Annotated in this window: 96 protein-coding genes and 1 riboswitch (1 of these 97 only partly in view); of the genes, 62 read left to right on the top strand and 34 right to left on the bottom strand. The window is 51.7% G+C overall.

Going from position 1 to position 115,343, the window contains the following annotated elements:
• Together P2W70_RS23835 and P2W70_RS23830 are read right to left on the bottom strand one after the other, a co-directional pair.
• On the bottom strand, positions 1 to 188 hold the 5' portion of the coding sequence (locus tag P2W70_RS23835) for an alpha/beta fold hydrolase (RefSeq protein ID WP_276484049.1). It extends 1,255 nt beyond the left edge of the window; 188 of the gene's 1,443 nt are visible here — the first part of the coding sequence; the start codon lies at positions 186 to 188; its stop codon lies off the left edge, out of view.
• Between the two features lie 63 nt (positions 189 to 251).
• On the bottom strand, positions 252 to 1,055 hold the full coding sequence (locus P2W70_RS23830) for a helix-turn-helix domain-containing protein (RefSeq protein ID WP_276484048.1): 804 nt from the start codon (positions 1,053 to 1,055) through the stop codon (positions 252 to 254).
• Positions 1,056 to 1,923: 868 nt separating this feature from the next.
• Between P2W70_RS23830 and P2W70_RS23825 the strand changes: the two genes are divergently transcribed.
• From P2W70_RS23825 to P2W70_RS23815, 3 genes are all read left to right on the top strand, one after another.
• Positions 1,924 to 2,880, top strand: a complete 957-nt coding sequence (locus P2W70_RS23825) for a hypothetical protein (protein WP_276484047.1) — start codon at positions 1,924 to 1,926, stop codon at positions 2,878 to 2,880.
• A gap of 189 nt (positions 2,881 to 3,069) precedes the next feature.
• The gene (locus P2W70_RS23820) at positions 3,070 to 3,558 is read left to right on the top strand and encodes a TlpA family protein disulfide reductase (protein ID WP_276484046.1); all 489 of its coding nucleotides are present in this window, start codon (positions 3,070 to 3,072) and stop codon (positions 3,556 to 3,558) included.
• Positions 3,555 to 4,754, top strand: a complete 1,200-nt coding sequence (locus P2W70_RS23815) for a sialidase family protein (RefSeq protein WP_276484045.1) — start codon at positions 3,555 to 3,557, stop codon at positions 4,752 to 4,754. The genes P2W70_RS23820 and P2W70_RS23815 overlap by 4 nt, the downstream gene beginning before the upstream one ends.
• Positions 4,755 to 4,766: 12 nt before the next feature.
• Here P2W70_RS23815 and P2W70_RS23810 read toward each other — a convergent pair whose 3' ends face one another.
• Positions 4,767 to 6,131: a hypothetical protein gene (locus P2W70_RS23810; protein ID WP_276484044.1), complete on the bottom strand. Its 1,365-nt coding sequence runs from the start codon at positions 6,129 to 6,131 to the stop codon at positions 4,767 to 4,769.
• Positions 6,132 to 7,249: 1,118 nt separating this feature from the next.
• Here P2W70_RS23810 and P2W70_RS23805 point away from each other — a divergent pair.
• The 4 genes from P2W70_RS23805 to P2W70_RS23790 are packed head-to-tail and all read left to right on the top strand — an operon-like array spanning position 7,250 to position 14,634.
• Positions 7,250 to 10,450, top strand: coding sequence for a SusC/RagA family TonB-linked outer membrane protein (locus tag P2W70_RS23805; RefSeq protein WP_276484043.1), 3,201 nt, complete (start codon positions 7,250 to 7,252; stop codon positions 10,448 to 10,450).
• 21 nt (positions 10,451 to 10,471) lie between these two features.
• Positions 10,472 to 11,935 (top strand): RagB/SusD family nutrient uptake outer membrane protein, encoded by a 1,464-nt coding sequence (locus P2W70_RS23800; protein WP_276484042.1) that lies wholly within the window; start codon positions 10,472 to 10,474, stop codon positions 11,933 to 11,935.
• Positions 11,936 to 11,967: 32 nt separating this feature from the next.
• Positions 11,968 to 12,360: a cupin domain-containing protein gene (locus tag P2W70_RS23795; protein ID WP_276484041.1), complete on the top strand. Its 393-nt coding sequence runs from the start codon at positions 11,968 to 11,970 to the stop codon at positions 12,358 to 12,360.
• Between the two features lie 54 nt (positions 12,361 to 12,414).
• Positions 12,415 to 14,634 (top strand): histidine kinase dimerization/phosphoacceptor domain -containing protein, encoded by a 2,220-nt coding sequence (locus tag P2W70_RS23790; protein ID WP_276484040.1) that lies wholly within the window; start codon positions 12,415 to 12,417, stop codon positions 14,632 to 14,634.
• Between the two features lie 120 nt (positions 14,635 to 14,754).
• On the opposite strand, the gene P2W70_RS23785 is transcribed toward P2W70_RS23790, so the two are convergent.
• Positions 14,755 to 15,024, bottom strand: coding sequence for an SCO family protein (locus P2W70_RS23785; protein WP_338119859.1), 270 nt, complete (start codon positions 15,022 to 15,024; stop codon positions 14,755 to 14,757).
• A gap of 382 nt (positions 15,025 to 15,406) precedes the next feature.
• Here P2W70_RS23785 and P2W70_RS23780 point away from each other — a divergent pair, with 382 nt between their 5' ends.
• A complete protein-coding gene (locus tag P2W70_RS23780) occupies positions 15,407 to 15,793 on the top strand; it encodes an acyl-CoA thioesterase (RefSeq protein ID WP_276484038.1) in 387 nt (128 codons plus the stop codon).
• A gap of 38 nt (positions 15,794 to 15,831) precedes the next feature.
• Here P2W70_RS23780 and P2W70_RS23775 read toward each other — a convergent pair whose 3' ends face one another.
• Positions 15,832 to 16,788 (bottom strand): methylenetetrahydrofolate reductase, encoded by a 957-nt coding sequence (locus P2W70_RS23775; RefSeq protein ID WP_276484037.1) that lies wholly within the window; start codon positions 16,786 to 16,788, stop codon positions 15,832 to 15,834.
• A gap of 72 nt (positions 16,789 to 16,860) precedes the next feature.
• A complete protein-coding gene (gene metE / locus P2W70_RS23770) occupies positions 16,861 to 19,164 on the bottom strand; it encodes a 5-methyltetrahydropteroyltriglutamate--homocysteine S-methyltransferase (protein ID WP_276484036.1) in 2,304 nt (767 codons plus the stop codon).
• A gap of 157 nt (positions 19,165 to 19,321) precedes the next feature.
• Here metE and P2W70_RS23765 point away from each other — a divergent pair, with 157 nt between their 5' ends.
• Positions 19,322 to 19,786, top strand: a complete 465-nt coding sequence (locus tag P2W70_RS23765; protein ID WP_276484035.1) for an Lrp/AsnC family transcriptional regulator — start codon at positions 19,322 to 19,324, stop codon at positions 19,784 to 19,786.
• A 205-nt stretch (positions 19,787 to 19,991) separates the two neighbouring features.
• Positions 19,992 to 21,707, top strand: a complete 1,716-nt coding sequence (locus P2W70_RS23760; protein WP_276484034.1) for a ribonucleoside-diphosphate reductase subunit alpha — start codon at positions 19,992 to 19,994, stop codon at positions 21,705 to 21,707.
• Between the two features lie 86 nt (positions 21,708 to 21,793).
• Here the strand turns inward: P2W70_RS23760 and P2W70_RS23755 are convergent, their stop codons facing one another.
• From P2W70_RS23755 to P2W70_RS23730, 6 genes are all read right to left on the bottom strand, one after another.
• Complete coding sequence (locus P2W70_RS23755; protein ID WP_276484033.1) at positions 21,794 to 23,317, bottom strand: hypothetical protein; 1,524 nt, start codon at positions 23,315 to 23,317, stop codon at positions 21,794 to 21,796.
• 52 nt (positions 23,318 to 23,369) lie between these two features.
• Complete coding sequence (locus P2W70_RS23750; protein WP_276484032.1) at positions 23,370 to 24,290, bottom strand: DUF4465 domain-containing protein; 921 nt, start codon at positions 24,288 to 24,290, stop codon at positions 23,370 to 23,372.
• A 52-nt stretch (positions 24,291 to 24,342) separates the two neighbouring features.
• Complete coding sequence (locus P2W70_RS23745) at positions 24,343 to 25,809, bottom strand: PKD-like domain-containing protein (RefSeq protein WP_276484031.1); 1,467 nt, start codon at positions 25,807 to 25,809, stop codon at positions 24,343 to 24,345.
• A gap of 19 nt (positions 25,810 to 25,828) precedes the next feature.
• The gene (locus tag P2W70_RS23740; RefSeq protein ID WP_276484030.1) at positions 25,829 to 26,983 is read right to left on the bottom strand and encodes a YncE family protein; all 1,155 of its coding nucleotides are present in this window, start codon (positions 26,981 to 26,983) and stop codon (positions 25,829 to 25,831) included.
• Positions 26,980 to 29,028, bottom strand: a complete 2,049-nt coding sequence (locus tag P2W70_RS23735; RefSeq protein WP_276484029.1) for a TonB-dependent receptor — start codon at positions 29,026 to 29,028, stop codon at positions 26,980 to 26,982. The genes P2W70_RS23740 and P2W70_RS23735 overlap by 4 nt, the downstream gene beginning before the upstream one ends.
• A 133-nt stretch (positions 29,029 to 29,161) precedes the next feature.
• A riboswitch (cobalamin riboswitch) is annotated at positions 29,162 to 29,367 on the bottom strand.
• A gap of 322 nt (positions 29,368 to 29,689) precedes the next feature.
• Positions 29,690 to 32,527: a PAS domain-containing sensor histidine kinase gene (locus tag P2W70_RS23730; protein WP_276484028.1), complete on the bottom strand. Its 2,838-nt coding sequence runs from the start codon at positions 32,525 to 32,527 to the stop codon at positions 29,690 to 29,692.
• 325 nt (positions 32,528 to 32,852) lie between these two features.
• Here P2W70_RS23730 and P2W70_RS23725 point away from each other — a divergent pair, with 325 nt between their 5' ends.
• The 4 genes from P2W70_RS23725 to P2W70_RS23710 all read left to right on the top strand — a co-directional run bounded on the left by P2W70_RS23725 (position 32,853) and on the right by P2W70_RS23710 (position 35,600).
• On the top strand, positions 32,853 to 33,395 hold the full coding sequence (locus P2W70_RS23725) for a DUF2975 domain-containing protein (protein WP_276484027.1): 543 nt from the start codon (positions 32,853 to 32,855) through the stop codon (positions 33,393 to 33,395).
• Between the two features lie 3 nt (positions 33,396 to 33,398).
• On the top strand, positions 33,399 to 33,605 hold the full coding sequence (locus tag P2W70_RS23720; protein ID WP_276484026.1) for a helix-turn-helix domain-containing protein: 207 nt from the start codon (positions 33,399 to 33,401) through the stop codon (positions 33,603 to 33,605).
• A gap of 88 nt (positions 33,606 to 33,693) precedes the next feature.
• Complete coding sequence (locus P2W70_RS23715) at positions 33,694 to 34,248, top strand: ankyrin repeat domain-containing protein (RefSeq protein WP_276484025.1); 555 nt, start codon at positions 33,694 to 33,696, stop codon at positions 34,246 to 34,248.
• Positions 34,249 to 34,319: 71 nt separating this feature from the next.
• On the top strand, positions 34,320 to 35,600 hold the full coding sequence (locus tag P2W70_RS23710) for an amidohydrolase family protein (protein WP_276484024.1): 1,281 nt from the start codon (positions 34,320 to 34,322) through the stop codon (positions 35,598 to 35,600).
• A gap of 58 nt (positions 35,601 to 35,658) precedes the next feature.
• Here P2W70_RS23710 and P2W70_RS23705 read toward each other — a convergent pair whose 3' ends face one another.
• Both P2W70_RS23705 and P2W70_RS23700 read right to left on the bottom strand, forming a co-directional pair.
• Positions 35,659 to 36,411, bottom strand: coding sequence for a leucine-rich repeat domain-containing protein (locus P2W70_RS23705; RefSeq protein WP_276484023.1), 753 nt, complete (start codon positions 36,409 to 36,411; stop codon positions 35,659 to 35,661).
• Positions 36,412 to 36,419: 8 nt separating this feature from the next.
• Positions 36,420 to 37,025 (bottom strand): hypothetical protein, encoded by a 606-nt coding sequence (locus P2W70_RS23700; RefSeq protein WP_276484022.1) that lies wholly within the window; start codon positions 37,023 to 37,025, stop codon positions 36,420 to 36,422.
• Positions 37,026 to 37,194: 169 nt separating this feature from the next.
• On the opposite strand from P2W70_RS23700, the gene P2W70_RS23695 reads away from it, so the two are divergent.
• The 7 genes from P2W70_RS23695 to P2W70_RS23665 all read left to right on the top strand — a co-directional run bounded on the left by P2W70_RS23695 (position 37,195) and on the right by P2W70_RS23665 (position 47,052).
• Positions 37,195 to 37,725, top strand: a complete 531-nt coding sequence (locus P2W70_RS23695) for an NADPH-dependent FMN reductase (protein WP_276484021.1) — start codon at positions 37,195 to 37,197, stop codon at positions 37,723 to 37,725.
• 88 nt (positions 37,726 to 37,813) lie between these two features.
• Positions 37,814 to 38,131 (top strand): DUF6660 family protein, encoded by a 318-nt coding sequence (locus P2W70_RS23690; RefSeq protein ID WP_276484020.1) that lies wholly within the window; start codon positions 37,814 to 37,816, stop codon positions 38,129 to 38,131.
• 138 nt (positions 38,132 to 38,269) lie between these two features.
• On the top strand, positions 38,270 to 42,589 hold the full coding sequence (locus tag P2W70_RS23685; RefSeq protein ID WP_276484019.1) for a CusA/CzcA family heavy metal efflux RND transporter: 4,320 nt from the start codon (positions 38,270 to 38,272) through the stop codon (positions 42,587 to 42,589).
• Positions 42,590 to 42,608: 19 nt separating this feature from the next.
• Positions 42,609 to 43,886, top strand: coding sequence for an efflux RND transporter periplasmic adaptor subunit (locus tag P2W70_RS23680; RefSeq protein WP_276484018.1), 1,278 nt, complete (start codon positions 42,609 to 42,611; stop codon positions 43,884 to 43,886).
• Positions 43,887 to 43,909: 23 nt separating this feature from the next.
• Entirely contained in the window at positions 43,910 to 45,952 is a 2,043-nt protein-coding gene (locus tag P2W70_RS23675; RefSeq protein WP_276484017.1) for a heavy metal translocating P-type ATPase, read from the top strand.
• Positions 45,953 to 46,084: 132 nt separating this feature from the next.
• Complete coding sequence (locus tag P2W70_RS23670) at positions 46,085 to 46,621, top strand: nucleoside hydrolase-like domain-containing protein (RefSeq protein WP_276484016.1); 537 nt, start codon at positions 46,085 to 46,087, stop codon at positions 46,619 to 46,621.
• Positions 46,622 to 46,860: 239 nt separating this feature from the next.
• Positions 46,861 to 47,052 (top strand): hypothetical protein, encoded by a 192-nt coding sequence (locus P2W70_RS23665; RefSeq protein WP_276484015.1) that lies wholly within the window; start codon positions 46,861 to 46,863, stop codon positions 47,050 to 47,052.
• A gap of 102 nt (positions 47,053 to 47,154) precedes the next feature.
• On the opposite strand, the gene P2W70_RS23660 is transcribed toward P2W70_RS23665, so the two are convergent.
• The 3 genes from P2W70_RS23660 to P2W70_RS23650 are packed head-to-tail and all read right to left on the bottom strand — an operon-like array spanning position 47,155 to position 48,590.
• Positions 47,155 to 48,036 carry a helix-turn-helix domain-containing protein gene (locus P2W70_RS23660; RefSeq protein ID WP_276484014.1) on the bottom strand — a complete coding sequence of 294 codons (882 nt, stop codon included), beginning with the start codon at positions 48,034 to 48,036 and terminating at the stop codon, positions 47,155 to 47,157.
• Positions 47,999 to 48,388 (bottom strand): DUF1398 domain-containing protein, encoded by a 390-nt coding sequence (locus tag P2W70_RS23655; RefSeq protein WP_276484013.1) that lies wholly within the window; start codon positions 48,386 to 48,388, stop codon positions 47,999 to 48,001. Before P2W70_RS23655 ends, P2W70_RS23660 begins: the two co-directional genes overlap by 38 nt.
• A complete protein-coding gene (locus P2W70_RS23650) occupies positions 48,375 to 48,590 on the bottom strand; it encodes a hypothetical protein (protein ID WP_276484012.1) in 216 nt (71 codons plus the stop codon). Before P2W70_RS23650 ends, P2W70_RS23655 begins: the two co-directional genes overlap by 14 nt.
• Positions 48,591 to 48,858: 268 nt before the next feature.
• Here P2W70_RS23650 and P2W70_RS23645 point away from each other — a divergent pair, with 268 nt between their 5' ends.
• Together P2W70_RS23645 and P2W70_RS23640 are read left to right on the top strand one after the other, a co-directional pair.
• Positions 48,859 to 49,506 (top strand): hypothetical protein, encoded by a 648-nt coding sequence (locus P2W70_RS23645; protein WP_276484011.1) that lies wholly within the window; start codon positions 48,859 to 48,861, stop codon positions 49,504 to 49,506.
• 124 nt (positions 49,507 to 49,630) lie between these two features.
• On the top strand, positions 49,631 to 49,831 hold the full coding sequence (locus P2W70_RS23640) for a hypothetical protein (protein ID WP_276484010.1): 201 nt from the start codon (positions 49,631 to 49,633) through the stop codon (positions 49,829 to 49,831).
• 66 nt (positions 49,832 to 49,897) lie between these two features.
• On the opposite strand, the gene P2W70_RS23635 is transcribed toward P2W70_RS23640, so the two are convergent.
• Both P2W70_RS23635 and P2W70_RS23630 read right to left on the bottom strand, forming a co-directional pair.
• Positions 49,898 to 51,118 carry a PQQ-dependent sugar dehydrogenase gene (locus tag P2W70_RS23635; protein ID WP_276484009.1) on the bottom strand — a complete coding sequence of 407 codons (1,221 nt, stop codon included), beginning with the start codon at positions 51,116 to 51,118 and terminating at the stop codon, positions 49,898 to 49,900.
• 564 nt (positions 51,119 to 51,682) lie between these two features.
• Positions 51,683 to 51,880, bottom strand: a complete 198-nt coding sequence (locus tag P2W70_RS23630) for a hypothetical protein (RefSeq protein WP_276484008.1) — start codon at positions 51,878 to 51,880, stop codon at positions 51,683 to 51,685.
• Positions 51,881 to 52,048: 168 nt separating this feature from the next.
• Between P2W70_RS23630 and P2W70_RS23625 the strand changes: the two genes are divergently transcribed.
• The 4 genes from P2W70_RS23625 (at position 52,049) to P2W70_RS23610 (ending at position 53,974) form a co-directional block, all read left to right on the top strand.
• Positions 52,049 to 52,639: a TetR/AcrR family transcriptional regulator gene (locus P2W70_RS23625; protein WP_276484007.1), complete on the top strand. Its 591-nt coding sequence runs from the start codon at positions 52,049 to 52,051 to the stop codon at positions 52,637 to 52,639.
• Positions 52,640 to 52,778: 139 nt separating this feature from the next.
• Positions 52,779 to 53,237 (top strand): hypothetical protein, encoded by a 459-nt coding sequence (locus P2W70_RS23620; protein ID WP_276484006.1) that lies wholly within the window; start codon positions 52,779 to 52,781, stop codon positions 53,235 to 53,237.
• Positions 53,238 to 53,248: 11 nt separating this feature from the next.
• Positions 53,249 to 53,542 carry a DUF3817 domain-containing protein gene (locus P2W70_RS23615; protein WP_276484005.1) on the top strand — a complete coding sequence of 98 codons (294 nt, stop codon included), beginning with the start codon at positions 53,249 to 53,251 and terminating at the stop codon, positions 53,540 to 53,542.
• A gap of 198 nt (positions 53,543 to 53,740) precedes the next feature.
• Positions 53,741 to 53,974, top strand: coding sequence for a hypothetical protein (locus P2W70_RS23610; RefSeq protein WP_276484004.1), 234 nt, complete (start codon positions 53,741 to 53,743; stop codon positions 53,972 to 53,974).
• A 79-nt stretch (positions 53,975 to 54,053) separates the two neighbouring features.
• On the opposite strand, the gene P2W70_RS23605 is transcribed toward P2W70_RS23610, so the two are convergent.
• Positions 54,054 to 55,328, bottom strand: a complete 1,275-nt coding sequence (locus P2W70_RS23605; RefSeq protein WP_276484003.1) for a cation:proton antiporter — start codon at positions 55,326 to 55,328, stop codon at positions 54,054 to 54,056.
• A gap of 288 nt (positions 55,329 to 55,616) precedes the next feature.
• On the opposite strand from P2W70_RS23605, the gene P2W70_RS23600 reads away from it, so the two are divergent.
• Both P2W70_RS23600 and P2W70_RS23595 read left to right on the top strand, forming a co-directional pair.
• A complete protein-coding gene (locus P2W70_RS23600) occupies positions 55,617 to 61,283 on the top strand; it encodes a hypothetical protein (RefSeq protein WP_276484002.1) in 5,667 nt (1,888 codons plus the stop codon).
• 29 nt (positions 61,284 to 61,312) lie between these two features.
• Positions 61,313 to 65,695, top strand: a complete 4,383-nt coding sequence (locus tag P2W70_RS23595) for a hypothetical protein (protein ID WP_276484001.1) — start codon at positions 61,313 to 61,315, stop codon at positions 65,693 to 65,695.
• Positions 65,696 to 65,755: 60 nt separating this feature from the next.
• Here P2W70_RS23595 and P2W70_RS23590 read toward each other — a convergent pair whose 3' ends face one another.
• Together P2W70_RS23590 and P2W70_RS23585 are read right to left on the bottom strand one after the other, a co-directional pair.
• Positions 65,756 to 65,911, bottom strand: a complete 156-nt coding sequence (locus P2W70_RS23590) for a hypothetical protein (RefSeq protein WP_276484000.1) — start codon at positions 65,909 to 65,911, stop codon at positions 65,756 to 65,758.
• A 17-nt stretch (positions 65,912 to 65,928) separates the two neighbouring features.
• Positions 65,929 to 67,344 (bottom strand): sulfatase, encoded by a 1,416-nt coding sequence (locus P2W70_RS23585; protein WP_276483999.1) that lies wholly within the window; start codon positions 67,342 to 67,344, stop codon positions 65,929 to 65,931.
• A gap of 255 nt (positions 67,345 to 67,599) precedes the next feature.
• On the opposite strand from P2W70_RS23585, the gene P2W70_RS23580 reads away from it, so the two are divergent.
• Entirely contained in the window at positions 67,600 to 67,869 is a 270-nt protein-coding gene (locus tag P2W70_RS23580) for a CBU_0592 family membrane protein (protein ID WP_276483998.1), read from the top strand.
• Here the strand turns inward: P2W70_RS23580 and P2W70_RS23575 are convergent.
• Positions 67,814 to 68,452 (bottom strand): TetR family transcriptional regulator C-terminal domain-containing protein, encoded by a 639-nt coding sequence (locus P2W70_RS23575; RefSeq protein ID WP_276483997.1) that lies wholly within the window; start codon positions 68,450 to 68,452, stop codon positions 67,814 to 67,816. The two genes, P2W70_RS23580 and P2W70_RS23575, sit on opposite strands and share 56 nt — an antisense overlap.
• Positions 68,453 to 68,778: 326 nt before the next feature.
• Between P2W70_RS23575 and P2W70_RS23570 the strand changes: the two genes are divergently transcribed.
• The 3 genes from P2W70_RS23570 to P2W70_RS23560 are packed head-to-tail and all read left to right on the top strand — an operon-like array spanning position 68,779 to position 74,639.
• Positions 68,779 to 71,883, top strand: a complete 3,105-nt coding sequence (locus P2W70_RS23570) for a SusC/RagA family TonB-linked outer membrane protein (protein WP_276483996.1) — start codon at positions 68,779 to 68,781, stop codon at positions 71,881 to 71,883.
• 33 nt (positions 71,884 to 71,916) lie between these two features.
• Positions 71,917 to 73,395 (top strand): SusD/RagB family nutrient-binding outer membrane lipoprotein, encoded by a 1,479-nt coding sequence (locus P2W70_RS23565; RefSeq protein ID WP_276483995.1) that lies wholly within the window; start codon positions 71,917 to 71,919, stop codon positions 73,393 to 73,395.
• Between the two features lie 14 nt (positions 73,396 to 73,409).
• Positions 73,410 to 74,639 carry an alkaline phosphatase family protein gene (locus P2W70_RS23560; protein WP_276483994.1) on the top strand — a complete coding sequence of 410 codons (1,230 nt, stop codon included), beginning with the start codon at positions 73,410 to 73,412 and terminating at the stop codon, positions 74,637 to 74,639.
• 133 nt (positions 74,640 to 74,772) lie between these two features.
• Here P2W70_RS23560 and P2W70_RS23555 read toward each other — a convergent pair whose 3' ends face one another.
• The gene (locus P2W70_RS23555; protein WP_276483993.1) at positions 74,773 to 75,627 is read right to left on the bottom strand and encodes a COG4315 family predicted lipoprotein; all 855 of its coding nucleotides are present in this window, start codon (positions 75,625 to 75,627) and stop codon (positions 74,773 to 74,775) included.
• A 272-nt stretch (positions 75,628 to 75,899) separates the two neighbouring features.
• On the opposite strand from P2W70_RS23555, the gene P2W70_RS23550 reads away from it, so the two are divergent.
• From P2W70_RS23550 to P2W70_RS23530, 5 genes are all read left to right on the top strand, one after another.
• The gene (locus tag P2W70_RS23550; protein WP_276483992.1) at positions 75,900 to 76,454 is read left to right on the top strand and encodes a hypothetical protein; all 555 of its coding nucleotides are present in this window, start codon (positions 75,900 to 75,902) and stop codon (positions 76,452 to 76,454) included.
• A gap of 162 nt (positions 76,455 to 76,616) precedes the next feature.
• A complete protein-coding gene (locus tag P2W70_RS23545; protein WP_276483991.1) occupies positions 76,617 to 76,859 on the top strand; it encodes a hypothetical protein in 243 nt (80 codons plus the stop codon).
• 48 nt (positions 76,860 to 76,907) lie between these two features.
• On the top strand, positions 76,908 to 77,444 hold the full coding sequence (locus P2W70_RS23540) for a 7TMR-DISMED2 domain-containing protein (RefSeq protein ID WP_276483990.1): 537 nt from the start codon (positions 76,908 to 76,910) through the stop codon (positions 77,442 to 77,444).
• A 155-nt stretch (positions 77,445 to 77,599) separates the two neighbouring features.
• The gene (locus tag P2W70_RS23535) at positions 77,600 to 77,851 is read left to right on the top strand and encodes a response regulator transcription factor (protein ID WP_276483989.1); all 252 of its coding nucleotides are present in this window, start codon (positions 77,600 to 77,602) and stop codon (positions 77,849 to 77,851) included.
• Positions 77,821 to 77,982, top strand: a complete 162-nt coding sequence (locus tag P2W70_RS23530) for a hypothetical protein (RefSeq protein WP_276483988.1) — start codon at positions 77,821 to 77,823, stop codon at positions 77,980 to 77,982. The genes P2W70_RS23535 and P2W70_RS23530 overlap by 31 nt, the downstream gene beginning before the upstream one ends.
• Before the next feature lie 9 nt (positions 77,983 to 77,991).
• On the opposite strand, the gene P2W70_RS23525 is transcribed toward P2W70_RS23530, so the two are convergent.
• From P2W70_RS23525 to P2W70_RS23515, 3 genes are all read right to left on the bottom strand, one after another.
• Complete coding sequence (locus P2W70_RS23525) at positions 77,992 to 79,350, bottom strand: ADP-ribosylglycohydrolase family protein (RefSeq protein ID WP_276483987.1); 1,359 nt, start codon at positions 79,348 to 79,350, stop codon at positions 77,992 to 77,994.
• Between the two features lie 8 nt (positions 79,351 to 79,358).
• Positions 79,359 to 80,669 (bottom strand): amidohydrolase, encoded by a 1,311-nt coding sequence (locus P2W70_RS23520; protein ID WP_276483986.1) that lies wholly within the window; start codon positions 80,667 to 80,669, stop codon positions 79,359 to 79,361.
• A 266-nt stretch (positions 80,670 to 80,935) separates the two neighbouring features.
• Complete coding sequence (locus tag P2W70_RS23515; RefSeq protein WP_276483985.1) at positions 80,936 to 82,855, bottom strand: TonB-dependent receptor plug domain-containing protein; 1,920 nt, start codon at positions 82,853 to 82,855, stop codon at positions 80,936 to 80,938.
• A gap of 280 nt (positions 82,856 to 83,135) precedes the next feature.
• Between P2W70_RS23515 and P2W70_RS23510 the strand changes: the two genes are divergently transcribed.
• Complete coding sequence (locus P2W70_RS23510; RefSeq protein WP_276483984.1) at positions 83,136 to 84,038, top strand: DMT family transporter; 903 nt, start codon at positions 83,136 to 83,138, stop codon at positions 84,036 to 84,038.
• Between the two features lie 65 nt (positions 84,039 to 84,103).
• Here P2W70_RS23510 and P2W70_RS23505 read toward each other — a convergent pair whose 3' ends face one another.
• The gene (locus P2W70_RS23505; RefSeq protein WP_276483983.1) at positions 84,104 to 84,988 is read right to left on the bottom strand and encodes an NAD(P)-dependent oxidoreductase; all 885 of its coding nucleotides are present in this window, start codon (positions 84,986 to 84,988) and stop codon (positions 84,104 to 84,106) included.
• 366 nt (positions 84,989 to 85,354) lie between these two features.
• On the opposite strand from P2W70_RS23505, the gene P2W70_RS23500 reads away from it, so the two are divergent.
• Positions 85,355 to 85,660 (top strand): hypothetical protein, encoded by a 306-nt coding sequence (locus P2W70_RS23500; protein WP_276483982.1) that lies wholly within the window; start codon positions 85,355 to 85,357, stop codon positions 85,658 to 85,660.
• 19 nt (positions 85,661 to 85,679) lie between these two features.
• Here the strand turns inward: P2W70_RS23500 and P2W70_RS23495 are convergent, their stop codons facing one another.
• The gene (locus tag P2W70_RS23495) at positions 85,680 to 86,315 is read right to left on the bottom strand and encodes a helix-turn-helix transcriptional regulator (protein ID WP_276483981.1); all 636 of its coding nucleotides are present in this window, start codon (positions 86,313 to 86,315) and stop codon (positions 85,680 to 85,682) included.
• A gap of 141 nt (positions 86,316 to 86,456) precedes the next feature.
• On the opposite strand from P2W70_RS23495, the gene P2W70_RS23490 reads away from it, so the two are divergent.
• The 3 genes from P2W70_RS23490 (at position 86,457) to P2W70_RS23480 (ending at position 89,189) form a co-directional block, all read left to right on the top strand.
• Positions 86,457 to 87,077, top strand: coding sequence for a superoxide dismutase (locus P2W70_RS23490; RefSeq protein ID WP_276483980.1), 621 nt, complete (start codon positions 86,457 to 86,459; stop codon positions 87,075 to 87,077).
• Between the two features lie 110 nt (positions 87,078 to 87,187).
• The gene (locus tag P2W70_RS23485) at positions 87,188 to 87,751 is read left to right on the top strand and encodes an NADPH-dependent FMN reductase (RefSeq protein ID WP_276483979.1); all 564 of its coding nucleotides are present in this window, start codon (positions 87,188 to 87,190) and stop codon (positions 87,749 to 87,751) included.
• 247 nt (positions 87,752 to 87,998) lie between these two features.
• Positions 87,999 to 89,189 carry a TlpA disulfide reductase family protein gene (locus P2W70_RS23480; protein ID WP_276483978.1) on the top strand — a complete coding sequence of 397 codons (1,191 nt, stop codon included), beginning with the start codon at positions 87,999 to 88,001 and terminating at the stop codon, positions 89,187 to 89,189.
• A gap of 287 nt (positions 89,190 to 89,476) precedes the next feature.
• Here P2W70_RS23480 and P2W70_RS23475 read toward each other — a convergent pair whose 3' ends face one another.
• Genes P2W70_RS23475 through P2W70_RS23465 form a run of 3 tightly spaced genes read right to left on the bottom strand, consistent with a single transcriptional unit; the run spans position 89,477 to position 94,501 of the window.
• On the bottom strand, positions 89,477 to 89,995 hold the full coding sequence (locus P2W70_RS23475; protein ID WP_276483977.1) for a DUF4843 domain-containing protein: 519 nt from the start codon (positions 89,993 to 89,995) through the stop codon (positions 89,477 to 89,479).
• Between the two features lie 11 nt (positions 89,996 to 90,006).
• Entirely contained in the window at positions 90,007 to 91,488 is a 1,482-nt protein-coding gene (locus P2W70_RS23470) for a RagB/SusD family nutrient uptake outer membrane protein (protein ID WP_276483976.1), read from the bottom strand.
• 10 nt (positions 91,489 to 91,498) lie between these two features.
• The gene (locus P2W70_RS23465) at positions 91,499 to 94,501 is read right to left on the bottom strand and encodes a SusC/RagA family TonB-linked outer membrane protein (protein ID WP_276483975.1); all 3,003 of its coding nucleotides are present in this window, start codon (positions 94,499 to 94,501) and stop codon (positions 91,499 to 91,501) included.
• 774 nt (positions 94,502 to 95,275) lie between these two features.
• On the opposite strand from P2W70_RS23465, the gene P2W70_RS23460 reads away from it, so the two are divergent.
• From P2W70_RS23460 to P2W70_RS23370, 19 genes are all read left to right on the top strand, one after another.
• A complete protein-coding gene (locus P2W70_RS23460; RefSeq protein WP_276483974.1) occupies positions 95,276 to 95,848 on the top strand; it encodes a TetR/AcrR family transcriptional regulator in 573 nt (190 codons plus the stop codon).
• Positions 95,849 to 95,989: 141 nt separating this feature from the next.
• A complete protein-coding gene (locus P2W70_RS23455; RefSeq protein WP_276483973.1) occupies positions 95,990 to 97,333 on the top strand; it encodes a TolC family protein in 1,344 nt (447 codons plus the stop codon).
• Between the two features lie 27 nt (positions 97,334 to 97,360).
• The gene (locus tag P2W70_RS23450; RefSeq protein ID WP_276483972.1) at positions 97,361 to 98,470 is read left to right on the top strand and encodes an HlyD family secretion protein; all 1,110 of its coding nucleotides are present in this window, start codon (positions 97,361 to 97,363) and stop codon (positions 98,468 to 98,470) included.
• 11 nt (positions 98,471 to 98,481) lie between these two features.
• Positions 98,482 to 100,062 (top strand): DHA2 family efflux MFS transporter permease subunit, encoded by a 1,581-nt coding sequence (locus tag P2W70_RS23445; RefSeq protein ID WP_276483971.1) that lies wholly within the window; start codon positions 98,482 to 98,484, stop codon positions 100,060 to 100,062.
• A gap of 5 nt (positions 100,063 to 100,067) precedes the next feature.
• Positions 100,068 to 100,898, top strand: a complete 831-nt coding sequence (locus P2W70_RS23440; protein WP_276483970.1) for a universal stress protein — start codon at positions 100,068 to 100,070, stop codon at positions 100,896 to 100,898.
• A 309-nt stretch (positions 100,899 to 101,207) separates the two neighbouring features.
• A complete protein-coding gene (locus P2W70_RS23435; RefSeq protein ID WP_276483969.1) occupies positions 101,208 to 102,101 on the top strand; it encodes an AraC family transcriptional regulator in 894 nt (297 codons plus the stop codon).
• Between the two features lie 273 nt (positions 102,102 to 102,374).
• Entirely contained in the window at positions 102,375 to 103,586 is a 1,212-nt protein-coding gene (gene spt, locus P2W70_RS23430) for a serine palmitoyltransferase (protein ID WP_276483968.1), read from the top strand.
• Entirely contained in the window at positions 103,583 to 104,704 is a 1,122-nt protein-coding gene (locus tag P2W70_RS23425) for a P-loop NTPase family protein (RefSeq protein ID WP_276483967.1), read from the top strand. Before spt ends, P2W70_RS23425 begins: the two co-directional genes overlap by 4 nt.
• Positions 104,701 to 105,693, top strand: coding sequence for an NAD-dependent epimerase/dehydratase family protein (locus P2W70_RS23420; RefSeq protein WP_276483966.1), 993 nt, complete (start codon positions 104,701 to 104,703; stop codon positions 105,691 to 105,693). Before P2W70_RS23425 ends, P2W70_RS23420 begins: the two co-directional genes overlap by 4 nt.
• A gap of 26 nt (positions 105,694 to 105,719) precedes the next feature.
• Positions 105,720 to 107,042, top strand: a complete 1,323-nt coding sequence (locus P2W70_RS23415) for an inositol-3-phosphate synthase (protein ID WP_276483965.1) — start codon at positions 105,720 to 105,722, stop codon at positions 107,040 to 107,042.
• Positions 107,039 to 107,485, top strand: coding sequence for a phosphatidylglycerophosphatase A family protein (locus P2W70_RS23410; protein ID WP_276483964.1), 447 nt, complete (start codon positions 107,039 to 107,041; stop codon positions 107,483 to 107,485). The genes P2W70_RS23415 and P2W70_RS23410 overlap by 4 nt, the downstream gene beginning before the upstream one ends.
• A gap of 2 nt (positions 107,486 to 107,487) precedes the next feature.
• On the top strand, positions 107,488 to 107,868 hold the full coding sequence (locus P2W70_RS23405) for a GtrA family protein (RefSeq protein ID WP_276483963.1): 381 nt from the start codon (positions 107,488 to 107,490) through the stop codon (positions 107,866 to 107,868).
• Between the two features lie 3 nt (positions 107,869 to 107,871).
• Positions 107,872 to 110,421, top strand: a complete 2,550-nt coding sequence (locus P2W70_RS23400; protein WP_276483962.1) for a DUF5686 and carboxypeptidase-like regulatory domain-containing protein — start codon at positions 107,872 to 107,874, stop codon at positions 110,419 to 110,421.
• A gap of 16 nt (positions 110,422 to 110,437) precedes the next feature.
• A complete protein-coding gene (locus tag P2W70_RS23395) occupies positions 110,438 to 111,142 on the top strand; it encodes a CDP-alcohol phosphatidyltransferase family protein (RefSeq protein WP_276483961.1) in 705 nt (234 codons plus the stop codon).
• On the top strand, positions 111,139 to 111,684 hold the full coding sequence (locus tag P2W70_RS23390; RefSeq protein WP_276483960.1) for a DUF4833 domain-containing protein: 546 nt from the start codon (positions 111,139 to 111,141) through the stop codon (positions 111,682 to 111,684). Before P2W70_RS23395 ends, P2W70_RS23390 begins: the two co-directional genes overlap by 4 nt.
• Positions 111,685 to 111,706: 22 nt before the next feature.
• The gene (locus P2W70_RS23385) at positions 111,707 to 112,333 is read left to right on the top strand and encodes a sterol desaturase family protein (protein ID WP_276483959.1); all 627 of its coding nucleotides are present in this window, start codon (positions 111,707 to 111,709) and stop codon (positions 112,331 to 112,333) included.
• A 1-nt stretch (position 112,334) separates the two neighbouring features.
• Positions 112,335 to 113,270 carry a phosphatase PAP2 family protein gene (locus tag P2W70_RS23380; RefSeq protein ID WP_276483958.1) on the top strand — a complete coding sequence of 312 codons (936 nt, stop codon included), beginning with the start codon at positions 112,335 to 112,337 and terminating at the stop codon, positions 113,268 to 113,270.
• Between the two features lie 10 nt (positions 113,271 to 113,280).
• Complete coding sequence (locus tag P2W70_RS23375; protein ID WP_276483957.1) at positions 113,281 to 113,901, top strand: HAD family hydrolase; 621 nt, start codon at positions 113,281 to 113,283, stop codon at positions 113,899 to 113,901.
• Positions 113,902 to 114,017: 116 nt separating this feature from the next.
• Positions 114,018 to 114,242, top strand: a complete 225-nt coding sequence (locus tag P2W70_RS23370; protein ID WP_276483956.1) for a DUF6965 family protein — start codon at positions 114,018 to 114,020, stop codon at positions 114,240 to 114,242.
• Between the two features lie 115 nt (positions 114,243 to 114,357).
• Here the strand turns inward: P2W70_RS23370 and P2W70_RS23365 are convergent, their stop codons facing one another.
• On the bottom strand, positions 114,358 to 114,582 hold the full coding sequence (locus P2W70_RS23365) for a DUF6965 family protein (RefSeq protein ID WP_276483955.1): 225 nt from the start codon (positions 114,580 to 114,582) through the stop codon (positions 114,358 to 114,360).
• Positions 114,583 to 114,656: 74 nt separating this feature from the next.
• Positions 114,657 to 115,337: a substrate-binding periplasmic protein gene (locus P2W70_RS23360; RefSeq protein WP_276483954.1), complete on the bottom strand. Its 681-nt coding sequence runs from the start codon at positions 115,335 to 115,337 to the stop codon at positions 114,657 to 114,659.
• Positions 115,338 to 115,343 lie beyond the last annotated feature (6 nt).

Genomic DNA, 115,343 nt, shown 5'->3' with positions numbered 1-115,343 from the left:
ATTTTGATGGTGCGGCCGTTGGGCTTTTGCCGGTTTTCTGGTACCACCAGGTTGCCGTAACGGGCGATGAGCCCGCTGGCAATCTTCACGAGTGGGGTGTCGGAGGCAATGTAGGGTGTGTAGGGTTGGGCATGGGCCGTTGTGGCGATCAGGACGGCCAACAGGTACAATAGATTACGGGGTGTCATGGGCTATACTTTGGTGCAAATTACCTTCCGGAGCTGACGTGGGCATTGTAAAAACCGGACAATCTACCGCTCACTGATCTTGCGGCCGGTGAAGCGGGCGATGTCTTTGTAAAAATGAGAGAGGTCGTAATAGCCGAACCGCGTATGGTCGAAATGGGTGCGGTGATCGATGTAAGCCGTAAGTGCGTTGCGCGCGCGTAGTGTGGCGAAATATTGCTTGGGGCTGGCGCCGATCACCTGGGTGCAATACCGGTAGAAGGTCTTTTCTGTGAGGTGCTGGCGAACGGCCAACTGCTGGTTGTTAAGCTGCATGCCGGTCGTGGTGAACAGGTCGATGGTTTGTTGAATGGTGACGAGGGTGTGCGCCGTACTGCGTTGTTTGAGCCACCGGTCGAGCAAATATTGCTCCATGTGTTGACGCCGGCTGCTGAAATCCGGGCCTCTTTTTATTTTCCGCAGTATGCTTGCAGGGATCAGCTGGGCTACATCGACGATGCCGTGTCCGATGGTGGTTTGTGGTATACCGAATATGGCTTCAAATCCACCGGGATTGAACTTGACGGTGAAGATATTATCGGTGGGCAGGTTTCGCCGCTCTACTATGCCGCTGCGCAGGATGAGTACGTCGCTCTGTGCGTCCACCGTCGACAACTGGTTGCCATGCCTCAGCTGATAAGGGGCGCCCAGGTTGAGCCAGATGGTGGGCGTGTAGCTCGGAAACATTTTAACCGTAAAGGGCATTTCACCAATAAAGGTGTTCATGGCGTCGGGAGAGGTTTCGGAAAAGAACTCGACATGGGACTGCAGCTCCGTGCAGGGCCCGTGGAAGGCGTACAGCTTGCGAATGTTGTCGAAGATCTCGATCATAGCCTAAAGATGCCTTTATAGGGCCAGAATAGCAAGCAGATATTGACCAGTGGTGTGGATTTTTCGACGTAATTCCCTGTGTATTTAGTTGGATTCCGGTACGTGTTTTGGTAAATTGCCATAGCGCTTTTTTCACGGCTATTATGTGAATATTCTCTTCTGTATTCACGGCTTCAAAACGATCAAACCCGCCATGGGATTGGTTGTGCCGATTCGGGGCCACGTAAATCCGCGTCCCACCTGCATTTCATGCCCGTAGACTTGGGGTTCACTTAGCGTTCACTTGCCGTTCACCTGCGGTTCATTTTGGGTTGGTATCTATCTTCCAGTGAGCATCTATTAAGCGACTATCAAGCGGCCATGCTACAGGTCAGGGTATGCTATTGCCGGTCACGCGCTGAAGATTGGGCTGCCTTTGCTGTACAATATACCCGTATAAGACAGGTAACAGACACTGATCAATGTCAGATCAAACTCAGATATTTTGTGTCTTTTATGTGCCTTTGATCTGTGTTTGATGTGTGTTTGATCTGTGTTTGATTCGACTTAGAGCTATCTAATATATTGAAAATTAGTATACTACAGCATCGGTGTGATTTAAAAAATCTGTAATTCCTCTTACTGGACGTTGTTAGTCAATGGGTTGTAGTAAACTACCACTTGTGCCTGGAAGAACCAATAGTTGAAGAAAACAGCCGGTAGAGCTACGGCATGTTGGATGTGACATGATCGTATTTGGGTATAGAATACCCATTCACGGTACCTCGTTCATTTAAAGATGCATCATTATTGGTCAGAAGGTGTCATTTGTGGTCCTATTATTTGGAATCGCTTTTGAAATAGGCGACCATTGTAAAAATCACTACCTATGGCAAAACTTATCGCTCCTTTCAAACTACAAGGTTCTGTCGGTGACCTCACTTTCTATGCCGGCGAAGATGGTGAAACCCTGGTCAAGTCGAAAAGCAGTCCGCGTGAATGGGAGATGAAACATGGTGAACGGTTTCAACGTTCCCGGTTGTGCAATGCAGAATGGCAGGTTGCTACGGCCGCCACCAAAACATTCCGATTGGCCATGTGTGACCTGAAAAGTGGGGTTGAGGAACGCCGGCTGGCGGGTCGTATGAATGGCTGGCTATTGCAGGCTATCCGGTCGGATGTGCAGCATGATTGGGGCGAAAGGCAGTTGCTGTCGGGGGATTTGTCGGTCCTGGAAGGTTTTGAGTTCAATCGTAAGATGCCCCTCGACAACTTGATGCCTTTTAATCTGGATGACCGCCTACAGGTCGGTGATGGCGAAGCGCATGTTGAACTGCCGGGCTTTCGCTTACGGCGGGCGGATAAGAATGTGCCTACAGCAGCCACTCATTTCCGGGTGGTCTCTGCCTTGTTGTATGTAGATTTTAAGCAGAAAAAATATTCAAGAGCGATGCATGCCGGCGAACTAACGGCGATAGGCCGTAAGAGCGGCAAAGCATTTATTGCTGAACACGGTGTGTCGCTGGCCCCTGGCCAGGTTGGTTTTTGGTTGCTGGGGATTGAGTTCTTTATGATGCAGGAGGGCAGGTTGATCCCAGTGAAAGGTGGTGCCTTGAAAGTGATGAAAGTGTGGCCGCCAATAGCTTCTGCTGAACGCGTAACGCTTTCGGAGGGTACGGGCCAGGACGACGAGCAGGCCGTTTCTGAAAAATGTAGTAAGCCTTACTGGACGTCTGCGTCCAGTCTATCGATGTCCGTCAAAGCCACTTATTTTACTACTTCAAAATCTCCTGGTTTCCAGCTGCCGTTGAAAGCTGGTTCGTCGGGCCCATATATGCGGATATAGACAAACCATCCTTTGCCAGGAATCGTCTTGATCCATTGCTTTTCTTTGCGGGCGTACGATAGGGGCGCCGCTAATCGAGTGGGTACTGTTTTGTGGTTTTCATTGTTTAGTTGGTCAGTAGGTCCGGAAACGCTTCGACTTCGGAAAAATCGATAACTTGTCCTGGATACCTCACCTAATCCCCGTTTTATGCGTTTAATCATTCTGGTGCTTTTGACGATTTGCCTGTTGGGTTGTGGCGAATCCGTCCACCAGGAGAAGGGCGATGAATCAAATTCCTTCCGGGGTGACCTGATGGGGTTTGATGGCAAAAAAGTGGATTTGAAAGACTACGCCGGCAAAGCAGTTTTTATCAATTTGTGGGCGACCTGGTGTACGCCTTGCCGGCAAGAGATGCCCGCTATTGCCAGTGCGCGGGATAGTTTGGCCGGGAAAAACATCGTTTTTCTTTTTGCTTCCGATGATAGTCAAGAAGAGATCACTGCTTTCGAGCAGGAGCACCAGTTTAAGTTTAATTATGTCTTCATCAGGAATAGAGAGATGCTTAGCATTCCGGCGCTGCCTACCAGTTATGTTTTCGACGCGCGTGGACGGCTTGTACACGGTGTGCCAGGTGCTTTTCAATGGAATGATCCGGAACATCTTCAACTATTACGTGACGCTATTAACGCCCAATGAATAAAATATCCACGCTCTTCGTAGCTCTCCTTTTCTTGTCGGCCTGTGGCGATGGTAAGACTGCCGTTGCTGTTCAGGTAAAAGTGTTGGCTTCTCCCGTGGGGGATTCCAGCGCCTTGCCTCATCTCGTAACCGATCCGACCGGTAAGGTCTTTTTGTCGTGGATAGAAAAAAGGAATGGCATCGCTTCTTTGCAATTTGCTACGCTGTCCAGCGATCAATGGTCGACCCCGGTAACCATTGCTTCCGGTAATAATTGGTTTGTGAACTGGGCCGATTATCCTGTTGTTGCATCTGATGGTCAACGGCACTTGCTCGCGCATTTTCTTCAGAAAAGAGATACGAGTAAATATGCTTATGATGTTCAGCTTACGTCGTCGGGCGATGGGGGGAAGAGGTGGTCGGAACCCATTACATTGCATGATGACGGCTTGGCGGCTGAACACGGCTTTGTATCGATGGTGCCGTATCAACAAGGCTTTTTTGCTACCTGGCTCGATGGCAGGAACAGTGCCGGTGGTCATGGTGCCGGTCACGGTGGTCACCATGGTGCGATGACATTGCGTGGTGCTGTGCTGGATATTGCAGGACGCAAACTACAGGAATGGGAGTTGGATGACCGGGTTTGTGATTGTTGTCAAACGGCCGCTGCGGTTACTGACAGTGGTCTTGTGGTGGTGTACAGAAACCGATCGGACGATGAGGTGCGTGATATGAGCATCGTTCGGTATGCTAATGGTCAATGGACAGCTCCGCAAATTGTATTTCCTGATCACTGGAGAATCGAAGGCTGTCCGGTCAATGGTCCGCGGATCGATGCGAGGGGCGGTCAATTGGCGGTTGCGTGGTTTGGTATGCGGGAAGGAAAAGAGGCGCAGGTAAACGTCATCTTCTCTGCCGATGATGGCGCTCATTTTGGTAAGCCGGTACGCATCGATTCGGGTAAGCCGCTTGGTCGGGTTGATGTGTTGTGGCTGCGCTCCGATACGGCGTTGGTGAGCTGGATGGAAGGAGATTCAATCAAGGCCACGAAGGTGACTGCCAACGGCTACAAAGCGCCTTCTTTCCTGGTGGCTACTTCTTCGACCGGGCGTTCCAGCGGTTTTCCTCAAATGACTTTATATGGTCAGCAAGTATTGTTTGCCTGGACGGATGACGCCACGAAAAGCGTGCAGGTGGCGGTGGTGACGTTGTAAGGTATCAATTGTTTATTTTCTATTGAGCCAACTCTCCGGCAGATACACGATACAAATATTCATACTGCGGTTGTCGTCTGATAGCATGGCGGACTGTATTTCGATCTTCGTACCATCGGCGCTGAACGTCGGGTGGGGGTGATCGGCGGCGGTGGTCTTGTGACCGGTTGTGAGGGTGATCATTTCGCGGGTTTTGCGATCGATGAGGTATACACTGCGGCTAAAATCGTCACCTACGGCAAAGCGTCCGTCGGAGGAGCCATGTACATGCCATAGTCCGCTGCCGGAGGGTGTTTGTCCGGCGATGATGGACTCTCGGGTACGCAGGTTGAGGATAGCCAATCCGGTTGGTTTTTCGCGGGTGCCAGATGGGCCCCAGTCGGCTTCCTGGCCGGGGTTGGCACCACCAACACCGGTGGCCGGTGCGTCTGTGCGGGTGTTGGTACCGGGAATCTTTCGATGGCCCATGATCGCGATGGCCACTTCATCTTTTCCTATTACTGCTTCATGGGTCACCCATTCGTACGGAGCTTCGGGGTATAGCGGTCGCAGGCCGCTACCATCGGCCATGACGGTCCAGGTACGCTGGGGCGATTTGCCACCGGTTTCCCAACAGAATACGATCTCGTTGGTGTTCCACAGGTTTGCTTGAATATGCCCCACCTGGAAGGGTACCGAGATGACATGTTTAATCTCACCCGTATTGATGTTCATGCGGGCTATGCCAGACGGGCCGGCGCCCATTTTGCGCGGACCATAACTAGGCTCTATTTTGGTGTTGGCCGGTAATTGTTTGGCAGCGGCTTCTTTACCTATTCTAAAGTATACCCACTCTTCATTGGCATCAAGGGCCATATCGCCACCGGCGCCCAGTTCGGGTGGTGTGGTGCCGCAGATCCGTTGGTAGGTGTTGGCTGGTTTCAGCTTGCCTGCTTGGCTGTCGGCAAATAGTTTGGCAAGGTCTACTTCGATGACCTGTACCGATCGTGGTGTATTGGTTCTTGTAGTGTCGGGGTTGCGCATGAAGTAGAGCTTCATGGATTTTTGTGCAATGTTGAGCATGCCGGTATAGCCGCCTTCGGATACCTGTACGATGTCGCCGGTGGTTTCATTTACGGCCATGGCTTCGTTCTTTACCAGGCCTGAGCGAAAGATGACCCATTGGCCGTCGGCGGTCCACTGCGGATGGGTTTGATAGATCTTGGAGTCGCCATGTGGGTTGCTTGTGAGGAAGACGAGTCGGGTGCCGGTGATGGGGTCTTTGATCTCTTTTCTTTCGGAGGGGAATCGTTTGCCGATCTGGGCTTTCAGGAGTACGGGTGATACAAGCAAACTGATGAACAGGAGGCATTGGCCTGCCAGGTTGAAGGTCTTCATATAGCTGGTCGTTAGGCCTTCAAAATAGCCTGTGTGGGCGGAGTTTCCGTCCTGCGGTGTCCTGATGGGGCATATACACTGCCGTATTATCCTTAGCGTAAATTTGCATCGCAGTCTGGCAGTATTTGCCCTGTCCATAGTTTTAAAGCTGCTAAAGGTATGTTATCGCTGATAAAAATATGGTGGTGATAGTCAATGGGTACTCCAAACCGGAGTTCTATGCCGGTGGTTTTACCGTTTTTCTTTATTATTTCTACCACAATATTGCTGCTTATTTCTATGCAATTCCTGTCATTGCACAGGCAATGACGATTAAGCGCATTTTCATAGCGATTAATTTAGGTGACGCAATAGGGGGTTGACCGGGAATAGACTGGCTATTCCTGGCTATGTGACGGGGACGTATTGCCGGATGGTTTTTGTGGCGGCGGTACCGATAGGATTGGTAATGGCAATAGGGGATACGGCTGCCTGATCCGTGCAGCTGGTTGCGGGCGGGTCGTTCTGCTTTGTGATTGTTTGCAGCGGTTGCCATTTTTTTGATACACATGGCGCTTCATCATTGCGGAGTACTAAGGGAGGATTGGTACTGTAACGTTTTTAACTTTTCTGGTGCTGTGCAAGGGCTTTGTCTAAATATTCGGTTACTGATCGAAGCAATACCACAACAGTTTTTCCTGCTGCTCCGTTAAGCGGTTCGGCGTGTTTCGGTTAAGTATGTGATCGCATTGTATCTTATTCGATCGGTAGTGCTAAGGGTTTGCAGTTTTTGACGGATGTCAATAAATGTGTTTTAGGTGTCCTGATGTTACTAAGAAAGGCCGGCCAGGCGCTCGAAGCCGGGTTTTTGAAGGTTGTTAGTATTGATATAGATAATAAATGCAGGAGGATAGACAACAGTTAGTGGGGGTTAATTACGCTGTATTCAAAATAGCCGTGGTGTTGATTTTTGATGTCTTGCGCTGTCCTGCTGGTTGAACGTCGGATGTTGGATCCCCGTTAATGGTAATGCCGGATTTCTGTGCAAATGCGCTATCTTGTACTTTCCTTTCAACCTTATCCATGGAGCGCGTACCCTATTGGTGTATTTTTACGTCAATCTCCCAATCATCTCAGCCATGAACCTAATTGCGCTCTTTTGGACTGCCGTACTGGCCGTTACTGCCAGTGATGGAATCTCCCAATCCACTACTACCAAAGCCCTTGTTGTTGATAATGTACCTGTCACCGGCCGTGTGCTGCAGGATGGCAAACCTGTGGAAGGTGCTTCGGTATTACTCAAGCCATCCGGTATGGGCACTAGTACCAACCGCAGTGGCGTTTTCCTGCTGCCCGCTGTGCCAACGGGTAGCTACTTGTTACAAGTGAGCAGTATCGGTTATGTCAACTATGAAAGGAAAGTGACGGTGAAGCAAGAACCGCTCAACATCACCTGCCACCTCGAGTTGCTGGTGAAGGAGCAGGAGGAAGTGGTGATATCGACGGGATATGCTACCCGTAAGCCCGGTGAACTCACAGGGGCGGAACAAAAGATCACCGGGGAGGAACTACGGCGGGGAATAACGACCGTTGATGTGGCATCCCTGTTAAAAGGGCGGGCAACCGGTGTATACCTGTCAGAGCAAAATGCCGCCGACCCGACAAGCACGGGTGCCCAACTCTTTGTGCGCGGACAAAGTAGTATTGCCGGTGTTGGGATCGATCAATACAATGAATTTGTGATGCCTGCCTTGAGTTATGGTCCGCTGATCGTGCTGGACGGTGTCATTATGCCCAATCAAAACCTGAAAGAGCTGGTTACGCCGGCAGAGATCCAGGATATCACCATCCTTAAAGATGCTGCTGCTACTTCCATTTATGGTTCACGGGCTGCTGGTGGCGTACTGGTCGTGACCACCAAGAAAGGCCGCGTGGAAAAGCCGCGGCTATCTGCTGAAGTGAAGTATGGCATCAATTCCCCTAACAAAGGGCGGTTGCGTTTTCTAAATGGTCCTGAACTGTACGAGCTGCAAAAGCAAGTGTTTACCCAGGATTATGCCATCAATAATGCCAGTCTTGCACCATCCTATCCTACGCTGGATAGTTATCTTTCCGACCTATTGCCCACACAGCAAGAGCTGGATAATTCATACGATTGGAGTAAATACGCTTTTGTGACCAGCCGAACCGTGGATGCGACCGTATCGGCGAGTGGCGGGAATAGCGCAACTAAATATTACCTGGGGGCGGGTTATTACCATGAACAATCTACTGGGGTTGGCACTGGGTTGGTGCGGAAATCGTTCCGGCTCAACCTGCAAAGCCAGTTGACGGATAAGTTGAATGTACAAGTAGGGCTACATGGGATATTCGACAACGGGAATCGTGACCCCAGTGGCGCGGGTAGTCTGATTGCTCAATTGATCCCCTGGGCCAATCCCTATAACGCAGATGGCTCGATCAGGCAAAAGCTGGATTATACACTGGCTGGTGAGCCTTCGGAGAACGATAATCCACTCTTTAACCGACAATATGATCATAATACGCGGCAGCGTCAACTGTTTTTTGGATCTGCCAGGTTGGAGTACCGCTTCACAGACTGGCTGAGTTTTTCCAGTATCAACTCCGCGAACCTCAACTACAGCAAAAATGAACGGTATATGGATGCCCGCACGTATAGCGGCGGTCTCGTATTCTGGGGTTCTCAGGGATTTTTGGGGACGTCAACAGACAACCTGCAGTCGTATCTTTCCTCGAATCAATTGTCGTTCAATAAACAAGCAGGTAACCATTCCTTCCGTGCATTGGCTGCCCTGGAATTTGGTAAAACGAAGGTGGAGGATATTACGGTCAATGTGAACCATGTTCGCGTGGGGTACCCCATCATTTCCCTGGCTCGACAGATTGGTGATGAGTATGACTTTGGCATCCCTGCTACCAAGGCGGGCAATATAGAAGGTGGGAAAGATGAAAAAGCGGTGTATTCGATCTTTGGCGATGTTGGATACACCTATAAGGATCGCTATACGTTGAGCACCTCTCTACGCACCGATGCGAGCAGTGCGTTCGGGCGGGACAAACGTTATGGAACCTTCTGGTCGGGCGGAGCTGCCTGGGTGTTGAGTAAAGAGTCGTTCCTGCAGCCGGTAAAATGGATCAACAACCTGAAGCTGCGTGCCAGCTATGGTACCACGGGTTCTCAGTTGGGTGATAACTTCCTCACGCGAACGCTTTATGATCCGGGCTATATCTACAGCGGCCAGGCTGGGGCAATTATCGGGGTGTTGGGTAATCCGGCGCTGAAATGGGAGGTGACCAAGACGTGGAATGCCGGCGTGGACATGGTGCTTTTTAACCGGTTGCATGCCACGATCGATGTGTACCATCGCCGTTCGCAGGACCTGCTGCAGAAAGTGATGTTGCCGCCACTGGCAGGTTTCCCTTCTCAATGGCAGAATATTGCAACAGTAGATAACAAGGGCATGGAATTGCTGGTTAGTTATGATCCTGTCGTCAGTAAAGATTTTCGCTGGAGCGTTTCGTTTAATATCACGTATAACCGGAACAGAATCGTGCAGGTGGCGAATGACTCTATTAGCCAGGGTTATTATTCGTCGGAACGCTATTTTCTATACAAGGGTGATGACATCAATACGTTGAAAGCAGTCAAATATGCCGGTGTTGATCCTGCTACCGGTATGCCGCGTTTTGAAAAGCTTGTTTTCGATAACCAGGGTAACAAAACGGGGGTGGAGTATGTGAACAGTCTGGCGGAGGTGGGAGCTTCTACGGATAAACGCCAGTTTCAAACGATCGGGTCTTTTCAACCACGTTTCTATGGAGGATTTACGAATACCCTTACTTACAAAAAGGTTACGCTCAGTATTTTGCTGACCTACGCGTTGAAATACGTGATCCGGGATGACCTGGCAGCGGAAATGCAGGGTAGGTACCTGACTGTGTATAATCAGCTGGCCTTTACCAAACACCAGAAAATATGGACAACACCGGGCCAGATAGATGCCACCGAACCATCGTTGTATTACAATTATGAAGCAGAGTATTCGGGCTCGGATAAATACATGCACGATGCCAGTCATGTTTCCCTGCGCAATGTGCGGATAAGTTATGAGTTGCCGCTAGCCGTGTTGAGACGGATCGGGTCGTCGGCCTGTGCGGTGTATTTTAGTGCTGACAATTTACACACCTGGTATTCCAATAAGATCATTGGTTCGGGCCCGGAGGGGCCGTCGGTGGGGCAGGCGCAGGATTTTGGAGGAGCAGGCGGTACCCTGGCGATTCCGCGTCGGTATGTTTTCGGATTACAGGTAAGTTTTTAGTGTAACTTTTAACTCATTATCATGAGAGTTTTCATCTCCATTGTGTTTGTATTGCTGGTGCTGGCCGGTTGCGATAAGCAAATAAACCAGATCAGGCCATTGACTCAAATAGACCAGGATGGCGAGTTGTCGTCGCTCGAGGGTATCGAGGAAGCGACCATTGGCAACTACCGGCTATTGCGTTCGACTTCTTTTGGCAACTATGATCAATCACTCAGCATTCTTTCGGAGAGCCGGGGTAACAATGTTACGTTGCGGCAGTTTGGTCCCGTCCAAAAGAACACCGATGCATTCTTTTATAGGAATAGTCCTTCTCCAACGCTGGGGCATAGTGACGGTTTTTTCCGGGGCTCTTATCAATTGATCGTTGGTGTCAATGCTGTACTCGAAGGCATTGCCCGGTTTGAAACAAGTGGTTCTGCTTCTTTGGTTAGAGCAGAAAAGGACAAGTTGTTGTATGCGAAAGGGGAGAATGTTTTTCTGCGCGCGCTGGTTTATTTCAACCTGATCAGGTTGTATGGTAAGCCGTATTATCAGCAATCAGGCAATACGCCGGGTGTGCCGTTGAAGCAAACAAGCCTGGTAAGCGATAATCCGGCGCGGGCGACTGTGAAGGAGGTGTATGCATTTATAGTTGAGGAATTGAAGTTGGCTGCACAACTGATGAAAGTGCCCGTTGAGAAAACCAATAGTTTTGCGAATACGGCGGCTGCGTGGGCCTTGTTGTCACGGGCTTATCTTTATATGGGTGGTAGCGTTGCCAGCCCTGATAAGACATTCAATGAGGCGGCAGTGACTTATGCGGACAGTGCCTTGCTGCACAATGGGGGGCGATTTGAGCTGTTGCAGGGGGATGACTATATTCACCTTTTTGCTGCCGACGAGCGGGGCGATCTCGGGCGAGCACAATTTGCTACCAACCAAGAGATACTGTTTGCGTTTGACAACCTTCCATACGGTACATCGGTCGGGCTGCTGTATAACTACGACGGCCAATACAACAGGGGGGCGACTTTCGTGCCTTCGGCCGATCTGAAGCTTCTGTTTGCGGCAGCAGATAGCAGGAGTCAGTTTTTCAGACTCCGCCCTGGAACCGGGGTGGTGGAGTCTACCAAATACCTGGTTGCTTTTGGCGAACTGCTGTCGATGGCGCCGGTCATTTATTGCAGGATGGGAGAGTTATACCTGAACCGGGCCGAGGCGCATGCTAAGTTGGGTGATTTTTTAGGTGCACGTAAAGACTTGACTACTATACATACCCGTGCGGGACTTCCTGCTGCCGAAACAAGTCATCTTGCCGATGCGGCCGTGTTGTCGGCCATCTTATTTGAGCGTCGCCTGGAACTGGCTTTTGAAGGACATGCGGGGTATGATTATTATCGGAATGGCCTGGCAATGAGCAGGCTGGCGGCAGATAATAATGGAACGGCTGTCACTATCCAGGCAGATGATGTCCGGGTGGTGTTAACGATACCAGTTTACTAAACAACAACCTATAGCCAACGCAACATAAGCACATGCACACAGATCCATTGATCCTGGCCAACGGCGAGGGTCGTGTTTACAACTGCGGTACAATGACTGCTGTTTTTAAAGCAGATGAAAACGAAACGGCTGATAAATACAGTGTGTCTGAATGGTGGCTGGCACCGAACTCGGATGGGCCGGGGGCGCACAACCATGAAGAAAATGATGAAGTGTTTTATGTGTTGGAGGGAACGGTGTCGTTTCTGGTGGGTGATCAATGGGTCGATGCCAGTAAGGGAGCGTTTTTAAGGATACCCGCCCGGACGATGCATGACTTCAGAAACACGACCGCTTTGCAGGCCGGTGTGTTGAACTTCTTCATTCCCGGTGGTTTTGAAAGAAATATGCCGACTATCGTGCAATGGTTTGAAGAGCATAAATAAGGGGAGTTGCTTCGTTTGCTGATAAATAAAATACTTCCTGTAAAAGGTGGATATATGAAAAAGTTTATGCTATTGGTTGTCTTTATTCTCTTCGGACGCTGCGGCTGGTCACAGATACGTCTGGAGAAAGCCAGGCTAAAGGAACAAATTGCCCACAGCAAAGAGGATACGGCAAAGGTAAACCTTCTGATCAAGTTGGCTATCTATTATGTCTATAATCATATCGAGAATAATAATCTTGATTCACTCAACCTTTTCTTACGCCAGGCACGGCAGCTAAGTATTAAACTGGGAGAGAAGGACCTCGAATACAAGGCGCTGGGAAAGCTGGCCTATGCAGCTTCACTGGCTGATGATCCGGACAGCAGTAAGCGGGCTTATCTGCAGGTGATCGACTATTACCAGAAAACAGGACAAACCGCTAAAGAGGCCGAATCCTGGTTTGATCTGGCTGAAAGGTACCATATGTTTGACAGCAAATACATGGACGAAACGATCGGTTATTTTCAGAAGGCCCGTGCACTATACTTAAAAAGCAATTTGCCGATTGATGCGGCGGATGCCCTGGCTTCGATTGCCGGTCGTCATGCGGATTATAAAAACATAGACCTCGCAGATAAAGAATTCCAGCAAGCCCTGGCCGAATACAAGGCCGCCGGTTACAAACAATTGCGCTTTATTTACCAGGATCTCCTGGAGTTTGAAAAGGAGAAAGGTAATTATTACCGGGCGCTAGCCTACTGTCTGGAAGCTATCAAGTATATCGATATTAGTAAAGATTCGATCAGTGCTGCGAACTATTACCGCCAGGCTGCGGAGTGTAACGCAGCAGTAAAGAAATACGAGCAGGCCATTGAATGGTTAGGTAAGGCCTCCGCTGCGTTTAAAAGCGATTCCTTTTCTATTCAGCTTGTTGTGGCTCAAAACCTGTTGGCCTTGAATCGGACAGAAGAGGCCTGGTTGATCTTAAATATACTTGCAAAATCACCAGACTTTTCAACGGAGCGATTCATGTTGAATTGGACCTTAGCAGTTTATTATCACAAAATTGACAACCATGAGCTCGCACTAAGGTATTACTTGAAGGCCAGGGGAAAAGTTGATGATGATTGGGAAGATAATCTGGAGGGTAACAACTGGTTGATACAATGTAATAACGCCATTGCTGAGGTATATCTGGGGATGGAGCAACCCCTGGCAGCCAAAAAATACCTGGATGAAACGGCTCTGCTATTAAAAAGAACGAAGACATCGTTGGATCCTGCACTGATGGCCGCGTATTATGGTCTACAGTATAAATATAATGTGGCGACTGGCAATTATCCTGCCGCAGTACAGCATTTAGAGCGGCAGGTGTTATTGAATGACTCGCTTTTTACAGCCGATAAAGACAAGCAGTTGGCGGAGTTGAATATTCAGTATGAAACGGTGCAGAAAGAACAAGCCATCAAAGACCTGCAAAGCCAGCGCGCTGCTCAACAGGCAGAAACAGCAAAGGCCAGTATGCAACGAAATATCACGATCGGCGGAATATTGGTGATGGTTATTGTAAGTGTGTTAATATATAGAAACTATCAACATAAAAAGGCAGCCAACGATGTCATCGCTGCTAAAAATAATGAACTGCAACGGCTGGTTTCCGAAAAGGAGTGGTTATTGAAAGAGGTGCACCACCGGGTGAAGAATAATTTACATACAGTGGTATGTTTATTGGAATCGCAGGCGATGAACCTGCAGGACGATGCGCTGGAAGCCAACCAGATCAGCAAGCACCGGATCTACACGATGTCGATGATCCATCAGCAGTTGTACAGAACGGATGATGTCAAAACCATCGATATGGCGGTGTTTTTGCCGGAGTTGTTGCGGTATCTCAATGAGAGTTTCGGTACGGAACGTAGGATACGTATCCATCGAACGATTGCGCCCATTAAGTTGGGTGTATCTCAGGCTATCCCGATAGCATTGATCGTGAACGAAGCCATTACCAACGCCATTAAATACGCCTTTCCGGGTGATAGCAATGGCGAGATTCATGTCAGCTTGAAACAAACAGATAAGATGATCACCCTCGTCATTGTCGACGATGGCATTGGTGTACCACCGGCGATCCTGGAAGAAGAGACTGCTTCCATGGGGATGCGGCTATTGAAAGGGCTCACCAGGGATCTTAGTGGCCATATTACCATTGCCAATGAAAGCGGAACGGCCATCCGCGTCAGTTTTGAGCTGGATCTTTTGGGTGAACAGGCTCCGTTGGCCTATCATAACTAAGCATTGGACTGGAACGGTTAACTTCTTGTTACGGCAATTATCCCCCGGCCGTTGAATGTCGCCCGGGTGGTGAAACTGGCGGCATTCAAGGTCAGGTAGCAAGTGTTATTCCCGTATCTTCTACGCAAGCAGGTAGTCCTGCCGGGCCATCGCGTACAAAGCCTGTTTGCTGCCGGTCAGGAACTGCCAGGCAGGCGCGGCTGCCTGCATCCGGTTGGCATAGGCCGCCAATACCACCACGGAATCTGTTTCAGGATCGACGGTGTGGGAGAGGATGGAGAAGTCGGGCAGGATGCCCACATAGTAGCTACCCACGCTGCAACCGCAAATATCGCAGGCCGTAGCTGAAAGAGAATAAAACAAGCTTAACAGAATAAGTACTCTTTTCATGGTTAGTTGTTTTGTGCTGAAACCGGCAGGTGAAGTAAGCATTTACCATTGGAGTGCATGGCTGGCTTTGCTTTGTTTTCGCAGGGCGTGGCGGCGATGTAGGCTTTGTTGAATTGGTAATGCAAGCAGATCGCCGGTACCGCCATTACTTTCAACAGTGCCAGCAGGAGCGGGCAGGCAACGGCTTATTGGCGAATAATGGTTTGCATTACGGCGGGTAAGGTAGTGCGTGGTGCTGGAATATGGTATTAAAAGTTAGGTGAAATCATTACATGCTTTCATAGATTGAAGTTGGCATGAATGAAGAGTTCGTATTTTTGCTTTTTTTTTTGTTACAACGGGATGCCGTCGGTGTCGACGGTGCCATTTAATTCGCTGAACTATGAATGCTTTGCAAGTTGAGCAGTCGGTGACCCGCATTTTTAAAGCGGTATTTCCGGATAGCGTAAATCATTATGATACTTTGTTTGGTGGCACGGCCATGGCGCTGATGGATGAGGTGGCCTTTATGACGGCGACACGTTTTAGCCGTCAACGCATGGTGACCGTGAGCAGTGACCGAATCGATTTCAAGAAGCCTATACCCGCCGGTACGATCATCGAGTTGGTAGGGGTGGTGTCATCCGTTGGGCGTACCAGCCTCAAGGTACATGTGGAAGTGTATGTAGAGCAGATGTATTCGTACGACCGCGAGAAGGCGATCACGGGCGACTTCACCTTTGTGGCCATCGATGAAAACAAAACACCGGTTACGATCACTCAATTGTAGTGACGGTAACCGGTGCGTGTCAGCAGGTTAGTGCTGTACTATTGCTGTAATACTACTTTCTTTTGGCGAATTCCCTGTTCTTCCAGCATGTCGCCAATACGGTTGACCATGGCAATGGAAGCTTCGATCTCATCTTTGCGGATCGCGATGCTTTCGATGTTGAAACCAAAAGGGATATTGCGCTCCCTGCAGAAGGTGATCATTTCGGCTGCTATGTTGAGGCAGATGTTGACCGATGTTTCGAGCATATTGGGTGCAGTCACGAGCTCCTCCTTCACTTCATCGGGCAGGTGGATACCCAGCCAATCCATGAACTCGAGGGTCTTTTTCGATCCGCAGGCCGTCAACGTAAAGATGATGGTAGGTACTTTTGCTCCCCGTTGGGTGCAGGTACGTTCCAGGTCGGCGATCATTTGCCTGGCATAGGACAGGTTGAATACGCACTGGGAGATAAAATATGATACCCCGGAGCCTGCTTTCTCCAGTATACGCTGGTCTTCGTCGTTTAATACCGCATGCCTTTCAGGAATGGTAACGGCCCCTATGACCGAGGTCGCACTGTTCTTACTCCACAACTGATAAGCCTCGGTCAGGGTGGTTTTTACCGCGTAACCGGGTGCGGGTATTCCCACGAATACGGGGTAACATGTGTGCTGGTGCAGGTCATCCAACCAGGTCGTTAATTCTTCCTGGGTGAACTTGCCTGCTGGCCGGTAGATGATCTTGGGCAACTGCAGTTCACGCAGGTAAGTGCTGGTATATTCGAAGGGGTCGTGTGCCGTCATGAAAGGAAAAGGTCTTTCGACCGATGTACGGGCAGATTCATCCTGTACATCATAAACGATCAGCGCGTCAATATCCAGGGGCGCTATCCTGGCCATCGCTCTCTCGGCGATCTCTGCCAACCGCTGCGGGTCAGTTTCTGTTTTCTTAGGTGGGGTAATGCCGTAAGTCAGTATGCCGGATTCGCCGGATCTTATCTTTTTCTGAAACATAGTGTTGGTGCCGAATTTTGCTATGGAACGCAAGATATAACTGCGGGCGTAAATGCCCGCAGTTATTTTTATTTAAACGGGATCTCCCACCTTTAATTGTTTGCGGGCCTGCCTGGCTGCCGCCACCATGTTTTCCAGGGCCGCTTTGGTTTCGGGCCATTTGCGGGTCTTGAGTCCACAGTCGGGGTTTACCCACAGGTGCTGTGCCGGGAGCAGGTCGGCTGCTTTGGCCAGCAGGGCGGTCATCTCTTCTGTGGTGGGTACCCGGGGCGAATGGATATCATATACGCCAGGCCCTATCTCGTTGGGGTACTCAAAATGGGCAAATGCCTGTAACAGCTCCATCTGTGAGCGAGAGGTTTCGATGGTGATCACGTCGGCATCCATCGCGGCAATATGCTCGATGATGTCATTAAACTCGCTATAACACATGTGGGTGTGGATCTGTGTCTGGTCTTCGACACCACTGGCCGTTACCCGGAAGGCATTGACCGCCCAGTCGAGATAGTGCGGGCGCTTTGCCTTGCGCAGGGGCAAGCCCTCACGTATGGCCGCCTCATCGATCTGGATGATGCCGATGCCAGCTTGCTCCAGGGCGACCACTTCATCGCGGATGGCCAGGGCGATCTGGTTGGTCGTGAGCTCACGGGGCTGGTCGTCGCGTACGAAAGACCACTGCAGTATGGTGACGGGCCCGGTCAGCATGCCTTTCATCGGCTTGTTGGTTTGGGCAGCGGCAAACTGGCTCCAGCGTACCGTCATGTCTTTCGGGCGGCTGATATCGCCATAGATGACCGGGGGCTTCACGCAACGGCTGCCATAGCTTTGTACCCAGCCGTTTTTCGTAAAGAGGAAGCCATCCAGTTGCTCACCGAAGTACTCCACCATGTCGTTGCGCTCAAATTCTCCATGTACCAGTACATCCAACCCCAATTGCTCCTGCCAGCGGATGGACTCGATGGTCGCCTGTTCGATGGCAGCATCGTATTGCTCAACAGTCAGGTCCCCTTTCTTCAGCCTGGCCCGTAACTGCCGGATATCGTCTGTTTGCGGGAAGGAGCCAATGGTGGTGGTGGGGAAGCTGGGTAGGTGAAAACGCTCACGTTGTAAACGCTGCCGTATGGGGAAGGCACTTTTTCGTTGACCGTCTGCTGCGGTAATGGCGGCTACGCGGTCTTTCACGGCTTGTTTGTGCACCTTCTGTGATGTACGTCTGCTGGCGATGGCTTGCAGGTTGGCCTGCAGCAGGGTATGGTCGCCCTGCGCAATCAATTTCAGCTCGGTTACTTCGTGCAGCTTTTGTTTGGCAAAGGCCATCCAGTTCCTGATCTCCGGATCGATGGCCGTTTCTCCATCGAGGTCGATGGGGCTGTGCAGGAGGGAGCAGGATGGTGCGATGAGCACACGGCAGGCGCCGAGTTGCTCAACCGCTTTATCGATGTGGGCCAATGACTGTTCGTAATCGTTTTTCCAGACGTTGCGACCATCGACCACGCCCAGCGACAGTTCCAGCTTGTCGGGTATCAGCGCCAGTACTTCGTCGAGTTGTTGTGGCGCACGCACGAGGTCGATGTGCAAGGCGGCGATGGGTAGGTTGACGGCCAGTTGGGTATTGTCGAGCAAGGCTTCAAAATAAGTGGCCACCTGTAGTTTGATACCGCTTACCTGCGCAGCAATGGTATGGTAAGCCCAGGCAAAGGCTTCTTTTTCTTTGTGGGACAGGTCGAGTGCCAGGCAGGGCTCGTCGAGCTGGATCCAGGTGGCGCCTTGTTGCTGCAGGCGATTGATGATTTCCACGTACACAGGTACCAGCCGTTGTACCAGGTCGATGCGGTCAAAGCCGGCTTCTTTCTCTTTACCCAGCAGCAGGTAGCTCACGGGGCCAATCAATACTGGTTTTGCTTTTTCGCCGAGTATGGCTTTCGCACTGTTGTACTCGTTGAAGATATTGTCGTTGCTGATCCTGAATGCCTGTTGGGCGGTAAACTCAGGTACGATGTAATGATAATTGGTATCGAGCCATTTGGTCATTTCCATGGCGGTGATGTCCAGTCCGTTTTTCTGGTAGCCACGGGCCATGGCGAAGTAGAGGTCGAGCCCGGTGTTGCCGGCAATGGCCGACACGGGCTGGTAACGTTGCGGCACTACGCCGAGCAGCAGGCTGGTATCTAGTGTCTGGTCGTAATAGCTGAAATCGTTGCAGGGGATGAGGTCGATGCCGGCATCCAGCTGGGTTTGCCAGTTGGCTTCTTTGATGGTACGGGCTACGGCGGTCAGTTCGTCCTGGCTGATCTTGCCGGCCCAATATTGTTCATTGGCTTTCTTGAGTTCTCTGTGGCCCCCGATACGCGGGTAGCCCATATTCTGGGTTAGCATGTATTAATAGGTTTTAATTCTGCACAAAGCTATATACGGAGTTTTATTTGCTGCAATGGAGTAGGATATTCAGCATAAAAAACTGTGATTGATGTAAATTGCAGTGCGTTTTTTCTGTAATGGGTCGTTTTTTGACGGATAAACAGCAATTTATTCTATGACGGATACGCTTGATGAAGTTGATCTTCAATTGTTAAGGATGCTGGGCGAGAATTCGAACGTGACGATGAAGGAGTTGGCGGCGCGCATCAATTTGTCGTTATCCCCGGTTTTTGAGCGGGTGAAGCGGCTGGAGGCCAATGGCTATATCCAGAAGTATATTGCCCTCATCGATGCGGAAAAGCTGCAGTATGGGCTGATCGTTTTCTGCAACATCAAGCTGAAGCAACACGACAAAAAGATCGGTCACGACTTTGTCGCCGATATCATGCGGCTGAATGAAGTGGTGGAGTGTTACAATATTTCCGGCGACTACGATTTTCTGCTGAAGGTGGTGGCGCGGGACATGAAGCACTACCAGGATTTTGTGTTCAACAAGCTGGGGTCGGTGAAAAGCATCGGCAGTACGCACAGCACTTTTGTGATGTCGGAGACCAAGCACTCGCACAACATTATTTTTTAAGTCGGCGGTATAGGGAACAGCAGGTTATCCCCCGACTTATCAACATGCTGTTAATTTCTTTTGTATCCACCCGATTGATTTTATCGTGAACTTGATGCTGCTACGGTAAGGTAAACAATCCATTCATTTAGTGTTCAATTGCCATATGTCATAGACCTATGACATACGTATTCATTTTGTCCATAACCTATTAATTACATTACTGATGACAACCTTATTTGACACTACCGTCCCTGTTGCCGAACAGCAACCCATTTTTGCCGGAAACTACGAACAGGAGAAGCTTTGGTGGTTGAATGAAGAAAGTGAACAAGTATTGAACCGGGGTTATCTGCTGAAAGGAGAAACGGTAGACGGCGCTATTGAGCGTATTTGCAATGCGGCGGCCATGCGCCTGTTTAAACCCGAACTGAAGAGTGCCTTCAAGGAGATGATCGAGCGGGGCTGGATGAGCCTCAGTTCGCCCATCTGGGCCAATATGGGCACAGAACGCGGATTGCCGATCTCCTGCTTCAATGTACACGTGCCCGACAGCATCGAAGGCATTACTCACAAACTAGGCGAAGTGATCATGCAAACCAAGCTGGGCGGTGGTACTTCGGCTTATTTCGGTGCGCTGCGCGAACGCGGTTGTGCCGTATCCGACAATGGTAAGAGTAGCGGCGCTGTGAGCTTTATGCGCCTTTTCGATACAGTAATGGACACCATTTCGCAGGGTGGGGTAAGGCGCGGTTCTTTTGCCGCCTATGTAGATATCGACCACGGCGACATAGAAGAGTTTCTCTCCATCAAAGATATTGGCCACCCGATCCAGAACCTGTTTTACGCTGTTTGTGTGCCCGACTACTGGATGCAGGACATGATCGATGGCGATATGAAGAAACGGGAGATCTGGGCCAAGGTGCTCGAAAGCCGTCAACAGAAAGGACTGCCGTATATTTTCTTTACCGATAACGTGAACCGGAACAAACCGCAGGTGTACAAGGACCTCAACCTGTCGATCAATGCCAGCAATCTCTGCTCGGAGATCATGCTGCCTTCTACAGAAGATGAGTCTTTCATCTGCTGCCTGTCGTCGATGAACCTGGAGTTGTACGACGAATGGAAGGATACCAATGCCGTGAAGCTGGCTGTATTCTTCCTGGATGCGGTGCTGCAGGAGTTCATTGTGAAGACAGAAGGCAACCACTACCTGAAGTCGGCCAACCTGTTTGCCAAAAGGCACCGCGCGCTGGGTCTGGGTGTATTGGGCTGGCACTCGTACCTGCAAAAGAATATGATCCCCTTCGAGGGGCTACGGGCGAAGCAGCTGACTGCCTCCATCTTTAAGGATATCCAGGACAAAGCGATCAAGGCGAGCAAAGACCTGGCCTGGATATATGGTGAACCGGAAGTATTGAAAGGTTATGGCCGCCGCAATACGACGGTGATGGCGATTGCCCCCACCACTTCTTCCAGCGCTATCCTGGGTCAAACCTCTCCCGGCATCGAGCCCTTCAGCAGCAATTATTTCAAAGCTGGTCTGGCCAAGGGGAACTTCATCCGGAAGAACAAGTACCTGAAGCAGATCATGATCAAGAAAGGGATCGACAATGAAGAAGTATGGCGTGGTATCATGCTGAACCATGGTAGTGTGCAGCATTTGACGGAGTTGTCGCCGCTGGAGAGAGAGGTATTCAAGACCTTCAAGGAGATCAGTCAGCTGGAGATCATTCAGCAGGCTTCTATCCGCCAGGCTTTTGTGGATCAATCGCAGAGCCTGAACCTGAATATCCCGGCCGATGTACCGGTGAAGGATGTCAATAAACTCCTGATCGAGGCCTGGAAACTGGGTATTAAAACACTGTACTATCAACGCAGCCAAAGTGTCTCGAAAGAGATGGTCGCCAACCTGGTGACCTGCAAAAGCTGCGAAGCATAAACGAGCTGGCAAGCAACTCTCCACCAGCAATGTGAAGGGGCTGATCTATTGATCGGCCCCTTACTGGTTTTTTATGGGACGCCTTTCTATGGATTGATGGTGGCGATCTTTTGTCCCAGCAGGTGAAGGTCCTCCCCACGGCTGATCTCGGTAGAGGCTTCTCCCAGCCAACCATTTTCCTGGTCGATGCCGTTGTACACCTTCACGAAGTCGATGCCCGGCAGGGTTACCTTGTTGCCGTCTTTATCGATGGCCCAGTCGATGTCGATGCCGGAGTTGTCGTGCGGGTTGGGGTAATTGTCTACATACCCATATTGGAAGGCATACAACACGAAGTAAGTGCCACTGCCGCTTTCTTCAATGCCGTTGCGGGCCAGGCGGATACCTTTGTACGTGATCTTGTCGTCCTTCACCCAGGACGGATAATATGTTTGGTTGTGGAAAGTGTTCTTGATCTTATAACCTTCCTGCGATTGGTTATCGGTCCAGCGGATATAATTGCCGATACTGACATTGGGCGCTGGTACCGGGTCGGGTGTTTCGGTAGTTGGACGATGATAGGTCATTTCATAACCCCGGAACGTGCGCACGTCTAATTTCTTGCTGACGGCGATGCTGTACCAGGGTTCTTTCTCGGCGGTGAAATTGCCGCTGCCTTTTATTTCATACCACTCGTCTTCATCGGGTTTTCCATTTTTGTTCTTGTCATAAGCTACCATCACGATGCCTGGTTCGCAGCTGCCGCCGAAGGGGGCGTTGGCGCGTGGGTTGGCGGCGGCACCAAAGGCATTGCCATGGACGCGGAAGTCGCGCCGGCCGGGTACGTTGACGATGGTGTGGTCGAAGCCCAGTACGACATAGCCACCCCAGCCACCGAGGGTGACGGTATTGGCGTCTTCCCCGATCAACTCATTGCCTGCTTTGGTTACCATAGTTTCATACGTGTCGCCTGCATTGTATTTGGGTAGCTCGTTCACGAACTGTCCCGGGGCAGGCAGGTAATCGAATACTTTGGCTATATAAGGGGATGGTGCACGGTCTGTAGGTCGCACGGTAATCAATAACGTATCGATCAACTCGCCGGACGATATCTTCAGTTGATAGGTGCCTTTGGCAGCGGTTGCAAAGAGCGCAGTATTGGTGCTGCCTGCGGCCAGTCTGTATAAGTCGGAAGGAGCAGATACTACTTCCCACTTGAGGTCGGTTTTCCCGTTAAACTTTGCCGATGCCTGGATGCTCAGGATCTGGTTGGTGTTGACCGCCCAATTGAGGTAACGGCCGGTGGTGATATGTATCACTTTCTGTACTATGTTGCCGCCATTGTAGGCACGGATGATCAGGTTGTGGGTGCCTGGTGTGGCAGGCGCCTGGAAATTATACTGCAGGGCATTAGCTACACGCTGGCCATTGAGCAACCATACGAGGGAGTCGACCCTGTTCTCTACGGCAGGTGTCAGCTGAATGGCTTCATTGACGACGACGTAGTAGTCTGCTTCAATGCCGGTAATAGCCGGTGTAGGTTCGGGTAGTTCTGCATCTTTTTTTCCGCAGCTGGCCAATACCAGTGTGATGCAGGTAAAATAAGCGAGTAGTTTCTTACGATTATTCATGTTGTCATTTAATTAGTTGAAAGAAAGCCAGGCATCCTGTTGTACAATTTGGTTACAAGGTCACGACGACATTGTCCATACACACATAAGCCGGTGTATTCAACCCGTAGTCGCCGGAGTCGTTGCCGTCGATGTTGAATTCAACACGGGTTACGGTACCGAGGGCCGACAGGTTGAAGTTGGTCCAGGTGGTGAGTGGTCCGGCAATGGCCGTGCCGCTGCTGTACCGGGCCAGGTAAATGGATACCGGATTGCCGCTGTTGGTGGGTGTATTGCCGTTGAAGCCATACGCCCGTAACCGCAGGTATCCGTTGCCGCCAGCTACACTGGAAAGTGGGGTAGCGGTACCAATGCTGCCAAACGAATTGCCAGTCATGATCACGCCGTAGGTGTAGGACGACAGACAGATCTTCATACTGTCGATCACACCGCTGCCAGTCGTGAAATTGAGAACGGGTCTGGTGGCGTAGAATTCATTGTAGTCATCTACATAACCAAACATAACGGCAAAATTGCTGCTGCCGCCAAAACCGCCGTTGTTGGATCCATGGGTACCGGAATAGACACTCGCCTGGTTTTCGTAGGAATACCACCAGTCACCGGTTTTGCCGGTGATATTGGATTTGTAGTTCCAATTGGAAATGATAAACCCGCCATCCCAATATTCGAAGGGGCCACTGCCGGCTCCTTTGATAGCAAACCGCAGGTTACTGCCGGAATGCACATAAGGACTGATCTGTGGCGTGCCATAGGCTGAATAGGCATTGTCTGCATAAGAAGTCGGTCCTGCCATATAGCTACTGCCGATACTTTCGAAATCGATCGTATAGGTAATGGTCGTCAAGGTCTGTTGCTCTTCTGTGTTCAGTGTTGCGGCCTGACTGGGTAGTCCGTCATGTTGTTTGGAACAGGAAGCTGCCAGCACGAGGGTGCAGGCTGCTATCAGGGTGTTGTTAATAATGGATTTTTTCATTGAAATAAAGTTTTTGGTTAAGTATGAATACAGGTTGCCCGGCTTTCATTGGTTATTTGAGGTTTCTGTCGAGGATAGAACCTACCTGCAGCATGCGTCCTTCTTCCATATTGTAGTCTTGCAGTTCTGGATAGGCGGCCAGCTTCTGTAGCGGGTAAACGACCTTGCGCACCTTCACGAAGTCAATGCCTGGCAGTTCCACACTTTCTCCTTTGCTGTTCACTGCGAGGTCGATATCGATGTTCATTTTCTGCCAGAAGGCGGCTGCGCCTGTCACGTTTTTGGTCAAGCGTTTACCGCGGCGGGTGAAGGTGGTGGGCCAGCCTGCGAGCATGCCGATCTGTTTGGTATTGAAGTCGATGAAATTGAGGCCGGGAAAGAAACCTCTGATGGATACGTACCCGGCATAGGTCATGGCGCTGGAGTAGATGACTGTGTTGACGATCTGTCCCTGGAGCGGCGTAGACCGGTTGTCTTTCCAGCTATAGTATACGGCTGCTTTTTTATCGTCTTTGACGACGCTGTCGTAGGTAAAGGTCATGGCGTAGTCGGAGGAATCTTCCAGACCGTAATCGGCTGTTTTGATCTCATACCATTCGTCTTCTTCGGGTTTGCCATTCTTATTGCGGTCGTAGGCTACATATACTGCCGGCAGATCACGGTTGGAGTAGAAGGCCGTCAGCTCGAGGTCGGTTTTGCCGGCCACGTTGGCGACCGTATGGTCAAACTGGAAGGTGGCATAGCCGCCCCAGGCGCCTACAAACAGGGACGCGGAATTGTTGGTCTTTCTTTGTTCGCTGGCTTTGGCCAGGAAATCATTGTAAGGAAGTGGTTGTTCAAAGCCAAGATCCCAGAGGTCCCTGGAACCGATGATGGACCAGTTGTGCCATTTGCCGGGCGCCGGGGCAAACTCCAGTACGGTGTAGGCATTTTTTACCAGGGTGCCGGTCTTCACGGTTACCTGGCGGGTAAAGCTGGCCGATTGTTTGCCTGCGGTCGCTTTCAGGGTCAAGGCAAAGGTGCCTGCTTCGGGAGAGATGAAGGACAGGTTGCGTTTTTTGCTGATGATGGAATCGCCGATCGACCACACATAGGTATAGTCGTCGCGATCGGGGCCGTCTACACCTGGGGTGATCTCCGTTACTGCAGAGAGGTTGATGGAGAGTCCTTCGGGAATGGACAGGGTAATCGGTTTTTCTACGAATAGTTTGAAGGCTTGTTCGGCCAGGCCACCTTCGTTGTTGACTTTGAGCTTTACCTCGAAGTGGCCGGGTTCGGTGGCTACGAAGGTATAGCTGAGTTCGCCGGTGAGTACTTCTTTACCATTGACCAGCCAGGTATAGCTATTGCCCCTGGTGTTGGTGATGGTGGGCGCGAGTATAATCTTGTCGCCGATGTTCAGGACGGTCGTGTCGGTTCCTGCTCCGGTGATGGTGGGAGCGATGTATTGCTCCTTTTTGCATGCGAAAGTGAGGAAGAGGACTACCGTCAGCAGTTGTAATAGCCTGTTTGTTTTCATGTATCTGTTTTATTGCAGTTTATTTTTGTTTGGGCAGCAGGGCAAAGTGCGCCGGAATATCGCCGGTGCGTACACTCCATTTCCTTTTGCCCGCTGCTGTGAAGCAGTACAGGATGCCTGGTGATACGTAGTTGCCGGCATCGGTTACATAGATGTCTTTGGTAACGGGATGTATCATGATGCCGTAGGGTACTTCGATCTCCTGCTCGGTACCATCGGTGATGAATGCTGTCGAGATTACCTGTCGTGTACGCGTATCGACGATGGCATACGAAATGACATTGGAATAGGTGATATAGCTCCACTCGGTGCTATAGATATACAGCGAGTCGCCATCGAGGAAATAGTTGCTCGCCGCGATGGGAATGGTGTCGGTTACCTTTTGCTGTTGATTGTCGATGAAGTAGAGCCTGGAAGGCAGTTTCTTATAATCGCCCCGGGAGGTGACCCAGAGGTTGCCGCGTTTATCGGCCTTGACGTGGTGAAGGTTGTAGGCTACGTCGATGCGTTTTTCTTCTTTGAAGGATTGCAGGTCGATGACGGATACGGTGCGTTCGTATTTCTCGGTACTGCCCGCGCCCATATAGCCGCCTGAATTGGCTACATAGATCTTGCCGTTGGTGATGTCGAGGTTGTCGGGCTGAAAGCCTACGATGCATTTATCGACGATCTGCAGCTTGGCGGTATCCACTTTGGCTACATAGCCTTTCTGTGCGTAGTTGGGGTTGATCTCGATGGGGCCCGCATAAGAAGTGATGTAGGCAAAGTCTTTATGGAATTTGATGTACCGGCAGTTGGGAATCTCGATCTGTCCGATCCTTTTGGCTGTCTTCGCGTCCATGACCTCTATTTTGTTGGAAGCATTGATCACTGCGTACAACCGGCTGCCATAGATGGCGATGTCATTGCCGACATCACCCATTTCTTTGGGGACGGTGGGGTTGATGGCTGCATAGATATTGCGCTGGTATTTGCCGGTGGAAAAGTCGAAGTAGTCGAGGGTGCTTTTGTTGCTGCCCATATTGCCTTCATTGAGGAGGTAGAAGCCACTAAACCCGTTTTGCGATGGATCGCCCAGGTCGGTATCCTCGTTCATGAATACGGCGACGTCTTTGCGGCAGGCGGTAGCGAGCAGCATCAAGAATAAGCAGGCAGTTGTGGTATGTTTTCTCATAACTCAACGGATAAGATGATCTTGAAATTTCTTTTGGGCATGGGGTAGTTGACGACGACCTCATAGTCCTGGCTGAACACGTTGTTGAGCTCTCCCGACAGTTTGAAGCGGTATTGCTTCCAGGTGATGTCTTTGGATGCCGACATATCGTGCGTGTACCAGGGCTGCTCATAGTTTTCGGGAATGTTGGCGGAGTTGTGGTACCGTTCGCCTACATAGATGAAGCTGTAGTTGAGGCGCCAGGTTTTGTATTGTATACTGGAAATGGCCGAGCCACTGTGCCAGGGTATATAAGGTATCTGTCCACCGTAGGTGATCTTTTGCAATTCCGGGCTTTTTCGCTCGGTAAAGTCCTGTGCTTTTTGGTAGGTGTAGGTGAGGCGGAGGTTTAACAGGATGTTGGCCGGCAGGGTGAATGCCTGGTCGGATACTACCTCGAGGCCTTTGATGTCTACGCTACCGATGTTCATCATCATCCAGCGGTACATACCACTTCCTTTGGGCACGGCGACGATCTTATTGCTGACGCGGTTATAATAGACATCGGCCTGGACCTGCCAGTCGTTGAGTAGTTTGCCCGTGCGTCGTTTGTGATAGGCTACGCCTATATTGTATTGATGGGTGTATTCCGGTTCCAGGCTGATATTGCCAATGTCTGTATAATACAGGTCATTGAGGGTAGGCATCCGAAAGATGTTTTTGTAGAATGCCCGGAAATTGAAGTCGGCCTGGCGGAAGGGTTTGTAGGAGAGGAAGAAGGCTGGTGTTATTTCTTGTTTGGCGGGGGCGGCGATGGCGGAGTCACCTACCAAAGTATTACCTCGCTGGATGCGTTCGTCGATGAAAGTGCCCAATACACTGGCCTGCATTTTCAGCCACCCATAGTCAGCTGCCGCGGCAAGCGCTACCAGTGAAGTGAGCCGTTTGGGAAATACAAAACCGTCGAGGTTCGAGGTTAAGGTATTGTATTGAATGTCGGTGGAGAGGTTGATGTCTATCTTCTCCGTCAGGCTGTATTTGTTGGCGACGGAGGCATACCATTCCTGTTGCAGGAAATTGTTGTCAATGTACAGCAGGGTTGTATCGGGATTGAGGTAGCGCAGGTAGTCATTGGCATACTTGGCATTGATCTGCAGATCGTATTTCGGTGTAATGGTTTTCTTGAATGATCCTTGCAGGAAGAAGTTTCTATCCCACTGCCGTTGCGAACGTTTCCAGACATTGTTGACGATGGCGCCGGGAATGCCTCTTTCGGAATTGTAGAAATAGGCTTTGAGGTTCCAGGTGCCACGGTTCATATTGCCATACAGTCCTGCTTCCAATCGCTGTGCTTCGATGTCACCGTTTTGCCGGATGGCCGTCGTGTCCCAGGCGGTGTTGCCGGTTTCATGAAATACGCGTTTATACCGGAAGGGATAACGGCCAGAGGCGTTGACGATCTCGCTGCTGATGGAAGCGTTGAGCTTGTCGGTCAGCTTTTGCTCCAGCAATAGGGAAGGGTTGACCAGGTTGAAGGAGCCTGTTCTGAAGACGGCTTTGGCATTAGTGTGTTTGGTAGAGTCGAAAACGGGACGCCGGCTGCGGAGGTAGATGGAGCCGGAAGAACCGAAGTCGCGTGCCGGTTGAAAGATATCGCTTTTCTGTCCGTTATAGACGGTGATGGATTCGATATTGTCCATCGAGAACTTGCCGAGGTCGATGATGCCGTTCTGTGCATTGCCCAATTGGATACCATCGTAAAACACGCCTACATGGTTAGTGCCCATGCTGCGCATGTCGACGGTCTTCAAGCCGCCGATACCACCATAGTCTTTCATCTGTACGCCGGCGAAGTAACGTACGGCATCGGCGACAGAGAAGCTGTTGAGGCTTTTTAATTGACTACCGGATAGTCTTTGACCAGGGATGATTTCTTTCGACACGGCAGTGGCGACGATCACAGTGGGCAACGACCGTATACGACCGGTATCTACCCGGATCGTATCCCTGTTGCTTTGCTGACCATAGCCATGGGTGCCAACGAATGCAAAAAACGTTATGACCAACGTTTTTAATGCGTTTGACCTACACATCAATCATTGATTTGCGCTGACAGCTTACAGGATGACACACGTGAACAAATAGATACTGACTTGCGTCAGTTCGTGTTGTATTCAAAGCTCCTTTCCTCGAAAGCTTAAAATGTTATGTGCATTGGCAGGTCTCCTGGCTTGTTCTCCGGTTGATGGCCTTCCCATTTTTACTCACTAAAAACAGTGGCATGTAGTGATCAACCAGTTGGTATAGAACTTACAGTAGCGGGTCTGCTCAGGATTTGCACCTGATTCCCTATTAATCCTGGCATGGTGAAATCATGTCAGGAACCTAATGCGTGGCGAAAGTAGTATAAATTATTGACTTGTCCGGAACCATGTATGGGGGATGTTGGGAAGCCGAAAGGTGATAGCGCGGCGCGATTGTTAGCGTATCCGGTCACGGAATGTCTTTAATGGGTCATGCTGCGATAAGAATACTAATAAATAATATTTAATAAATTATTAAATCCAGACAAACTTGTGTTCCGTATATGATTGCATAGGATAAGGTTTAATGGTTAACGCATATGAATGGGAGCGCCCGCTTTTTCGAAGGCGGGCTTTTTGCTTGGTGACGTTTCCGGGTATATAGTATAGGTATGCCCATTTTTGTGTCATTACGATGTTCTGTTTACGGGGCGGAGCTGGGCAGCAGGATGTAGAAGGTCGTGCCCTTGCCGGGCGCCGATGTAGCATACATATAACCTCCATGGTTGATGACGATGCGGCGGCACAAGGCGAGTCCGACACCTGACCCTGCATATACTTCTTTGCGGTGTAAGCGCTTGAATACTTCAAATATCTGATCGGCATATTCCCGCTCAAAGCCGATACCATTGTCGGCAATGCTGATCTTGTAATAGATGACACCGGGTATTGGTTTCTTGATATAGCTTTCCAGCTCTGCTGCTGTTGCCATGGTACAAAGTACTTCAATATGAGGTGTTGGGTCTTGGCGCGAGAATTTAAGGGCGTTGCCGACGATGTTGTAGAACAACTGGTTCATCTGTATCTTAATGGCACGTACAGATGGTAGTTGGCCAATGGTGATGGTTGCCCGCTTCTCTTCAATCAGTAATTCAAAGTCTTTCTCTACTTCGCGGATCACGGCATTGAGGTCGACCGATCCTTTTTCGGGGCTGTTGTTGGACAGGCTGGAAAACTCCAGCAGGTCGGTGATCAGCATCGTCATTCTTTCGGCAGACTGACTGATCCTGGACAGGTACATTTTACCACGGCCGGTGCCTTCGTCCAGTTTGGCCAGCATTTCGGAAAACACCCGGATCTTGCGCAATGGTTCCTGCAGGTCGTGGCTGGCTACATAAGCATATTGCGAGAGCTCTTCATTGGATCGGGTGAGGTTTTCATTCAAGGCAGCCAGTTCTTCCGTGCGCAATTGTACTTCCTGTTTTAAAGTGGTTTCCAGTTCCTGCTGCAGCGTAACATCGCGGGAGGTTCCTACTACCGTTTGGGCACGCCCATCGGGGCCAAACCTGACGGTGCCGCGGGTGTGTATGATGCGTTGCTGTCCCGTGACCTCATTGATGATGGTGTATACTTCATCAAAGGTGTCAGCGCCGCCGGGTTCCATGGCTCTCTTCATCGCCAGGCCAACCCGTTCCCGGTCTTTGAGGTGTATGCGCGGCGAATCGGTGATTTGCAGGGTAGCTTGTTTGATGCCCAACCAGCTTTGCAACCTTTCTGAATACCGGATGTGCTGGGTGGGAACGTCTATCTCCCAGGTGGCCAGTTCGGCCAGCTCGATGGCATTGCGCAACTCCGCTTCAGTTGCTTCCAATTGTTGACGGGCAGCGGCCTGAGCGGTTACATCGACAGCCATGTCCATGATAGCATAGACCTGGCCATGTATATTCCTGAGTGGCTTATACGTATAGTCGAAGTAATAGGTATCCAGTTTTCCGTTGACGAGTAGTTGGGCTGGTGCCCCCTGCTCGCCAAACGTGATACCAGATGTGTATACCTCGTCGAGAATATCCAGAAAATTCTGGCCTACCAGCTCGGGAACGCCCTGGCTCAAGGGCAGGCCGAGGATACTGTCATCTTTACCCCAGTAAGACAACATGACATCATTAGCCAACTCTACTTTCATATCGCGACCCACAAACAGGCAGGTGGCTACGGGTGCTTCCTCGATCAGTGTTCTGAAACGGGCCTCACTCTCTTCTACTTTTTTGCGCGATTGTACCTGACCGGTGACATCGGTGGCCACGACGAGTACCCCTGTGGGTTGTTCGCTGCCGCCGTATTGGGCCTGGTATACGAGGTCGACATAGATGGTTTCGAGCCGTCCCTGCCGGATGATATCGACCGGTACTTCTTTGGCTTCATACTGTATGCCAGTGGTCAATACGCCTTCCAGTAGTTTGTCGAATCCCTGGCCGGTGAGTTCCGGCAAGGCTTCCAGCAACGGTTTGTCGAGTATGGTGGCAGGATCCCGACCTACCAGTTCGCCATAAAAGCGGTTGGCCATGGTGAAGGTGAGCCGATCGCGATCGATGGTGGCGATGGCCACCGGTGCGTCGTTAAAGGATTGCAGCAACTCCTGGTTGGCTTTTTTGATCTCCCATTCTGCCAGGGCTCTTTCGGTGATGTCTTGTAAGGTACCGTTGAGCCGGGTGGCATGGTGGCCGTCATCGAACTGTGCTTTTCCTTTGGCCAGTACGATCTTCGGCATACCCATTTGTGGATGGATGATGGTATAGGTTTCTTCGTACCGTCCGCCGGAACTGATCTGCATGGCCTGTTCAATGGCCTGTTGTACGCGCTGCCGGTCTTCGGCAGCGATGGCATTGGTGGCTACATACAACGGGATCTCTTCTCCTGGTTTGATGCCAAACCAATCTTTGAGGCGGTCATTGGCCGTGAAGCGACCGGTGGCCGGGTTGAGGTCCCAGGTGCCGAGTTCGGTAGCTTCGATGGCAAAGGCGAGTTCATCGGCTTTCTCTTTCAGGTGCTCCAGTCCTTTTACTTTATCGGTGGTTTCGAAGCAGGTTGATAGTACGCCGACTACTTCGCCCTGGTCGTCGTATACCGGGCTGTAGGAAAAAGTCCAATAGGTGGTTTCTGTGCGGCCATTGCGGTGAATGGGAACGGGTTGATCTTCGCGCCACAGCGCTTCACCTTTCAGTCTTACCTGTTCCAGCAGGGGCTCCAGGATCTCCCAGGCTTCTGCCCAACAAGCCTGTCCGGGTTGGCCCAGCGCCTGTGGGTGTTTGCCGCTTTCTCCGAAACTGGGTCGGTAGGCATCATTGTAAAACTGGATGTACTGCGGACCCCACAACAGGAACATGGGAAACCTGGAATTGAGCAGGTTATTGACGGTAATACGCAAGGCAGCCGGCCAGGTTTTATAGTGGCCAAGTGGGGTAGTGGTCCAATCGAATTGGCGGGTCAGGGTAACCATTTCTCCGCTACCCGGGAAAAAATGGGATGGTATGTTGTCGAGCATTCGTGGTCTGCAAGTATTAGCAATGGCTGTAATTTATGCAATTGCCGGGCGCGCCCTGAACAAATGATTCTACCTGGATGTGATGATAAGCTTCCCCATTGTGGGGATTGCTGTGCTGGCTATTTGCTCTTTATATATCATTCTGTGCCCCCGGCGATCAAAAATAGGAGCTGGTTTTTCTGTTAGAATGTTCGTTTGTAGTTGGGTGCAGGTTAGTAATTGGTCATCAGCCAATTCTGCACTATTTGCCCTAATTCGCAAAATATTTATTGTTTATCGATAAATATTTATCTAATTTCACATCGTCAACCACAAAAAGACAACTATGGGCTTTACCATTTCCAGCAAACAGGTGCTTCAGGTACTACACATCCTTTCCTGGATCATTTTTGTCGGCGTCAGTATTGAAGCCGGGAGTTTTATTTTCAACGCCATCTACTCCGTTGGCTTTAACGCGCGGGCGGCGGATTACTTCCAGCTACAGCATTTATTTGCCTTTGACAAGGGACATTTCCTGGTGCAGCTGTTGCTGATGACGATACCTGGCGTACTGAAGGCTACACTGTTTTACCAAATCGTACGATTGCTGATGGAGAAGAAGCTGGATATGGCGAAGCCCTTCAGTGCTGCGGTAGGCCGCTTTTTATTTGTCGTGTCTTATCTCGCCCTGGCTACGGGGTGTTTCTCCCACTGGGGTGCCAAGTATGCCAAATGGCTGGTACAGCAGGGCGTCACGATGCCCAGCAATGAGGTACTACACCTGGAGGGCGCCGATGTGTGGCTGTTCATGGGTGTTATACTTTTTGTGATTGCGCATATCTTCAAAAGAGGCATTGAATTACAGTCTGAAAACGAACTAACCGTATAGTCCATGCCGATCATTGTGAACCTGGACGTGATGATGGCCAAGCGTAAATTATCGCTGAACGAGCTGTCGGACAAGGTGGGCCTCACGCTCTCCAACCTCTCTATCCTGAAAACGGGGAAGGCCAAGGCCATTCGTTTCAGTACCCTGGAAGCTATTTGTAAGGTACTGGAATGCCAGCCTGCTGATATCCTCGAGTATCGGGAAGATTAATTTTTCAATTACTGTGCTTTTGGGTATACCTGCTGCGAATAATGAGCAGGGGGTATGGCTATGTCATTAACTAATAAAAAATGGAACCATGTCTATTCAAAGGATCTTCGTCCTGTTGTTGGTATTGCTGGGCAGTTGTCAGCTCAACCGGGCTGTGGCGCAAAAAAACGATTCGGTGAAGGTGAAACCACCTGCCATGGATATTCATACGGCGGTGTTACGTGGCGATACCAGTGCTATCCGGCAACACCTGGCGGCGGGTACGGACATCAATACGCGTGACGTGTACGGCGGATCGAGCCCGTTGATCAGCGCCTGTTTGTTTGGGAAGTCTGCCATTGCGCAGTTGCTGATCGATGCGGGGGCCGACATCAATTTGCGCAACAATGACGGCTCTACGGCCTTGCATACGGCTGCTTTCTTCGGCCGGCCCGACCTGGTAGCCCTGCTGTTGAAAAAGGGTGCCGACAAGAAAGTCAAAAACAGGTATGGGCAAACGGCCTATGAATCGGTAGCCGGTCCTTTTGTAGATGTGAAGGAAGTATATGATATGCTGGAGCAGGCGCTGGGCCCTATGGGACTGAAGCTCGACTACGATCAACTTGAAAAAACGCGGCCTGTTATTGCGGCGATGCTGAAATGATCTTATTGCCATAACAGGGGCGGTGACTGAATTTGCTTATTTTAGTGCAGTATCCCATTAAAACGATTCCGATGCTGCGAAACCTTCTCTTCGTATTCTTTTGTTGTTTGTCTTTTTTTGCGCTACATGCCCAGCCTGTTACTGAAGGCCTGTTGCTGATCAAAGCCGGTAAATTGTATGACGCTGAAAAAGGCGTTTTTCTCACCAACCAGGAAGTCTTGATCGACAATGGCCGTATTAAGGCCGTGGGGCCGAAACTGACCGTGCCCAAGGGGACGCGCGTGCTGGACTATCCTAAAGCCACCATGACCCCAGGTTTGATTGATGCGCATACGCATTTGCTGATGGTGCAAAAGCTGGAAGACAACCTGGCTACCGATGTATTGTTGAACTCGACGGAGACGCGTGTGTTGCGAGCTGCGGGGTTTGCGAAAGCTTACCTGGCATCGGGTTTTACGACGATCCGTGACCTGGGCAATGCCGGCCAGTACCTCGATGTGGAAGTGGCGAAAGCGATCCGCCGCGGTTATATCGAAGGTCCCCGCATGTTGGTGTCCGGACCAATCATCAGTGCGATGGATGGTCAGTTTTACCAATTGCCACTGCAAGAGCAGGAGCGGATCACGCGCCTGGAATACCGGGTGGTCAACGGGCCTGCCGATGCAGCCCTGGCGGTGAAGGAGCATGCCAATAATATGGTGGATGTGATCAAGGTGGTAGTGTTTGGCGAACGTATGGGATTAAGTGGAGAGGAACTGAAAGCGATCGTGACCACGGCACATGCCCATCGGCTCACCGTGACGGCGCACGCTGTAAGCGAACGTGATGTAGTACTGGCGCTGGAAGCCGGGGTCGATGGCATCGAGCATGGCTATTCGCTGGCAGATAGTTCGCTGGAGCGGATGGCAAAGCGGGGTGTTTACCTGGTACCCACCGATCCTTCTATTCAGGGGGTGATCGATATAGAGAAGATACAACACAAACCCAATTCCGATACGGCTGCCATTCGCGGTATGCTGGCTCCGCTGACAGACCGGTTGCAGCGCGCTGTAAAGAAAGGCGTGCTGGTCGTTGCGGGTTCTGATGCTTACTTCGAGCTGAAAAAGTCGCGCGGCGATCAGGCGAAAGATATGCTGGCGGCTTATTTCGACGAAGGCTTATCTCCTGCCGATGTATTACGCACAGCGACCTGGAATGCCGCACAGGCACTGGGCCGTGGCGGTCAGCTGGGTGTTATCAAGCCCGGCGTCATTGCTGATATCGTAGTTTTTAATGGCGACCTGGAAAAGGCCTTTAAGCAGGTGTTGTTTGAGGTGCAGACTGTAATCAAAGACGGAAAGATCGTGCCATGATAAGCCCCCCCCTGGCAATCAGGGGGCTTTTGCGGGATACGCTATCTCAATCCTTCTGCTACCAATTGAATTTCCGCAGGCTTACCAATCCACTCATGTTGATATTGGTGAGGGCGCAATCCCAGGCGTTGAGATCGACCAGTTTTCTCAGCTGCGTTACTTTCAGGGAGGTGAGTTGGTGGTTATCCCATAGCCAGAGCAATTCGAGGTTTTTGAGTGGCCGGGCATCGAGCGCCTGCAGGTTGTTTCTTTGTAGTTGCAGCTCTTTGATGTTGGAAGAACCTGCAAAAGTAAACGTATTGATCATGTTGTCGTGTATCTTGCACATCTCCAGTAAGGGCATGTTGCCGATATTCAGTGTGAAAAGCTGGTTGTTGTTGAGCTCCAGTTCTTTTAGTTTGGTGAGGCCGGTGAGGTCGATCTCGCGAAGGGCATTGTAGGCGAGGAAGATACCTTCGATATTCGTGCATCCTTTGAGGTTGATGCTTTCCAGTTTGGTGGAGAAACCGTATACAGCTCTCAGCTTTTTCAGTCCCGATAGGTCTGCTTCCCGGATATCGTTGTAATAGAAGCCAAATTCTTCCAGGTTGGTAAAACTCTTGATGCCGGTGAGGTTGTCGATGTTGCGTTTGTCGACATACAGTTTCGTGACCTTTTGTGCTTCGCTGAGCTGTATCTCGCCATCACCATTGAGGTCTATATGGGCATAAATACAGGCCTTCTTAAAATTGGGATCGAGGAACTTAACGTTTTGGGCCAATAGACTATTGGTGATCAGGCCCAGGGCGAGCAGTATAAAGTTTGCTTTCATCGTGTTTGTTAGTTGGTAATTACTACGTTGACTTTTTCACCTTCACTTTTTACTTCTACGATGCCCGACACTTCCATTTCTACCGAGTAGTTGTAGGTATAGGTTGTATAAATGGGAGAGGAGCTGAGTGCCGCGCCATACATATTGTAGGTGGTCGAGGTGCCGGTTTGTACCGAATAGCTATCCTGTTTATCGTAATCGATCCAGGTGACGATATAGTATTTGCCTGGTTTCAGGTTCCTGAATTCGAAGCTGCCCTGGTTGTCGGTGGTCCTGCCTTCGATGCGGTAGGTGAAAGCCTCATTGCTCATGGTGGCTATCTTTTTTCCCTTGTTGTATTTCTTCTTCAGGTCGGCAAACTCGAGGATGTAGGACGTGGCGGGGTAGAGGTTGATCTGGTCTTGCCGCCCGGGAAAATAGATGCGGCCTTTCTTCTTTATTTTGGCGGTGCCGGTAATGGTGGCGGTGCCTTCCTCCATTTGTTGGGCTGTTTCATCTTCCTGGAAGGTGGTAGCCGGAAATATATAGGTGGGCGTTTTTTGTGCCCGGGCGCCGGTTATGGCGCTTAACAATAACAGACTGCACAGGAGTGCTCGTGGGTAGGTTTGTTTCATGACTATTAGAAGGCGGTTGACCTGCACTACAAAGCAACCTGTTGTACCTGTTTGTACCAATACCGTATTAGCAGGTATTTTTTGTACTGGTTTACCGGTAGGGTTGTCTAAAACTATTGCCGGGATTTGCGATACATTTGTCTTTTGGGTAACACAATCCGCCACACTCATGACCAAACCAGTGCACATTCTTGCGATCTCCGGCAGTACGCGGCAACAATCTACCAACCAGGTGTTGATCGATATCATTGCAGATCGTTTTGCCGATGCCGTTCAGGTAGTGCACTATGAAGGGTTGGCGCAGCTGCCGCATTTCAATCCCGACCTGGATGGTGATGCGCCACCGGCGGCTGTGGTCGATTTCCGGGATAGGGTGCACGCTGCGGATGGCGTACTGATCTGTACGCCGGAGTACGCGATGGGTGTACCGGGTACGTTGAAGAACGCCATCGACTGGGTGGTGGGCTCGATGGAGTTTTCGGGCAAACCGGTGGCGCTGATCACCGCAGCCTCGATGGGCGAGCAGGCACATCAGTCGCTGGTCCGTACCTTGCTGGTGATCGAGGCCAGTATGCCGGAAAGTTCGCGTTTACTGATCCCTTTCGTGAAGGCGAAAGTACGGGATGGTGTGATTGTGGATGAAACGACCAACGGGCAGGTAAACGCGGTTGTGGAATCGTTGATCGCTGCGATTCGGTAAGGTTTTGTGGCATGCTAGTTCTGCCTGAATTGCAACCACGTATAGTTAAAATGTACCTGGTTTTTATTATTTTGATTAATTTTGCTGCATGAAATTCATGACCTTTTTACTGGCTGTCATGGTGCTCATTCTGAGCTGCCTGCCCTGCAGGGACAATGACATGGCCATGGCAGAAGGCGCGAATATTCACCTGGCCGTCAACGATGAGCATGGTAAAGGGGCGCACCAGGACCTGTGTCCGCCGTTTTGTACCTGCTCCTGCTGCTCCGTGGCTTCAGTATTCCATCCGGCAGCTATCGAAGCTGCCCGTCCGGAAGCCCCCGCGCTTCGTTACTCCGACGCTTACCTGGGTGCTGTGATCAGCATTTCTCTTCCTGTATGGCAACCGCCTCAGTTACTGGCTTAATCTTGCTGTTGTGCCGTGCGTACTGCACGGAGTAATTTCCCCTATTTGCATGTGAATGCTGTGGGTGTGGCGTAAACGTCATGCCGTCCATCGCGGGTATGCTTTACAGCTGCCCGTAACCTAAATATCCATGAATGTATGCTGGACAAGATTATTCGTTTTTCAATTCAAAATAAGCTGATCATTGGTTTGTTGACGGGGGGGCTCATTGTCTGGGGTGTTTGGAGTGCCTTCCAGTTGCCGGTCGATGCAGTGCCGGATATCACGAACAACCAGGTGCAGATCATTACCAATACCCCTACACTGGCTGCCCAGGAAACCGAGCAGTTGGTCACTTACCCGATCGAACAAAGCCTGGCCAACCTGCCCGACCTGGAGGAAATGCGCTCAATCTCCCGTTTTGGCCTGTCGGTGATCACCGTGGTTTTCAAAGATGAGGTCGATATCTATTTTGCCCGTCAACTCATCTCCGAAAAACTCAAGCAAGCCGAAGCGCATATACCGGCGGGAATCGGTACGCCTCAACTGGCGCCCGTGAGCACGGGGCTGGGGGAGATCTATCAATACATCCTTCACCCTAAGAAGGGGGCCGAAGACAAGTACACGGCGATGGACCTGCGTACCCTGCAGGACTGGATCGTTGCCCGTCAATTGTATGGTACGCCGGGGGTGGCCGAAGTGAATAGTTTCGGTGGTATGCTCAAACAATACGAAGTAGGGGTAAGTCCCGACCGGTTGAAGGGCATGAACGTTACCATGTCGGAGATCTTTACCGCCCTGGAAAACAACAATGCCAATACGGGCGGTGCTTATATCGACAAAAAGCCCAATGCCTATTTTATTCGCGGTATCGGACTGGTGAGTTCACTGGAAGACATCCGCAACATCGTGATCAAAAGGGTGAATGGGATCCCGGTACTGGTACGGGATGTGGCCAATGTACAATTGGGCAGTGCGGTGCGGTATGGATCGGTCACCTATAATGGCGAAAAAGAAGTAGTAGGCGGTATTGTGATGATGTTGAAGGGGGCCAATAGTGCTGCTGTGGTAAACCGGGTGAAGGAAAAGATGGCAACCATCCAGCGGTCATTGCCGGATGATGTCGTGGTAGAGGCATTTCTCGACAGGACCGATCTCGTCGATCGGGCGGTGGGCACCGTGAAGAAGAACCTGATCGAGGGTGCCTTGATCGTGGTGTTTGTGCTGGTGTTGTTCCTGGGCAACCTGCGGGCGGGCCTCATCGTGGCTTCGGCGATACCGCTGTCGATGTTGTTTGCACTGGGTATGATGCATGCCTTTGGCGTCAGTGCCAACCTGATGAGCCTTGGTGCGATCGATTTTGGCCTGATCGTAGATGGTGCCGTGATTATTGTAGAAGCGACGCTGCACCACCTGGGTTTGCGAAAGTCAACGCATAAGCTAACGCAGGCTGAAATGGACCAGGAGGTGTTTGTATCAGCTTCCCGCATACGAAGTAGCGCGGCTTTTGGAGAGATCATTATCCTGATCGTCTACATTCCTATTCTGACATTGGTGGGCATTGAAGGCAAGATGTTTCGCCCGATGGCGCAAACGGTCAGCTTTGCCATCCTGGGTGCCCTGATCCTGTCACTGACCTATATACCGATGATGTCGGCGCTGATATTGCCGAAGCATGCGCAGCATAAGCGGACTTTATCCGACCGTATGATGGCGTTCTTCCAGCGGCTATATACCCCGTTGTTGCGGAAGGCGGTGAAGCTGCGGATAGCGGTAGTGGCCATTACCGTAGCGATTTTTGCTACAGCCGTTTTCTGCTTCACCCGCATGGGCGGAGAGTTCATTCCCCAATTGCAGGAAGGGGATTATGCTTTTCACTGCATCCTGCCGCAAGGCACTTCGCTGTCCCAAAGTATCGAGACCTCGATGCAGGCCAGCCGGATCATCCGTAGTTTTCCCGAGGTGAAACTGGTGGTGGGTAAGACCGGTTCGGCGGAGGTGCCTACCGACCCGATGCCACCCGAGGCCAGCGACCTGATCGTGGTGTTGAAGCCGAAAAGCGAATGGACGAATACGAAAGACTACAATGAACTGGCTGCAATGATGCTGGAGCAACTAGAGGTGATCCCAGGTGTTTTCTTCGAATCCAACCAGCCCATTCAAATGCGCTTTAATGAACTGATGACCGGTGTACGCCAGGATGTAGCAATCAAGATCTTCGGAGAGCATATCGACACATTGGCGAGTCTGGCTACCAGGGTGGCAAAAGTGGTGCAGTCTGTTCCCGGTGCTACGGCGCCACAAATTGAGCGCACGACCGGACTGCCGCAGATCACCGTGCAGTATGACCGGGCGCGTATCGCTGCCTATGGGATGAATGTAGCCGATATCAACCGGACGATCAGCACGGCCTTTGCGGGCGAATCGGCTGGTGTGGTCTTCGAGAATGAACGCAAGTTTGATCTCGTGGTGCGGCTCGACAGTGCCAACCGCACTTCTATCGATGATGTAAGCAATTTGTTTGTGACCACGCCCGATGGCAACCAGATACCGTTATCACAGGTGGCGCAGGTCAGTTTCAAGGAAGGGCCGGCACAGATCAGCCGGGAAGATGGTAAACGCCGGATCGTGATCGGGTTCAATATTTCGGGGCGCGATGTGGAAGGGGTGGTCAGGGATATCCAACAAAAACTGGATGCCGCGAAATTGTTGCCTTCCGGTTATTACTATACCTATGGGGGAACGTTTGAGAACCTGCAGGAAGCCTCTGCGCGGTTGCGCATTGCGGTACCCATAGCACTCGCACTCATCTTTATGCTGTTGTATTTCACGTTCAGTTCCTTCAAAGAGGCGTTGCTGATCTATACCGCGATACCGATGAGTGCCATCGGTGGGGTATTTGCGCTGATGCTGCGGGGTATGCCCTTTAGTATATCGGCCGGGGTGGGCTTCATTGCCTTGTTTGGCGTAGCGGTGCTGAATGGTATCGTGTTGATCAGTACGTTCAATCACCTCGAAAAGGAGGGCGTGAGCGATGTGTTCCAACGGGTGTATGAAGGAACCAAGACGCGTTTGCGACCGGTGTTGATGACGGCGATGGTGGCATCATTGGGATTTTTTCCCATGGCTTTGTCGAGTGGTGCAGGGGCCGAAGTGCAGAAGCCGCTGGCTACGGTGGTGATCGGCGGACTGGTGACTGCTACCTTCCTGACGTTGTTTGTATTGCCTTTATTATACATTATGTTCTCCCGAAAAAAAGGAGGTTCCTTGAAACCGATGATCGACGCTGTACTAGCAGGTGGATTCATGCTTGTTGCCGGTGTGGCGCAGGCGCAGCCAACAACCAGCCGGCGCATTGCTATTCAAGACGCGATCCGGGCGGCTGGCAATAACCTGCAGTATAGCATCAACCAGCAGCAGGTTTTGAAAGGGCAAGCCCAGGTAAAGACGGCTACGCTGTTGCCGAAAACAGGGGTGTTTGCAGAAAATGAAGACTTGCGCCCCAGCGATAAAAAGGGCATTTTGAAGATCGGTGTGTCGCAGGCAGTGGCATGGCCGGGATTGTACAAAGCGCAGAAGAACCTGTATACAGAACAGGTGCGTTATTACCAGGCCAATGCCCAGGTGATCGATGCCGCCTTGAAGCGTGATGTGCGGCGTGTTTATTACCAGTTATGGTACCTGCAGGAAAAACAGGGATTGTATGCCCGGCTGGACAGTATCTATCGCTCCTTGCAAGCAGCTGCCATCCTGAAAGTGAAAACGGGCGATAGCCCGGGGTTGGACAGTATCGCTGCCACCGTGCGGTTGCGGGAGCTGGAAGCGCAGGTGCGGCAGATCGGGAATGATGTAGACGTGCAACAACGATCGCTGATGCAGCTGCTCAATACCGATACCAGTTACCTCCCGGTGGCCGGCGTTCTGGAAAAACTGCCGTTCCCTTTGCTGGCCGCCGATTCCATACATCCGCAGATTGCATTGCAGGTGCAACAAGTCAATATCGCCCGGGCAGGCATACCTGTTGTGAAGAACGAGAACCGGCCCGAGTTCAGCGGCCGTTTCTTCAGCCAACGGCTGTATGGCCTGAGTGATCCTTTTACCGGTTTTTCGGTGATGGCCAGCTTCCCGTTGTTTGGGCTGGGCGCTACCCGCAACCGGGTACGGGCTGCCGAAGCGGAAGCTGCGTTGCAAGAGCAGCAATACAGCTATGAGCTGCAGGTGTTTGGTACGGAGAAGAACCAGGCAGAAAAAGAAGTGCAGAAGAACCATAGCATGGTTACCTTTTATGAAACGACCGGGTTGAGGCAGGCCAACGAAATTATCAAGGCATCTTCGCTCGCCTACCGGGCCGGTGAGATCAGTTTTGCGGAACTGTCGCAATACCTGTCACAGGCGATCGATATCCAGCGTAATTACCTGGAGAGCCTGAACGCTTATAATCAATCTGTGATCCAACTCAATTATTACCTTAACCAATAGTGTCTAAAATATACAGACCATGAAAAAAGTTGTCGCGATCTTATGGGTAGTTTCTATCGTTCTGTTGCAGGTCTCCTGTGGCGGGAACAATGCTGCCGCGGAAAAGGAAGCCGGTGCGGCTGCCCAGGAAGACGAAGCGCACGAAAACAGCCATACCGCCACCCTGACGGGAGCGCAAATAAAAAGTATCGGTATCGAGATCGGTCATATCGAGGAGAAGCAGTTAACGGCTTCCGTACGTGCCAATGGCGTGTTGCGGGTGCCGAATCAAAACAAGGCCCAGATCAATTCGCTGTACAGTGGGGTGGTTCAGCGCTTGCTGATACAGCCTGGCGATGTGGTGAAGAAAGGGCAGGTGATTGCCACGCTCTCGAATCCTGAATTTATCGTTGTACAGGAAGAGTACCTGTCCATTCATCCCAGGATCGTCCTGGCGCAGCAGGAATTACAACGCCAGCAGGAGTTGAACCAGGGTAATGCGGGCGCCTTAAAGAACTTACAGGCGGCAGAGTCGAACCTGCGCAGCTTACAAACACGTGCGTCGGCCTTGCAACAGCAGATACAGCTGATGGGCATCAACCCGGCTTCGCTGTCGAATGGCAGCCTGGTATCGGTGGTGTCTATTCGTACCCCGATCGGTGGCATTGTGAGCAGCGTGACGGTGCAAATGGGGAGTTTTGTGAATGTGTCGACGGCCATTGCCGAGATTGTCGATAACAGTCAACTGCATCTTGATCTCTTTGTATACGAAAAGGATTTGTCGAAGCTGAAGAATAACCAGCAGATCCATTTTACCCTGACGAATAATCCCGGTAAGGAATACGATGCGCAGATCTACTCGCTGGGCTCTTCTTTTGAAGATGAAAGCAAGGCGGTGAGTGTACACGCGCGGGTGAATGGTGATAAAACGGGCCTGATAGACGGGATGACCATCACGGCCTTGATCAGTCTCGATAAGGTCACTACACCGGCTGTGCCCAATGAAGCCATCGTAACGGATAAGGGGCAGGATTATATTTTCATGGTCACCGATTCGCCCGGCGGAAAGGAACATCATGAAAAGGGGGAGCGGAATTCAACTCCTCAACAACAGGAACAGCATACTCATAAGGGGGAGGAAGGAAAGAAGGGTGTTACCTTCGAAAAGGTGGCGATCGCCAAAGGGACCAGCGAGGTCGGATACACACAGATTACTTTATTGAAGCCGATACCCGGGAATGCAAAGATCGTGACGCGAGGGGCCTTCTTTGTGCTGGCCAAGATCAACAATGCGGGTGAAGGAGAACATGGACATTAAATTACGTTTAAAGCAACCATTGCATGAAATGGAATTCAAGTCATAAGGCAGCTGGTCAACACGTTCATCAACCCGGCGATAAACATGCACATGCGGCAGGTGATGGGCACAACCATACGCACGGAGGTATTTTCGGCAAGAACACCGAATTGATCTTTAGCCTGATCTGTGGTGGATTGATCGGTATTGGCTTCGGCTTGTCTTTTATCGACGGTATCCCTCCGTTGGTGTCCATGATCTTTTACATCACAGCTTATTTCTTTGGCGGTTATTTTACCGCCAAAGAGGCGGCGCAGACCATCGCACGCGGTGGCTTCGAGATCGATTTCCTGATGTTCGTGGCGGCTATCGGTGCGGCGATTCTGGGTAGTTGGGTGGAAGGGGCTTTGTTGTTGTTCCTCTTCAGCCTGGGACATGCACTGGAACATTTTGCGATGGAGAAGGCGCGTAAGTCGATCGCTGCACTGACGGAACTGGCGCCCAAGACTGCCTTGCGTAAGGACGGTAACGGCACTAACGAGGTGCCCATCGAAGCCTTGCGCAAAGGTGATGTGATCGTGGTGCGCCCCAATACAAAAATAGCTGCTGATGGTGTCGTGGTGAAGGGGAGTAGCAGCGTGAACCAGGCACCCATTACCGGTGAAAGTATACCTGTTGATAAAGAGCCTGCACCGGAGGGGAGTTTCAAGATCGAAGAGACTGGTAAACTCGATGACAAGTACCGTGTATTTGCCGGAACGATCAATGGCAATGACCTGCTGGAAATACAGGTAAGCAAGGAAGCCAGTGACAGTACGTTGAGCCGGCTGGTGCAACTGGTCAATGAAGCGCAAACGCAAAAATCACCCACGCAACAGTTTACCGATCGGTTTGAGCGGTTCTTCGTGCCCGCCGTACTGATCCTGGTGGTGCTGCTTTGTTTTGCTTTTTTGGTGGTCGATGAAACGTTTAGTACCAGCTTTTACCGGGCCATGTCCGTGCTGGTGGCGGCCAGCCCTTGTGCGCTGGCTATTTCGACGCCCAGTGCGGTGCTAAGTGGTGTGGCCCGGGCTGCGCGGGCAGGGGTATTGATCAAAGGCGGGCGACCGCTGGAAGATCTGGGTTCCTTAACAGCCATTGCTTTCGACAAGACGGGTACGCTGACGGAGGGGAAACCCAAGCTGACGAAGATCATGCCGCTGAAGACGGATGTAACGGAAGTGCAACTGTTGAAGATCGTGGTGGCGGTGGAAACGCTGAGTGATCATCCGATTGCCAAAGCGATTGTACGGGATGGGAAAGAAAAGCTGGGCGGAGAAGATCTGCCGGCTGCGCACGATATGGAAGCGGTGCTGGGTAAAGGCATCAAGGCGGCGTTGGGCAACGATGCCATCTTTGCTGGTAACCTGGCCTTGTTTGAATCGCTGGATGAATCGAAACCCTCGGCCGAGATCGTTGCGGTTGTGCGCAAGGCGGAGCAGGAGGGACATACCACAATGCTCATTCGACGCAACCAGGAATATATTGGGATGATCGCCGTGATGGATACCCCACGGGCGGAAGCCAAAGGAGCGCTGGAAGCGTTGCAGCGGGAAGGCATCCGTAAAATGATCATGCTGACGGGCGATAACCAGGCGGTAGCCGAAGCCATTGCTGCGCAAACGGGTATTACAGAAGCGCGTGGCGGTTTGTTGCCCGAGCAAAAAGTGGAGGCGGTGACGCAGCTCGCGCAGCAGGAAGGCAAAGTGGCGATGGTGGGCGATGGCGTCAATGATGCACCGGCCATGGCCAGGAGTACGGTAGGTATTGCTATGGGGGCCGCGGGTAGCGATGTGGCGCTGGAAACCGCCGATATCGCCCTGATGGGTGATAAGCTGTCGCTCTTGCCTTTTGCGATCGGGCTTAGCCGCCATGCAAAAAAGATCATCCAACAAAACCTGATCGTCAGCCTCGGTATGGTGGCGATCCTGATTCCGTTGACCATACTCGGTATTGCGACCATTGGTCCGGCGGTGGTGGCCCACGAGGGCTCGACGCTGATCGTTGTATTCAATGCGTTGCGGTTGCTGGCTTACCAGGGAAAATAGGGGCTTAACGGGATCGTACAGGACGGCTGTACAGGGGGAGGGAGTATATTTGAAATACTGATCACCCAAGCTGCATGCCTGTATGAAAAAGCGATTGCTTCTTCCGTTGTTCTTCTTTCTTCTTATTATGGTTTGTTTTCCGATACTGATCCTGCCGACACACTAAAGAACAAAGCTTATTATGCGGAATACAACCGTGGTGCAGGCCATCTTGGTAGCGACTTCATTAAGTACTACGGCGGTAATGTTAAGATGGGGGACACGCCTTCAATGCCTTACATGATGGATGGTGACCCGGCCAATCCCACGAAAGAAAGCTGGGGTGGCAGTTTTGTTCCCATCCGGCATAGTCCGCATCGGGTGTTTCAGCGTAATACTACATTGGCCGATACCGTCTCCGTTTACACCGTGCTTGAATGGCATTTCAAAGGGCCTGTGTTGACGATACCTGCCGATTGGGCCTGTTTTACCCTGGCAGTGCAAGCGAAGATCGGTGAACAGCAATGGCCAGGTGATTACCTGGGTAATGGCTATTACACGGTGCGCTATGCGCCCCAAGCAAGCCGAGACGGTGGTCTACCAGACGCATTCCGCGATTCCCGGCTTCACGCCGCAAAGTGGCCAGCTGGTGGTAGTGAATGGATGGCCAGGCAAATCAGCTGCCGGTGATTTCAGGCTGGGTAAAAACGGTATACCGACCGGCCGGATGCATCGCTCTTTTATGGCAGGCAGCAAGGCGCCCGTACCGTATCGAAATGGCGAACTGCGGTACTCCTGGACTGGGCGACACGCTGGGCCTGGTTGCAATAGCAAGGGCGCTGTTGTGGCCGATCGTACCCAATGCGGGGAATGAGTGTTTGTGCTGGCAATGGCCTGTTGATTGTAATTTTGCCTGAAAATAGCTGTGTATGCAAATGGATAATTACGGCGGACGGCAAGGGGCACCCCTGGCAGGGTTGGTGCGGGATGAAAACGGATGGCGGGTTGCTTTACCGGCTGCAGCCTCCGGCCGACAGGACGATGAACGATTTGCTGAGGAAGATCATGGTTTCTATGAGCATGGATATGAAGACCATGAGCTGTCGGACGATGATCTGTAATCAGTTATTGGCTGGTCAGGTATCGGGGCTCGCCAGCAACTGTCATTTACCACCAACCGCCTGACGGCATCTGTACGGTGAAGGTAAGCTGGATGCGGGCAGCTACAGAAAGCGCTTGAAATGCTCCGGCGTTTCACCGGTAAACTGTTTAAAGTCTTTGATAAAATGTGCCTGGTCGAAGAAGTTATGTTCGAAGCAGATATCCGTGAGTGATTTGGCCTGTACGAGTTGGTCGAGTACGGTATTGAAGCGGACAATGGAAGCAAACTTCTTAGGTGTGGTGCCCACGATCTTCCGGAAGCGTTTTTCGAGCGGGCTCTGGCTGATGTATAGTTTCTCGCAGATGGCGGAGATGCGGATGGCGCCTTTGGAGGCGTAGATCAGGTTAACGGCTTCTACAATGAGTTGATCGGTTTGTATATCTTTCAACCGCGATAATAAAAAGGTTTCCACGATCTTGATTCGCTGCCCGTCCCCGGTAGCATGGCTGAGTTTTTCTTCTACTTCCTGTACGTCTTGTCGGTCAAAAATATGGTCCAGTGATACACTGAGTCCGAAGATCTCGTGCGCAAGGTGGGTTGCAAACCGGGTGAACCCCGTCTCGGTAAAATAGACGAGGACCGTGCCGGTATTGGCTGAATTACGGAAGATTTTAAAGGTGTCTGAAATGCCTGTGATACCAGCCGTAGCAAGCTTGCTCGCCTGGTTGTTGTCAATCCTGCTCAATTGCCCTTTATACTGGAAGCCGATCACGAGGCCGGGAGCGGGGAGTACTTTGTACTCGTTGGCGTTGTCGTTTTCTGCCACCACGTATTGCCGGATAAAGGGCTTCAGTAGCGCTGTTGGTATGTATGGGGCAAATTTCATGCAGGTAATGGCCTGGCGGTGTTTAAGCACGGTGCAGGCCGGTCTGGCGTAAAAATAACGAATAACCCGGCGGTATTGGTTATCCTGGTATGGCTTCTGTGAGTATCTCCTGTTCATTTCGGTCATAATACGTGCAGGTCATCCGGGCCAGGTCGACTATCCATTTCTCGATCCCAGTTGCTGCGCAATCCCGGCAAAAGGTCATGTAGTCTGTTTGTCCATCCTGGTGGGATTTGAGTCTTGTTTGGAAACCAGCCTTGTCTGATTGACCGGATATTGTCAGCGCATCATATTTCCCCTTTGATATAACGCTGTAAGCGTTGGCGCCAAAGTAGTTGGTATGACCATCTGCTACCCAGGTTTCATAACCAGTTACCCCGAGCGTTTTGAGGTCGCGGATATAGGCGGGAAAATCGGCTCCGCTCTTCACTTGTGCATGCGCTTGTTGAATTTGTTCAATCGTAAACATGGTTTTCGTTTTTATTGATCACAAAGCTCGTGCACATCGACAACAGTATATTGTAAAAAATCGTTTGTTTAAATTGACTACGTGCGGGCATTCCCACGGCCACAAATGCCTTGATGGCTATTGGTATACGGCTGATGCTGTTCGCGATACCACCGACTTTGGTGCCATGGAAATGATTGGTTACGTTTCGGATACAAGTCATTTCGGTGTTATTATTTCAACCCCCGATGTTAGTTTGAATATCGATCCCCTTATCCTTCAGGCGAATAGGTGGAGGTGGATAGGTGAGTCCGTTAGATAGACCGGTGTATTCAGTAGGGATGCTCATCAATTGATGGTGCAACATGATATCACTGTGGATGGTAAACGCTACGAACCTGATATGGAGAGTGCATTGTTAAAGGGCGCGGATCATCGATGTTGCCTATCTTTAAGTGTATTTTACACTGCTCATCATTAAACCTATCTGTATGTTGCTTTCTGTTCGTGCTACTTTGCTGGTCACGGTGCTGATGACACTGCTTTGTTCGGATATACGTGCCCAGATCCCTGCCGATTTCAAGATGGTCAACGCGACCGTCGATAGCCAGGGGGCATTGGTAATAAAACCATCGGCCACTTCCTCCCAACACGATTTTGATTTTTTGGCCGGTCGGTGGACAATGGACAACCGTCGACTAAAGACCCGGTTGAACAATAGCCACGAGTGGATCGAGTACCCCTCCACCTCCGACAATATGGGCACTATTCTGAATGGCCTCGGCAACATCGACTTCTACCGGACGAATTACAACCAGGTGAATGGTAAACCCTATGAGGGGTTGACCGTGCGGCTTTTCAATCCGGCGACCAAACTGTGGAGCCTTTATTGGGCCGATAGTAACTTGGGTATACTGGATGTGCCGGTGGTAGGTTCCTTTGAAGGAAATGTAGGAACGTTCTATGCCCGGGATGTGTTTCAGGGTAAGCCGATCATCATGATGTTTCAATGGGATAAGACCAATCCCGATCACCCGGTATGGGCGCAGGCTTTTTCGCCGGATAATGGCAAAAGCTGGGAAATGAATATGACGAATGTTTCACACCGCGTCGCGGCAACCAAGCCTGCAAGTAATTAACCAATATCATGGTAGAACAGCCTTTGGCTGGCACCCATTTGAGGAATTATTTACGCAAGTATAAAGGATAAATGCCTGTACTGATCGTAGGGTCGGCAGGCATTTATTTTTTTACTGCTACGGTATGGAAAAGTTCCTTTACCGATGTTTTTGTACCTGCGCCTGCATGGTATTGCTGTGGAGTGATTATTCGATCAACCTGATCGGTCTCTATCCGCTCGTGGCCGGAACAGCGGCACGACTGCAACGAACTTTTTCGGTGGTTGGACTGCGGCGTACTGCGATGGTCGGTTGCCAGCTGCTGGCCTTGTCCTTTATTCCCTGAAATGATCCCACATAAAGCAGGCTGGCCCTATGGACCAGCCTGTTGCGAATATACTTACGTTATAGGTTACTGTTTGCTGATGCGGTAGAGGTTGCCGGAGTCGGTTACCACGTACAGCATCTGGTTGAAACAAGCTACATCGCGGATGCGTTCTTTTTTGTCTTCCAGCAGTCTTTCTTCTCCCACTACCTTATTGTTTTTGATCACCAGGCGGGCGAGGTGGGTGCTGCTAAGACCAGATACGAAGAGATTGCCTTTCCACTCGGGGATCGCGTCACCTTCGTAAAACACGATACCGCTGGGCGACAATACGGGGTCCCAATAGTATACGGGTTGCTCCATACCTTCTTTTTGCTGGATGCCTTCACCTACTTTTTCTCCGCTGTATTCGATACCGTAGGTAATGTCGGGCCAGCCATAGTTCTTGCCGGCTTTTACCAGGTTGATCTCGTCACCGCCACGGGGGCCAAACTCTGCTTCCCAAAGTTCTCCGGTATATGGATCGAAGGCGAGGCCCTGCGGGTTACGGAAGCCGTACGCATAGATCTCGGGCATTGCGCCTTGCTTGCCTATGAAAGGATTGCCGGGTGCGGGCTTGCCGTCTTTGGTGATGCGGAATATCTTACCAAGTCCTGCATCGAGGCGTTGGGTTTGTACACGGCCATCGAGGTTGGAGCGTTCGCCGGTCGATACATACAGGAATCCGTCTTTGCCAAAGGCGAGACGGCTACCAAAGTGCAGGCTGCTTTTCAGGGCAGGTGTTGCGCGGAAGATGACGACGGTATTTTCTACGGCACCACTGGCTTCGTTGAGGGTTGCCTTGGCGACAGATGTCAGGTTACCTTCTCCTTGTTTTTCAGAGAAAGACCAGTAGATGGTCTTGTTCTTATTGAATTCGGGATCGAGGGCTACATCGAGCAAGCCGCCTTGTCCACGTGATTCTACTGCAGGAAAACCGCCAATGGCCTTCGCGAGGCTGCCGTCGGCATTTCTGATCTCCATAGAGCCACCCTTGAGGGTGATGAGCAGGCGTCCATCAGGCATGGGTACTACGGCCCAGGGGCTCTTGAGTTGGTCGGCCAGCTTATCGGTTTTGTATACTGTGGTGGTCTTGATACCAGCAATGCGTGTTTGTCCGGCAAAGGCGGGTTTATACTTGCTGTTGGGGTCTTTGGTTTCCACGGGCGGCAAGGAGGCACCAGATCCGTTTTGTGCTTGTGCAATGGTCGCAGCGCAGACAAGCAGGGCTGTGCTGATGGTGAAGCGATTGAGACAGGTCATTTTCATTTTGTGCTAATGTTACTTGAATGATTGTCGATTGGCTGATTAGACGTGCAGGAACCGATGTTGCCTGCGGCTCCTGCTGATCCGGTGAATGTACCGGAATCGGTGGAAGCTGCGCAAATATAGATAACCAACGGCAGGTTACGCAAGCGCCCGACAAGGTGGGTGACCTCTCATCAAGTAGCGGCGCTTACCGGGTCAAAATCGCTTAAAAGGTCGTATAAGGCCGTTTTGGGCGTGTAGATGGATTATTTAGTGTGGCGTAATGGACAGCTATTCAATTGGTTACGGCGTTTTGGGGAAATGCTATTGCACTGGCTTTCGATAGTTTTGGATGGAAATAGTAGGGTATATGCTTGAGTATTAGTCTGCTATACCACTCCGACTGCCAGTAACCTCATATAATCATAGCACTGAACAGGGGGATGCAATGCTATGTGTACAGAGAATCAGTGCCATGTGTAGTACTATTGCAGACAATAAGCCGAGTAGTGGGAGTGCAGCAGCGTGCCATAAAAAAAGGGCTGACCTTCATGAGGTCAGCCCCGGATAGTGGTAGATATACCCCTATTTTTTATCTTCTGGTTGCTCTTTGTCGTTTTCTTCCACCTTGTCTTCGATACTGTGCATGATGGAGGATACCGGACCCTTCATATTTTCCTGGGGGTCGGTTTTGTGCAAGGTCTCCGGGTCGGGTGGTAGCACCATATCCTCATTTTCGGGCTCCTTGGGGAGGTCTTTCTTTTTATCATCTGTTAGTGCCATAGCGCATGTTTTTGGTTCAATGGTATTTATAATAAAACTGTGCCACGGCCCCATCCGCCACCAGGTATTTTAACAGCTTGTTGTGACGATCAGTTTGGTCCTTCCTAACATCCTGCAGCCACTGCGACTTTTTTTGTTCCTTTGTATAAATCTCGCTCTGTTATAAATATGAAAAAGGCTGAAGCTACCCGGTTGACCATTTTGCAGAAATCATTCGAACTCATCTACACCAAAGGTTATCAAACCACCAGCCTGGATGATATTCTTGCAACCACGGGTATGACGAAAGGAGCCTTTTACTACCATTTCAAGAACAAGGATGAGATGGGCATAGCGATCATCGAAGAGTTGCTTAAGCCCACCTTTGAGACTACGTTCATGCGACAGCTACAGGGGGAGGGTGATGCCGTGAAGCTGTTGTACGATATGATGTACACGGTGTTGATGAAAAACGATTTCATGCGGGTGGAATATGGCTGCCCCGCTGCCAACCTTTCGCAGGAGATGGCTCCCTGGCACAGTGAATTTACCCGGGTTTTGAACGAGCTATCGGAAGCCTGGAAGAAGGCGATCGTGCAATGCGTAAAAAACGGCAAAAAGAACGGCAGCATCCGCGCTGATGTGAAGCCTGAACAGGTGGCGCTGTTCATGATGTCGGGCTATTGGGGCATCCGCAATATGGGTAAGCTGGCCAACAGTTCTTCGGTATACCTGGTCTATCTCAAGCAGCTGAAAGACTACCTTGCTACGCTGCAATAATTTATTTCAGGTTAAAAACATACTAGTCGGTATGTTTTATTAGCTTTGTGGTCATTCGTCATGCGCGCAACGGAGCCTCGTGCGTAAAGCTGCTTTTCCAACTAAGCAGTGGCTGCTGTGTGCGCGCCAATCATATCGTATGTATACAATGCTTTTGGTGTTGCATTCAGCCTTTCGCTGGCTGGTGGTGTTCAGTTTATTGCTATCGCTGTACCGGTCTTACCGCGGTTATTGGGGCAACAGGCCTTTTACCCGGACCGAGGACCGCATCCGCCACTGGACGGCTACGATCGCTCATGTGCAATTGATGATCGGGATGGTATTGTACTTTCAAAGCCCGCTGATTAAAGCTTTTCTGCAGGATGTTGGCAGTAGCCGGGAGTCATTCGCGTTGTTGTTCTTTGGTATGATCCATAGCACGCTGATGCTGGCGGCGATCGTGCTGGTGACCATTGGATCGGCCTTGGCCAAAAGAAAGCCAACGGACCGGCTTAAGTTTAAGACTATGCTTGTTTGGTATACGGTGGCTGCCATCGTGATCCTGATCGCCATACCCTGGCCTTTCTCTCCATTTGCAGCCCGACCTTATTTCAGATAAATCAATACACCATGTTTAGATCCTCTGTGGGGCGACTTCGCCTGATCGGATACCTGGAAGGTATCTCGTTGCTCGTGTTGCTGTTCGTAGCCGTACCAATGAAGTATGTACAACAGGATCCCAGTCTGACCCGGTTGCTGGGACCCATACACGGAGCCTTGTTCCTGTTGTTTCTCTTCAATGCGCTGAGTGTGGGCGTAGAGCAGCAATGGAAGTTCAGGCAAACCACCTGGAAGGTGATCCTGGCCTGCTTTATTCCTTTTGGTACTTTCTATATCGACCGCAAGTTGTTGCGGAAGATCTGAGGGGTAGCCATTCTTATTTCCTATCACTGTGGTAGTTAGCTGGAAGCGGCCTTGCTTTCCCCGTTGGGATGGCCTTGGCAGTCGGCCGCATGGCATGCGATCGGGCAGGGGGGCTGCCCTGTAATGACCGCCTGGTACGGGTTTTGAATCCTTACCCTGGAAGGCCAGCGATTGCGTGGGCCTGTAAAAACCAGCCATATGCCAACCAATAAGAAAAAACAGCCAGTGGATGAGGAGGTTAAGGAGGCGCTGAAAGCGCCTGATACCGCGCCGGATGAATTCATCGCGCCCAAAGCCGATACCGATATCCCCATCGATGGGCAGGTGCGTAACGATGCCGTATTGCGGGGCGAAGACCATGCGCAGGATCGGATCACCGACGATGAAGAGGAGCCGGAGACCCCTAAAAAGATGGACGCACACAAGTCCTAGTAATTTTCCCGGAGCCATTAGGCGGAAGCGATGCCGTGGGTAGGTCGACTGTTCAGCGACGTGCTCCGCGGGATCGCTTTTATGCAACAGGATTCGCTTCGGCAACAGCATTTCTCTTTACTATACCGGGTAGCAGCAATCCCTGGCCCACGATGGTCAGCAATACTACGACTGTGGTGATGTAAATGATCACATTTTTCATGGGAGCGCCATCTTTACCACTTACTTGCGGTAAACCAATGGCGATGGCCAGGGAGATGATGCCCCGCATGCCCGACCAACTGATGATGAGGCTGTCCTGGAAACTGAGCAGTACGTCTTGGGTGACGGCGCGGCGGGTGCCTTTCAGTTTGGGGTGATTGAAGGCGTGATGTAGTTTTCTCCTGTTCAAAAATACATTCCAGGTACGGATAATGAGGGCCGCCACGGTGAGCAGCAAGCCTACACCCGCATAGGTGAGTAATTGCTTGGATGAGAGTTCTTCCACGATCACGGGAAACTCGAGCCCGATGAGAATAAAGATCAATCCATTCAACATAAAGGTGATCATCTCCCAGATGGTGGCCGATTGCTGCTTTACATGATCCGGAAATTTCATGTCGCTCCAGCGCGACATGCTGAAGCCCAGCGTGACCACCGCGATCACGCCTGAGCTGTGGAACCTTTCTGCTACCAGGTAGGTCACAAAGGGGGCAAGGAGCAGCAGGCTGAGGATGGTCACCGTATTGTGGCTGAACAGGCGTAACAGCCACGAGAGTGCGCGCGCAATGCCGATGCCTATGAGGAAGCCACCCGCCAGGAGGATGAGGAAGGTGAGGCCGGCATTCCAGATCACGAAAGCTGTACCCGTTACGGCTAATATGGCAAATCGGTAGGCGACCAGGGCTGATGCATCGTTCAACAAACTCTCACCTTCCAGGATGGTCGTGCTCAGGGAAGATAACTTCAATCCCTTGGTAATGCTGAGGGCGGCTACGGCATCGGTGGGCGCGAGGATAGCGCCCAGTACAAACGCGAGTGGCCAGGTTATTTCGGGAATGAGGTAATAGGCGATGGCGGCCAGGCCGGCCGTCGTGACGAAGACCAGCGTAAAGGCCAGTGAGGAGATGGTGCCGAAATTGGCACGGAACTCCTTCAGGTGTATCTTAAAAGAGGCATCGTATAACAGCGGTGGTAAGAACAGCAGGAAGATCACTTCGGTATCGATCTCCATGGGTGGCATACCGGGCACAAATCCCAGACCGATCCCCGACAGGATGAGTACGATGGGTACGGATATCTTTTTGTTTTCGGCGATCGTGCTGATGATGATCATGATGCCCAGCAGCACCAGTATAATGGTATAGTGTTCCATGTTGATTGCCCGGATGATGATAAGTTGCGTTCGAAGCCAAAAAATACCACTTTACGGTAACTTTCTGCATATTTAATTCCCTTATCTTCACGTCCTCATTTTCTTTTACCTCCATTCCCTTGCCGTGCGATCCATGCAGTTCAGGCTGCAGCGTACCTAAGGCAAGACTATTTCGCCTCCATCCAATTTGTATTTCCACCCGGGTATAATGCTATACCCAAGCCAGTCTTTGCTGTAAGCCTTACAGGTTTGCGGCCATCTATGTTATTGCTCATTAAAACACCCAACATGACACAGGACCAACTCTCGCGCCTGCTGGAAAACCTTACTGCCCGGCTTCAACCGGCCGCTCCCGGACAGGAGCAGCAATTGAAGCGGGCCCAGGAGCTCATCGCTTCCTCGGTAGTAAAAGGAGATATTCCGTATGCAGGCGAGCAAGTCGTCTTCAATTCCGCGCAGCTTTTTTCCGCTCCCGAAGTGAGCAAGGTGTCGCTCGACCAGATCAAGTCGGTCGCTGCGCAGACCATCAAAGACAACAAGGATCCGGAAACCCGGTTCTTTATCCGCCAGGTACCCGTACGCCAGTATGAAGTGGCGGGCAGTGTGCCCGACTGGGCGGTCGGTAGTAAACCCATTGAAATACTGGGGCCCTTCCTCAATGAACAGGGACTCGAGATCTGGATCGACATTTACCGCATCGTGAAGCTCGTCACGCTCTACATGAATGGCGTGCCGGCTTTGCTGTTCAAGACCACTGTGCGTGGCAATCCCGTCATCGTGGGTCCCACCCCGCCACCGCCCTTGTTACAACAGTACACCTTGAATGCCGGCAGTATTTGGATCAATGCACATTTGTTATCGCCCGTAGCACCCAATGACAAATATGTAGGCCTGAAGATCAAAGGCGGAACACTCAAAACGAGTATCGCCCCCGTACTGCAAAACAACCAGGCTACCCTCAACCCCGCTACCATCATCACGCTTTCCCTCGACATTGAACAACCTACCGAAACGTATCCGGGTGATGGCAGTGGTTATGGCGACGATGCGCGTAAAGCGACCTACAGCCTGCCTGCCTCTTTACAACTGGTATGGCAAAACAATAAGGTAGATATTACCGGTATCGGTCAGGCAACGGCCACGGTATTCGGACAGGCCATGAGCTTCAGCAATACCGGCCAGGCGGCGATCGCGCTCGAGTACAATGCGCTGATCAGTAAAGTACTGATCCCGTGGAATGTGTCGCCGGCAGACTTTGTGGTCAGTGATTCGTCCAGCCCGGCCTTTAGACTATCGGGACAGGCCAAGCTGACCAAGGCCTACTGGGGATTGCCGGTGGCGACGCTCGATGTGGCCAACCCGGTACAAGCGGATAGCGGCGGTTCGGTCGTGCTGGTGGCCGACAAGGGCTTGCGTGTTACCTGGCCCGGACTGCAGCATGAAGACCTGCGCCTGCAGGCCACCGTCATCAATGCCGAGCCTTCGATGATCACCCTCATCGATATTGCCGCCCAAGGTCTCGGCGCCCGGCAAGACTTTGACCTGTGGCAGGAAGACCAGCGGCCCGCTTCTACGGCGGCCATTACTTATTTACAGGCAGCTCCTTTTGGGCTGGCCATTTCTGCGGAGCAAAACCAGGAGATGGTGACGATCTTCGTGGATGGTGATATACAGGCCGACCGACCACTGAAAGTAGACAGTAGTCCCTTTGCCATGCGCTCCCGCGCTTCGGCGCTCACGTTGTTTGCCAACAAGCAACGCCGATTGCTGATGCTGGTGGATGATAACTTATTATGGGATAATAAAAAGCCCAATGACAAGCAACCCATTTTCGATTGGGAAGCGATTGCCCTGGAGAATGCCTTGTTTACGGTATCGCCGGTGGCTGGTTTGATGTTGTTTGGCGAATTGAGCGAGAACTGGCGCAAGGTAACGCGGGCCAATTTCTTCCTGGTGTTGGGTCTGTCGACCTACCTGCCTACCTTGCCCGATCCTTATGTGGGGAATGTAGCGCCGTGGATGCGTCGCTTCAACGGTGGCAGGCTGATGGGTGCTGCTGCTGGTGTGCCTACTACTGGTACGCTGGATCAATTGAAGACGATGCTGGTATGTTTGGTGCGTTATGCTAAGGGAAGTGCAGGCGATGATGTGTCGACCGATTTTTATTTCGGTACCACGCCGCCCTCCTGGACGGAGTTGCCGGAAGAGCAACCTGCCACTCCTGTACAACCAGCGCAACCCGCACAGCCTGCACAACCAGCCCAACCAGCTACGCCTACCCGTCCGGGTGGTATCATTACCCCTGGCAAAAAGATACCCAGCGAGATCCGCCGGCCCGTACTGGTAGACGTGAAGCTGAAATCTGTAAAACTCAATGAAGGGGTGCGGCTGACCCAATTCAAAAATGTTACGCGCATCAAAGTGACCGACCTGGTGCAGGAGCGTGTGATCAAGTCGCCGGTCAGCGAACTGTTCATTCCGAAAGGGGGCATTACGCAAACGCCTGCTACACCCAATGCACCTGTTAGCAAACCGGTGTTGGATACGGTGGCTACCGGGCAAGACCTCAAGAACAAACGGCAGGCGTTACTGAAGACCAATGGCTATACCGGTTTCTGGGAAAACGATGTGATCGGTAGTGGTATCGACAATGATGTATTCGCGTTGCTCGATGTGAGCAGCAATGCCAACCAGATGGGCATCAGTATCAACCCGACCATGTTGTTTGTGCAAACGGGTACGGTAGTGCCTGGTATTGTGGGCGAACAAACGGTACAGTTGACGGGCATGCGTTCAGCTGCCAACAACGCCTTCCCCTTTGTGGTGGAGGGCATGCAGGTGAAGTCGCCCTCGAACCTGGTCAAGAGCTTCACCCTGCCGCAAATTGCGTGGGAGCCGGTGATCAACCTGACGGCACCCGACCGGGAGAAACCAGGTGATCCCAAACTGCCAATGGACCCGGAAGCAGGCTTTATCTACTACGCCAACGACGGCGGTGCTACGCGTCTCTGGAACAACAGTACGGAGTTAGTGGCGTTGGCTCCGATCCCTGTGATCGATGCGTTGATCAAAGACTTCAAAGACAACCCGAAGAATTTTACGGTGGCTTCCTTCACGCTTCCGTTTGGATTGAAGGCCATCAGTTATGTATCTAAAAACTTTGTAGAGCCGGTAAAGCCGGATATCAATAACCTGCGGCCCCAGTTTCGCAAGCAGGAAGATGGCAGCCACAAGTTGCGGGGCGGTATACAGATCCAGTTCAGTGCCGGCCAATTCGGTAAGCCGGTGCCTACGCCGGAAGAACGGGATTCGCCCATGTTCCCGGGTTATACGGTGCAGCTCAACAACCTGCTCGATATGTCGGGCCTGGCCAAAGGGGAAAGTAACCTGGGGCACCGGGTAACGGAGATCTTCAACAATGAATTCCTGGTGCAGCCGCTGGGTACACCGGGACTGGAGAAGTCGCGCGGGGTGCCTTTGTCACGGATGGATGTGACGGGGTATGGCGCCAATATCTTCAGCAAATGGCTGAGCCCTACGGCCGCGATGGCGCAAACGAGCCAGGCCAAATTCGATGTGATGCTGGGCCGTACCGGTCATGAAGTGATACAGGTGAAAAGTATCCTGTATCCCTGGGGCATCCGGGTGGTGCGTACCATCACGGTATTCCGTACGAGTACCGGCTATGTGTACCGGGTGGATAGCGGTTGGAAGGCAGAAAGCGATGGCTTGTTTGACTTTTCGTACCGCTACCTGCTGCAAGGCAAAGATCCCTTTGCTGACGACCTGAAGGACAGTGATTTCAACACCGTGGCATCGCCGTACGATTTTCACCCGGGTGTGGTACGGGGGCTCTTCAATATCCGCAATATCAAAGACGCGCCTTCTGTAGCGGAATACATCGACGTGAACAATTATCCTGGCGGCTTGCCCTATGTGAATGGGGTGAAAGGGCAGGAGATGATCGCCGATGCCGGCGGCATTACCGAACCGGTAAAATGCGGCGCCGTGTATTTCGATGCCGATGTAGAGATTGAAAACGTGGTGCAGGGGCATACGAATAAGAAAGTGGTATCGAAGAAAATACTGGGCTATGTGCAGGTGGCGCCGGCGGGCATACCGTTGACGCCACTGCAATTGAAAGGGCTGCTGGAATTGCATGGCGGCAGTATCGGTGGCGACCTGGATTGTGTGGTGGATATTGCGCAAAGCAACCAGCAGATGAAGCTGACGCGTTTCGACTGCAACGTATCGCTGGATGGTACCAAGCCAGTATTCGTATTGGCGGGCCGTGGCCAGGTGATATTGCCCAAGGATGGTAGCTGGACGATGGTGCAGCATGAGGTTGGTACCGGTGATGTGGCACCGCTGCCGGCTGGTACCAGCGTGCCGCTGATCCGCAAAGGGCTGTGGAAGAAAAACGTGGTGGTGAGCCAGGCGGATGTCGAGCAGCAATTGCTGCGGATTGCCCATCCCAAAGAGATCATTCGTGAAGCAGTCAACGATACCATCAACTTTGGTTTCCTGCAAAGTACGGCCACGCAAAAGGCGTTGTTCCTGACGCCGGCCTTTGGTTTCAACAAGAAACAATTGCTCAGTAAAACGCCACCCATTTTTGCCGATGCTTATCGGTTGATGACCGGCAATGGGATCTTCCCCAATGTGGGCAATGCCATCGATAATTTCGGTAAAGCGATGCCGCTGTTTCATGGCAAGCGGCCGGATGACTCCCTGTTTGAAGCCTTTAATGCCAGCTCGCTGAAAGATGGTGTGACGAATGTGCTGGAGCTGATGGAGATCACCCCCGTAAAAGCAGGCGAAGCGATCGTAGAGCAGGGTATGAGTCTATTGCAGAAAGGGGCCAACGGCTTGCTGGATAAAGCGATGAAGTTTGATGTGCCCAATTTTGAAGTGCCGTTGGTAGACACCGAGGCCTTGCGTATTTATATCGAGTATGCTACCAAGAAGAAGGACAAGGACCCGAAAGGGGATACGGGCCGGTTGAACTTCGATCTTACTTCGCGGGCTGCTGAACTGGGCGACCAGTGGAAGAGCCGCCTGAACAACCTGGCGATGGTCGTTGACCTGGGCGATATGAAGCGCCTGATGATCATCAAAGGCAATTTCGATAGTAAGAAAGGAAAGGAAACGGGCTATGAGGGCGATCAGGGAGGTGATGGATTCCCCACACCGGAGATCGAGTTCAGTGATGCCCTGCAACCGGTGATCGATATCCTGCAGGTGCTGGCTTCTTTAAGCAGCGGCAATTATGCAGAAGCGATGAAGAAGGGATTGAAGATAGCGATGAGCAACAGCGGTGAGATCTGGGAGTATAAGTTCGAAGCGGGCAAAGAGATCCCCCTCGTGCGGTTCCCGCCAACGGATGAGTTGTACAACAGTGCACAAACACCGTTGAAGCTGGAAGCCTCGCTCGGTGTGGGCGTGTATTTCAACGCTGCGCTGAAGGTAACGACCGATCCCAAGCAACTGTTACCGACGGCAGGTGCCTTCCTGAAATTCCATGGCGGCCTGAAGGTGATGTGCATGTCGGTAGGCGTGGGCAGCATCTTCGCGATTGGTACGGTCGATGTGAAGATCGCCTGCGATACCAAGGTAGGTCCGAGCCTGACGCTGGACTTCGGATTTGGGGTGGAGATCGTGGTGAGCCTGCCGGTGGTAGGGTCTGCCAGTGTGAGCTACCTGGTCGGAGTGCAGATGTATGCCGATAAGAACAAGGTGGTGGTAGCGGCGCTGATGCGTTTCCGCGGTCATGCCGAGTTACTTGGTGGTCTGGTGGCGGTAACTATAACCATCGAAGCCAAGGGCATCATCGTGCGGGAAAACAACCAAACGGATTGTTCTGCACAGGTAACGTTCGCCATCGATATCAGCATCTTCCTGATCATCGACATCAGTTTCTCGAAGACCTGGGGCGAAGACCGCCAGATCGCGTAACCGAGTTCCTTCAACTTTAAAATTTCGACATGGAAGCTAACAGAAAATATACGACGATGGTGTTCCCGCAGGGATTTGACGGGACCCATCTTCAGGTACACATCGTTTTAATTCCGCGTAACCAGGACCCGTTCAAGATATGGCCAACGGGCGTTGCTGGTCACGAGAATTCCACCCCTTTTGCCGACCTGGTACCACAATTTGAAGTGGTGTTGCGCAAGGGACTGGAAGAATGGCCCATTGGTAATATCGGAGCCAATACCGCCCTACCGGTAACCGTCGATGTGGCTGTCAATAAAAAAGCAGCGCTGGAAGGCATTGCCAAGCAACTGGGTGCTAAGATCAATATGGATGGATCTTCCGCCACCAAGACGGATAAAGCGCCTGATACGCCGTTGCCGGAAAATCAGAGCGTGCAGAAATACCTGCCCGAGAGTTACCGGACGGCTTTCAATTTCACGAACCCACGCCACCCCAATGCCAAGCTGGACGATAGCTACCATTGTGCGGTAAAGAAAGATACGCCGAAGGATAAGAACTGGAAGACCAATGATGACCTCAGCTGGGGCCAGGTCTTTGCGCATATCCTGCGGCAGCCGATGCTGGCCCGGGCTTGCGGCATGATCTACACCGCCTCGATCGACCTCACGGCACATGCCGATGTGCTGGTCAAGGGCGGGTTCATTTTCGTCAATATGGTCGATACACAAACAGCAGCGGTGCAGGAAGATATGCTGGAAGGCACACAGGGGCCTTTCGTAAAACGCTATGCGGCGCGCATCCCTGCCTTGACGATGGGTACCAAACGCCCGGTATTTGCGCCGATGCTGTTCCCCGTGCTGCACAAACAGAAAAACGCTGCTACGGATCCCATACCGCAACAGGCAGAATGGGATAAGATCTTTGCCGAGCTGAACGAATACAACGACGGTTATGCGAAGATCATTCACGCCGGTCAGCAGGTAAGCAACAATATACTGAGTGAACGGCAGGATGGGCCAGCACCGCAAACGGATACTGGTATCCGCCTGGCCTGGGATGATGAGCAGATCATGATCTGGTACCTGCGGCAGTTGAGTGCCAACCCCATGGAGCCGGGCAAACGGCTGGATGTACCCATGGGTGTATATGGTTACCGCATCGATGTACGCAACACAGAAGCGGGCGGTGATTGGAGAAGTCTGAACCGGGTGGAAAGTCAACAAACGTTGATGCTGGGCGATGCCAACCTGGGCGGTACACCGGATGGTGGCATCGAGTTGCCCTTCCAGGTATTCCCGTCGCAGCTCGATAACAATACCAATGCGCCTTACTGGCTGCCCATGTACTTCACCAACTGGATCGGCAGAAGTCTCGTGCTGAAAGATACCGATGCCATTCGCATCAACCGGCATGCCGACGGTCGCATAAAGCATGACGATCCCTTGCCCAACAAGGCAGTCGATGCCAGTTCTCCTTATAATGAAGTGCCCTCGGGTGTTGACCTCACCTATGGCAATACCTACGAGTTTCAGGTACGCATGATGGACATCAGCGGCGGCGGACCCGTGATCGGTGATCCCATGGTGAACAACGCGCCTTCGCCTTTGGCTAAGCATACCTTCAAGCGCTATGTAGCGCCGGATCTGTGCCGGGTGATATTGCCCGAAGCGCTGCGCCAGGGCGCTTCGTATTATTTCAACAAACCCGACATGAATGAGGATGGTGTTTCCATTCCCAATCCCACCCTGGAGATCACCCGGCCATTGCTGAACTACCCGGCTGTGGTGTTTACCGACAAATACCAGAAGATCGGGCAAAACCCGGTGGATCTGTTGATCGCCTCTACTGGTGGTGCTGCGCCCAGCAAAGTACCCGGCATTGCCGATCCGGATGTAACGCATGTAGAGATCAAAGTAGAGATCGAAACCCTGAAACTGGATAACCTGTTGAGCGAATCGGGACAGGAGAACTATATCACCTTGTATACGACCAATCGGGCGTTTCCCGCCGGTTTTGAAGATACGCTGTCGTTGCCAGTCGTCTTTTATGACGTGCCGGTGTTGCTGGCCGGTAATTCGGATGAGCCCTTTAACCGGGCCGACCTCAACAAAGCGGCGATCGATGCGATGAGTGATATCCCCTTGCCGACGGCGCGCCGCATCCGTATGACGGTGCGGGCCGTGTGTGCCGAGCAACCCGGTTATTTTGGATTCAGCGATCCCGCTGATAAGAATAAGGATACGCGATATGGCAAGACCAGCCAGTTCTGGTTTCACGAGCCTTCTACCGATGAAGCGGACCTGTTGTTGCCGGTAGTGAATGTGCCGGCCTTGCAGGGTATTTACCTGCAACCCGATCCGCCTTTGCTCAACAGTGGGGTGCTCGCTACCTGGTTCCTGACCCGGGAGGCGCCCAACAATATGCCGGACATTGTACAGCGTTTTGCCCAGAAACTGGGTTTGCGCAACAACGGGCTTACAATCATGGGCCGCAAAGGCGAGCGGGTGGTATTCGGTTGCAGCAACCGCATCCGCCATCACCTGGCACCTGACCATTCCAGTATTACTTTTTCTTCCAAAGGCGACCTGTGCAATCACTGGCTGGGCTGTATTGCTTACCGGCTCAACCGTGACTGGACCTGGAACGGATTGGAGGATGTGAGTTTTCAGATCAAACGTAAACGCAAGTTTGAGCGTGATAAGGAAGAAGAAGCAGAACTGATCAATGTGCTGGGCGATATCGAACTGAAGCGTTCTGCTTCGTTCGAATGTTTGCAAGACGATGAGTTTGGCGAAACGAACCGGGAGTATACCACGCTGATCTTTATCGATGCGATAGAGCCGAAGTCGGTGCTGGAAAAGCTGGGTGGTGGCTTGCGCTTTCCGGATGAGCTGAATGCGGAGTATGAACTAACGCCCCGCTTCCGTCCGAACCATGGCGCACCGGTGACGATCAAGTCGGATGTATTGCATCTGCCAACTACTATTATACCAGCACAGGTGCCGGAGATCGCGAGTGTGGGTATTGCTTTCTCGCCCTACCTGGCGAATGAACGCTACAGCGCTACAGAGCCCCGGCAGCGTTACCTGTGGGTGGAGCTGAAAGAGGCGATCAAAGATCCGCACGATACCTTGTTCTGCCGTGTGCTGGCCTATGCGCCAGACCAGTTGCTCAGCCATAGCCGCGGCGGTATCATGACAGAGGTGCCCGAAGAGCCGGCACTGCCGATCGATCCGGAATACATTCGCGCTATTACGCCGGGACAAACCGATGATATGGCCGGCATGGGGGCTATGCAGCCGATGGAGAAGGCGAGTGGTAGCAAGGTGCATTACCTGTTGCCGTTGCCTCCGGGGTTAAATCCCGAGAGTCCGGAGTTGTTTGGTTTCTTCACGTATGAGTTCCGGGTAGGGCATGCACATGGTCATATGACGGTGCGTGATCCCAAAGGTGACCTGTGGAGTACGGCACAGGGCCGGTTTGGCCGCCCCCTGCGGGTAACGGGTATGCAGCATCCTGCACCGAACCTGCTTTGCAATGTGAACCGCGATAAGGACCGCGTATATGTAACGGCGCCTTATGCGAAAGCAGTATGGCAGGGACGTAATGTGACCTGTACGCCGCCGCGCACACAGCTGCATGGCCTGCTCTATGCACAGGTAAGGCAGGCGGATGGCAAGGGCTATCGCAATATCCTGCTGGATGAGCGCCTGATGGTGCTCGACAAGCCGATCGTCATACATCCCGGCATCTTTACGCCGACCTTCCAGGCGGCGCAATTGCAGGTCGCCCGCTGGACGGCCGACCAGGTGGCGGTGAGTGAAAAGGCGAATGTGTTGGTCAGTCACTTGTCGTTGCTGGAAGATAAGGAACTGAATGTGCTGCGACTCGATACGGCGATCAATAAAAAACTGGTGTCGGCAATAACGGCCCGCCGGGCCGGTAAGGTAGAGCGGCTGGATGCTACGGCTGCGGCGCAATTGATCAGTGCTTACGAAAAGATCAACTGGAAGGAAACCATGGTGCCTGCCGCGGCGGCCATCACGGCTGGTAATAAGTTTACGGCGGCGAGCCTTGTAGCGGGTGCCAAACTGGCGATCCTGAAAGATGCGCCGAAGACGGCTACCGTGTACTGGACCAATAAGGAGATTTCCCTGTTGCTGTACCAACTGGGTTTGCCCCAGGATGCTTCGTTGAGTGTGGTAGTCGTGGAAGTATTTGGCAATATATCCAGTGTCTTCGAACAGCTGGGTATGCCGATGGACCAGGTAGAAGTGCTGATGCAGAAACGGCCCGAGGTCGTGAATGCGATCAAGCAACGCCAGGCTATGCAACAGCAGGCGCTATCGAACCAATTGGGTAATTACCGCATCCTGCGTACGTCTCCACTCACGGAGGTGCCGTTTGTGTGCTGTACTACCTGTGGGTAATTGTTGTAATAAGGTTAGTTATAAAAAAGATCCTGCCCCGCGGCAGGATCTTTTTTTATGTCAGGCGGTGACTTGTTTGTGTGACCGGATGGAGATCAGGGATTGTCGTACCACCGATGTCATGATGAGCAGCAGACCCACATAAAACGAAAAGTTGACTTCCTTGCCTTCATTAAAAAAGAGGAAGGCAATGATGATGGCCGTAACCTTCGCCATGGCTGTTGTTGGGCCGATTACTGCCGCGATCGTTGCAGTTGTTGGTGTAATGCTTTGACCCGGTTAGCGTAGGCAGCTTGCGCTGCCAGGTTCTTCATTTCGTGGGGATCTTTTTCGTGATCGTATAATTCGGTGGCCACGAGTTCCTGTGTTTTTGTATCGTACCATTCGGTAAGCCGGTATTGTGCCGTGCGCAGCGAGTAGCCCATATGGGTGGTGCGTGATTCGTTGGATAATGCACCATAGGGGCGTATGAACTGGCTCAATGCCTGTTGCTTCACGTTGGCTTTGGCGTTTTGTACTATGGGCAGCAGGCTGGTGCCGGCGAGCGAATCGGGCAGGTGAAGGCCGCAGAGTTGCGCGAGGGTAGGATAGAGGTCTACCAGTTCGGCCAGCGCTTGGGTATGCCCCGGTTGCCTGATGATACCGGGCGCACTGATGAGGAGAGGTACGCGCGCTGCATTTTCAAAATTGGTCGACTTGCCCCACATACTGTGATCGCCGAGGTGGAAGCCATGATCGGATATCAATACCACAATGGTGTTTTGCGTGAGCTGCAGGCGGTCGAGCTCGTTCAGCACTTTGCCGATCTGTGCATCGGTATAGCTCACTGCTGCATAGTAACCCTGCAGCAACTCTTTCACTTTGCTGTCGGGGATGGGCCCTTTATCGGGGATATCGGTATAGCCACGCAGTTCTTCCGAGTTGTGGAAGGCGATGGCCGGTGCGTCTTGCGGTCGGGAGGTATCTGGCAGGGCGAACTGCTTGCCATCAAAGGGCTTCCAATACTTTTCGGGTGCGGTAAAGGGCAGGTGGGGCCTGCGAAAACCTACCGCGAGGAAGAAGGGTTGGTCTTTGAGCTGATCGAGCAGCTGGATGGCGGCGTCGGCAACCTTGCCATCGATGTAGCCCGAGTCGGCGATGTCGACGCGCTCCACGGAAGCGGCTTTTGATTGGCCGGCATTGGTAGCCAGGGCATATTTGGCGCCGATGCCATTGCCCGTCACTTCCAGTACGCCGGGCAGCGACCAGGAGGCGGGATCATGATGTGTGGCCGGGTCGTGGTAGATCTTACCAGTAGCGGCGGTGGTATAGCCGTTATTCTTAAAGTGCTGGGGCAGGGTGACGATATGGGGATGCAAGGGCCGGAAGGGTTGCGAAAGTCCCCATATTTTCAATTGATCGGGACGCCTGCCCGTTAGGAAAGAAGAGCGGGAAGGGGCGCATACGGCCTGCTGGGCATAGGCCCGGTCGAATACCCGGCTCCTGGCGGCCAGTCGGTCTATGAATGGGGTGCGGGCGTTGGTATCACCATAGCAGCCCAGTAGCGGCTTCATATCGTCGACGATGATGAACAGCACGTTCTTCTTCGGTGCTTGCTGTGCCAGGGCAGGTACGGTAAACAGCATGGCTGCGAGCAGGATGCATTTCATAGTGGCAAGATAGGGGTAATGGGATAATTGGAGAATTTGAAAATGGGAGAAGGCACAGAGGCAGTATTGCAACCAGACAACCCCGACATTCGTCGGGTCATCGAGGGAAGGCACGAAAGGCGGGAAGGCGGCAGTGGGAAAATTGGAACGTAAACGACAATAATTGCACAAAGTCCAATATGGCCCTGAATGCTGTACGTTGCGTATATTGGGCAAAAGTTGGCCGGGCAACCGGCCACTAAAATACTCTGCCGTATGTATCTGTTGTTGATGTCTGGTGTTTATCCGGTACTGGGCTGGGTAGGTACCCTCGCTTACCTGCTGGCTTATTTCCTGTTGAGCGTAAATAAGATCAATGCGCAGCAATCGGTTTACCATACCCTGAATGTGGTCGGCGCCATCGGTCTTACCGCCAATGCCCTGTACTATGCCGATCTGCCCAATGTGGTGGTCAACTTTGTATGGGGGCTTATCGCCGTGACCGCTTTGGTTGTGATTGCCCGGAAGCGGAAGAAACAAAATTGAGTTGCTGCAAGGCCAGCGCCTTGTATTGGGCCAGCTTTCTTTTGTACTCCTGTTTATTGCTGACGAGACTTAAATAATAATACGCGCCATCGACCACCACAAATATGGTGTCGGCCACTACGGCCGGGTCCTTCACCGCCAGTACCCCTTGCTGGTTGCATTCCTCGATAAGTTGCCGCAGGTTGCCGCGCAGGCTATCCAGCAACACCTTGTAGTTCTCCTTCACCTTCTGATCGCGAAAGGCCAGCGAATAACAACTGTAAGAAACACTGTCGTCGAATAAGGTATTCCACTTCTGTGAGAAGATGTTGTCGATCACTTTGAGCAGCCGTTGTTGCGGGTCGTGGCTGATAGACGCAGGGGTTTTATAGATCAATAGCCATTGGTCGAGGATATATTCGATCAATCCATATACGAGGTATTCCTTCGTTTTGAAGTAGTGAATGACCAGGCTGGGGTTGATATTGATGAGTGCCGCCGTCTTGGCGATGGAGGCATTCTCCAGTCCTTCCTGTTTGGCGATCGTATAAAAAGCTTCAATAATTTCTTTCTGCCTGGATTCTTTGATGCTTCTTCTTCCCATAAGTAGTTGGTGCTGCTGATTTCAGGGCAAATATAATATTCGTGTTCCACTGTTGACATGGTTTTTATAATGCGTATGGAACTATCGCCAACGTGTGGCCCTACCTGCTTCCGTCGTTGACGGTAGTGTATTGGTTACACATAGGTCATTTACGCAAACGCTTGTGTTAACTAATTATGAACATTGTATTATGCTTGTGAGAATTTATTGAATGAACGTTCAATTAATTTTTGTAGCTTGCTCTAAATGCCCATTTTTGCGCCGGCTTTTACCAAGCTCCCATCTCCGGCGAGGTCTTTCATTATTAAATAATCAGGTTCAGTTTTATGAAAACAACTGCTTTAATCATTTTATCATTGCTGTTGCAGGTAGTGACATTTGCGCAAAGTGTTACCGTAACAGGCTCCGTACGTTCGGCCAGCGACCAGTCGCCGCTGAGCGGGGTTTCCATTTCGGCCAATGGTACGAACCTGGGAACCACTACCAATGCTGAGGGTAAGTATTCCCTGGTCGTGTCTAAAGACGCGGTCCTGTCTTTTTCTTTTCTAGGCTTTATCAGTCAGCAGGTGCCATTGAATGGCAAAACTGAGATCAATATCCTCTTGCAGCCCGGTACGGGCAGCGAGCTGAGTGAGGTGGTGGTGACCACGGCACTCGGTCTCAAGAAACAACAAAAAACACTCGGCTATGCCGTACAGGAAGTGAATGGCGAAACCATGGCAAAGACCAAGGCGCCAACTGCCCTGGGTGCTTTAGCTGGCAAAGTGGCCGGTTTGAACATCAGCAACACCACCGACCTCTTCCGCAATCCCGGTATCTCCCTGCGTGGCAGATCGCCCCTGATCGTGATCGATGGTATTCCCGATGCAGATGCCGACCCTTACAAGATCAACGCCGATGATATCGAAAGCATCAGCGTTTTGAAAGGTCCCGCCGCTGCTGCACTCTATGGTGCCGTAGGGGTGAACGGTGCCATTATGTATACCACTAAAAAAGGCAACAAAGGCAAGCTGACCGTAGAGTTCAATTCCTCTACCATGTTTCAGCCCGGCTATACCGTGATCCCGGAAGTGCAAACCGTATATGGCGGTGGTGATCAGGGTAAATATGCCTATGTCAACGGCTCCGGCGGTGGCACCGAAGGTGGTGGCTGGATCTGGGGTCCCAAGCTGGACCAACGCGATCCCTCCACGCCCAGTGGCTTCTATGAAACGACCCAGTATGACAGCCCCATCGATCCCGTGACTGGTCAACGTACCAAGACGCCCTGGATCTCTAAAGGTGCCAACAATATCAAGAACTTCTTCCGCACCGGTTTGCTGTCTACCAACAGCGTATCTGCTTCTGTCGGTACGGAGAAGGGATCTTTCCGTGTGTCTGCCAACCATGTTTTCCAGAAAGGCGTGGTACCTAATACCGGACTCAACAACTCTTCTTTCTCTATCGGTGGTAATTATAAGCTGAGTTCCAAACTGTCGATGGATGGTAAGCTGACCTACAACCGTGAGTACTCCGATAACTATCCTACGGTAGGGTATGGTCCGCCCAACTACCTCTACAACCTGATACTCTGGATTGGTCCCGATGTAGATATCCGTGACCTGGAGAACTATTGGTTGCCCGGCCGTGAAGGGTTGCAACAACGTAACTACAACCTGTCTTGGTACAACAACCCGCATTTTGTGGCCAATGAATTGCTCAATGGTTATAAGCGCAACAACAGCTTTGGCCAGTTGTCTTTCGACTACAAACTCCTGGACAATCTCTCCATCAAGTTCCGCAATGGTTTTAACCAATACAACAGCGTGGCCGATACGAAGGAGCCTTACAGCTATGTGGCGTATGATTATATATCCCGTGGTAACTATGCGACCAACCCCGTCAACTATTTCGATATCAACTCGGACCTGATCGTGACCTACAATCAGGAGATCAGCGACAATTTCAAAGTGAATGTTACGGCGGGTGGTTCCAATGCGTACAGAAGGTGGGAGTCGGTCAGTACGACGACAGATGGTCTTACCATTCCCGGATTCTATTCCCTGGGCAACTCGATCAATCCGCTCAAGGCTTCCAGCGCCTTGCGTGAGCGCAGAACAGCGAGCCTGTACGGTGCCGTAGATCTCGAAACACTTGGTTTCCTCTACCTCAATTTTACCGGCCGCTACGATAAGACGTCCACACTACCCGTAAAGAACAACGGTTATTTCTATCCTTCTGCCGGTGCGTCTGCCGTACTGTCGGATGTGTTGACACTTCCCAAGACGATCTCTTTCCTGAAAGTGCGCAGCTCCTGGGCGAAAGTAAATACCGGCTTTATCGATGGTGGCAATCCGTATGCACACATCACCACCTATGGACTGGGACCCAAGTGGAACAATGTGCCTTCACTGACCTGGCCTACTACCTTTATTTCTCCCAACCTGGTGCCGGAAACGGTTGAGTCGACTGAGTTTGGATTGGTGGCCGGTTTCTTCAAGAACAGGCTGAATGTGGATGTAGCTTATTTTCAAACCAAAGACTACAACAACTTCGCAAACGTAACGCAGTCGCAGGCGAGTGGTAATACGAGCATCCTGAAGAATGCGAATGTCTACCAGCGCAAAGGTTGGGAGTTCATGTTGAGTGGTACACCCGTCAAGACAAAAGATTTCCGTTGGGAAGCCAGTGTCAACCTGAGCAGTGTGCACCGTTGGCTGAAAGATGCTACGGATAATGTGGATGGCTATCTCGGTCAGATCAAGGAAGGACAACGTACCGACCGGATCTATATCAGCCAGAGCCGCACGCCCGATGGTCAGGCTATCTACAATACCAACGGTATGCAGGCAACTACGCCTTATGGCCAGTATTTTGGTCAACGGGATGCCGACTGGATCTATGGTGTACAAAATACCTTCAGCTACAAGAACATCAGCCTGAGCTTTTCGTTCGACGGCCGCCTGGGTGGTTTGATCTACTCTACGACCAACCAGAAAATGTGGTGGGGCGGAAGCGCAAAGGGTACGGTAACCCAATGGCGCGATGATGCCAACTCCGGCAAGAGCACGTATGTAGGACCTGGTGTCGTGGTGACTGACGGTACGGTTACCTACGATGCCTACGGTAATATCACGTCCGATACCCGCAAGTATGCGCCCAATACCACGGCGGTGAACTATATCAGCTTCATGCAAACCACCAGCGGTGATATGTTGAACAATTACCATTATTACAGCGGTACTTACCTCAAGATGCGCGAGTTGGTGCTGACCTACAATGTGCCTACCAAATGGGTCAAGAATATCTTCAGCGGCGCTTCTGTATCGCTGATCGGCAACAACCTGTTCATTTTGTCCAAGATCCCCAATGTGGATCCGGATGCCGAGAGTGATAACCTGCAAACGCCTTCCATGCGTTCTATGGGATTCAACATCAACCTGAAGTTCTAACCAGCTGTAATCACTTTATTAAACGACAACAAGATGAAACGTCATAAATTATTATTCCTGCTCACGCTGGCGGCTTTCGGGTCCTGCAAGAAGTTCGAGGAATTCCAGATCAATCCCAACAACCCGACGGTAGCCGATCCTTCGTTGCTGTTGCCTGCTATCGAGCGTACCGCGTTTGGTACCATCTCGGCCGATGCTGCCCTGGCCTCGCGCTACCTCGTGTACACACAGAGCGTGAGCAACAGTCAATATTATGGCTGGCAACGTAGCGGTATGAGTTATGGTAATATCACCCAGGTGGTGAAGATGGAGCAGGAAGCGGCCCGCACGGGTAAAAAGAACTACCGCTATATCGGTAAGTTCCTGACCTCTTATTTCGTGGTGGGGATGACGCAGACCTTCGGCGATATTCCTTACTCGCAGATGATGCAGTCCATCCGGAACAACAATTTTACGGATTCGGCGGCTACCCGCCCTGTGTACGACAAGCAACAGCAGGTGTACCTGGGCGTATTGAATGAGCTCAAGATCGCCAGTGATTCCCTGTCGGCAGCTGAAGTAGCGGTAACCGGCGACCTGGTGTATGGGGGTAATATAGAGCGCTGGAAAAAGCTGATCAACTCTTTTACCCTGCGTGTATTGATGAGCCTGTCGAAGAAAGAAGCAGATGCTTCGCTCAATATCAAGCAGCGCTTCAATGAGATCGTATCGAACCCAGCCAAATACCCGTTGCTGGCTTCCAATGCCGACAATGGCCGTTTGCCTTACTACGATATCACGGGCAACCAGTATCCTTATTTCAACAACAACGGCATGAAGACCGACTATTACCTGGACAGTACTTTTGTCGATATCCTGAAAGGGTTGAAGGATCCCCGCCTGTTTGGATTTGGTAAACCCAAGCCATCCGGTGGCCTGCCTGCCCGGGACTTCAATGCGTATGACGGGTTGAAAGGCAGTGCTGCGCTGTCGTACAATACGGCTAAAAGAGGAGCGGGTAATGCGTCGCAGATCAACGACCGGTATTCGTACCAAGCGATCAACGAGCCCAGCGTACTGATGAGCTATGCAGAATTGCAGTTCATCCTGGCCGAAGCGGTGGTGCGTGGCTGGATCACCGGTACGGCTGCAACCTACTACCAGAATGGTATCAAGGCTTCGCTGGAGTTCTCGAATTTCAACAATACTTATTCCACTACCGAGATCAATGATTACCTTGCCCAGGCCGATGTGGCCCTGAAAACGGGTACAGAGATCAAACAGATCATCACGCAGAAATACATCAGTATGTTCATGAATACCGGCTGGCAGCCATTCTATGAGCAACGCCGCACGGGTTTCCCGGCATTTGATGTAAACGGCGCTGGTATCCTGAACGGCGGTGTGGTACCCAAACGCTGGATGTACCCGACAGACGAGTTTACCAATAACCGGTTGAATGTAGAAGGGGCTGTAAAAATCCAGTACCCCGGTGGCGACAATATCAACGGCGTGATGTGGATCTTACAATAACAACGATAATGCACATGAAGAAAGGATTTTTAACAGTGGTACTCCTGGCCGGTATCGTGGGGGCGCAGGCCCAACGAACAAAGAAGGCGGTATTTGTGATCGTAGACGGCATTGCTGCCGACGTGATCGAAAGCCAGCCTACGCCCAACCTGAAGGCGATTGCCAAAGTGGGCGGTTTTACCCGCGCTCATGTAGGAGGTGAAAAAGGCGGTTATTCGCAGACACCGACCATCTCGGCGGTGGGGTACAACAGCCTGCTGACCGGTACCTGGGTCAATAAGCACAATGTATGGGACAACGATATCGCGGCGCCCGACTATGATTACTGGACCATCTTCCGTTTTTTCAAGCAACAGTATCCGCAGAAGAAAGCGGCGATCTTTTCCAGCTGGCTCGATAACCGTACCAAGCTGGTCGGTGAAGGATTGCCCGCTACCGGCAACCTGCAGCTCGACTATCATTTCGATGGCCTGGAGCTGGATACCGTCAATTACAAGCACGATAAGAAGAAGGAATACATGCACCGCATCGATGAGGCGGTGGTAGACAAAGCTGCTGGGTATATCAAAGAACAGGCACCCGACCTGTCGTGGGTGTACCTGGAGTATACCGATGATATGGGCCATATGTTTGGCGACAGCCCGGAGTATTTCAAGGCCATCGGTTATATGGACCAGCAGATGGGCCGCCTGTGGGACGCCATCCAATACCGCGAAAAGAACTTCAAGGAAGACTGGGTGATCTATATTACTACCGATCATGGTCGTGACAGTGCCACGGGCAAACACCATGGTGGTCAGTCGCCCCGCGAGCGCAGTACCTGGATCGTCACCAATGCGAAGCAACTCAATGATTACTTCAGGGTGGGCAACCCCGGCGTGGTCGATATCATGCCCGCTATCGCCAATCACCTCGGTGTAACCATTCCGAGAGAGCAGCTGATGGAAGTAGATGGTGTATCGCTGACCGGTAAGGTGTCGGCTACCAATCCCGACGCCAAACTGGTGGATGGCAAGATCCTCGTCACCTGGAAGGCCACGGGCCGCAAAGGAGATGCAAAGATCTGGCTCACGACGACCAACCAATTTAAAGAGGGTGGCCGTGACGCCTATGTGCTGAAGGCTACAGTGCCGGTTAGCAAGGGAGCAGCGACGATCGATGTCGCAGACAATGCTTCTAAGTTCTACAAGATCGTGATCGAAACGCCGGACGGTTTCCTGAACCGTTGGATCGTGGTGAAATAATCGCGCAAGCATAGAAACAAGAACAGGCAGCCCGACCGGCCGCCTGTTCTGCGTTTACAACATCTTGTGAGGCCGGCTGCATGGCTTAGTTATACCAGCACTTCATCGGATAAGCGGGATGCCTTACACGCCTCTAGGGAGTGGCTGCCGGAATATCTTTAACGGGTACAGGCCAGATACCGGGTGAGGGGAAGGAGATGCCTTTGTTGGATCCCATCACCTTATTGTCCTGTCCAAAATTGTAAAGGGGCCAGCCCTTGTAGGTCAATTGCTTTTTACCAAATACATCGATGTTGCCGAATAATGACTTGTCGAGGGAGGAGGGCACTACAACGCCGGTTTGCTCATAGATGGGCCATACGCCATTGTTGGAGAAATCGGATTTGGTGAAGTTGTTCTTGTCTTTCTTGTCGTTCTTGAAGGTGTACAGCGTTACGCCGGATGCGTCGGTGAAGTAGAGGGTCTTGCCTTCTCCTTCTACATAGGCCGACGTGTACTTTTTGGTGTCGTGGCCCACCAGTTGCGCATTGGCGACAAACACGGTATAATCCGGTTTGGCAACGAACCAGATGCCGTTGAAGTTTTCACCGCCCGTGGCCCCTGCTGCTTCTGGTACGTTGGCCGTACCAACTTTGGGGGCATAGTAATACAAAGGCCGCCCTTTGTACGCCAGCTGTTTGGCCCCGGCGCCGGTGGTAATGGTCTTGAAGTCGGTTATGCTCAGGTCTTTTGAGATATTGGCAGCGGTCAGGTTCTCGGCATAGAATACCGGCCATAAGGTGGCACAACCTCCGGTGCAGGAGTTGTTACCATCGAAGTCGTTGGCGAAATAATACAGGGTTCTGCCGGATTGGTCGGTCAGTACTTTCCCGAGTGCAGCATCTGCGCGGAGGTTAACGAGGGGATCCGGTTCTTTGTCTTTGTCTTTCGAACAGCTGGTGATCGATGCTACCCATAGCAAGGCAATCAGTTTGATTCCTGTTTTCATGATTGATTTTTTGAGTCTTTGCGTAATAGCGTAGCCGGGCCCGGCGTCGCTACAGATGATTGGTATGTGATTGTGGAAGTATACGGGGGCACAAAAGGCCGGGTTGCCTGGGGTGCATGAATAATTGTAATATGAGTGATCCGTGGTTCTTTTCGCGGGGATGCCAGCGGGGCCATGGCGTTCAAATAATTGTTAAATGCGACAAGCTGTAGGGAAGGGTTTAAGCTTTTGCCGGATATTAGCGTCTACCTGATAACGGAAACCTTTACCACATGAAAAGATCCTTACTCTTGTTGGCCTTGCTCGCATCCTTGCTTTCGCAGGCGCAATCCATTACCGCCGCCCGGTTTGTGCTGACGCCCCGGGCAGATAATTTCCGGACCATCGAGCTCGAATTGAATGGGGCACTGCTGGTGGGCCTCACCGGTCATGGGGCTTTACAATATGTGACCACGCTGGAAGGGGAACCACTGCCCGCAGCCGAGTGTGCTACCCTCATCAAATACTACGACCAGTTTGATATTCATGATATACCCGGTAGGGTGAAGTCTGTCGGTGACGTGAAGATCACTTACAACAATACGTTCGATATTCACGATGTGAAAGGTTCCCTCAAATCGGTGGGTGATATCGCCGTCAAATACTACAATACCTTCGATATCCATGATCCCCAGGGGAAGGTGAAGTCGGTAGGCAACGTGACCATCAGGTACTACAATAGCTTTGACCCCGATGCTTTGCAAGGGAGGACCAAGTCGATCGAAGGCAATAGCGACCAACTGCTGGTGTGGACCCATCGTGGACCCCTTGTTAATGCGGCCTGGTAGGCATTCCCGATTGGTCATAATACACCTAGTCATAGGGGCATTAGGCGGATGGCGATCACGCAATAGTCCCCTTTCAGCATAGGCACCAATGGCGGGCGATTGATCGGTCCGTTTTGCCACAACAGGCGGAAACCTTAATTTGCGCCCGTTTAATGTTGAACTATGGCTGATAAACTGTCTGCGCTTTTCGAGAACCGCGAATACTTTTTTACTTTCTTAAAACGTCGTAGTGCCGACCGGGCCACCGGCGCGCCAGAAGAGATCGAGATCGATATGTACGGTACCCTGTATGGCTTCATCAAGCAGGAGGGCAAATGGGTCAACCGGCCTGGTAACAAGATGAATATGAACCACGGGCTGATCGAATCGGTCGTCCTCGTACTGCACAATACCGACCAGAAATAAGCTGTACTACCTATACCGGGAAAGACTGGCACCTTTATCTTTGGCGCTATGCGTGTTGTTTTCCCGTTTGTCCTGTTTTTGCTGTCTTTTGGCGCTGCCAGGGGCCAGCAAGTGCATTTACAGGATGCGTACCGGAGTTGGTCCGTTACCTATCCGGCCTACCTGGAAGACCGCTCCGGATCCCTGTCTTTTCAGCAGGCGCTGGCGGCCACACGTCATTTTACCCCGGCTACCATACCGGTGCCCAATTTCCTGGGCAATCTTTCCAAAGCCATCTGGTACCGTTTCGATGCCACCAATACCAGTACCGACACGGCCTGGTTCCTGGAGATCAAAGGCGGCTATATGCACCAGCAGACCCTGTACCAGCTATTCGATGATGGCCGGGTCGATTCGCTGGCCCTGTACGGCGACCAGGATTTCACCGCCAGGCCGGTGCGGTCCAGCAACCTCGTGTTTCCCGTACATCTGCAGCGGGGTGAGCGGGTAAGTTGTTATTTGCGGGCTACCAGCAAATCGTTGATCAGGCCATACGGTATCTGTACGCCAGGTTGCCGGGCAATTGCTCATCTGTATTGCCGATAATGGAAAGGGGTTCGATGTACAGCAGGTAGCTGGCGGTTTTGGGCTGAAGGGCATCCGTGAGCGGCTGCATATTTTAAACGGGAGTTTGCAGGTAGAAAAGGCATTGCCGACAGGCAGCCGCTTCCTGATCAGCATACCCATTGTATAATTACAACATGATGTTACCGGAGAAACTGAAGATACTGATAGCCGATGATCATCCCATCTTTTTGAAAGGATTGCAGGAAGTGATCGAAGATGAGGCACGATTGCAGGTGGTGTTCAAAGCCAGCAATGGTACGGATGCTATTCAGGGGGCACTGAACCGTGACCTGGATATTGCCATTCTCGATATCGATTCACATATTATCCCAAAGACTGTGATAAAGGAGGTGAAATGGCCTACTCGCCGGGCAGCTTTGTGCTGAAGAAGGTAGGGCTCAAGAAAGGAGAGTATTTTGAGGGCGAGTTTACGGCCACCTTCTACTTCTTCAGCTGGTGTCAGCGTAGTGACAAGAAGAGTTTGTCAGGCAAGTTCAGGATACGGGCTACGGAATAAGGTGCTGCACTACGTGGCGGTTAGCTGACTCAAGTTGTTCGCCGTTTCCAGGATGAGGTCTATTTCTGGTAGCCTGTCGAGCAGGTTGTAATAGTTTGCTCTCAATTGGTCAATACCCAGCCAGGCGCCCATGAGCTGGCCTGCCATGGAGGCATTGGTATCCGTGTCACCGCCACTTTGAATGATGGCCGTAAAGATATTTTCTATTGAAGTGTGGCGAATTTGTTGGGCGGCAAAGAGGGCGAAGGGTACTGACTGTACTACATGCCCAGCGGTGCCAACAAGTTTCGCGGCATCGGCAATAGTCGCCGGTTGCTTTTCCTCCAGCAGTAACAGGTTGTCACGTACACCCGTGTCGGGCAAGTGTGGCGTAATACAAGTTATCAATGATTGATCGGCCGGCCATTTGTCCTGGATGATATAGTGCAGGGCATACAGGATGGCGAGGCTACCGGTAAACGCTTCATCGTTTTTGTGGGTGATATTGCAGACGTCTTTGATCAATGTTCTGTCTTCGTCGGGGTCTACAAAAAAGCCTAGAGGTGCTATGCGCATGGCGGCGCCATTGCCTGCTGCATATTCGCCGGTACGGCCTGCCAATGCCCAATGGGCGCCTACCTGTAAGTCGCGCAGGGCCTTGAGTGTACTGGCGCCCAGGCCAGTGAGTCGGCCGCTGTTGTACCAGCTCAGCATGCGCGCTGCAATGCTGTCAGGGGTTACGCGGCCCGCTTTAATAATAGCTTCGCAGGTGGCCAGGGTGAGTTGTGTGTCGTCGGTGGTACCGTGCAGGTTATTGAAGTTGACCTCCTGAACGGTGCCCCTTCCTTCATAAAAACTACCCAAGGAATCGCCTACAGCACCCAGGATCAGGCAACCGGCTATCCGGTCGAAGCGGGTGGGCGACGAGATCGTTGCAGCTGGTGCCGCTGTTGTAACGCGTCCTACCAAACTGTGTTGATAAATGTCTTGCTGCTCCCTGGTGAGGTCATTTGGTGTTGGGAAGGAAATCTTTCTATGCAGCAAATGAAGGTCAATATAAAAATGCAGTAGCTGCGCATCATGCTCGTTGTCCTGCATGTTGTATTGTTGCGGGTTCCTGTTGGCCAGCACTTTCGTAACCTGATAATTGTTGTCGTCACCTGGCTCGATCGTGACCTGGTATATGTGAAAGCCTGTCCAGCTGCGATACAGGTTGAGTTGTCCATCCTGGTAATACATAAACCATTTGTCTTCCATTTGTTGGGGGATGAAGCCCTGCTCAATCTGCTCAATTTCAGTGGCGGTGAATGTCCGCCTGAAAGGCAGGGTGGCTGTCTCTGCAGGCAAGGGATGTCGTTTCCGGTCTGTGGCAGTAGCCCTTTTTTTCATGATGCAAATTACTTCTTTCCCGCTTTCGCATTTGGATAATCCAACACCAGGTTGGTCAGCGCTTTCACGCCCAATTTAAAACTGCTTTCGTCGAGGAAGAACTCGGCGGTATGGTGGGGCGCTGCTTTCTTCGGATCGGTGCCGGGCGGCAGCGCGCCGAGAAATATAAAGAGGCCCGGTACTTCCTGGGCAAACCAAGCAAAGTCTTCCCCAATGGTTTGTGCTGGTACCAGCACCACATTGCTCTCACCGGCCGACCGGCGCAGGCTGGGCAGCATTTGATTGGTAAGCGCCACATTGTTGAAGTTGACAGGGTTGTAAACTGAGAAAGGAACCTCTACCGTGGCTGTAGCACCGGCCGCTTCGGCCGTTTTGGTGGCGATCAGTTTGATCTTCTCGAAGATCATCTTCTCGTCTTCGGGACTCAAGGCTCTTACGGTGCCCAGCATCTCTACTTTCTCGGGAATGATATTGTAGCGGTTGCCGCCGTTGATGCTGCCGATAGATACCACGCCTGCATTTTCGGTTACGTTGAGGTTGCGGCTCACGATGCTTTGCAGGTTCACCACGATCTGCGACGCCACCAGGATGGGATCTACACCACCCCAGGGAAAAGCACCATGTGATGATTTGCCCATGACGGTGATCTTTAGATCGCAGGCGCTGGCCATGGTACCTGCCGGGCGATAAGTGATCTGCCCGGTCGGGGTCAGCGCCGCCATGTGCAGGCCAAAGATGGCTTCTACCTGGGGCGATTGCAATACGCCTTCTTTGATCATGAGTTTGGCGCCGCCTTCTTCGCCCGCCGGGGCACCTTCTTCTGCCGGTTGAAAGATGAATTTGACGGTACCGCGTACCTGTTGCTTCATACTGGTCAGCACTTCTGCTACACCCATCAGGATCGATACATGCGCATCGTGTCCGCAGGCATGCATTACGCCCGTTTGGTTACCATTGTAGGTGGCTGTTGCCGTAGATGCGAATGGCAGGTTGGTTCTTTCTGTTACCGGCAAGGCATCCATATCGGCCCGTAGGGCCACTACGGGGCCGGACTGTCCGCCCTTCAGGATGCCTACCACACCGGTTTTTCCAACACCGGTGGTTACGTCCAGTCCGAGGGCGCGCAGGTGTTTGGCAACGATCTCCGCGGTACGGGTTTCGCGGTTGCCGAGTTCGGGATGCTGGTGCAGGTCGCGCCGCCAGGCGATGACCTTGCTTTCTACCCCATTGACGAGCTTGTTGACTTTCACCGAATCTTGTTGCCCCTGCGCCAGCAGGGGACCTGTCAGTAGTACGGAATAGAGCAGTGTACGCATCATGAGTTACCGGGTTTTCCAGTGTGTAATTTACAGAAAGATGCAACAGTACTCTTAAAACCTATCATTTTTGTGGACAAATCGGCAGCCACTTGTCGGAGCGGCAACTGCTATCGAATGGGTGGGCAAGCGTTTCCGAGAACAATCAACCAATGGGCGATCCATTACCGGTTGCCTATGTGGTAAAACTGGCTTACCATTGCACCCATACATAAAAAAGGGTGCATCAGTTAATGACGCACCCTTTTATCGTTGGAACAAGAAAATGATTATTTTTTAAACCTAAACTGCACGCCACCCATGAACCAGCGGCCCGGCATGGGGGTACCCAACAGGTCGCTGTACTGGCGGTCAAAGGCATTGTCGACCTGGGCAAATACGGCGATCATCTTCTTCACGAAAGCATACTGCACCCGCGCATTGGTCAGGAAGTAATCGGGCGTCAGGCTGGCATTGATGGCCGATGCCTGCTGCGCCTGCCGTTTCTTATACAGTCCGTTCACACTCACCGTGAGGTTGCGGAACTCATAGATCACCGAGTAGTTGGTGAGGAATTTCGCATGGGAGGAGATATAGAACGATGGCGTGGTATCGCTGCTGTTGCTCGACAACCACACGAGGCCCGCGCTCAGCGTCAGCTTGTGACCACCGCCCAGTGATTGGATGTATTGTACATCGGTTTCAAAGCCGGTGGTATTCACTTCTGCTATGTTCTTCGCCAGGGCATAAGTGCCGGTAGGCGAGAGGTTGTCTTTACGCGGCATATTGGCGTACGCCGTCGTGCTGTAATCGATCAGCCGCTGGTGAAAGCGCTGGAAGAAAGTCGCCGATACTTTCAGGCGCTCTTTATAGAACCAGTCGCCACCTGCTTCATAACTGATGGAGCGTTCGGCGCGCAGGTCGGGGTTGCCGACACGGCCACTGGTCACGAGCGTTTTGTTGTAATTGTTATAGCGTTCGGTGAAGTCGGCATCACGGATCGTTTTACCCACGCTACCGCGCAGCTGGAAGCTACCCAGTTGTTGCGACAGGTCGAGTTGCGGCACCAGCTCGGAACTGATGTTCTCGAAATAAACCCATTGCAACGAAGGGCGGGCGGTAAAACCTTCCCATAGCTTTTGCGACAACGATACAAAGGGCGATACCTGGTATAAAGAATGGTGACCGCGGTCGTTGGAGGCGATCTTCTTTTCGAGGAAATTGACGCCACCTACCAGACCGGTGCGCTTGTTGAATCGGTATTCGTATAAGGCCCTGCCCTGAAACAGTTTGGATACGCTGCTGTTGGCCACAGAGAGTTTATTGAAGGCGTACTGGTCGGTGACATTCTTGAAGCCGGCATCGACAGAAAAGCTGGACTTCGTGCCTTCGTACGCAATCCGGAATTGGTGCCAGCGGGAGGTCACTTTTTCACCGGCCGTATCCGACAGGAAGGTGGTGTAATAGTTCTGTGCCGCAAAGTCGCGGGTATCGTACGCAAACCGGTACGCAATATTCCAATTCGGACTGAGGAAGTAGTTGGCCGATACGGAAGCAGTGGTGTTGTTGAAATAACCGGTAGTACCGCGTTGTTGTACACCATCGGCTTCGTTGTGCAGTACGCCACCGGCAATATGTAGTTTGTCTTTACTGTACGCGATGCCGGCATCAGCGCCCCAGAGGCCATATTCACCGGCATTGACGCCTGCGGATATTTTAGTGCCTTGCTGGCCCATTTTGGCCGCAAAGGATTTGGTGACGATGTATACCACACCACCTACGGCATCGGCACCATAGATTGCCGAAGAAGCACCTTTCAGTACTTCGATGCGCTCGATCTCGGCCGGTGCAATGGGGATATAACTGTTGAAGTGGCCGGTATTGGGATCGTTGAGGCGCATACCATCCAGGATCACCAACACCTGTTGAAAGGTGCCTCCCCGCAATACGATATCACTTTGAGAGCCCATGGGGCCGCGGGCTTGTATCTCTACACCCGGTACATAACGCAGCAGGTCATCGAGCGAATGTACAGGGAGATCTTTGAAGCGGTCGCCTGGCACAATGGTAATATTGCGGCCGGTTTCAGAAGCACGTTGCTGACTGAGGGAGGCGGCAACCGTGACCGGGTTGAGTGTTGTTTCCTGGGCGTTGGCCAGCAGGCCACCCAGGCAGGCACTCATCATCAGCAGTAGGGTCTTTTTTTGCATAACGCGCAAAAGTAGGGTTTGCGTCATGAAAATTAAAATCCGTTACTATGTATGCACCACACGTAGGCCAGGGTTAAGGGGTACCCGTGAACAACTGGTGTATAAGATGCTGGTGCAGGCTTATCATGTCCCTGGTCTTCAAAGGGCATTCATGAGCCCTACGCATAATTTCAGCGTTTCCAGGCAATAGAAAGCAATAAAAACGCCATAGCGGTAATGAAATCAACTAAAATATGCAAATGAGGGCGTTTATTTTTGCATTTCAATCGGGGGGTAAGTCATGAAGAGCAATCGTTCAAAGGGATTTGTATTGGCACTGCTGGCAGCTGTGTTATGGGGCGTGTCGGGTAGTTGCGGTCAGTATTTGTTTCAACAGAAAGGCGTTAGTGTCGAATGGTTGATGTCGGTGCGTATGCTGGGCGCCGGCGCGTTGTTGCTGATCGCTGCACTCGTTAAAAAGGACGCGCATGTCTGGTCTATCTGGCGCCATCAGGTCGATCGCGGTCGTTTGCTCATCTTTGGTATTCTCGGTATGCTCACGGTGCAGTACACTTATTTTGCGGCCATCAAGCATTCCAATGCCGCAACAGCTACCATCCTGCAATTCTCGGCGCCGATCTTTATTGCCATCTATTTTGCCCTTCGTTACGGGCGTAAGCTGGTGCTGGCCGAATATGCCGCCATCGTACTGGCCTTGCTCGGTACCTTTCTGCTGGTGACCCATGGTAATATCCATGCCCTCAATATTTCTCCCCTGGCTTTTGCGCTGGGTATCGCTTCTGCCCTCAGTCTGGCAGTGTATACCTTGTTGCCGGGCCAACTGATGCATAAATACAGTGCGCTGAGTGTGATTGGCTGGGGATTGTTTATCGGTGGTATCGCGATCTCCTTTTTTCATGCCCCCTGGCAGACAGATGGCGTATGGGATCTGTACACCGTGCTCAGTACCCTCTTCGTCGTGATCTTTGGAACGCTGATCCCCTTCTATGCTTATTTGCGGGCGGTGCAACTGATCGGTGGACAAAAAGCCAGTCTGCTCACTTCCGCAGAACCTCTGTCCGCCACGTTTATTGCGGTGGCCTGGCTGGGTATTTCTTTTAAGGCCATGGATTGGCTCGGTGCCTTGCTCATCATCGGCACGGTATTCCTGCTGTCGTCTAAAAAAGCGACTTCCGACCTATAGGTTATCTGTTGTATAAAAAGCACAAGAAGGGCTGGCCATCTGGTTACAGCCCTTCGTGCTTTTTTCTAGTTGGCCGGTGCTTTCAGCACTTTCAAAAGCGCCATCACTTCCTGGTTGGCATAACCACGGTTGCCAGCTTCCTGCAGCAAGCGCGCCATGGTGCCGGTAAAGGCGGTGTCGAGTCCGGCAGCCGCCACGGTGTCGGCAATGCGCTGCGTGGCGGCAATGCTGATCACGAGGGGACTCTGTGTAATGTTGTAATTGTCCGCGTCGATCATATTGATCTCGTGTTTGAAGAAGTCTACAAAGGGTGGGGCAATCTCTCCGATGATATCTCTATAGTCCTGCAGCTGCATACCTTCTGCCTGTACCAGGGCTGCACCATACAACAAGCCGATATAAGAACCATACAACCACGACAGGGTAGCCAGGTCCATGGCCGGCGAGGCTGCTGCCTGTGTACTAAGGTATTTGATGTTGCCGCCGAGAATGGTCAGCGCTGCCCGCGCCGTGTCAAAGGCTTGTGAGGCGCCTGCTAACAGGATGGTCGTGTCTGGTTGTCCCATTTGCTCGGGGGCCACCTGCAGAGCGCCGTTTAGGTAGTCTGCCTGGTGGGTAGCGAGTCTTGCTTCGATCAACTTCGCCTCCTGTGGGGTGCCCGTGGTCAGGTTCACGACGGTCTTATTGGCCAACAGTTCCGCTGGTACCTGGTCGAGTATCGCGTTGACGGCTGCATTGTCGAGCACACAGATAATGATGAGGTGGCTATTCCCAAAGGCTGCCGCGGGCGTGGCGGCAATCTCCACGCCGCGCAGGGATTGTGCCTTGCTGGGGTCGCGGTTCCAGACCGTTACCGGGTATCCCTTGTCTGCATACATGTCCGCAATTTTCTTACCCATTTGTCCGAGGCCTATGACGGTTACTGCTTTTTCCAATGTTTCCTTTTTCATGACTTACTGTTTTTGTGGGTGTAAAATTCAGGCGGTACCGGCGTTCCAACAATAAGGGAAGAGTTAATCACCCAGGGAATAATTATTCCCTATACCAGCGCCCGCCGACCGATAACTGGGCGTGTTGTGCTAAATATTGGCCGGTAGGTCCGGATAACGTTCATTCCGGGCGGCCTGTTCCACCTCTCTGTTACCTCCCATCCCAGGGTCATCTTAGGGTCATCCTAGGGTTATCCTAGGGTCATCCTTGGGTTTTTACCCTGCCAACTCCCTAAGTTGACCCTGTTAACATCCAAAGAGGGTAGGTTCTACGTAGGTTGAATAGGCCAGGCAATCAGTAGCCCGGCCGACCTAAAAATCATTACGATGGCAACCAGCAACAATTTTCTATTGAAAGATCTGTCGGGTCAGATCGGCAAACAATTGGTGATTAAGCAATACGACGGAAAAACGGTGGTGAGCGTATACCCGGATATGAGCAAGCAGAAGTTTACCGCCAAACAGCGACGCAACCAGGCAGTGATGGAAGCTGCCAACTGGGAAGCCAAAACCATTATGGCGGATGTAGAGCTGCGGAATGCGGCCCAGGTGCGCCTTAATGTAACGGCCAACAAACTGTATACGGCGTTGGTGCGAGAGTATTTTCAAGGGCAGAAAGAAGCGGGGGAGTAGCTCGCGGCAGGCTAGTAGCTTATGTATTCGCCTCCTTTTGCTCGATGCGGTACACGCAACGCGTGCCATCGGTGATGATGTGTTGGGTGCGGGTGACGTTGTAATCGGGTCCCAGCAATTGCTTGAAATTGCGCAACTCGGCCCGGCAAAATCCCTGGCATTCGGTGGCGGCTGCACAGATAGGACAATGGTTCTCCATGAGGTAAAATACATCGGCTTCCTGCTTCCAGGCTGCCATATAACCTTCTTCGGACCGCAGCTGGGTCAATCGTTCCAGTTTCTGGTCAATGGCGTCATGTTGCGCCAGCTCCTGCTCATAGCGCTGGTAGGTTTGTTTTTCCCGGTCGCCGATCAGCAGGTCGAGCGCATTGTCGCCCAGGAGATTCTTGACCGATCGTAGCAGGTCGACGGTGATCTGCGCATGCGCATCCGGGAACCGGCCCATGCCTTTTTCCGTCAACATATACCAGGCCGTAGGGCGACCTACCCCCGTGCTTTTATTGTCCGATCTGATCAATCCCTCCTCCTGCAGCTTCACCAACTGCTGGCGGGCCGCCTCCTTGGTGATGCCCAATTCCGCCGCCACGAGGGCCAGCGTGGCTTCCCTGTTCATTTTGAGGCACAGTAAGATGCGGTCGGTTGGCTTGTTACTCATTATGCAAGTGGCGACTTGTTTATTAATGCCCCACAAAGGTAATAAGTTTTAGATTATGGTAATAAAACAAGAATATTCTTGTTTTATTAAACTCCTTCCGTAGCTTTGGGGCCTCGATACCATCATTCTTAAATCATTTATATGTCGTACACATTACCCGCGTTGCCCTATGCCTACGAGGCATTGGAGCCGCATTTCGACGCTCAAACCATGACCATTCACCACACGCGTCACCACCAGGCCTATATCGATAACCTCAACAAAGCGTTGGCTGGTACGGAAGCAGAAAACCAACCACTCGAGCAAATACTGACGCAGATCAGCAAACACCCGGTTGCTGTGCGCAACAACGGTGGTGGCCATTATAACCACGACCTGTTCTGGAAGATATTGTCGCCTACCCCTAAAACAGCACCGGAAGGCAAGCTGGCGGATGCCATCAACGAAACCTTCGGCAGCCTCGATAAACTGAAAGCCGATATCAAAGCGGCGGGGCTTACCCAGTTCGGTTCTGGCTGGGCCTGGCTGCTGGTCAAGTACAATGGTTCTATCGGCGTAGCAGCTACCGCCAACCAGGACAATCCGCTGATGGATACCAACCTGGTCAGCCGCGGCTTTCCGATCCTGGGTGTTGACGTATGGGAACATGCCTATTACCTCAAATACCAGAACAAACGGGCCGATTACCTCGATGCCTTCTGGTCGGTGCTGGACTGGAATGCCGTTGAGAAGAATTACCAGGAAGCGCTGGCAAAATTGTAATATTACCGTGCTGCAGCAGTGGTGGCCAAGGATAACGTGGTGGATGTTTGGTAAACGTTATGCTGCTGCAGTGGGACAAACCGCCTTGTCAATAACCATAAATTGCTTGTATGGAAGCGCTGATCTTCAATGGTGCCCTGGATAGGAAAGAACATTCCACGCCGCAACGCATCAGTCATTATTTGTTCAATGAGCTTACGTCGATGGGCGTTAGCGCCCAGATCTTCCGGTTGGTAGATGCCGGTATTCCTTTATTCGATACCAGCATCTCCGAAACGCCGCGTTCGGTGGAGCGGATGAACATGTTGTTTCGCCAGGCGGATGTACATATCTGGTTGACGCCCCTGTACCATGGCAGTATGACGGGTGTGATGAAGAACTGCCTCGACTGGCTGGAAGTAAGTGCGAAGCTACCCAGTCCCTATCTCACAGGTAAATTGGTGGGTATGGTGTGTTGGGGCGATGGCGTGCAGGCGATGCAGGGCATCAATGCGATGGAGGCGGTAGCCAAGTCGCTCCGTGCCTGGCCCTTGCCCTACAGTGTACCCGCTCAGCGGCACGAACTCTTTGATGCCAGCGGGCAGGTGAGTGCCAAATACCAGGAACGTTTTCGCCTCATGTTGCAGTTGCTCACCCATGGGCCCAGCCTGGTGCGTACGGCAACGCCGCAATAGCCGCATAGTCATGAAAAACACGAAAAGGACGCAGGCAGGGTGCCGCGTCCTTTTTTATTGGCCGGGAGAAGGAGTTGCAGGAGTTGTTGGGTAGAGGGCCAGTTGACTACGGATTAATTAGTCCACCTTTATTGTGGACTTGATAGAAAACGCTTATCTTCGTCGCAGACCCACTGGTCAACTCCATCAACATTTGCCCGATTGTTTGTCTGCGTAAGGGTATTATTCACCAAAATAAGTAAGACATATGCATTCCTTTTCCAAAGGATGGGCCCTGGCTGCCTTATCCGCCACCATGACCTATGCTGCCTTGCAGGCACAGCCTTCGCCACTGCCTTCCAAACCTGTTAATCTATCTGTCACTGTTGATGTAGCGCGACTGTCGTACCCGGTCGGGAAAGTGTACCTGTCGTACTACAATACGCTCAGTAAATTTCGTTTCAATGACAGCCTGGACGTAAACGGACAAAAGCAGGTGAGCTTTCAAACCTATCTCGAGGAGCCCATCCTGGCACAGGTGCGCGTAGTACCCACTACGCCCGATACCAGCCGTGCGCGGCGGCTGTCGGCCCGCGATAGTTACAGCGTGTACCTCGAGCCTGGTAAGATCGATATAGCCGGTGTCGATTCTTTCAGCAATGCTACGGTGAAAGGATCTGCTGCTCATCAGCAATACCTGTCGCTGCGGCAATCGGTAGACAGCTATGATAAAAATTTCACTGACCTGTACCAGCAATACAGTGAAGCGCGCAAAGCGAAAAACGCTGCCGGCGAAACGCGTGTACGCAAACAGATCGACTCGTTGAATACTGTGATCAATGACCAGGTATATAAAAAGTTTGTAGCGCAGCACGGTAAGCAATCGCCTGTGGCGATCTATGCGTTGTCGCAATACAGCGGCTATGCCATCGATCCGGTAAAAGTTGAGCCGGTCTTCAATCTGCTGGGCGGACCGGTGAAAAGTCTGCCGTCGGCGAAATTGTTTGAAGACCGTATCGCTACGGCCAAACAATTGCAGATCGGCAAAAAGGCCCTTGTGTTTACCCAAAACGATACGGCCGATATCCCGGTATCCCTGGCCTCGTTCAAAGGCAAGTATGTATTGATCGATTTCTGGGCCAGCTGGTGTGGTCCCTGCCGGGCCGAGAACCCCAATGTGGTGGCTGCCTTTCAGCAATACAAAGACAAGAACTTCACCGTACTCGGTGTATCGCTCGATCGTCCCGGTGCCAAGGACAAATGGTTGAAAGCGATCCATGATGACAAGCTGACCTGGACGCATGTATCGGACCTGAAGTTCTGGGACAATGATGTCGCTAAATTGTACGACATCAAGGCCATCCCACAAAACCTGCTGATCGATGGTGACGGCAAGATCATCGCGAAGAACATCCGCGGAGAAGAGTTGCAGACCACGTTGAAGACCCTGATCAAATAATCGTCGCAATACGCAAGGTTTCGCCATTCATAAGCCTGCAGGAGATGTCCTGCGGGCTTTTTTGTGGCCGGTGGCCAGGCGCCGGAGAGGAGTGAGAGGGCACCTGCATTGGTTGCCCATGACCAGGCGTCTGAGATGAGTTGGATAGTTCCCGCATTGATTGCCCATAACCAGGCGCCCGAATTCAAGTGCAGGATGCGTAAATAAAAAAAAGCGGTGTAGAAACACCGCCTGTTAACTAAAACTAATACTAGAGCAGAGAGAAACGTTATCGGAATATCATATGATCAATTCTGTGCGATGCTGATGCCGACCACATTGTAGTTGGGGTTGGCTTTCAGCGTGGCGCTGCTTTCGAGTTCCAATACCAGGTTCTTCGGGCCACCGGTGGTAGCACCGGGGTTGAGTACCTGGATCTCGATAAACCCAAAGCTGGAGTTGGCCGGTATTTTCACTGTGCCGGTGGTTTTGTAGTGTGTGTCCTTGATGGCCGTGGTCACCGAATCTACTACTTTAAACGTCAGTGTTTCTTCCTGGTTGCGTTGTGGTGCTACCAGGTTCACGCGCAGGCTCACCGTGCCCGAGCTGCGGGTAATGAGCGGATCCTGTGCGGTGATCACGGGGCGGCCGCCTTGCGGTACACGGGTCAGCAGGGGATACACTTTGCCGGTAGCCGGTGCATTCAATACGGTAGCATCGACCTCGACAAAATCGCCGGTCCAGATGACCTTGTCTTCCTGCAACTTTTTGCAGGAAGTGATGAGTAACAGGGCGAGGGCGGAACCTATAATGGTAAGTCTTTTCATGATGGTAAATTTTAGTATCCGGGATTTTGTTTCAGGTCACGGTTTACATCGATATCCGCAGCGGGGATCGATGATAAGATCCTGTAGTCGTTGTAGAGTACGTTGCCGGTGGCGAGTCCTCCTGCTGGTTTGATCACATCCTGCTGCAGGCGGAGGAGGTCGTACCAGCGATGGCCTTCAAAGGCGAGTTCGAGCCGGCGTTGCAGTAATACGGCATCGATCACCTGTTGTTGGGTTTGGCCAACTTCGCTGTAAGCGTTAATGCCAGCCCGGGTGCGGATGATGTTGATGTCGGCAGCAGCTTTGTCCAACTGGTTTTTTCTTGCGTAGGCTTCTGCGCGGTTGAGCAGTATCTCGGAGGTGCGGATGATGGTGACGTTGTCGAGACCAAAAGTGCCGCCGGTACCGCTGTACTTGTTGCTGAAGTACAAGCCGGATTGTCCCAGCTTACAATAAGGCCCTTCGATGAGGGTTGTTTTACGGATGTCTGTGGCCTCATACAGGTCCAGCAAGGCAGTGGGGATCGTCAGGTCGGCAAAGCTGGCCCTGGTGGGGTTGCCCGAGCAGGTGCTGTTGACCGGCTTGGGATAGATCGTGAACCAGGATTGCAGGGAGCTGCCGCCCAGGTTCTCTGCCGTGGTAAACGTGATCTCGAAGATCGACTCGGGTTTGTCTTTGTGGGTACGCCAGCCCGATATGAGGTTGGCACCGGTGGTTTCCACGCGGGTTGTTTTACCATTGATGGAGGTGGTAGCCAGTACGTCGTTGCCGGTCGTGATGACCGCATCCCACTCATTCAGGTAGAGGTGTACACGGTTCAGCAAGGCTTGTGCAGCCGCTTTGGAGGCATAGGCTTTTTCAGCACGGGCGGTGTTGTTGAGCAAGGCGATGGCGTCTGTCAGGTCTTTTTTGATCTGTGTGTATACCTCTACGTTGGTATTGCGGGCGGGATAGGTGACATCTTCCACATTCTTGGTGGGCTTCAGGATCAGGGGCACGCCCAGTTTCCAGTCGTTGATCTCCTTGCCGGGTTGGTAAGAAAAGGAAGTGGCCAGCAGCAAATAGCTCCAGGCACGCAGAAAGAGTGCTTCTCCTTTGTACAGGTTGGCATTGGCTTCTGTTACATCTTTGATGATCTTCGAGTCTACGGCATCGATCACCAGGTTGGCCCTGTTGATGATGCTGTAGTTGGTGGTCCACTGTCCGGTACCAAAACCATGGTTGTTGAGCTCCTGGTTGCGGTAGGTGTTGTTGTTGTTGATGGTATTGATCAGGTTGTCGGCCAATATCTCGGGATAGATCACGTTGGTGGTGGTCAGTCCACGGTAGGCAGCATAAATGGAATTGATCAGCGAGCTGACCCCGGTACTGCTGGTCAGCGCAATCTCGGAACTGATGGATTGTGCGGGTTCGGTTTGAATAATTTTATTGCAACCGAGGGCTGCTGTCAGTAATAGTACCGTGCCGGCGGTTTTTATGGTTGTGCGTATCATGATTATCTGTTTAGAAGTTAAAGGAAATACCGGCTGTTAATGTGCGGCCTTGCGGGAAGGCGCCGAGGTCGCCGCCTACTACTTCGGGATCGTAGCCGGTATAGCCTGTGAAAGTGGTGAGGTTGGTGGCCTGTACATATACCCGTGGTGCCGAAACGCCCACTTTACGCAGCCATCCGGACGATAGGGTGTAAGCCAGGCTTACGTTCTTGAGGCGGATATAAGAGGCGTCCTCATAGTTTCTGCCCTGAAACTGGTTCAGACCACGGTGACGGGGTTCTGTACCTGCAAAGGGACGTGCCATATCGGTCAGGTCGCCGGGTTTCTGCCATCTTCTGTCATAAGCACGTTGGGTGACATTGGCTTCAAACGCTCCTTGTGTTTCGAGGAAGAAGGCATTGTTGTTAATGAGCGGGTTGCCAAACTGGCCCTGGAAGAGTACCGACAGTTCGAATCCGCTGTACGAAAAGGTGTTCAGCAGTCCACCATAGGAGGTGGGCAGCGAGGTGCCGATGATGCGACGGGCATCGTTGTCGCCGGTGGTCAGCGGCTGGTAAGTGGGATTGCCCTTGGCATCATACCAGAAGGCGCGGCCGGTGGCAGGGTTTACGCCGGCAAAGTCTGGCTGGAATACTACCTGCAATGGCTGGCCCACGAAATAAGTGGTTCCGAGTCGATCGGGTCCACCGAGGTCGAGTACTTTGCTGCGGATCCAGGTCCAGTTGAAGTCGGTACTCCAGCGGAACTTGCCCTCGATGTTGACGGTGTTCAGTTGTAATTCCAGTCCTTCATTTTTCAGCTTGCCGATGTTTTGGGTGATCGTGCTGAAACCGGAAGTCGTGGGGATCTGACGCGCCAGCAATAGTTTGTTGGTGTTGCGGCGGAACACTTCTACGGTACCGGTGATGCGGTTGCGCAGCAAACCGAAGTCGAGACCCAGGTTGATGGTTTGGTTTTCTTCCCAGGCCAGGCTTTTATCGCCCAATCCGCTGGGGGTAATACCCCCTACGTTGTTGTAAGATCCTGTACCACCATACAGTGTACGGGCAGCGAAGTTGTCGACAGCGCCGTTACCGGTGATGCCGTACGAGGCGCGTACTTTCAGGTCGCTGAATACCTCCGATGTTTTGATGAAGTCTTCCTCTCCAGCTTTCCAGGCCAGGCCCACCGAGGGGAACCAACCATACTTGTTGTTGTCACCAAAACGCGAGCTACCATCGTAGCGGAGCGTGGCATTGATGAGGTAGCGGTTGCGCCAGGTATAATTGGCTTTGGCAAAATAACCGGCCAGCTTAAAGATGGTGGTGTTCGCGCTCACCGAGAAGGGCGTGGCGGCCGATTGTAAGGTCTGGAACAATTCATTGGGAAAACCACGTCCCTGTGCGGTGATGGTACTTGAGGTAGCCTGCCGGTAGGTAAAGCCGAGCAAACCAGTCAGGTTGTGTTCGGTACCAAATTGTTGGTCGTAGTTGAGCAACTGGTCGGTGCTCCAGTTTACCTGCCGCGTATTGAGCGCATTGGCCTGGCCCTGGTACGCAGAACCTGCGATGGTACGCGGATCGATGTAGCGATCTTCCAGTACATCGGTATAATCGATGCTGTACACCGAGCGGAAGCTCAGGTTGGGCAGGATGTTGTAGGTAATACCAAAATTGCCGAGCAACTGGTTGGTAGTGCCGGCGTATACATCATAGTCAGCCACTTTGATGACGTTGTTGGTACGGCCGCCGATGAGGGGTTCCGCATAACTGCCATCTTCATTGTAGATGGGTTGTACCGGTGGTGTAAACACGGCACTGAATACCACGCCACCACCGCTGTTGGAAGTCTGAACCGCATTTTGCTTATAAGAAGACAGGTTGATGCGGGTGTCGAACTTGAGGCGGGAATTGGCTTTGTGGTCGATGTTGAGGCGGAAGGTACCCCGCTCGAAATCGGAGGCGATGATCTGACCGTCGAACTTGTTGTACGAGCCCGAGAGGTAAAAGGTAGTTTGGTCGTTACCACCGGTGGCCGTAACCTCGGCATTGTGGTTGTATCCCTTCCGGTTCACGGCATCCTGCCAGTCGTAGGTTTTGGCTTCGCCAAATTTATCGGACGTCAGTCCGTACAGACCGGTAAAGCTGCTGGTGGTGAGTGCAGCAGTGGCGGGGTTACCACCGGCGTTCAATACGTTGTTGACCCTGGCTTCGTATACCATTTGCAGGAACTCGGTACCATTGACCATATCGACCTTTTTGATGGGCTCGGTATAGCCGGTCTGGTAGTTGAAGCCGAATTTGGTTCTGCCTGCTTTACCTTTTTTAGTAGTGATGATGACAACGCCATTGGCCGCCTGTGCGCCATAGATGGCAGCGGAAGCGTCTTTCAACACATCGATGCTTTCGATGTCGTTGGGGTTCAGGCCCGCGAGGGTATTGGCGCCGGGAAGGCTACGCGAGATATCGCCACCGGTCACCTGTATACCATCTATTATATACAGCGGACTGTTGCCGGCGTTGATAGAGCCGGTACCCCTGATGCGAATGGTGACGCCGCCACCGGGTGTACCGTTGTTGCTTTGTACCTGTACACCGGCCATACGGCCCTGGATGGCTTTGTCGAATGATTGTACCGGGAGGTTCTCGATCTCTTTTCCTTTTACACTGCTAACGGCGCCGGCGATATCCCGTTTCTTTTCTGCCGAGTAACCAGTTACGACGATCTCTTCGAGGTTGCTTTGCGCGGACTTCAGTTGCGTCGTATAAAATGTGCGGGCATCCAGCGATATGGTCGCTTCTGCAAAGCCGATGGCAGTGATGTAAAGTTGTGTTGACTTGCCATCGATGGAGATACTGAAACTGCCGTCACTGGTAGAGGCTGCCGCTACACGGCCATGACTGCTTACGATGCTGGCGTTCGGTATGGGTGTACCTTTTTCATCGGTTATACGTCCGGTAACGGTTCGGGTTTGTGCAATAGCTTGTCCGATCCCCAATAGGAGGACCAGGCTGAGCACTAGAATTTTTCTCATGCCTTGAGTTTTGATTATACAATAAATAGGTCGGTTTTCACCGCGGAAAACGAGGTGGCAGGCAAGCAAAAGAGTATGAGTCCAGGCGGGCTAGGCAATAGCTTCCCGGTTCATGAGTTCTTTTCGATGATGATGATGAAAAAAGATGGGCGAATGCTGATGATGTAGGGCTCTACGCAGGTATTGGAGTTGTGGAGTGCAAATATACAGGATTACCCCATTTGGAATGTAGACTAAATTGATTTTGCTCTACAAATTAGTTGATTTGATCGGTCATGAACTGTGTTGTATCGATTGTAATGCTTGTCCCTATTGCATTTGTTGCAATGTCATAGGTATGCAAGAATTTATTGAAGAGCTACTTGATGACGCTGCCTGGATGCATTACTAACGGAAAGGTTACCAATCATCGTTACATCAGCAAGCTACTGCTGTGGAGAATGGGTAAGGGCGAAGTAAGTCGATGCTGGCGCTTTTATGCTTCCGGAAGCAGGGTGTCGGGTGGAGGAGTAGGATAAGGCTGGCCTGTTATTGCACGGCGTGGTGAAGTATACTATATAAGGCAGCAAATCGGGTAACCCTCTAGCTGGGGTAGTCAAAGTTAGCTGACCGGCATCGCTTTGTTAACCAACCTAAAATATGTCGTAAATCCAAGCAAGCCAATCATTTATGGCGCCAGGTGGGGGTGTTTTCCCCAGCGCAGAAAACAATTCGTTAACAAAAAAGACCTCATTGGGGCTTTTAGCTGAATAATTATTCATCTATCTTTGTGTCGTGAAACCGAAAGACGAAGGTAAAATAGCCGAGATCTACGCCGCCACCCTGGTACTGGTAAAGGAACAGGGGCTTGCCGGCATCACCATGAGCATGATCGCCAAGAAGGCGGGTTTTGCGACGGGTACGGTCTATATTTATTTTGCCAATAAAGAAGAACTGATCGTGAAGCTGTTTGAAAAATGCAGCACCGACTATGCCAATGACTACTTTGCCGGTTATGATCCGTCATCGCCTTTCAAGGTAGCTTTCCACACCATCTGGATGAATATGCTGCGTTATTCCATTGAGCATTTCGACGAGTTGGTGTTTATAGAACAGTGTTTTCACTCGCCGTTTATTACCGATGAAACCCGCAAGGCCACCAAAGAACGCCTGCTGCCCTGGCGCGAACTGATCGAGCGGGGTAAGAAGGAAAAGCTGATCAAGCAGCTCGATGCTTCCTGGATCATGCTCTTTGTACGCGGCAGTGTACGCGACCTGGTCAAGCACTGTACCTACAACCAGCTCAAGATCACCGACACCTTCAAAGAGTCGCTGTTCGAAATGTGCTGGGACGGCATCAAGGACTAATTTTTTTGCCCGGGAGGTGAATAATTATTCATCTAACAGGCCTTTCATATACACCCACGTTCGATTGCGTTATCGCCGATTGCCTGCCGCCACCTGATATTCAGGTAACAATTAACTAAGGATGTTTTAATAACAATGAATATGCACCTAACACAAAAACGGGTATTGTTCACGCTGTGCGTTGGATTGGCCATGATGAGCTCCATCACCGTGCATGCCCAGGAAACAATGCCGCTGGCATTGAAACAGGCCATTGACCTGAGTTTACAAAACAGCAAACAGCTGAAGGTAAACCGGGCAAAGATCGAAGCAGCTACCGGCCAGCTGAGGAAAGCCATGGACAACCGGCTGCCCGATGTAAAGATCAGCGGCGCTTATATGTTCCTCACGTCGCCCAATATCAACCTCAAAACGGGTGGCAAAGACAGTACCGGCAGCAGTTCCTTTCCGCAGCCCAACCAGGCGATGTACGGAATGGCCTCTGTCAATATGCCCCTGTATGCAGGATTAAAGATCCGGTATGGCATTGAATCGGCCAAGTACCTGGAGCAGGCGGCTGAAGCAGATGCTGATTATAATAAGGAGCAGGTGGTGCTCAACACCATCAATGCGTATTGTAACCTGTACAAATCGATCTCTGCCGTGAAGCTAGTCAAAGAAAACCTCAACCAGTCGCAACAACGGGATAAAGATTTCGGCAACCTCGAAAAGAACGGCCTGCTGGCGCGCAACGACCTGTTAAAGGCGCAACTGCAGACCGCCAACATCGAACTGGCCCTCGTGAATGCCGAGAACAACCTGAAGCTGGCGATGGTGAGCCTGAACCTGATGATGGGGGTACCCGAGCAGACGACCCTGTTGCCCGATACCACTGGCTTCGATCAAACACTTACCGCCGCTACCATTGAAAGCTACGAGCAGCAAGCCTTCACCAACCGGAAGGACATCGAAGCGCTCAACCTGCGCAAGAAAGCGGTAGGGGCAGAAGTACATGCTGCCAAAGGAGAGTACTATCCCAGCATCGGGCTTACCGGTGGTTATATCGCCGCTTATGTGCCCAAGCTGGTGACGGCTACCAATATTGTGAACGTAGGTGTAGGAGTACAATACAACCTCAGCTCGCTCTGGAAAGCCAAGAGCAGTATTTCCATCGCCCAGGCCAACGAACGCGAGATCGCTGCCAGCCAGGAAATGCTGAATGACAATATCCGCCTGTCGATCAACCGGGCTTATCAGAATTTCCTGTCGGCGCAAAAGCGCATCGAAGTACAGGGTAAGTCGGTGGTCAATGCGACGGAGAACTACCGCATCACCAAGAACAAACACGATAACAGCCTGGTGACCACTACCGAATTGCTGGATGCCAACGTGGCCCTGCTGGAATCGAAGATCGCATTGGAAGAAGCGAAAGCCGATATCGTGGTGGCCTATAACTCCCTGCTGGAGCAATCGGGCATCCTGCTCAACAATCAACCTGTAAAATAAGAACCCTTAAAGGATAAAAATATCGTTATGTCAACAACAACTAATGAACAAGGCGCTGTAAAAAAGCGGAGCTATACCTTCCCCATCATCCTCACCCTGCTGGTAGTAGGTGGTGGCTGGTTCGGTATCAGCAAATACATCCATTCGCTGCACCACGAAGAAACAGATGATGCACAAGTGGAAGCCAATATCAGTCCGGTGATTCCCCGTATCTCCGGTTATGTGACCGAGGTACGCGTGAAAGACAACCAATTCGTTAAGAAAGGAGATACCCTCCTTATTCTCGACGACCGGGATATGAAATTGAAACTGGAACAGGCGGAGGCTTCTTTCGCCACTGCCCAAACCAATCTCGATGCAGCCCGTGCTTCTGCCGGTGCAGCCCATGCCAATATTGCTACACAACAAGCGTCTGTATCGACCATCGATGCGCAGATCGAGACCGCCCGGGTGAATGTATGGCGTGCTACGCAAGACTTCAACCGCTTCGAGAACCTGATCAAAGATCACTCGATCACCCAGCAACAATACGAGCAGGCAGTAGCTGCCAAGCAAACGGCCGAGCGCCAGTTGCAGGTGCTCGAGCAGCAGAAAGGCCAGGCTTCCCGTCAGGTCAATGCGGTCAGCTCACAAAGCAATGCCTCTGCATCGCAGATCGGGGTGGCCAATGCCGCGATCAAAGAACGTCAGGTAGCCATCGATGATGCGCAGCTCAACCTGTCGTACACCGTAGTGACCGCCGCTTCCGACGGTAAGATCTCTAAAGTGAATGTACGTCCCGGTCAGTTTGTGAATGCCGGTGCCGCACTGTTCAGCATTGTACAGGGTACCGACGTTTGGGTCGTAGCCAACTTCAAAGAAACACAGGTCGGTAAGATCCGCGAAGGACAGAAAGTAGTGGTAGAAGTGGATGCCTTCCCCGGCCATGAGTTCGACGCCCGGGTGGGTTCTTTCTCACCCGCTACCGGTGCCCGCTTTGCGCTGCTGCCTCCCGACAATGCCAGTGGCAACTTTGTGAAAGTAGTGCAACGTCTTCCTGTTCGTATCGAGTTTACGAATACCAGCGATTCCCTGATCCACCTGTTGCGTGCAGGGTTGAACGTGGATGTGGATATTCACCTCGATAGCAATAACTAATCTATTTTAAGATGTTAGATCAAAATTCTCTGGTAGAGTACGGCGCCCGCCGGGTGATCATCACCATTACGGCGGTGGTGTGTGCCCTACTGGAAATCATCGATACCACGATCGTCAACGTAGCGATCAGCGATATGCGCGGTACGCTCGGCGCCACCCTCAATGAGGTGAGCTGGGTGATCACGGCCTACGCCATCGCCAACGTGATCATCGTGCCCATGACGAGCTGGCTCGCCCAGCAGTTTGGCCGTACCAATTATTTTGCTGCCTCGGTTATCCTGTTTACCGTGTCGTCGTTTCTGTGTGGTAATGCCACCAGTATCAACGAGCTCATCCTCTTCCGCTTTCTGCAAGGCTTAGGGGGTGGTGCGTTGCTGGTAACGTCACAGACCATTATCACCGAGATCTTCCCGGTAGAGAAGCGTGCCATGGCACAGGCGATCTACATGCTGGGGGTGATCGTAGGCCCTACGCTCGGTCCGCCCCTGGGTGGATACATCATCGAGCACTATGCCTGGCCTTATATCTTTTATATCAACATTCCAGTTGGTATCCTCGCCACCCTGCTGACCATCCGGTATGTGAAGAGTCCGCGGTATGCGGAGAAGCGAAAGCCAAGTGAGGTAGACTGGCTGGGTATTGCCCTGCTAGCGGTAGCGGTAGGTTCCTTACAATATATATTGGAGAAAGGACAGGAGGAAGACTGGTTTGCCAATACGACGATCATTGTATTGACGGTCACCGCGATACTGGGATTCTTCTTCTTCATCTGGCGCGAGCTGACGTTTAAATACCCTATTGTAGAATTGCGGGTCTTGAAGAACAGTAATCTCCGCATCGGGGTCATTCTATCGTTCATCATGGGCTTCGGGTTGTATGGATCAACGTTTGTAATACCGGTGTATACACAGTCCATTCTGGGCTGGAATGCGCAGCAAACCGGCATGCTGATGGTGCCCAGTGCCCTGATGATCGCCTTTATGATGCCGATCATCGGTCAGCTCATCCAGAAAGGCGTATCGCAAAAGCTGCTGATCACCGGTGGTTTCATCATCTTCTTTTTCTTCTGTATGGGTTGTTATTATATAATAACACCATCAACCGGCGGGGATAATTTCTTCTGGGTGTTGATGGTGCGTGGGGTAGGATTGGGTTTCCTGGCGGTGCCGGTATCGGTGATGTCGCTGTCTACGTTACGCGGGCAGCAGATCGGGCAGGGAGCCGCTTTCTCGGGTATGATGCGCCAGTTGGGCGGGTCATTCGGGGTGGCGATGATCTCTACCTTTATTACCCGGCAAAACTTTATACACCGCAGTGACCTGGTCACCAAGCTGGATAAATACAACCCTGCCGTCAATGAGCATGTTGCCGGTATGGCGCAAGGGTTTGTTGCCAAGGGGCAGCCTGCGAATATCGCACAGGGCTCGGCCTATAAATTACTGGACGGCTCCATCAATTTACAGGCGACTGTACTGTCTTATATGGACGTGTTTTTATACGTAGGCGTGATGTTCCTCATCTGTGTGCCGATCGTTATCCTGTTTGTCAAACAATCCAAAAACAAGGTCAGCATGGCTGAGGCTGCCCACTAACGAATATGTCTACTGTACTCGTGATCACGAATCTTACGGACTCCGCCCGGCATGCCCTGGATTATGCCTGCCGGATGGGGAACCCGTCTCCCGACCGCATCATCCTGCTGCATGTATTCTCCTTCTCCCCGGGCATTGCCGGTGAAGGAGTATCGATGGCGGCGCTGGGTGATATGTATAATAATGAGGAGCAAGCCCTGCAGCAAGAGATTGCCCGGGTGAAAGGGGTGTTCCCTGGTATTGCTTTCGAAGGTCGGGTAGTGGCCGGCAGTTTTGCGGATGCCTTGCTGGAGGAAGTAGTCTTGTCGGAGGCGGAACTGGTCGTGACCGGTGCCGAAGGCGATTACAACGACTTTCTGTCGTGGGACAACCATATCCTCGACCTCTTCATCGATCTGCCTATACCTGTGGTGATTGTGCCGCCGGCGGTAGCTTTGTCGGGCGTACGCAACCTGGCTTTTGCCTGCAATTACCGGGTAGAAGATCCGGAGGCGTCCCTGGGTATTTTGCGCAAATTGTGGGAGGTATGGCAATGCCGGTTTCACCTGGTGTATGTGAATAAAGAGGCACGGGTGGCGACTGCTGCCGACCTGGTTTGTCAGCAAAGCTGGGCAGATGCCTTACAGCGCTATGAAGTGTATTTCCATGAGTTGAGATCGAATGAAGTGGCTGCCGCGGTAGACCAGTTTTGCCAGGATCAGTCTATCGACCTGTTGGCCATCAAACCCCATCGTCATGGCTTGTGGACCAATCTCTTTGGTAAGAACAATACGCGTGATTTCGCGCACCTCCACAGTGTGCCGGTACTGGCGCTGCGGAGCAGCCGCATTCCTTAAGGGGAGGGGGTATTGCGACAAGCCTACTATATAGGTAGACAATATGTCGGGAGTAAACAGGAGCATACGTATTATAAAGAATTGAATAGTTGGATTTTTCGGCAGAAAGGAAAAAAAATAACCAGTTGGCTGAACAATTCATCGCTTTTTAATGTTTCTCCTAATTCAACATTTTAACTGACTAAACTGCTACTCTCAGGGCGGGGAAGTCTGAAATCAAACTGCTATGGTAGTCAAATCAGACGCTCGTAGTGCCGCTGCTATTTTGCGGACACCCGGTTGTATTGTTTATCACTTAAATTTTTGCGTATGAAGGCGGAAACTGTGTACCTCCATACGATGAAGGACTTCAACGAGTACGCAGGGCACTCCTGGTACCCCGAAGGTCTGCAGGTATTACTGGGCAGGCCGGAACCTGGCAAGCTCACCATTCAATTTCCATTCCGGTCCAACGCTTATTGGGTAGTACTGGTTACCGAAGGCGATATGACCATGCTGCTGGATGGGCAGGAACGGGTGATCGGGCAAAACAGCCTGCTGGTCATTCCACCCCATGTGATCCGTCAGTCGGCCGGGCCTGGCTTCAATTGCTCTGCGGCCTGTGTCGTTTTTACGCCCGAGTTCCTCCTGGACACGGGCATCATGCAAAAGCACCACGATTCATTTAAGTTCCTGTCGAGCGATCCCTGTACACAACTGGAATTGTCGAAGCAAGATGCGGCTCGTTTCATGACGGTGATCACGATGTTGCAGGAGAAGAACTTCTATGAAGGGGATAACCCCTTTGCTGCCGATGTGGTGCGGCATTATTTTCATGCCTTCCAGTTTGAGCTGGCAGGTCTGTATCACCAGTATTCCAACCAGGGCAACCGGGTGTATGACCGCAAGAAAGACCTGTTGTGGCGTTTTCTGGCTTTGTTGCCCGAGCATGTCAAGACGGAACGTAGTCTGCAGTTCTATGCCGACCGGTTGTATGTAACGCCCAAGTACCTGACACAGACAGTCAAGAAATTGTCGGGGCAAACGGCGGGTACCTATATCGACAACCTGGTGATCGTGGAAGCGAAGAACCTGCTGCGCGATTCGGCGCTGTCGATTGCACAGGTAGCAGATCAGCTCGACTTCAGTGATCAGTTTTTCTTCAGTAAATTCTTTAAACGTTATACGGGCATCACGCCTTCCAAATTCAGAAGAGCAGGATAAGTTGTCTGTATCATCGATAATGTTGTACCGATGCGCGATCCCCGTGGGATGGCGCATTTTCGTTTGTAGTGGAGCTGTCTGTAATCCGCTGCAATACAATCAGTGTGGCGGGTTGGTTCACCCATACTAACGGTAAATTTTTACACTATCCTAATGGATATCGGTGAGAAGAGTTTTAGACATAATTCGGAGTGTTTTAGACATTGCACCAGTGTGCTTCCCGTTACACCTTTGCATGTACTAACCGTATTATTACTGGTTATAAGTTGATTCATGCGTAATATACTACACCAAAAGATTTCCCAATTCAAGGACGCGGATCTGATCAGAGAGCAGCAGGTATATCCCTATTTCCGGGTGATCGAATCGGGACAGGAAACCGAGGTTGTGCTCAATGGTCGTCGTGTGTTGATGTTTGGTTCCAACTCATACCTGGGCCTTACCAACCACCCGCGTATCGCAGCGGCAGCAAGCCGTGCAATAGAGAAGTATGGCAGTGGCTGTGCCGGTTCGCGTTTCCTCAACGGAACGCTCGATCTGCATGTAGAGCTGGAGAGCAGGCTGGCAGCCTATACCGGTAAAGAAGATGCCGTATTGTTCAGTACGGGCTTTCAGGCCAACCTGGGCGTATTGTCGGCCCTGGCAGGCCGTGCCGATGTATTGCTGCTCGACGAATACGATCATGCTTCTATCATAGATGGCAGCCGGCTGTCTTTCTCCCGGGTGATCAAGTATCGCCACAACGATATGCGCGACCTGGAGCAGAAGTTACAGAACCTGCCGGCTGATGCTTTCAAGCTGATCGTTACAGACGGCATATTCAGTATGGAAGGTGATATCGCCCTGCTGCCGTCGATCGTCGACCTGGCCGACCGTTATGGTGCGGCGGTGATGGTGGATGATGCCCATGGACTGGGCGTGATCGGAGAGCAGGGAGCAGGCACGGCGTCGCACTTCGGACTGACCAAAGAAACCGATCTCATCATGGGAACCTTCAGCAAATCACTCGCTTCGCTGGGTGGTTTCGTGGCCGGCGATCGGGGGGTGATCGATTACCTCAAGCACAAGGCCCGCGCCCTGATCTTCAGTGCGAGCATGACGCCAGCCTCTACGGCCAGTGTGATCGCTGCGCTCGACATCATTGAAGAAGAGCCGGAGCGTATCCAGAAATTGTGGGACAATACCCATCATATGTTGTACCTGCTCAAAGAGCAGGGTTTCCATACCGGTGATACTCAAAGCCCGATCATACCGGTGCGTATTGGTGATAACCATAAGACCTTCCTGTTTACGAAAGCCCTGCAGGATAAGGGGGTATTCGTGAACCCCGTGGTATCTCCGGCCGTTCCGTCCGAGTCATCGTTGATCCGCCTGTCGCTGATGGCGACGCACTCCTTCAACCAGATCGAAGAAGTGGTGGACAAGATGAAAGAGACAGCCCTCGAACTGGGTATTTCCCTCGAACTTAAAAAGGAAAGCGCATGACGGGCATCGTAACAGTCCGCGATAAAAAGCAATTGAAAGCGTTCATCGACTTTCCCCATGACCTGTATGCGGACGATGCCAACTATGTACCGGAGCTGTTCATTGCGCAACGTGACTTGCTGACGCCGGGCAAACATCCTTTTCATGAACACTCCAAACTGCAGTTGTTCCTGTATTACAAGGATTCGGTGATCAGTGGGCGGATTGCTGCTATCTTAAATAATAACCATAATCAATTCAATAATACGACCGACGGCTTCTTTGGTTTCTTCGAGTGTGTCGATGATGTGCAGATCGCGGCTACTTTATTTGGGACTGCCGAGGTGTGGCTGCAGGAACATGGTGCTACTACGATCATAGGGCCCGTCAATCCTTCTACCAATGAACCCTGTGGTTTGCTGGTGGATGGTTTCGATAAGCCGGCGCAGGCGATGATGGTGTACAACAAGGCCTATTATCCGGCGTTGCTGGAAGCGGTGGCGATGCAGAAGAAAGTAGACTTGCTGGCGTATGACATTGACCTGGCCGAGGTAGGTGACCGACCGGTGAGGCTGGAAGGTGCCCTGCGCAGGCGCCTGCAGCAAAAGCAGATCACCATAAGGCCGGTCCGTAAAAAAGACCTGGTCAATGAAGCGCGGCAGGTAAAGGAAGTATACAATGCGGCCTGGGACCAGAACCTTGGTTTTGTGCCCATGACCGACAACGAATTCAACTACCTCGCCAAAGACCTGAAGATGGTGCTGGATGAGGAGTTTTGCCTCATCGCCGAGCACAATGGTGAGCAGATCGGATTTGCCCTGGCGATTCCCGATATTAATGAGGTGCTCATCAAAGTGAAGCGGGGTCGCTTGTTGCCCACAGGTATTTTCAAATTGCTGTTTGGCATGAAGCGCATCAGCCGCGTACGCGTGCTGGCGCTGGGTGTAAAGCAGGAATACCGGAAGCTGGGTATCGAAGCCTGTTTCTATGCGGGCATTATTCGCCGGGCAACGGCACGTGGTATGCAGGGCGGCGAATGCAGCTGGATACTGGAGCATAATGACCTGATGAATAAAGGCATTCTGGATATGAACGGTAAAGTATACAAGCGCTATCGCATTTACGAAAAGCCGTTATGAAAGAAAAAGTACTGATCACGGGTGCGAGTGGGTTTATCGGTTATCACCTCATCGAAGCAGCGATGCGGAGGGGATTGTCGGTATATGCCGGTGTGCGGGCAGATAGTGATGTCAGTCATTTGAAAGGATATGAAGTAAAGTTCTGTACGCTGAATTATGGTAATCCGGCCGAACTGAAGGGGCAGCTGGCAGCGGGTGGTTTCGACTACATCGTGCATGCAGCAGGGGCTACACGGGCAGGTTCGCAGGCAGCCTATGATACCATTAATGCGCAGTATGCCTATAACCTGGCACAGGCAGCGATGGAGGCCCTGGGTAACCGGCTCAATAGCTTTGTCCTGGTGAGCAGCCTGGCAGCGATGGGGCCGCTCGATGACCCGCAAGCAGTGATCGACGAGGGGGTGGTGCCTGCGCCTGTTACGGCCTATGGCCGCAGCAAATTGCTGGCCGAGCAAAAATTGTCCACCCTGAACGGTTTGCCTTTGCTGGTATTGCGTCCTACGGCTGTTTACGGACCACGCGAGCGTGACCTGTTCATCATGATGCGGGCTGTGAGTAAAGGAATAGAGGCTTATATCGGCCGTGCTCCGCAACAGTTGAGTTTTGTGTACGTGAAAGACCTGGCTTCGGTGATCATCAATTCGCTGTTCTCGGGGCTGCGTCATGAGTCCTTTAATATATCCGACGGGTTCAGTTATGACCAGTATGCACTGGCCGACCTGTCGAAACAGATCCTACACCAAAAGACCCTGCGTGTGCATTTGCCCTATGGGGTGGTGAAAGGGCTGGCAGTGACGATGGAGAAAGTGTATGGCTGGCGTGGGAAAACGCCGGTACTGAACCGGGAAAAATTGCAGGAACTGACGGCTGCCAACTGGGTATGCAGCATCGATAAGGCGAAATCGAAACTGGGCTATCATCCGAAATATTCGCTGGAGCATGGTCTGTTGGAGACTTTGCACTGGTATCATCAATACAAGTGGTTGTAATTAACATTAGAAACAAAATAAGCATTATGAAAGAACAAATATTGCCGGCACAGGGGAAATTGGGCGTCCTGCTTCCTGGACTGGGCGCAGTGGCTTCGACAATGATCGCTGGCGTTTTCGCTACGAGGAAAGGGTTATCCAAACCCGTAGGATCGATCACCCAAACCGGTCATATCGAACTGGAAGGAACTGGCAATCAGTATCCGCTGATCAAAGACATCGTGCCACTGGCAACACTGGAAGACCTGGTGTTTGGTGGTTGGGATGTGTATGAAGACAACGTGTACCAGGCTGCCAGCGTAGCCAAGGTACTGGACCAGCACCTGCTCGATGCCTTGCGTCCCGAGCTGGAAGCCATCAAGCCGATGAAGGCCGTGTTTGATAGAAGCTACGCCAGGAACCTGGATGGTACTTTCATCAAAAACTCAGCGACCAAATGGGATGCCGCCCAGGAGCTGATCGAAGACATTGAAAATTTCAAGAAAGCCAATAATGTCAGCCGGGTGGTGATCGTGTGGACTGGTTCTACCGAAAAATACCTCGAGCAATCTGCCGTACATGAATCACTGGCCGCGTTTGAAGCGGGATTGAAGAACAACGATCCCAACATCGCGCCCAGCATGGTGTATGCCTATGCCGCCGTGAGCCAGGGTATTCCTTTTATCAACGGTGCACCCAACCTGACTACCGATATTCCCGCCATTGTACAACTGGCGCGTAAAACGAAAACTGCCATCGGGGGCAAAGACTTTAAGACCGGACAAACGCTGATGAAGACGATTGTAGCCCCCGGACTGGCGGCCCGCGCACTGGGTGTAAGCGGCTGGTATTCTACCAATATCCTGGGCAACCGCGATGGCCTGGTGTTGGATGATGAGCAGAACTTCAAGACCAAGGAAGTATCCAAGCTCGGTGTACTGGAAGATATCCTGCGCCCCGATCTGCATCCCGATCTCTACGGTAACCTGTACCACAAGATCCGGATCAACTACTATCCTCCGCATGGCGACAACAAAGAAAGCTGGGACAATATCGACATCTTCGGTTGGCTCAACTATCCCATGCAGATCAAGATCAACTTCCTGTGCCGCGACTCTATCCTCGCAGCCCCCATCGTACTCGACCTCGCACTGTTTGCCGATCTGGCACAACGCGCCGGCATGTACGGTGTACAGGACTGGTTGTCTTTCTACCTGAAATCTCCTCAGACACAGCCTGGTGTACCTGCAGAGAACGACGTATTCAAACAACTCAATACCTTGAAAGAAGTGTTGAGAGAAATGATAAAAGAAGAAGAACCGGCTAAAAAGGCATTGACACAGAAGAAAGAGACAGAACCCGCTTTATGAGGTCACTGGCCAGTGTGATAGCAACTGCAGGAGGTATCGGCTTTCTCCGCAAAGGAGGAGGCACAGCCGCTGCAGTTGCTTTTTGTATAGCCTGGTGGCTATTACCCATGGGGTATGCCTGGCAGGCCGTGTTGCTGATCGTCTTATTGGCAGCCGGCGTGTGGAGTGCGAGCAAAATGGAAACCGTGTGGGAACATGACAGCAGCCGCATCGTGATCGACGAAGTAGCTGGTATGATGATCTCCGTCGCCTTTCTGCCGCATACGCCTGGTGTGATCGTGACGGGACTGATCCTGTTTCGCTTCTTCGACATCCTGAAACCCCTGGGCATTGGACGGGCAGAATTGCTACCCCGTGGTTGGGGCGTGATGGGAGATGATGTGCTGGCAGGTGTCTATTCCCAAATATTGGTGCGTGTACTGGTTATGACGCAGTTGTTATGAGTATGATCACCTTTTTGAAAGCGAATATGTCTTCCCTGCTGGCTTCGGGGTGCGACTTTCTGATGACGGTGGCCCTGGTACAGTGGGCGGGATGGCATGCGGTGATCGCCGGCGCTACCGGTACCGTAACAGGTGGTGTCATCAACTTTTGTGTCAACCGCCGTTGGGTATTTGGAGCAGGCGAGGAGCGTGCAGTGCGACAGGGTTTCAAGTATGCACTGGTATGGGCCGGCAACCTGCTGTTGAATATGGGCGGGATGTATGTGCTGGCCAGTTATGCCGGACTGCATTACGTGCTCGCGAAAGTGGCTACTTCTTTGTTGGTAGCCTTCCTGTACAACTATCCGATGCAAAAGAATTTTGTGTTTAGTAATAACTGGTAGACGATGTTTAGTAAGATGGATATGAAGAAAGGATGGACCTTATTCCTGCTCGCTACCTGCTTTTTCCTGTACGCGCAGGGGCAAACGGTCGTCAAGGGTATCGTGCGCGATGCGCAAACCCGCTCGCCGCTTGCATTTGTGAGTGTTTATTTTAAAGGCAGTAAAGGGGTGTTGAGTGATGAGGATGGTAGATACACCATCTCCACCGTCAATCCGAAGAATGTTTCCCTGGAGTTTTCTTTCAACGGGTACAAGGTCTTCAAGAAGACCATTGTAGCCGGGGTAGAGCAGGAGCTGAATGTGGATATGGAACTAGAGGCCCTGAAAGAAGTGGTGGTGAGTTCCCGCAACCGCAGTAAATACAGCAACAAGAACAATCCGGCCGTTGACCTGATCCGCAAGGTGGTGGATAACCGCACGCGCAACCGGATGAGCGCCTTCGATTTTATACAGTACCAGCAATATGAGAAAATGGAGTTGGCACTGACCAACAAACCAGAGAAGCTGATGAACAACAAGCTGCTCAAAAACTACAAATTTTTGCTGGAGAACCAGGATACTACCTTGCTGGAAGGCAAGACCCTGGTGCCCGTATACCTCGAAGAAACACTCTCCGATAAATACTACCGGAAAGATCCTTCCAAAGAAAAGACCTACGTACTGGCGAAAAAGAAAGTAGACCTGGGTGAGTTTGTCGACAACGACGGGGTAACACGCTACCTCAACAGCATGTACATGCCCATCGACATTTACGAACCCAATATCACCATACTCTCGAATCAATTATTAAGCCCGATCTCAGACCTGGCGCCTACCTTTTACCGGTTTTACCTGCGCGATACCGTTGAAATGGATGGTATCAAACTGGTGCAGCTGGCTTTTGCTCCCCGTAATCCCAATGACCTGTTGTTCCGCGGCTCGATGTACGTGACCCTGGATGGTAATTATGCCGTACAGCGTATTCAAATGGGACTTACCCGGCATGCCAATATCAACTGGACCCGTGAGCTGCGTATCCGCCAGGAGTTTGAGCGTGGCGAGGATGGACGTTACCGCGTTACCAACAGCAATATCTTATCGGAGTTTGCTTTGTCGAAGAAGGCCACCGGTGGACTGGTCGGGCAGCGTACCGTATCGTATAAGGATTATGTGGTCAATACCCCGGCGCCGGATTCGGTCTATGCCGGCAAACCCGAAGTGGTGCTGGAGCTACCTGCTTCCACCACGGATAGTTTTTGGGTAGCCAACCGGCATACCCAGCTGAGCGAGTCGGAGCAGAAGGCTTATAGCAATATGGATAGCCTGAAGAACATGAAGTCGTACAGAAGGCTGATGGATTGGGCAACCTTCCTGCTGGCGGGTTACAAGGCGGCCGGCCCTTTTGACATTGGACCGGTAAACGCCTTTTACAGCTTCAACCCGGTGGAAGGTTTCCGCTTACGCTTTGGCGGTCGTACGACGCCGAAGTTCAGCAACCGCCTGTACCTGGAAAATTATGTGGCGTATGGTTTCAAAGATGAAAAGTGGAAGTATTTCGTATCCGGCGCTTACTCTTTCAACGGCAAGTCGATCTATACCTTTCCGATGAACTTTGTACGGGTAAGCTTTCAGCACGATACCAAGATACCTGGTCAGGAACTGCAATTTGTGCAGGAAGACAATTTCCTGCTTTCCTTCAAGCGCGGCGACAACAACAAGTGGTTGTACAACGATATCTTCAAAGTCGAGTATATCCGCGAGTTTGGTAAAAACCTGACTTACACGTTTGGTTTCAAGAACTGGAAGCAACAGGCAGCGGGTAGTATCGTGTATGAAAAGCCGGGGCTTAGCGGGCCATCTATTGTTCCGGATATCACGACTTCGGAGTTGTCGGCTGAATTAAGGTGGGCACCCCATGAGCAATTTTACCAGGGCAAGACCTACCGTATTCCCATCGCCAACAAGTATCCCATTTTCCGCCTGCGCTACATACAGGGTATAAAAGGACTGGCGAAAGGGGAATACAATTACCAGCAAGTGACCTTGAATGTGTTCAAACGCTTCTACCTGTCGCAGTTTGGCTATGCCGATGTGGTGGCGGAGGGTGGTAATACCTTTGGCCAGGTCCCTTATCCGTTGTTGACGATCCACCGGGCCAACCAAACCTATGCATACCAGCTGAATTCATTCAATATGATGAACTTCATGGAGTTTGTGAGCGATCACTATGTATCGGTGAGTACGGACTATTACTTCAACGGATTCATCTTTAACAAGCTGCCGCTGATCCGGAAACTGAAGTTGCGGGAAGTGGCCGGTTTCAAGATCCTGTATGGTGGTGTAAGACGGGAGAACAACCCGGCTTTCAATAAGGAAACGTTGATATTCCCGACGGACGCAGATGGCAATCCCACGACCTTCTCTTTGGCGCAGAAGCCTTATATGGAGGCCAATGTGGGCATCGGTAATATATTCAAGGTGCTGCGGGTTGATCTCGTGAAGCGCCTGAGCTACCTGGAGAATCCAGATGTGCCCAACTGGGGCATCAGGGCCCGGGTGAAATTTGAATTCTAACCTACAAACTTTTGTTATGAGCCAACTCGTATTGAGAGATCGCCTGCAAAAGGGTATCTATAGTATCATCGACCCCGTGGTGCGGGGCCTGGTGAAGATCGGCGTGACCCCCAATTTTATAACGACCACCGGACTGGTTTTGAATATCGGGGTGGCGATCGTGTTTATCGTGGGTGCTGAAGAGGGCAATCGCGGTGACCTGCGTTATGTGGGATGGGCGGGTGGCCTGATCCTCTTTGCCGGTTTGTTTGACATGCTCGATGGGCAGGTGGCCCGGGTGGGTAATATGAGTTCGCGTTTTGGTGCCCTGTACGATTCTGTACTGGACCGTTATAGCGAAATGTTCATGTTTCTGGGTATCTGTTATTACCTCGTGGCGCATCACTATTTCCTCAGTTCGCTGTTTGCCTTTATCGCCCTCATCGGGTCCATGATGGTGAGTTATACCCGGGCGCGCAGCGAGGGGCTGGGTGTGCAAAATAAAGGTGGATTGATGCAGCGACCTGAAAGGGTAGTGCTGACGGCCGTGTCGGCCATTGCCTGTGGAGTGACGGCTTCGGTGATTGGTGGTGATTACAAGCTGACCGTGCCCGGAATCCCTTTTCACGTTTTCGAGACCATGTCGGTATTTACCATACCGATCACGGTGATGGCAGTGCTCACGAACCTCACGGCCATCAAAAGATTGGTAGACGCTAAAAAAGCACTGGATAACTTATGATACGTCGTGTACTGTCGCTGTTGCTGGGTTGCCTCGCGGTTGTAAGCGTGGTGGCGCAAGAGGGCTTCCCGGTGCCGGTGGCCGATAGCAAGCAGCTGTTTTACCTGCAGCGTACGTCGAATACCAATACCATCGTGTATGAACTGAACTACAAAGATGGTAAGCTGGACGAGCGCAATCCGGTGCATGTGTTCTGGATCCGTTATACGGAGCAGGGGCAACGCGCCGAGCTGAGCTGGATTCAACGGGTGTTTGCCTATGGAGTAAAAACAAAGCCGCTGGATGATGGCAGCTTCCGCGTGAAACTGGTGTCTTATGCCGGATACACGATGAACCTGCGTAAAGGGGCTGATGGTAAGTACCGCTTGTACGCCCCGATCTTTGGGAAGATGATGGAATTGAAACGCGTATTTGTAAAGATCACCGGTGGCTCGATGTGGTCGCCGGATATCGAGTATTATGAGGTAGGCGGGATCGATCCGGCTACCGGGAAGGCGGTGGCCGAGCGCAAGAAAATCCTGGCCAACGAGATCAAAGAATGAGTTCTTATTAAATACCTGAACAATGAAGAAGTTATATGTTTCCAATTCGGAAGAGTCGGTGCGGATGTTCAAGGCCAACTGGATGGAGGCACTGTCGAAAGTACATTTCGCCGTACCGCTGTTCATCTATGTACCGGTGATCGGGTTTATGACCTGGCAGGCATTTGCCGGTGGTATTGGAGTAGGGTATTTTTTCCTCTTCCTGGCGGCAGGTATTGCCGTATGGACGGTAACGGAGTATATCCTGCACCGGTTTGTGTTTCATTTTGAACCGACCTCTACCTGGGGGCGCCGGATACATTTTATCTTTCATGGCGTACACCATGATTACCCGCGGGATGCGAAGCGACTGGTGATGCCACCGTCGGCCAGTATACCATTGGCGATCGGGTTCTACTTTTTATTTTACTGGTTGATACCAGAGAAATTATATGTATCGCCTTTTTATGCCGGGTTTATCATGGGATATCTCGCTTACGATATGATGCATTATGCCATGCATCACTACAATTTCAAGAGTTCGCTGATGAAGCGCGTCAAGCAACACCATATGTTGCACCACTACGATGACCCGACGAAAGGGTATGGGGTTAGCTCTTCCCTGTGGGACGAAATTTTTCAATCCGGTTTCCCGAAGAAGAAAAAGTGATATGCTGAAAACTGCCCCTGCTGTATTTTTTGCGCCGCGTACCCTGCTGATCACTACGCTGGTGTCTATCTTGTACCTGCTGTTGTCGATCGTATTGGTTGGGTTCAAAACCGATCAGTTGGTGCTGATCGCCATCTTCAATGGTCTATATTATGGTTCAGCCATTACCCGGAAATTCATCACCGGGTTTTCCATTTTTATGGTGTACTGGATCATTTACGATTACATGAAGGCCTTCCCCAATTATGCTTATCGTCCTGTACATATACAGCAATTGTATGAAGCCGAGAAAGCTATTTTCGGCATTTCGACAGCGACGGGTGTCGTGACGCCCAATGAGTTTTTTCTGCAGCACCATAGTACCGTGGGCGACCTGGTGAGCGGTATCTTTTATCTCTGCTGGGTGCCGGTACCGTTGCTGTTTGCGGGCTACCTGTTCTTTCGCAAGCGTCCGGTTTTCCTGCGTTTTGCCCTGGCCTTCTTCGTGGTGAACCTGGTAGGCTTTGTCATCTATTATATTTACCCGGCCGCACCACCCTGGTATGTGCAGGAGCATGGGTTTGAATTTATCGCGTCTACGCCCGGTAATACAGCCGGTCTGCTGCGCTTTGATGAATTGGTAGGCGGCACTATCTTCCAGTCGTTGTATGCCAAGGGATCGAATGTGTTTGCGGCCATGCCTTCTTTGCACTCGGCGTATCCGGTGGTGGTTTTGTACTATGGTATCAAGGCGGGTTACCGCTACCTGCCGGTGTTGTTTGCCGTGGTGATGGTGGGCATCTGGAGTGCTGCGGTGTATACCAGCCATCATTATATTCTGGATGTACTGGCGGGCATTGTTTGTGCGTTGACAGGTATCGGGCTGGTAGAGCGGGGCGTGTCGAAAGCAGGATGGTTTTCCCGGTTCTATGACTCATTTTTGCAAAAAATAAAGTAACGACTACCTTATGAATGATTCAACAACGATGGCTGATAAACTGGCTTTACTGACGCAGCAGAGTACCGGTGAGTACGACGCTTTCCTGTACGATTGCGATGGTACGCTGGCCGATAATATGGGTGCACACAAACTGTCGTACCAGGCGGTAGCCAAGATGTATGGTTTTGAGCTGGATGCCGCGCTGATCGACGAACTGGCCGGCTGGCCGATCCTGGCGGTGACGCAGGAGATCAAGAAAAGGTATGGCGCCGATTTCGATCCGGCCGTATTTACCCAACAGAAGAATACGTTGTACGAAAGTTCTTTTATCAACGAAACCCAGCCTATTGAATTTGTGGTGGAGCACCTGCGGCAACATGTAGGTAAAGTGCGTATTGGCGTCGTATCGGGTGGTACGCGGGCAGCGGTGTCCAAAACCTTACGTTTGCTGGGCATCAGCCAGCTGGTAGAGGTATTGGTCTGTGCCGGTGAAACGCCAAGGGGCAAGCCCTATGCCGATCCGTTCCTGGCAGCTGCCCGGCAGTTGTCGGTAGAACCTACCCGGTGCCTGGTGTTTGAAGACGGCGATCCTGGCGTGCAGGCAGCGGAAGCAGCTGGCATGGATTGGATCCGGATCGATAAGATCTAAAAGAACTGCGTAGCGGTGCTAGTGCCTGAATGCGGGCGGAATCTTGCCGTGGGGGCGTGGAGAACGGTCAAACTATCGTACCTTGCGTGCCCATTTTTACGATCAAATTCGGCACCATGAGTAACGACACGACGCAGCAAGTGAATGAGTTAAGAGCTTTTTTTCAGGATAAAACCATTACCAAGCCAGTCCGGTTGAGCCCTGCTGAAACGGTGGTCGACGTTCCCCGGTTCCTCGATAGTCATTTTGCCATGGCGACCCATGCCAGCGACGCAAAAGGGGCAGATGTATTCCTTCAACGTATTATCAAACTGCGCAAAGCCGTAGAGGCGGGCGAGTAGTAGACTGGCCCGGCGGGCGGCTTTCTACCGACCATATAGGTCGTTTTGCGCCATTTTCGGCATTCCTATTCCATAAATGTATTGGTGTGGCCAGTTTTCCTGGCTTGCCGCCGGGTTATGCCTGCGCCTGGATGATCTCCTGCAGCTTGATCAGCCTGAGCAGGAATACTTCGTAGTTGCGCGCATCGTCCTGGGTTTCCAGCATGGTAAAATGGCTGTCGAGAAAGAGCGGGAGGTCAATGATCAATTCTGCCGTGCTCAGCTGGGCCGTTTTGGGCAGTGTGTGTTGCTGGAAGAATGCTTTCAGCTCTTCGACCTGAGGGGCGATGGCTTCGTTCATAGTGGCGGTTTGGGATAAGAGCAGCCTGCCAGGGTAAACGCTGCATGGAGCATTGCCCGCTTAATTACTACTTATTATAGTGGCGTTCTGCCAAACCATTTCTCCTGTAGTTGATGGAGGAAGCCAGCTTCCTGGAGCTGCTGTAAAGCGCTGTCTATTTTGTCGGACAAGTCGCTTCTATTGGGATTGAAAGCCATGGCGTATTCATGGGCGGGGCCTGGGAGCATGGCAGCAATACTCAGTTCAGGATGCAGTTCGATATAGCCTTGTGCAATGGGACTGTCGTCGATGATTCCATGTATGACGCCGTTCAGCAGCAAATTGTACAGCTCATCGTTGGAGTCGGACCGGAAGGCGGGCGGCTGGTAAAGCTTGCTGAGCAGGTACTCTTCTGCGGTGGTGTCGATCCGGACCCCCACGGGATGTTCACGCAGGTGGTCGGTGGTGATCAGGTGGTCCTCACGGCACACGAGCGCCAGGTGGAATGACAGGTAAGGTGCACTAAAGCGCAGATATTGTTGACGTTCGGTGGTGATGGTTGCTGCCGAACAGATGGCATCAATGTCACCCGCTTCCAGTTTTCGCAATAATTCGGGCCACGGCGCTTCGCTGTATAAAATGTCCAGATCTAGTGTTGAAGCCAGCTGTTCTACCAGTTCCACCTCGTAACCACCAAATGCTGGTCCGCTAAAAGACGTATGAAGTGGGATGGGTGGTGCCTGATCCAGGCCAATCCTGATTGTTTCTTTTGCCATACGGTT

The organism is Paraflavitalea pollutisoli (genome assembly GCF_029360705.1).
Lineage (GTDB): Bacteria > Bacteroidota > Bacteroidia > Chitinophagales > Chitinophagaceae > Paraflavitalea > Paraflavitalea pollutisoli.
The sequence above is the reverse complement of the archived record's forward strand: the minus strand, read 5'-3'. Positions and strand labels throughout refer to the sequence as shown.

Bases quoted from the DNA above. Each gene is read 5' to 3' on its own strand.
- P2W70_RS23515 (WP_276483985.1), bottom strand. From the start codon at position 82,855: ATGCAAAAAAAGACCCTACTGCTGATGATGAGTGCCTGCCTGGGTGGC.
- P2W70_RS23805 (WP_276484043.1), top strand. From the start codon at position 7,250: ATGAACCTAATTGCGCTCTTTTGGACTGCCGTACTGGCCGTTACTGCC.
- P2W70_RS23640 (WP_276484010.1), top strand. From the start codon at position 49,631: ATGGAAAAGTTCCTTTACCGATGTTTTTGTACCTGCGCCTGCATGGTA.
- P2W70_RS23655 (WP_276484013.1), bottom strand. From the start codon at position 48,388: ATGTTTACGATTGAACAAATTCAACAAGCGCATGCACAAGTGAAGAGC.
- P2W70_RS23600 (WP_276484002.1), top strand. From the start codon at position 55,617: ATGACACAGGACCAACTCTCGCGCCTGCTGGAAAACCTTACTGCCCGG.
- P2W70_RS23595 (WP_276484001.1), top strand. From the start codon at position 61,313: ATGGAAGCTAACAGAAAATATACGACGATGGTGTTCCCGCAGGGATTT.
- P2W70_RS23465 (WP_276483975.1), bottom strand. From the start codon at position 94,501: ATGAGAAAAATTCTAGTGCTCAGCCTGGTCCTCCTATTGGGGATCGGA.
- P2W70_RS23495 (WP_276483981.1), bottom strand. From the start codon at position 86,315: ATGAGTAACAAGCCAACCGACCGCATCTTACTGTGCCTCAAAATGAAC.
- P2W70_RS23820 (WP_276484046.1), top strand. From the start codon at position 3,070: ATGCGTTTAATCATTCTGGTGCTTTTGACGATTTGCCTGTTGGGTTGT.
- P2W70_RS23825 (WP_276484047.1), top strand. From the start codon at position 1,924: ATGGCAAAACTTATCGCTCCTTTCAAACTACAAGGTTCTGTCGGTGAC.
- P2W70_RS23675 (WP_276484017.1), top strand. From the start codon at position 43,910: ATGAAATGGAATTCAAGTCATAAGGCAGCTGGTCAACACGTTCATCAA.
- P2W70_RS23790 (WP_276484040.1), top strand. From the start codon at position 12,415: ATGAAAAAGTTTATGCTATTGGTTGTCTTTATTCTCTTCGGACGCTGC.
- P2W70_RS23580 (WP_276483998.1), top strand. From the start codon at position 67,600: ATGTATCTGTTGTTGATGTCTGGTGTTTATCCGGTACTGGGCTGGGTA.
- P2W70_RS23570 (WP_276483996.1), top strand. From the start codon at position 68,779: ATGAAAACAACTGCTTTAATCATTTTATCATTGCTGTTGCAGGTAGTG.
- P2W70_RS23470 (WP_276483976.1), bottom strand. From the start codon at position 91,488: ATGATACGCACAACCATAAAAACCGCCGGCACGGTACTATTACTGACA.
- P2W70_RS23500 (WP_276483982.1), top strand. From the start codon at position 85,355: ATGGCAACCAGCAACAATTTTCTATTGAAAGATCTGTCGGGTCAGATC.
- P2W70_RS23705 (WP_276484023.1), bottom strand. From the start codon at position 36,411: ATGAAAGCAAACTTTATACTGCTCGCCCTGGGCCTGATCACCAATAGT.
- P2W70_RS23740 (WP_276484030.1), bottom strand. From the start codon at position 26,983: ATGAGAAAACATACCACAACTGCCTGCTTATTCTTGATGCTGCTCGCT.
- P2W70_RS23390 (WP_276483960.1), top strand. From the start codon at position 111,139: ATGATACGTCGTGTACTGTCGCTGTTGCTGGGTTGCCTCGCGGTTGTA.
- P2W70_RS23540 (WP_276483990.1), top strand. From the start codon at position 76,908: ATGCGTGTTGTTTTCCCGTTTGTCCTGTTTTTGCTGTCTTTTGGCGCT.
- P2W70_RS23525 (WP_276483987.1), bottom strand. From the start codon at position 79,350: ATGAAAAAAAGGGCTACTGCCACAGACCGGAAACGACATCCCTTGCCT.
- P2W70_RS23485 (WP_276483979.1), top strand. From the start codon at position 87,188: ATGGAAGCGCTGATCTTCAATGGTGCCCTGGATAGGAAAGAACATTCC.
- P2W70_RS23745 (WP_276484031.1), bottom strand. From the start codon at position 25,809: ATGAAAACAAACAGGCTATTACAACTGCTGACGGTAGTCCTCTTCCTC.
- P2W70_RS23365 (WP_276483955.1), bottom strand. From the start codon at position 114,582: ATGAACGAAGCCATCGCCCCTCAGGTCGAAGAGCTGAAAGCATTCTTC.
- P2W70_RS23575 (WP_276483997.1), bottom strand. From the start codon at position 68,452: ATGGGAAGAAGAAGCATCAAAGAATCCAGGCAGAAAGAAATTATTGAA.
- P2W70_RS23650 (WP_276484012.1), bottom strand. From the start codon at position 48,590: ATGACTTGTATCCGAAACGTAACCAATCATTTCCATGGCACCAAAGTC.
- P2W70_RS23405 (WP_276483963.1), top strand. From the start codon at position 107,488: ATGATCACCTTTTTGAAAGCGAATATGTCTTCCCTGCTGGCTTCGGGG.
- P2W70_RS23590 (WP_276484000.1), bottom strand. From the start codon at position 65,911: ATGGCGAAGGTTACGGCCATCATCATTGCCTTCCTCTTTTTTAATGAA.
- P2W70_RS23415 (WP_276483965.1), top strand. From the start codon at position 105,720: ATGAAAGAACAAATATTGCCGGCACAGGGGAAATTGGGCGTCCTGCTT.
- P2W70_RS23475 (WP_276483977.1), bottom strand. From the start codon at position 89,995: ATGAAAAGACTTACCATTATAGGTTCCGCCCTCGCCCTGTTACTCATC.
- P2W70_RS23780 (WP_276484038.1), top strand. From the start codon at position 15,407: ATGAATGCTTTGCAAGTTGAGCAGTCGGTGACCCGCATTTTTAAAGCG.
- P2W70_RS23420 (WP_276483966.1), top strand. From the start codon at position 104,701: ATGAAAGAAAAAGTACTGATCACGGGTGCGAGTGGGTTTATCGGTTAT.
- P2W70_RS23425 (WP_276483967.1), top strand. From the start codon at position 103,583: ATGACGGGCATCGTAACAGTCCGCGATAAAAAGCAATTGAAAGCGTTC.
- P2W70_RS23645 (WP_276484011.1), top strand. From the start codon at position 48,859: ATGTTGCTTTCTGTTCGTGCTACTTTGCTGGTCACGGTGCTGATGACA.
- P2W70_RS23830 (WP_276484048.1), bottom strand. From the start codon at position 1,055: ATGATCGAGATCTTCGACAACATTCGCAAGCTGTACGCCTTCCACGGG.
- P2W70_RS23755 (WP_276484033.1), bottom strand. From the start codon at position 23,317: ATGAATAATCGTAAGAAACTACTCGCTTATTTTACCTGCATCACACTG.
- P2W70_RS23375 (WP_276483957.1), top strand. From the start codon at position 113,281: ATGAATGATTCAACAACGATGGCTGATAAACTGGCTTTACTGACGCAG.
- P2W70_RS23565 (WP_276483995.1), top strand. From the start codon at position 71,917: ATGAAACGTCATAAATTATTATTCCTGCTCACGCTGGCGGCTTTCGGG.
- P2W70_RS23455 (WP_276483973.1), top strand. From the start codon at position 95,990: ATGCACCTAACACAAAAACGGGTATTGTTCACGCTGTGCGTTGGATTG.
- P2W70_RS23700 (WP_276484022.1), bottom strand. From the start codon at position 37,025: ATGAAACAAACCTACCCACGAGCACTCCTGTGCAGTCTGTTATTGTTA.
- P2W70_RS23695 (WP_276484021.1), top strand. From the start codon at position 37,195: ATGACCAAACCAGTGCACATTCTTGCGATCTCCGGCAGTACGCGGCAA.
- P2W70_RS23440 (WP_276483970.1), top strand. From the start codon at position 100,068: ATGTCTACTGTACTCGTGATCACGAATCTTACGGACTCCGCCCGGCAT.
- P2W70_RS23765 (WP_276484035.1), top strand. From the start codon at position 19,322: ATGACGGATACGCTTGATGAAGTTGATCTTCAATTGTTAAGGATGCTG.
- P2W70_RS23720 (WP_276484026.1), top strand. From the start codon at position 33,399: ATGCCGATCATTGTGAACCTGGACGTGATGATGGCCAAGCGTAAATTA.
- P2W70_RS23585 (WP_276483999.1), bottom strand. From the start codon at position 67,344: ATGAAATGCATCCTGCTCGCAGCCATGCTGTTTACCGTACCTGCCCTG.
- P2W70_RS23505 (WP_276483983.1), bottom strand. From the start codon at position 84,988: ATGAAAAAGGAAACATTGGAAAAAGCAGTAACCGTCATAGGCCTCGGA.
- P2W70_RS23775 (WP_276484037.1), bottom strand. From the start codon at position 16,788: ATGTTTCAGAAAAAGATAAGATCCGGCGAATCCGGCATACTGACTTAC.
- P2W70_RS23680 (WP_276484018.1), top strand. From the start codon at position 42,609: ATGAAAAAAGTTGTCGCGATCTTATGGGTAGTTTCTATCGTTCTGTTG.
- P2W70_RS23785 (WP_338119859.1), bottom strand. From the start codon at position 15,024: ATGAAAAGAGTACTTATTCTGTTAAGCTTGTTTTATTCTCTTTCAGCT.
- P2W70_RS23480 (WP_276483978.1), top strand. From the start codon at position 87,999: ATGCATTCCTTTTCCAAAGGATGGGCCCTGGCTGCCTTATCCGCCACC.
- P2W70_RS23630 (WP_276484008.1), bottom strand. From the start codon at position 51,880: ATGGCACTAACAGATGATAAAAAGAAAGACCTCCCCAAGGAGCCCGAA.
- P2W70_RS23730 (WP_276484028.1), bottom strand. From the start codon at position 32,527: ATGCTCGACAACATACCATCCCATTTTTTCCCGGGTAGCGGAGAAATG.
- P2W70_RS23520 (WP_276483986.1), bottom strand. From the start codon at position 80,669: ATGATGCGTACACTGCTCTATTCCGTACTACTGACAGGTCCCCTGCTG.
- P2W70_RS23530 (WP_276483988.1), top strand. From the start codon at position 77,821: ATGGCCTACTCGCCGGGCAGCTTTGTGCTGAAGAAGGTAGGGCTCAAG.
- P2W70_RS23435 (WP_276483969.1), top strand. From the start codon at position 101,208: ATGAAGGCGGAAACTGTGTACCTCCATACGATGAAGGACTTCAACGAG.
- P2W70_RS23605 (WP_276484003.1), bottom strand. From the start codon at position 55,328: ATGGAACACTATACCATTATACTGGTGCTGCTGGGCATCATGATCATC.
- P2W70_RS23510 (WP_276483984.1), top strand. From the start codon at position 83,136: ATGAAGAGCAATCGTTCAAAGGGATTTGTATTGGCACTGCTGGCAGCT.
- P2W70_RS23690 (WP_276484020.1), top strand. From the start codon at position 37,814: ATGAAATTCATGACCTTTTTACTGGCTGTCATGGTGCTCATTCTGAGC.
- P2W70_RS23685 (WP_276484019.1), top strand. From the start codon at position 38,270: ATGCTGGACAAGATTATTCGTTTTTCAATTCAAAATAAGCTGATCATT.
- P2W70_RS23360 (WP_276483954.1), bottom strand. From the start codon at position 115,337: ATGGCAAAAGAAACAATCAGGATTGGCCTGGATCAGGCACCACCCATC.
- P2W70_RS23800 (WP_276484042.1), top strand. From the start codon at position 10,472: ATGAGAGTTTTCATCTCCATTGTGTTTGTATTGCTGGTGCTGGCCGGT.
- P2W70_RS23725 (WP_276484027.1), top strand. From the start codon at position 32,853: ATGGGCTTTACCATTTCCAGCAAACAGGTGCTTCAGGTACTACACATC.
- P2W70_RS23490 (WP_276483980.1), top strand. From the start codon at position 86,457: ATGTCGTACACATTACCCGCGTTGCCCTATGCCTACGAGGCATTGGAG.
- P2W70_RS23635 (WP_276484009.1), bottom strand. From the start codon at position 51,118: ATGAAAATGACCTGTCTCAATCGCTTCACCATCAGCACAGCCCTGCTT.
- P2W70_RS23380 (WP_276483958.1), top strand. From the start codon at position 112,335: ATGCTGAAAACTGCCCCTGCTGTATTTTTTGCGCCGCGTACCCTGCTG.
- P2W70_RS23610 (WP_276484004.1), top strand. From the start codon at position 53,741: ATGCCAACCAATAAGAAAAAACAGCCAGTGGATGAGGAGGTTAAGGAG.
- P2W70_RS23400 (WP_276483962.1), top strand. From the start codon at position 107,872: ATGTTTAGTAAGATGGATATGAAGAAAGGATGGACCTTATTCCTGCTC.
- P2W70_RS23560 (WP_276483994.1), top strand. From the start codon at position 73,410: ATGAAGAAAGGATTTTTAACAGTGGTACTCCTGGCCGGTATCGTGGGG.
- P2W70_RS23760 (WP_276484034.1), top strand. From the start codon at position 19,992: ATGACAACCTTATTTGACACTACCGTCCCTGTTGCCGAACAGCAACCC.
- P2W70_RS23615 (WP_276484005.1), top strand. From the start codon at position 53,249: ATGTTTAGATCCTCTGTGGGGCGACTTCGCCTGATCGGATACCTGGAA.
- P2W70_RS23625 (WP_276484007.1), top strand. From the start codon at position 52,049: ATGAAAAAGGCTGAAGCTACCCGGTTGACCATTTTGCAGAAATCATTC.
- P2W70_RS23715 (WP_276484025.1), top strand. From the start codon at position 33,694: ATGTCTATTCAAAGGATCTTCGTCCTGTTGTTGGTATTGCTGGGCAGT.
- P2W70_RS23660 (WP_276484014.1), bottom strand. From the start codon at position 48,036: ATGAACAGGAGATACTCACAGAAGCCATACCAGGATAACCAATACCGC.
- P2W70_RS23555 (WP_276483993.1), bottom strand. From the start codon at position 75,627: ATGAAAACAGGAATCAAACTGATTGCCTTGCTATGGGTAGCATCGATC.
- P2W70_RS23750 (WP_276484032.1), bottom strand. From the start codon at position 24,290: ATGAAAAAATCCATTATTAACAACACCCTGATAGCAGCCTGCACCCTC.
- P2W70_RS23550 (WP_276483992.1), top strand. From the start codon at position 75,900: ATGAAAAGATCCTTACTCTTGTTGGCCTTGCTCGCATCCTTGCTTTCG.
- P2W70_RS23710 (WP_276484024.1), top strand. From the start codon at position 34,320: ATGCTGCGAAACCTTCTCTTCGTATTCTTTTGTTGTTTGTCTTTTTTT.
- P2W70_RS23410 (WP_276483964.1), top strand. From the start codon at position 107,039: ATGAGGTCACTGGCCAGTGTGATAGCAACTGCAGGAGGTATCGGCTTT.
- P2W70_RS23385 (WP_276483959.1), top strand. From the start codon at position 111,707: ATGAAGAAGTTATATGTTTCCAATTCGGAAGAGTCGGTGCGGATGTTC.
- P2W70_RS23370 (WP_276483956.1), top strand. From the start codon at position 114,018: ATGAGTAACGACACGACGCAGCAAGTGAATGAGTTAAGAGCTTTTTTT.
- P2W70_RS23815 (WP_276484045.1), top strand. From the start codon at position 3,555: ATGAATAAAATATCCACGCTCTTCGTAGCTCTCCTTTTCTTGTCGGCC.
- metE (WP_276484036.1), bottom strand. From the start codon at position 19,164: ATGCTAACCCAGAATATGGGCTACCCGCGTATCGGGGGCCACAGAGAA.
- P2W70_RS23795 (WP_276484041.1), top strand. From the start codon at position 11,968: ATGCACACAGATCCATTGATCCTGGCCAACGGCGAGGGTCGTGTTTAC.
- P2W70_RS23810 (WP_276484044.1), bottom strand. From the start codon at position 6,131: ATGAAGACCTTCAACCTGGCAGGCCAATGCCTCCTGTTCATCAGTTTG.
- P2W70_RS23450 (WP_276483972.1), top strand. From the start codon at position 97,361: ATGTCAACAACAACTAATGAACAAGGCGCTGTAAAAAAGCGGAGCTAT.
- spt (WP_276483968.1), top strand. From the start codon at position 102,375: ATGCGTAATATACTACACCAAAAGATTTCCCAATTCAAGGACGCGGAT.
- P2W70_RS23620 (WP_276484006.1), top strand. From the start codon at position 52,779: ATGTATACAATGCTTTTGGTGTTGCATTCAGCCTTTCGCTGGCTGGTG.
- P2W70_RS23395 (WP_276483961.1), top strand. From the start codon at position 110,438: ATGAGCCAACTCGTATTGAGAGATCGCCTGCAAAAGGGTATCTATAGT.
- P2W70_RS23535 (WP_276483989.1), top strand. From the start codon at position 77,600: ATGATGTTACCGGAGAAACTGAAGATACTGATAGCCGATGATCATCCC.
- P2W70_RS23665 (WP_276484015.1), top strand. From the start codon at position 46,861: ATGCAAATGGATAATTACGGCGGACGGCAAGGGGCACCCCTGGCAGGG.
- P2W70_RS23545 (WP_276483991.1), top strand. From the start codon at position 76,617: ATGGCTGATAAACTGTCTGCGCTTTTCGAGAACCGCGAATACTTTTTT.
- P2W70_RS23445 (WP_276483971.1), top strand. From the start codon at position 98,482: ATGTTAGATCAAAATTCTCTGGTAGAGTACGGCGCCCGCCGGGTGATC.